The organism is Halomonas sp. 1513 (assembly GCA_001971685.1).
In the GTDB taxonomy this organism is placed as follows: Bacteria; Pseudomonadota; Gammaproteobacteria; order Pseudomonadales; family Halomonadaceae; genus Franzmannia.
Map to the genome: position 1 here is coordinate 3,545,620 of CP019326.1, position 114,957 is coordinate 3,660,576.

Below are 114,957 nucleotides of genomic sequence, written 5' to 3' on the forward strand. Positions count from 1 at the left end.
CGACCACCTCGAGGGCGTGCTGTTCGTCGACTACCTCTCACCGCTCAAGCGCGAACGGGTACTCAAGAAGATGCAGAAGCGTCACAAGCTGATGCAAGACGCGTAACCCTCACCCCCCACCGAGCCGGCCCGCAGCAGCGCTGCGGGCCGGCTCGCTTGTGACTCCGCGCCTGCCCTCGCAGGTGGCCGATCGGCTATCATGGTCGCATCGTTTTCCGACCCCTCAAGGCCCGACGTCATGACCCAAGCCCTACGCGTCATCTTTGCCGGCACCCCCGACTTCGCCGCCACCCATCTGGCAGCGCTGCTCGACAGCCAGCACCGGGTGGTGGCCGTCTATACCCAGCCCGACCGCCCCGCCGGTCGCGGCCGCAGGCTCACCCCCAGCCCGGTCAAGGCGCTGGCCCAGACGCACCGGTTGCCGGTCTATCAGCCGGCGTCGCTCAAGGATGCCGACGCCCAGGCCGAGTTGGCGGCGATCGATGCCGACATCATGGTGGTGGTCGCCTACGGTCTGATCCTGCCCCAGGCGGTACTCGATACCCCGCAGCTGGGATGCCTCAACGTGCACGCCTCGCTGCTGCCGCGCTGGCGCGGTGCTGCGCCGATCCAGCGCGCCATCGAGGCCGGCGATAGTCAGAGCGGAGTCACCATCATGCAGATGGACGCCGGCCTGGATACCGGCGCCATGCTGCTCGAGCGGCGCACCTCGATCAACGCCACCACCACCGGCGGCGAGCTGCACGACACCCTCGCCGAGCTGGGCGGCGAGGCGATCGTCACGGCCCTCGACGCCCTGGCCGGCGACGGCCTCAGTGCCACGCCGCAGCCCGAGGCCGGCGTGACCTACGCCGCCAAGCTCTCCAAGGCCGAGGCCGAGCTCGACTTCTCGCGACCGGCAGCCGAGCTGGCGGCCAAGATCCGCGCCTTCAACCCCTGGCCGGTGGCCTGGTGTGCGCTGGGTGACGAGCGCCTGCGGCTGTGGTTCGCCACCGCCGGCGAGCGTCGCGACGACGACCCGCAGCAGGCGGCGCCGGGCACCCTGCTGGAGGCCGACGAGGATGCCCTGCGCATCGCCTGCGGGGCGCAGGGCGACGAGGTGCTGTGCGTGACCCAGGCCCAACTGCCCGGCGGCAAGGCGCTGCCGATGCGTGAACTGCTCAAGGCCCGCGGCGAGCGTTTCGCCGCCGGGACCCCACTGTCCCATCCGGAGGCTTCGTCATGAATGATCCCCGCGCTCCCCAGCACGGCGGACAGGCGCTGCGAGCCGCTGCCGCCCGCGCGCTACAGCCGGTCATCGATGCCCAGGCCTCGCTCTCCGCCCTCGACGACAGCGCCGTGCTGCCCCGCGACCGCGCGCTGTTTCGCGCGCTCTGCTACGGCGTGTGCCGCAGCCTGCCGCGCCTCGAGGCGCTTGCCGACGAGCTGCTGCGCAGTCCCTTCAAGGCCCGCGACCGCGACGTTCAGGCGCTGCTGCTGGTGGGGATCTATCAGCTGCTGTACATGCGCATTCCGGCCCACGCCGCGGTAGGCGAGACCGCCGGTGCCGCACGCCTGCTGGGCAAGGCCTGGGCCACCCGGGTACTCAACGGCTGCCTGCGCCGCCTGCAGCGCGAGCAGAGCGCGCTGCAGGCCAAGGTCGATCGCGACCCCTGCGTCGCCCTGCTGCATCCGGCCTGGCTGCTCAAGGCATTGCGCCAGGCGTGGCCCGACGACTGGCGTGAACTCGCCATCGCCAACAATACGCCTGGCCCGATGACGCTGCGCATCAATCGGCGCCGGGTCAGCCGCGAGGTGTATCGCGAGCGCCTGCTGGAGAGCGGGCTCGAGAGCCGCACCTGCGAGTTCGCCCCGGACGGCTTGACCCTCGAGACCCCCTGCGACGTCACTGCACTGCCCGGCTTTGCCGACGGTGACGTCAGCGTCCAGGACGAAGCCGCCCAGCTCGCCGTGGAGCTGCTCGGGCCGGTGCTGGCGCCGCGGCCCGGGGCACGGGTCCTGGATGCCTGCTGCGCACCCGGCGGCAAGACCGCCCACCTGCTCGAAGCCTTCGAGATCGACCTCATCGCCCTCGACAGCGATGCCCGGCGCCTGCCCCGTGTCAGCGAGACGCTCGAACGGCTGGGGCTGACGGCCCGCGTCGAGCAGGGCGATGCCACCCGGTTGGACGGCTGGGACGCGGACCGCTTCGATGCCATCCTGCTCGACGCGCCCTGCTCGGGTAGCGGCGTGATTCGCCGCCATCCGGACATCAAGCGCCTGCGTCGCGCCGAGGACATCAGCGCGCTGGCCGGCCTGCAGACGCAGCTGCTCGACCGCCTGTGGCAGCTGCTGGCCCCCGGTGGCACCCTGCTCTACGCCACCTGTTCGGTGTTCCCCGAGGAGAACGCCGAGCAGATCAAGGCGTTCTTGGCGCGCACCGCGGACGCCCGCGTGACCACCCCCACCGCGGTGGCCTGGGGCCGGCCGTCCGGCGACGGCCGCCAGTTGCTGCCCCGCGAGGCCGGCCACGACGGCTTCTTCTATGCACGGCTCGAAAAGGCTCGCAGCTGACCGGTGCCCCGGGCTTGCCCCGGGGCGCATCCGGCGTCTTATACTGGGGGTGAGCGCAACACATGCTTAATCAGTGAAGCCAGACAAGGAATCACGCCATGTCGCACATCTACAAACATATCGAGCTGACCGGGTCCTCCACCGAGAGCATCGAGGACGCCGTCGCCCAGGCCATCGAGCGCGCCAACCAGACCCTCCACGACATGCGCTGGTTCGAGGTCACCGAGACCCGCGGACATATCGAGCACGGTCGCATCGCCCACTGGCAGGTGACCATCAAGGTCGGCTTCACCCTGGAGAGCCACTGATCCACACGCCGCGCCGCCTGTCCTTCGCCTGGCGGCTGGTTTATGCTGTGCCGACGCATCGCAGGGGAACAGGCGTGGCATGAAGATCATCATTCTCGGTGCCGGACAGGTCGGCGGCACCCTGGCCGAGCATCTCGCCCACGAAGAGAACGACATTACCGTGGTCGATACCGACGGCGGGCGGCTGCGCGACCTGCATAACCGCCTGGATATCCGCACCGTGTCGGGCCCCGCCTCCTACCCCATGGTGCTGCGCCAGGCCGGCTGCGAAGACGCCGACATGCTGATCGCGGTGACCAACTCCGACGAAGTCAACATGATCGCCTGCCAGGTCGCCCACACCCTGTTCCGCACCCCCACCAAGATCGCCCGGGTGCGCGCCACCGCCTACCTCACCCGCAAGGGCCTGTTCGCCCACGAGGCGGTGCCCATCGACGTGCTGATCAGCCCCGAGCAGGTGGTCACCGACCATATCCGCCGCCTGATCGAATACCCCGGCGCCCTGCAGGTGCTCGAGTTCGCCGGCGGCCAGGCCCAGCTGGTGGCGGTCAAGGCCTTCTACGGCGGGCCGCTGGTCGGCCAGGAGCTGGGCTTCCTGCGCCGCCACATGCCCAACGTCGACACCCGGGTGGCGGCCATCTATCGCCGCAATCGGCCGATCATCCCGCGCGGCGACACCGTGATCGAGGCCGACGACGAGGTGTTCTTCATTGCGGCCCGCCGCGACATCCGCGCGGTGATGAGCGAGCTGCGCCGCCTCGACCGCGACTTCCGCCGGGTGGTGATCGCCGGCGGCGGGCATATCGGCGAGCGCCTGGCCGAGAACCTCGAGCACAGCCACCAGGTCAAGATCATCGAGCACGACCTGGAGCGCTGTACGACCCTTTCCGAACGCCTCGACCGCACCGTGGTACTTCACGGCAGCGCCACCAGCAAGCGCCTGCTGCTGGAGGAGAACATCGAGGACTGCGACATCTTCTGCGCGCTGACCAACGACGACGAGGTCAACATCATGTCGTCGATGCTGGCCAAGCGGCTGGGCGCCAAGAAGGTGCTGACGCTGATCAACAACGCCGCCTACGTCGACCTGGTGCAGGGCGGCGAGATCGACATCGCCATCTCGCCGCAGCAGGCCACCATCGGCAGCCTGCTGACCCACGTGCGGCGCGGCGACATCGTCAACGTCCATTCGCTGCGCCGCGGCGCCGCCGAAGCCATCGAGGCGATCGCCCACGGCGACTCGCGCTCGTCCAAGGTGGTGGGGCGCACCATCGACGAGATCGACCTGCCCAGCGGCACCACCATCGGCGCTATCGTGCGCGGCAAGGAGGTGGTGATCGCCCACGACGACGTGGTGGTGGAGTCCGGCGACCACGTCATCCTGTTCGTGGTCGACAAGCGCCGTATCCGCGACGTGGAGCGGCTGTTCCAGGTCGGGCTGACATTCTTCTGATGGGGGAGCCAGGCATGGACGCTCGCACCGGGAGCGTGACGGCATGAGCCTGCGCGTTATTTTGCGCATCCTGGGACTGCTGCTGATGCTGTTCAGCCTGACCCTGGTGCCGCCGATCCTGATCTCGCTGCTGTTCAACGACGGCGTGTGGGATGCCTTTGCCATCGCCATGGCGATCACCGTGGCCACCGGGGCCCTGCTCTACCTGCCCAACCGCTACGCGCGCAAGGAGCTGCGCACCCGCGACGGCTTCCTGATCGCGGCGCTGTTCTGGACGGTACTGGGGACCTTCGGCTCGCTGCCGCTGATGCTCGACGGCCCCTATGCGCTGTCGGTCACCGATGCGGTGTTCGAGTCGTTTTCGGGGCTGACCACCACCGGCGCCACGGTGATCACCGGCATCGACTTCCTGCCCGAGGCGGTGCGCTACTACCGCCAGCAGCTGCAGTGGCTGGGCGGCATGGGTATCGTGGTGCTGGCGGTGGCGATCCTGCCGACGCTGGGCGTGGGCGGCATGGCGCTGTATCGCACCGAGATCCCGGGGCCGCTCAAGGACTCCAAGCTGACCCCGCGCATCACCGAGACCGCCAAGGCGCTTTGGTATATCTACGCCAGCCTGACGCTGACCTGCATCATCGCCTACTGGGCCGCCGGCATGGACTGGTTCGACGCCATCGGCCACGGCTTCTCGACCGTGGCCATCGGCGGCTTTTCCACCTACGACGCCAGCATCGGCCACTTCGATAGCGCCACCATCGAGATGATCTGTGTGCTGTTCATGGTGGTCTCGGCGATAAGCTACAGCCTGCACTTCGCCGCCTGGCGCGAAAAGCGCCTATCGCAATACCTGTATGATCCAGAAGCGCGCTTCCTGCTGCTGTTCCTGCTCGGCCTAAGCGTGATCAGCGTGCTGACGCTGTGGCTGACCGCCACCTACAGTGGCAGCGAGGGCCTGCGCAACGGCGTGTTCCAGGCGGTTTCCATCGCCACCACCGCCGGCTTCGGCGTCGCCGACTTCTCGGCCTGGCCCGGTGCCCTGCCCTTCCTGCTGTTCGTCGCCGCCTTCGTCGGCGGCTGCTCGGGCTCCACCGGCGGCGGCATGAAGGTGATCCGCATCATCCTGATCCTCAAGCAGGGCATGCGCGAGATCATGCGCTTGATCCACCCCAACGCGGTGATCGCGGTCAAGGTCGGCAAGGTCAGCGTGCCCGACAGCATCGCCCAGGCGGTGTGGGGCTTCTTCTCGGTCTATGTGATGCTGTTCTTCCTGATGCTGATCGGGGTGATGGCCACCGGCGTCGACCAGGTCACCGCCTGGTCGACGGTGGCCTCGACCCTCAACAACCTCGGCCCGGCGCTTGGCGAGGCCGCCAGCCACTACGGCGAGCTGCCCGACCTGGCCAAGTGGATCCTTGTGCTGGCGATGATCCTCGGCCGCTTGGAGATCTTCACCGTACTGGTGCTGTTCACCCCGGCCTTCTGGCGGCGCTAGTCGAAGATGCTGCCAAGGGACGCCGGGGGCAGGTCGCAGCGAAGGTCTTTTGCCATGGGTGAGGAGCACTGCTCCGAACGGGCTGGCCATGGATGACCAGCACCGGTCCTGCAAGCGAAGCAGGATGCGAGAGCGAAGCAGGGCAAAAGTAGCGCCCAGGGATGGGTTCGCAGCGCGTTCGCGTAGGCCTGCCGCCGGATCAGTCCCGGTCTCAAAGCAGTTGAACGTTTACTGCGATTTACCTATCGTTGCCGTCCCCAAGTTTGGCGTGGCCAGCGGCTTTCGTGGATAATCGCCTGATCATCTTGTCGTCACAGCGAGCCTTCATGACCGACCCCCAGGATCTCACCGCCAGCGCCGAGCCGGCCGCAGCGCCCAGCGGCGGGCCTCGCCAGACCCTGCAGCTGGGCGATACCCGCTACACCCTGCTGGGCACCGCCCACGTCTCCAAGGAGAGCGCCGACGAGGTGCGCGCGCTGGTCCGCTCCGGCGACTTTGACGCGGTGGCCATCGAGCTGTGCGCCTCGCGCCACCACAGCCTGGTGGAGCCCGATGCCCTGGCCGGTCAGGACCTGTTCGAGATCTTCCGTCAGGGCAAGGCCGGCATGGTCGCCGCCAGCCTGGCGCTGGGGGCCTTCCAGCAGCGTGTCGCCGAGCAGTCGGGCATCGAGCCCGGCGCCGAGATGCGCGCCGCGCTGGAGGAGACCCAGCGCCACGACCTGCCGCTGCTGCTGATCGACCGTGACGTAGGCATCACCCTCAAGCGCATCTACGCCAACGTGCCCTGGTGGCAGCGCTTCTCGCTGTTCTCGGGGCTACTGGGCAGCGTGATGTCGCGCCAGGAGGTCTCCGCCGCCGATATCGAACGACTCAAGGAGGGCGACGTGCTGGAGTCGACCTTCAACGAGTTCGCCGAGCAGTCCGAGTCGCTCTACACGCCGCTGATCAGCGAGCGCGACCGCTACATGACCCTGCGCCTCGGCGAGGAGAGCCCGCCCGGGCGCTATCGCCACGTGCTGGTGGTGATCGGCGCCGGCCACCTCAAGGGCATGGCCGAGCACTTGAGTCAGGCGCTGCCCGCCGAGCCCCGCGCCGAGCGCGAGGCGCTGGAGGCCACCCCGCCGCGCTCGCCGGTGTGGCGGATGCTGCCCTGGGCGATCACCGCGCTGGTGCTGACCGGCTTCGCCATCGGCTTCTCGCGCAACACCGATCTCGGCTGGCAGCTGGTCGGCGAGTGGTTCCTGATCAACGGGGTACTCTCGGCGGCGGCTACCACCATCGCCCTGGCCCACCCGGTGACCATTCTGGCGACCTTCTTCGCCGCCCCGCTGACCTCGCTCAACCCTACTATCGGCGCCGGGTTCGTCGCCGCCGGGGTGGAGCTGTTCATGCGCAAACCCAAGGTCGGCGACTTCGCCCACCTGCGCCACGACGTCACCCAGCTCAAGGGCTGGTGGCGTAACCGCGTATCGCGCACCCTGCTGGTGTTCCTGCTCGCCACTCTCGGCTCGGCAGCGGGCACCTGGGTGGCAGGCTTCCGCATCGCCGGGGCGCTATTCGGTAGCTGAGGCGGGCCAGCGGCCCTGGCGCGACAGCAGCCGGCGCATGGCCGGTGTGGGCTGCTCGATCTTGTGGTAGGTGCGGCTCGAGGCGTAGCTGTCGTTGAAGGCGTCGAAGTAGTCGTCGAGCACCTCGGCGGCATCTACGTCGCCGGCCTGGCGCAGCAGCTCGATGGCCACTTCCGCGGTACACAGGTGGGCCTGGGAGGCCGGCTTGCGCAGCCGATAGCGGGTCTGGCGCTGGGTCCTCAGCGGCAGTACCGGCAGCGCGTCGAGGTAGGGGCTCTTGCGAAAGATGCGCCGCGCCTGGCGCCAGGTGCCGTCGATGATGATGAACACTGGAACCCTCTCCTGATCCTTGGCACGCGCCACCGCCGGCATGCCCACCACCCGTTCGGCGTAGTCCGGCTGGTCATCGGGGAAGATCACGAAGGGCGCATAGCGCGGGTCGTCGAGCTGCGCAAGCAAGTCTGCATCGGGGGCGGTGCGATACCAGGTGAAGACCCGCGTGGCAGGCAGCACGTCGCCGATCAGCCGCCCGGTATTGGTCGGCTTGTGGTGCTCCAGGGGGTGGGTCAATAGCCACACCCGGGCGCGGCTGTCAGCCTCGACCCGGAACGGGCACAGGCAGTTGAGGGTCGGCAGATTGCACCCTTCACAGCGTTCGACGAAGCTGCCGCGGGCCTTGAATTCACGCCGCGGTGGACGCGCGCGGTCGGTGGCCGGCTCGCGGTCCTCGTCGTTGGCTAAGCGTGGGTCTAGCGAGACGTCTTGTAGCATGACGCACCTGAGAAACGAGCGGGCCGGCATTCTAGCATGCCCACCCGCCGAGACGCGTCAGGCGCTTTCCGCTGGTCTTGCCGCCGCCGCCGGGCGACGCTTCCAGTAGCCCGCCAGCAGCGAACCGGAGACGTTGTGCCACACCGAGAATAGCGCCCCGGGCAAGGCGGCGCCGGCGCTGAAGAACTGGTTGGCGAGCGCCACGGCGAGTCCCGAGTTCTGCATCCCCACCTCGATGGAGACGGTGCGCGCGGTGCGCTGGTCGAGGCCGCACAGCCGGCTGACGAAGTAGCCGCCGGCCAGGCCAATGCCGTTGTGGGCGATTACCGCCAATGCCACCACCGGGCCCAGGCTTGCCAGGCGGCCGGCGTTGAGCGCCACCACGATGGCAATGATCATCACGATGGCCGCCATGGCAAGCGTCGCCAGCGCCGGCTCGATGCGCGCGATATGGCGGCCCAGGAAATGATGCACCACCACCCCCGCCGCTACCGGTGCGATCACCAGTTGGGCGATGCTCGACAGCATGCCCCACACCGGCACCTCGACCACCTGCCCGACCAGCAGCCAGGCGATCAGCGGCGTCATCACCACCGAGGCCAGGGTCGAGACCAGGGTCATCGATACCGACAGCGCCACGCGCCCGCCGGCCAGCCAGGTCATCACGTTGGAGGCGGTACCGCCGGCCGTCGCGCCCACCAGCACCATGCCGGTGGTCAGCTCCGGCGACAGGCCCAGTACCAGCGAGACCCCCAGCGCCGCCAGCGGCATCAACACGAACTGCAGCAGCACGCCAATGCCTACCGGCAGCGGCGCCTTGACCACGTTGAGGAAATCCTGCTTCGACAGCGTCAGCCCCATGGCGAACATGATGATCGCCAGCAGCGTCTGGATCCGCCCGGCATAGCCGGTGAACAGCGGTGGCATGAAGATCGCCAAGGCAGCGAAGAGAATCGCCCACAGCGGGAAGAGACGATTGAGACGTTCGAAAAGCAACATGATGGCGTGTCCTTGCGATGAAGTCCGTCGGTCGACGCAATCCAACCGCCGCGTTGATTAGACCGCTAATAATGCCTTAAAGGGTAGTGCGGGCAAAATCCCTCACGCCTCGAGCAGCGTCTCCGGCAGCCACAGGCGGCCCTCCCGCGACCAGTGGCGCACCAGCTCGGTGACACCACGCCCGGCGGGCTGGGCCAGCGCTGCCACACCCGGCGGCGCCAGCCGCTCGGCGGCCGGGTCGACCAGGATCACCTCGGCGTCCAGCGGCGCCCGCTCGAGCAGCGCCGCGGCCGGCATCACCGCCAGCGAGGTACCCACCACCAGCAGCAGGTCGGCCTGCTCGACGATCTCGCAGGCTTCTATATAGCGCGGCACCGGCTCGCCGAACCACACCACGTCGGGGCGCAGCTGGCTGCCCTTGTCGCAGATATCGCCAAGCCTGATGCCGCCGCGCGGCAGCGGATAGCGCATGCGCTCATCGACGCTGGAGCGCGCCTTGAGAATCTCGCCGTGGAGATGCAGCACGTCGCGGGAGCCGGCACGCTCGTGGAGGTCGTCGATGTTCTGGGTGATCACGCTGACCCGAAAGCCCTGCTTCTCGAGCGAGGCCAGGGCCTGATGGGCCGCGTTGGGACGGGCGCGGCGCACCTGGGTGCGCCGCGCATCGTAGAAGCGCAGTACCCGCTCAGGGTCGCGGCGCCAGGCCTGGGGCGTGGCCACGTCCTCGATGGCATGATCGGCCCACAGGCCGTCGCTGGCGCGAAAGGTCTGGATGCCGCTCTCGGCACTGATGCCGGCACCGGTGAAGACCACCAGGTGAGGTGAGTGGGATGTCATCGTCGTAAAACCGCCCTGCCCGTCTAGGTGCTTACGCTATGGATTGCTGAAACGTCCCGCGGCCCGAAGACCTAGACCCTGTCAGAAAGCTCGCTGGGCTGGGCCTGGCGCCTTAGGCGATAAATTCGCCAGCTGTTGGAGACGCCGTCAGCGAACATCACCAGAACCCCCGGGATCGACCCCGCTTGCCAGTTGAACACCAGCCACAGCAGGCTACCAATCAGCAGCGCCCCGCGTCGCGGCAGGCCGGCAAGAAAGAAGACGCCGACGCTTCCCGAGATCACCGCGACGACCGGCAAGATATCCCATCCACTTTGCCAGCTGTAACTCCCGGTGACCAGATACAGTCCGATAAAGCCTGCGGCGAACCAGCCGCCGCGACAGCGAATCCCAACCAGATTGCGTACGGCCGTGATCACATTGAGCAGGGCCGCCGTGGGCTGTGCCAAGAGCAAAAAGTGCAGGCTCCACACCAGGCACGAGCCCGATAGCATCACCAGCATGCGAACATCGTGGCGACACTGAAAGGCCAGGACCCCGAGTAGCGCCGCGACAGCGCCGAGCAGTTGAATACCCAGCCACTCGAGGCTCATTCGTCGAACCGCGCCGGGATGGTGCCCGGCGCCAGGGGCAGCGCCTGGCAGCGCGACCAGATGCGCTCATAGGCCGGCCGCAAGGTTTCGGTCATCTCCTCGGCGGCCTCGATGGCTGGCCTCAGCCGCTGCATGGCCTGGTCGATACGCTGTGATACCTCATGCTGGTCCAACCGCGTCAGCTTGCCGTCAGCGACGACCCGCTCGCCGTCCACCCATACCGAATGGATCCCGCTACCGCTCTCTCCGAACACCAGCTGGCGCAGCGGGTCATTGAGGGGCGTAAAGGCCGGTGCATCCAGCCGGTAGAGCACCAGATCGGCGCGCATGCCAATCGCGATCCGCCCCAGTTGCTGCTCCATGCCCAGCGCCCGGGCGCCGCCCAGGGTGGCCGCCTCCAGCGCCTCCTCGGCGCCAATCCAGTGCCGATAGTCGTCGCCGCGCAGCTTGTGAATCAGCGCGGTGTTGGCCACCACCCGCAGCATGTCGGTGGACTCCAGGGAGCCGCAGCCGTCGGTCCCCAGGCTCACGTTGACCCCCGCGTCCAGCAGCGCGCGCATGGGCATCAGCCCGGACCCAAGCTTGAGGTTGCTGTTGGGGTTGTGCTGCACGCTGGCGCCGCTGGCGGCAATCCGCACGATATCGTCAGGGGTCAGCCACACCGCGTGAATCAGCGAGGTTCCCGGCGCCAGAAAGCCCAGATCATCGAGATGCTGGAACAGCGTCTTGCCTCGCTGGTGCCAGGCCGAGGCCGCCTGCAGGCGGGTTTCCTGGACGTGGATGATCACCGGCAGTCCGGTTCTGTCGGCCAGCGCCCTCACCTCGCCGAGCAGACTGTCGCTGCAGCGCTGCGGCGCGGAGGGGGCCAGTAGTACCCCTACGCGGTTGTCGCGAGGATGACGCGTCGCGGCGAGTGACTCGACCAGGTGCAGATAGTCTGCCGCCGGGGTCGACTTGCCGGGCGCCAGGCTGGCCAGCGTCTCCGGGCTGCACTCCTCGTGAATAAACGGCACGCTCTCGTGGAATGGCACGTCAAACAGCGTGGGACCGAGCAGCGCACGGATACCGATATCGTCATAGGCGGCGAGTGCGGCCTCGAGGTGATCGCGGTCGAGCAGCGGCGAGGCGTTGAAGTCGTCGACGATACAGGTGGTGCCTGTGAGTAGCGCCTGGCAGGCACCCACCAGCGTGCGCAGGTAGACGTCGTCGGGCGTCAATGGCAAGGGCTTTACCGGCCGCACGTAGTTCATCCACAGCTCGAGGGGCAGCCGGTCGTAGCGCCCCTTGTGGAAATTCTCATGGGAATGGTGGTGACCATTGATGAAGCCCGGCACGGCCAGGGTGCCTGAGGCATCGACGGCATCGCCTTCCGGGGGAGCCTCCCCCGCTGGCCGTATCGCCTCGATGATGCCCCCGCGGATAACGATATCCATCGGCGATGGCAGGACATGGGAGCCGTTCTCACTGAGCGGACGAGCGCCCAGCAGTGTCGTGGTCTTGTCAACGTTGTGTGTCATCGCAAACGGTCGACGGCCCCATGCTAGGGGCCGCCGACACTCTCCTGTGCGGTGAGGCGTCGAGTTAGTCGTCGAGATACGCGTCGCGCAGGGCGGCTTGCTCCGCCGCCAGCGCTTCGGCGAACTCCTCATGGCCGAGGAACTGAATGCCGGAGCCAATCTGGCCAATCAGACGCAGGAAGCCTTCGTCTTCGGTCAAGCGCTGGAAGCCATCACTGAGTTCTGCCACAACCTCGGCCGGCGTGTCGGCCGGTGCCATCACCCCGCGCCAGAACTGGAAGACCACGTCGTAGCCCTCTTCCTGGCAGGTGGGGATATCGGCATAGGCGTCGAAACGCTCGGTGTCGGTGACGCATAGGCCGACCAGACTCCCCGCTTCGAGATGCTCGCCCACCACGCTGGGATCACCGGCATAGGCCATGGTGTTGCCACCCAGCAGCTGGGTCACCGCAGGACCGCCACCGCCCAGTTCGACGCCGCGCATCTCGATATCGGCTGTCGCCTTGAGCATCTCGAAGACCGTGTAGGTGAAGCCATTGCGGTTGTCGGAACTGTAGACCACCTCGCCGGGATTATCCTCGGCGTGCTCGACCAGCTCACCAATGCTCTGGAAGGGTTGGTCGGGGGTGGTCACGAAAATCGCCGGGCTGTAGTTGATGCGAGCCACTGGCACGAAGTCATCCATCTCGTAGGGCAGGTCTTCGACCTGCGGGCGCAGTGAATTGATGGTCGGGTCACCAAACAGCAGCATCGTGCCATTTGGCGTACTGCCGGCCACCTCCGCGGCGGCCACCGCACCGCCGCCGCCGCCACGAATCACCGAGATCAGCGGTCGGCCCAGAAACTCCTCGCCAACCGCGGTAATGATACCGGCATGCAGCGAGTGGGAGCCCCCTGCAGGATAGGGCGTGACGAAGCGGATCGGCTCATCGGGGAGGTGGCTCTCCTCGGCGAGGACCTGGCCAGTGGTGAGGGTGGCGGCCGCGGCGAGGGATGCGGCCAGCAAGGTACGGGACAGGAGGGGACGGGACATGGTTATGTGCCTCAGCTGTTGTTGGACTTGGGTGGGTGGGCGTTGGAACGCTTGCGGATGACACCTGCTTTCACCAGGCCGCGCCATGCCATCGCAAGGATGACCAGCGCTAGCAGGATCAGCAGGATGAGGCTGCCTGGCCGCGACCAGAAGATCGCCAGGCTGCCGTTGGAGAACACCAGCGACTGACGCACGGCGCTCTCGAAACCCGGCCCCAGCAGCAGGCCGATGATCAGCGGGGCAATGGGAAAGTGGGTACGGCGCATCACATAGCCCAGGCCACCGCCAACCACCAGAATCAGCAGATCGAAGGTGCTGGAGTTGACCGCATAGGCGCCGCACACGCAGAGCAGCAGGACGCAGGGATAGAGCACCGTGGGCGGGATCCGCGTGACCTGCTTCAGCCAGCGAATCGCCGCTAAACCGAATATCAGCAGCAGCACGTTGGTGACCAGCAGCACCAGAAACAGCCCGAACAGGAAGCCTGGGTTCTGCTGAATCAACAGCGGCCCCGGCATCATGCCTTGCGCCATCAGCGCGCCGATCAATACCGCGGTAATGGTGTCACCGGGAATACCGAACACGGTCATGGGAATCAGCGCCGCGGGCACCACGGCGTTGTTGCCGGACTCTGCCGCTGCCAGGCCCTCGAGCGACCCCTTGCCGAACTTTTCCGGTTCGCGGGAGCGACCGCGGGCCAGGCCATAGGCGATCCAGCAGGCTATCTCCGCCCCCAGGCCAGGCAGCGACCCCAGGAAGGTCCCCAGCGAGGTAGAGCGCAGGATCGTCGGGCGCAGGGCCCAGAACTCCGACCACTTGAGCCTTTCCCCGCCATGCTCCGCCGCCTGCCCGGCATCGTGCATCCGCTCCGGGGGGTGCGTCAGTTGCATGAGAATCTCGCTCAGCGCGAACATGCCGATCAGCAGCGGAATCAGTGACACGCCCCCCAGCAGATCGGTGTTGCCGAAGGTGAAGCGCTGATAGCCCGACATCGGGTCGAGCCCGATGGAGGCGACCAGCAGCCCGAGACCCGCGGCGATCAGACCCTTGAGGAAGCTTTCGCCGCTGACCGTGGCGATCATGGTCAAGGCGATCAGGTAGAGCAGTGCGAACTCCGGAGAACCAAAGCGGATCGCGATGCCGGCTAGCGGGATGGCGACCATGATCAAGACCAGGGTCGCCAGGAAATCCGCCACCACCGAGCTATACAGGCTCAACTCCAGGGCCTTGCGTGATTTGCCCTGCTGGGTCAGCGCATAGCCATCGCGGGCGGTGGCCGCCGCCGCCGCAGTGCCGGGAGTATTGACCAGGATGGCCGGTATCGAGCCGCCGTAGATGGCCCCCTTGTAGATCCCCAAGAGAAAGGGGATGCCAATGGTCGCCTCCATGAAGAAGGTAAAGGGTGCCAGCACCGCCACCGCCATGGTGGCCGTGAGCCCCGGCAGGGCGCCGATCAGGATGCCCCCGGCAAGCCCCGCCGACAGCGCCAGGAAGGTCCAGGGACTGGCCAGCATGGCAAGCCCCTGCTGGAGTACGGCCAGGTCGATCACAGCACCACCCCTCTGGGGAAGTAGACCCCCATGACGCCCTCGAAGAGATGGATCACCAGCGCCGGCGGCACTACCGCCAGCGCCAGCAGCACATACCAGCGGCGTTCGCCGAAGCAGAGTGCCAGCAGCGGCACGGCCAGCATGGTGACCAGCCAGATGCCCAGGAAGCGGATCGATACGACCATGGCCACCATCAGCGCATAGGCGACGAGCGCCCGGGCGGTGTGTCCAGACTCGAAGGCCAACGAGGACGCTGGCCGCCAGGCGGACAGCAGCAGCACCACGCCGAGGCCGGTCACCAGCAGTGCGATCAAGCCGGGGAAGAACGCCGCCGAGCCGATATCGCGGGGGTCTCCAAACGGCGGCGGCGTGCTGTGCACGATGCGCAGAAACATGACCCCCACCGCGATCACCGCGAGTGCCAGCAGCGACTCGATCAATGCCGCACTGTTCGAGCGGCTTACCACGCGGCACCCCCCGGCGGCCGAGGCTTGGGCCGAGCCGGCGCGGGCAGGGCGCAGGGCAGGAACTGGCCGCGCCCGGCGACGCCCAGGTAGTCGCCGTCACGCCACACCACCTCGCCACGTGACAGCGTCAACGCCGGCCAAGCCGACACTGGTATGCCCTCGTAGGGGGTGTAGTCGACGCCGTGATGCAGGTCGCTGTTGCGGATGCGCCGGTCCAGGCCGGTCTCCCAGATCACCAGGTCGGCATCGGCGCCGACGGCGATCGAGCCCTTACGCGGATAGAGGCCATACATGCGCGCCACATTGGTGGCGGTGAGTGCCACGAACTGCTGAATGGTCAAGCGGCCCGTCTCCACCCCATGGCTGAACAGCAGGGCAAGACGCGTTTCGAGTCCCGGGATGCCGTTGGGAATACGCTCGAAGCTGGCGTCGCTGCCGGCCGCGAACTTGCCCTGGGGGCCAGCGAAGGTGAACGGCGCATGATCCGAGGAGAAGATCTGGAAGGCGCCACTCTCCAGGCCATCCCAGACCACTTGCTGGTTGGCCTTGTCGCGCGGCGGCGGGCTGCAGATGCACTTGGCACCGTGGTGATCGTCGTCCTCGATGCCCAGGTCGTCAGCGGTCAGGAACAGGTACTGTGGGCAGGTCTCGGCATAGATGCGTAGGCCGTGGCTGTGCGCCCAGCGCAGCTGCTCTATCGCCTCACGCCCAGAGACGTGGACGATCAGGATCGGCACGTCGACCAGTTCGGCATAGGCAATGGCGCGGTGGGTGGCCTCACGCTCGACCAGCATGGGCCGCGCCTCGGCGTGATAGCGGGGAGCGGTATGGCCATGGGCAAGCAGACGCTCGGTGAGCCAGGCGATGCAGTCGGCATTCTCAGCGTGCACCATGACCATGGCACCGTGCTCACGGGCCACCGCCAGCACGTCGATGATTTCGCGGTCCGACAGCTTCAAGTCGTCGTAGGTCATGTAGATCTTGAACGAGGTGTAGCCTTCGCGGATCAGTGCCGGCAGCTCATTGGCCAGCACCTCGGGGGTCGCGTCGGTCACGATCAGGTGGAAGGCGTAGTCGATACACGCCTTGCCTTCGGCACGCTGGTGATAGTCGTCGACGGCGGCGCGCAGGCTCTGGCCTTTCATCTGGCAGGCAAACGGAAAGACCGTGGTGGTGCCGCCGCAGGCCGCCGAGCGGGTACCGCTGAGAAAGTCGTCGGCCATCTTCGAGCCGTCAGAGGTGGGCTGGTCCAGATGGCAGTGCCCGTCGATGCCGCCTGGCAGCACCCAGCGGCCGGCGGCATCCATCTCTTCACGCCCGGCGCCGAGACCGCTGCCCAGCGCCGTTATCACGCCGTCGCGGATGCCGATATCGGCCTCGAACACATCGGCGGCGGTGGCGCAGCGGGCGCGCCGAATCACCAGATCGAATTCAGCCATGCGCCATCACTCCTTCCATCAGTTGACCCCAACCGCTGACTGACGCCTCGCCATGTCCGGTCATGCGCAGCATCTTCCACACCACGGTGGCCGTGGTATCCAGCACCGGTACTCCCAGCTCCGCCTCCCACTGTGCTACCAGGTCGGCCGAACAGAGATTGGTGCAGGCCACCACGATGGCCGGCGCGCCGGCCTGGGCCACACGCCGTACCTGGGCGGTGAGCGTTTCCGCGCTGACCTCGGCGTAGGCGAAGTTCTCGCTAATGCCCAGATGGTCTTCGGTGACCACCGCAAATCCTTCGCCGCGGTAGTTGTCGAGAATTCGCTGCTGCACGTCGTCGGTGTAGGGCGTCACCAGACCAAACTCGCGTAGGCCGTATTCGGCGAGAATCTCATTCAGCGCCAGCATCGATGTGGTTGCCGGAATACCCGTTTCATCCGTAATCCGCTGGCACAGGGTCACGTCATGGTCGAACCCCAGCCAGCCGGCCGAGGTGCCGCTCCAGCCGATCACGTCGACCCGGGCGTCGGCCAGCAGGCAGGCTGCCGCCAGCACGTGGCGATCATCGAACTGGCCCAGCGCCCGCGCGCTGAGCGCAATTTCAGTCACGCTAAAGCGCGAGAAGTGCGCGCTGACCCCGGGAACCTTGGCCACCATGGCAGCCGTGAGCGGCTCGAGCGCCGTATTGGACGAAGGCGTGAGCACGCCGAATCGACTGCGGTTCACGGTCATTGGGAGCCTCCTTGGGTCGGGTGGGTAGTGATGGTCAGCGGCTGGGCGCCCTGCCATAGGCAGCGTCGACCCAGTTCCGGGAGCTGCTCGAGTCCTTCGACGAGGCTCATGAAATGATTGCCAGCGATCGGCCCCAGCTTGCTGGCAAAGCTGCACGCGCCGTAGGCCAGCAGGATCTCGGTCTCGCTGTATCCGCCGGGGTAGAACAGCACGTCGCCGGGAGCGGGATAGCGGGTGGGGTTCTCCCACGGCAGGGCGAAGTCCTTATCGCCCAGGGGTATCCACACCCCTTCACCGCTCCAGCGCACGTGCACCAGCTGCGTCTGCCAGGGCAGGAGCGCGAGAAAGGCTGCCGCGCTGTGCGGCGCATCGGGACGGGTCTCGGCCACGAACTCGAGGTCGTGGGAGACCAGCCGCAGGCGGACGACACTCTCGGCCGACTCAGGACGGCTCATTGCTGATCCTCCCGGCCGATCAGCTGCCGCAGTGCCGGCGACAAGCCCACAGCACCTTTCACCGGCGGCGCGGCGTAGCTGCCCGCGGTCGCCTTGGCGGGGCCCAGGCGGGCCAACAGCTCCGCCTGCTGCACCGCGCAGCTCACCCCATCCACCACCGGCACCGGTATGCGCTGTGCCACGCTGCGCGCCAGGCCGGCCAGAGGCGCGCCGGCGATGATCAGCACATCCGCGCCATCGTCGCGAATCGCCGCCTCACACAGCGCCACCAGCTGCTCGCCCTTGTCCTGCTGCACGCTGCCGATATTGGCCAGCGGCTCGTCCAGACAGCGGATACCGGCCAGACGCGAGGTCATGCCATAGCGATCAACGGTCTCGGCGTACCAGGCCCGAATACGCCGCGAGATGGCCACGATGCCGATCTTGCCGCCGAGCATGGCGGCGCTCATCAGCGCACTCTCGGTCAGGCCCACCACCGGTATCGGCAGCATCTCGCGGGCCGCTTCAAGCCCCGGGTCGCCAAAGGCGGCCACCACGGCGGCATCGTGTCCGGAAAAGTGGTCGGCCAGCTCGTTGAGCGTCGCGTAAGCGCCGATGGCAGCCTCGGCGCGGGTCTCGATATAGGCCACGCCCAGCGCCGCCGTGCGCAGGGTCAGCTCAGTCCCCGGACTGGCCGTACGGCGCGCCTCGGCCTCGATCAGCTCGGTGACGCTGTGCGAGATGTTGGGATTGACGATCAGCAGTTTCATGGGCGCTCCCTCGAGCCGTTAGCAGGGTCAGACCTGGGCCCGGGCGCGGGACCAGAGTGCTTCGGCCGCGTGCTGGGCATCGGCCAGCAGCGCCGGCGTATCCGCCAGGCACAGCTCGCCCCCCTCGACCACCACCTGCCCATTGCAGACCACCATCTCCACATCGCGCCCCTGGGCGGTATGCACCAGATTGCCCAGCGCATTGATCAGCGGCACCAGGTGCGGGCGGCGGAAATCGAAGACCGCCAGGTCGGCGCGCTTGCCGGGCGTCAGCGAGCCCAGCTCATGCCCCAGGCCAAGCGCCTTGGCGCCGTTCAGGGTGGCCATCTCCAGCACATGGTGAGGCTGCCAGGTGTCGTTCACCTCGCCTTCCTGGACGCGGCCCATGATCAGCGCCCAGCGCATGACCTCGACCATGTCGGCGTGCATGTTGTCGGTGGCCAGTGTCAGGTTGGCGCCGGCTTGACGCAGTCGGGTGGTGGGGGCAATGCGCCCGCCGGTGGCATTGCCGCGCGGGACATGGGCGATATTGGTGCCTGCACGACCGATACGCGCGATATCGCTGTCGCTGACGTACATACAGTGCGCCGCAGTGAAGCGCGGCCCGAGCAGCCCGACCTCCTCGAGCAGCTCACTCGGGCTCATGCCGTCGCGCTCCTCGACGCGACGATTCTCCTTGCGGCTCTGGGAGAGATGACCATTGACCTGGATACCCAGGGCGTCGCGGGTCTCGGCCACCTTCGCCAGCAGCTCGCGGGAGCAGGTGTCCGGCGCATGGGCCGCCAGCTCGACGCCCAGGCGGCCATCCATCTTGCCCTGCCAGCGCTCATGCAGCGACACCGCCTCGCCCAGCGTCTTCTCGCCAATCGCGGTGCGATGCTCCCACACCCCTTCATGAACGCGACTGAAGTCCACATCATGGATGCGGCCACAGGTGATCACCCGCATGCCCAGTTCGCCCATCGCCGGCAGCGTCAGGTCGGCATGCACATAGCTGTCATTGATCAGGGTGGAACCGAACAGCAACGCCTCGGCGGCGCCCAGTCGCGCCAGTGCCACCGCTTCTTCCTCGCTGACTTCATGGCCGTGGGGCACGCCCGGGGTGTAGGCCGGGGCGAAGCCCATGTCCTCGGCCACGCCACGTACCATGCTCAGGATGGTGTGGGTATGCACATTGACGAAACCTGGAATGATCACTCGACCATGCATATCCAGGGTAAGGCGGGCGGGTGGGAGCGGCTCGCCGGCAGCGTGGGGGCCCACCTCGACCAGGCGCCCCTGATGGATCACCAAGCGACCGCAGGCGATCTCACCGAGCTGTGGGTCCACGGTCAGTAAGCGCGCGCCGTAAATCACCAGGTCGGCGGGGTGCTCGGCGTCGAACGGAGAGGGTGTCGGCATGGTCTGCTCCTCAGGATTCAGTAACCGAGTGCACGAGGCAGCGCGGTGACGATTTGCGGAAAGGCGATGCATAGCCCGAGGATCGCGAACTGGAAGGCGACGAACGGCAGTGACTCTCTGACCAGCGTCATCATCGGCACCTTGGTGATGCCGCTCATGACGAAGTAGAGCACGCCAACCGGCGGCGTCATCATGCCGACCACCAGGTTGTACATGAACAGAAAGCCGAAATAGAGCGGATCGATGCCGTACAGCACGGCGACGGGCGCGAACAGCGGCACCAGCATGATGTAGGCGGCGTTGGACTCGATCAGCATGCCGATCACCACCAGCAGCGCCATGGTCAGCAAGATGAAGATCATCGGGTCCGCGGTCAGCGACTGGATGAACGATGACAGCATCATCGGCACCATCTCGATGGTGAAAATGAAGGTCAGCACCGACGCAAACGCGATCAGCGCACCGACCATTGCCGAGGTCACCGCGGCGCGGTAGAGACAGCCCGGCAGGTCGGCGACACGCAGACGACGCGTAACGACGAATCCAATGAACGCCGAGTAGACCACCGCGATGGCCGCCCCTTCGGTCGCGGTAAAGATGCCGCCTACGATGCCGCCTACCACGATCACCGGCATCAGGATGATGACAATGGCGCGCCGCGCCTGACGCGCCACATTGCAGAGATTGAAGCGCTCGCCGGTCAGCGGATAGCCGCGCTTCCAGGAGATCCAGCTCGCAATGACCATGAAGCCCACGGCCAGCAGGATGCCGGGCAGGATACCCGCCATGAACAGCCCGCCCACCGACACCGAAGAGCCGGCCATCAGGGCGTAGACGATCATCGCATTGCTGGGCGGGATCACCGGGCCCAGATTGGCCGCCGAGGCAATCACCGCCCCCGAGTAGGCATCCGGGTAGTACTTGCGCAGCGACGGCACCAGCGTACTGCCCATGGCGCTGGCGCTGGCCACCGCCGCGCCGCTCACCGACGCGAAAATGGTGCCGGAGGTAATCGTCACGTGGGCCAGGCCGCCGTGCATCCTGCCCACTAGGCTGTTGGCAAAGGAGATGAGCCGGTCCATGATCCCGGCTCTCACCATCAGCTCACCGGCGAGCATGAACAGCGGAATGGCCATCAGCGGGAAACTGTTGACGGCGTGCAGCATTCGCTGCGGCATCACCACCAGCTCGAAATCGAGCATCCACAGGCCCGCCAGCGACCCAAAGCCGAGGGCGAAGGCCAGCGGCATGCCGAGTACCGCCAAGCCCAGAAACAACCCTATCGCCAGCCAGGTCATGTCAGCTCCTCCCAGGTGCGAGACCCGCCCCAGGCCAGCAGGGCCAGATGCAGGAAGGCATGGGCACCGCAGATCAGCACCGCGATGTAATAGATCGCCGAAGTGATCGGCAGTGTCGGCATCAGCTCGGGCCAGCGATCGAGGGTCGCCACCCAGGCGCCCAGCATCACCATCAGCATCAAGGTCGTCGAAACGCCTGCCATCAAGCGGAAAAGCAGCTCCTTCAGCCACTCAGGCATCAGCATGACGAACAAGTCGATGCCCACGTGAACCCCATGCTTCACACCATGGGGAATAGCCAGGAAGATGGCCCAGACGAAGAACAGCCGCGACAGCTCGTCGGCAGAGTCGATCGACGACCCCAATACATAGCGCCAGAACACCTGCAGGGAGACGATGGTCGCCATCAGGCCCATCACGGCCACGATGCCCCAGTAGGTGGTGGCATCGAGCAGCTCCACGATGCGCTTGGCACGCCGAAAGGCTCGGGAACGTGGCGGGGGCTTGGGCCCCCGCGCCTTGGCATCGTCGTGCGGTGGTGCAGATGTGTCCGTCATGCCTGACCTCACAGCGCCGCTTCGGCTTCCTGGATCACCAGTTCGAGGAACTCAGGATCAACGCGCTCCGCGAGGCTCTCGGCGACTTCCATGGTCGCTTCGCGCAGTTCGGCGCGCAGCTCCGCCGAGATCGGAGTGAACTCCATACCGGCCTCGATCAGCTGCTCGCGCCAGGACTCCTCCTCCTCTGCCGCAGCCTCACGCTGCCACTCCATGGCCGCTGTCATCGCCTCATCGACGATCACGCGATGCTCCTCGGAGAGGCGCTCATAGCTACGCTGATTGGCGACGGCGTTGATGAAGTCGTAGAAGTGGCCACTGTCGGAGAGATGCTCCTGGACCTCGTTGAAGCGACGGCTGGCGATGATGTTGTAGGGGTTCTCCTGACCGTCAAGCACTCCCTGCTGCAGGGCGGAGTAGAGTTCAGAAACGTCCATCGACACCGGATTGGCCCCCAGTGCACGGAAGGTCTGCAGGTGGACTTCATTCGGCTGCAGGCGAATGCGCATCCCCTCGAAATCCTCGACCGACGTAATCGGGCGGAGATTGTTGGTGACATGCCGGAAACCGAGCTCGCCGTAGCCAAGGTTGACGAAGCCCAGCTCGGCCATCTTCTCATCGAGGTGCTCGCCGACCGGGCCATCCATTACAGCGAAGGCCTGATCACGGCTATCGAACAGGAACGGCAGGCTTACCGCTTCGTACTCGGGGACCGAACGAGTGAAATAAGCGATCGAGGTAAAGACGGCAAAGATGCTGCCTGAACGCACCTGATCGACGTTCTCTGTGGCCCCGCCCAACTGCATCGCCGGGAACAGCTCGACAGAGATCTCGCCGTTTGACTCGCTCTCGACCTGCTCCTTGAAGACCTCCATGGCCCTCGACACGGAGTGATCGGTGGGGAAATTACCGGCAACACGAAGTCGCTCTGTCGCCAGCAATGAGGACGACAGCATCATGCCCGCTGTCAGCAAGGTAGCCATCTTCACGACATGGAACTTGGACATCTGGAAACCCTCCGGATCATTGTTATGACGGAGCCGAGCCAGGCGCCCGGTCACCTCACAAAGTCTGAGCAAGCCCCATGCCATGCCGGGGCGCTTCGTTCTTGGCGCGATGCCGACGTCACCTGCAACTCCATGATTTGGAATGTTAAAAATTTTGTTCTTAATATTGTTTAGCATTTTGTTTAACGGATTGCGTACAATTTTTAAGATAGATCACGCACACAAACTGTGCAAATATTCTCCGCAGGCGCCTTTAAGGTGCAGCCGGAGCACCGCCATCCGCCCACTTCCAGCGGCTTCTGATCTGCGCTGGGCTGCGGCATACTGAATCGCACATCACTGACAAATGGGGATTGCAATGGAAGCCTCCACCACCAAACTGGCCATCGAGCAGATCGCCGAGCGCATCACCGACGCGGTGATGGAGCATCGGCTGCCGCCGGGCATCAAGCTGGTGGAGGAGAAACTGGCAGGCGCCTTCGGCGTGAGCCGGACCAAGATCCGTCAGGCCCTGACGCTGCTGGCCAAAGAGGGACTGGTGACGCTGCATCCCAACCGCGGCGCCTTCGTCAAGCGACCTTCTGCCGAGGAGGCCAGGGACCTGTTCGCCACCCGCCGGCTGGTCGAGCCTGAAATCGTACGTAACGTCATCGCCAGGGCCTGTGAACAGGACATCGCCCGGCTACACCAGCACCTCGAAGAAGAGGCACAAGCGCGAGCGACAGGAGATCGCCGCCGCATCATTCGGCTATCCGGTCAATTCCATATGCTCTTGGCAGCGCTGGCAGACAACGCCTTCATCGAGAAGCTGATGGCCGAGCTGTGTCCTTTGACGTGCCTGATCATCGCGCTATATGACGCACCGCAGACCCCAGCATGCCCCGAAGACGAACATAGCCAAATTGTCGAGGCCATAGAGAATCACGATGAAGCGGCTGCCATCCGGCTCATGCTGCATCATCTCGAACATATTGAATCCGAGCTCATGCTCGACGCAGCGCCCAAGCTGGATATCCACTGGGAAACGCTCTACGGCTGAGATCCACAGGCGATACGGATGACAGCGGCGTGCCGAGCAGCGACAATGGCCGCCCATTTCGAGACGCCGCTGCCATGCCTGCCACGCCCCCCAGCCGAGACGCCTGCGCCCCGCTGCCGATCCTGTATCGCGATACGGCGCTGGTGGTCGTGGCCAAGCCGTCAGGGCTGCTGGTCCACCGCACCGCCCTGGCCCGCGGCGAGACGCGCTTCATGGTCCAGACGCTGCGCGACCAGCTCGGCCAGCGGGTCTACCCGGTGCATCGCCTCGACCGCCCCACCTCGGGGGTGATGGTGTTCGCGCTAAGCGCCGAGATCGCCGCAGCCCTGGCCCAGGCGTTCACCGAGCAGCATGTCGCCAAGCGCTACCTGGCGGTGGTGCGCGGCGTCGGCCCCTCAGCCGAGCGGCTCGACTACCCGCTGCGCGAAGAGGACGGCAGCCGCCCCAAGGCGCAGATGCCGGCCATGCCGGCGGCCACCGAGATCCGCCGCCTCGACAGCGTCGAGCTGCCGGTACAGGTCGACCGCTACCCCAGCAGCCGCTATTCGCTGATCGAGGCGCGCCCGCTGAGCGGGCGCCGCCATCAGATCCGCCGCCACCTGTCGCAGCGCGGCTACCCGATCATCGGCGATGCCAAGCACGGCAAGGGCAACCACAACCGCTTCTTCAAGGAGCGGCTCGGCTGCCCGCGGCTGCTGCTGGCCGCCGTCGAGCTGCGCTTTCCGTACCCGCGGGAGGCCAGGCAGTTGCAGGTCAGCGCGCCGCTGCAGGAGGACATGCAGCAACTGTTCGAACGCTTCGGCTGGGCCGCCCATCTGCCCCAGCATGACATCGTCTGGCATGACGCCGACTCACCGACATTCGCCACCGCCCCATGACCGATATCGACGCTCCCCCTTCCGGCGCCAACGCCGCCGACGACTACGACCTGCGCTTCGGCGGCATCCGCCGGCTTTACGGCAGCCGCGCCGCCGACACCTTCCGCCACGCGCATGTGGTGGTGGTCGGCGTCGGCGGCGTCGGCAGCTGGGCGGTGGAGGCGCTGGCCCGGGCCGGGATCGGCAAGCTGACGCTGATCGACCTCGACGACGTCTGCGTCTCCAACGTCAACCGTCAGCTCCACGCCCTCGACGGCACCATCGGCCGCCCCAAGGTCGAGGTGCTGGCGGAGCGCTGCCGGGCAATTCACCCCGGTATCGAGGTGGTCGCCGACGCGGCGTTCGTCACCCCGAGCAACCTCGCCGAGCGGATTCCCAACGACGCCGACCACGTGCTGGATGCCATCGACAGCGTGGTGGCCAAGGCGGCGTTGATCAATTGGTGCAAGCGGCGCAAGATTCCCATCACCGTGACCGGCGCGGCCGGCGGCCAGACCGATCCCACCCGCATCCAGGTCGCCGACCTGACCCGCACCGAGCACGACCCGCTGCTGGCCAAGGTCCGCGCCCGGCTGCGCCGCGACTTCGGTTTCTCGCGCAACCCCAAGCGGCGCTTCTCGGTGGAGTGCATCTACTCCGACGAGCAGCTGGTCTACCCGGGTGCCGACGGCGAGGTGTGCCTGACCAAGCCGGGAACCGGGGATGCCACCCGACTCGACTGCGCCTCGGGCTTCGGCGCGGCTACCTTCGTCACCGGCGCCTTCGGCTTCGCCGCCGCGGCGCGGGTCATGGCGCGACTTGCCAAGCGGGCCGCCGCGCGCACAGCAGATTCTCAGGAGATTCAGGATGCATGACGCCAAGCGCCCGGTAGCGGGCATCTACCGCCACTACAAGGGTGCCGACTACGAGGTGGTGGGTGTCGCCCAGCACAGCGAGAACGAAGAAGCGCTGGTGGTCTATCGCGCCCTCTACGGCGACTACGGCCTGTGGGTCCGGCCGCTCGAGATGTTCTGCGAAACGGTGGAGATTCAGGGCGAGACGCTGCCGCGCTTCGCCCTGATCAAGGCCTTCGACTGAGGCCTCAGCGGTCCTGGCCGCGGTGCGCCCAGCGAGTCATGCGCTTCTCGAGCACGGCGAACAGCTCGTACATCACCATCGCCATGGCGCTGATCACGATCAGCCCGGCGAACACCAGCGGCATGCGCATCTGCGAACCGGCGCTCATCATCAGGTAGCCGATGCCCTGATTGGAGGCCACGGTCTCCGATACCACGGTGCCGACGAAGGCCAGGGTAATGGCGACCTTGAGCGAGGCGAAGAAGTACGGCAGCGAGCGCGGCAGCCCCACCTTGAGCAGCACGTCGAGGCGCTTGGCGCCGAGTACCCGCAGCACGTCCTCCAGCTCCGGCTCCAGGGTGGCAAGGCCGGTGGCGACGTTGACCACGATGGGGAAGAAGCAGATCAGGAAGGCGGTGAGGATCGCCGGCACAGAGCCGATCCCGAACCACACCACCAGGATCGGCACGAAGGCGACCTTGGGGATGGCATTGAAGCCCACCAGCAGCGGGTAGCAGGCGCGATACATGAAGCGCGACGAGCCGATGATGAAGCCCAGCACCAGCCCGACCGCCACGCCCAGACCGAAACCGACCATGGTGGTCCACAGGGTCTGCCAGGAGTGCATGCCGATCGGCCCGGCGAAGGTGATCATGGCCTGGAAGGTATCCCAGGCGCCGGGGAACAGGAATGGCGGCACGTCGAGCGCGCGCACCGTGCCCTCCCAGATCACCAGCAGCGCGACTACCGCCAGCCACGGCGCCAGTCGCTCCTTGGTGGTGGCCTTCATGCCGCACCTCCGCGTATCTCGCCGATCTGCGCGCGCAGTTCGTGCACCAGGGTGGTGAAGGGCTCTCGATAGGTGGTTTCCAGCTCACGCGGGCGCGGCAGCGCCACCTCGCGCCGCTCGACGATGCGCCCCGGACGCTTGCTCATCACATACACGGTGTCGGCCAGGAAGGCCGCCTCGCGCAGGTCGTGGGTGACCAGCACCACGGTGAAGCGCTGCGCCTGCCAGAGATCGCGCAGCACGCACCACAGCTCCTCACGGGTAAAGGCATCCAGCGCGGCAAACGGCTCGTCCAGCATCAGCAGCTTGGGTTGATGGATCAGCGCACGGCAGATCGAGGCGCGCTGCTGCATGCCGCCGGAGAGCTGCCAGGGGTACTGGTCCTCGTAGCCTTCCAGCCCCACGGTGCGCAGCAGCTCCCGCGCCCAGCCGACGAACTCCGCGCGCCGCTTGCGAAACTGCGCGCGGTAGGGTTTGACGATCTCCAGCGGCAGCAGCACGTTGTCGAGGGTGGTGCGCCACGGCAGCAGGTTGGCGTTCTGGAACGCCATGCCGGTGATCTTCAGCGGCCCGCTGACCGGCTCGCCGGCGACCCGCACGCTGCCCTGGGTGGGCCCGTGCAGGCCGGTGCAGAGCTTCATGAAGGTCGACTTGCCGCAGCCCGAGGGACCGACGATGGCGACGAATTCGCCCTCGCGGATGGAGAGGCTGATGTCCTCGATGGCGTTGCCGCTATCGTCATAGGCGAGGCTGACGCCGTCGAAGTCGACGAAGCCGCGCTGGCTGCCCGCCGACGCGGCGGCGGGCGACTCGGTGGTAGTGGCGGTCATGGCAACCCTTGGATTCAATCGACAAAGATCATGCGGTCATCCTGGGCGGGCAGGAAGCGCGAGGTGAAGACCCGCTCGGCGTCAGGCACCGCGGGCAGGTCGTAAGCCTCGGCCACCAGCCGGATCGACTCTTCCAGGCGCGCCTCGTCGATGGCACCGGCGCCGTGGGCACGGGCGTCCTCGGTGTCGATGGCGCCCTCGATGGCCAGCTTCAGGCGGCGCGTCTCGAGCTCGACGTCGATCAGGCCGTCGCGGTTGCGCACATAGTCGATGGCACCCTCGGGGTCGGCCAGGGTCTCGGCAAGCGCCCGGTTGAAGGCGCGCAGGAAGCCTTCCACCGCCTCGGGGTTCTCCTCGGAGAACTGCTCGCTGGCGATGATGGCATTGCCGTAGAGCGGCACGCCGTAGTCGGGGAACGGCATGATGGTCAGCTCGCTCTCCTGCATGCCGCGTGCCTCGAGGTTGAGCAGGCTGGTGAAGTAGAAACCGGTAATGGCATCGACGTCGCCGCGCTCGAGCAGCGTCTCGCGAAGTGCCGGGTCGACGCTCTGCCAGGTCACGGCATCGGCGTCGAGGTCGTTGGCATTGGCGAAGATGCCCCAGGCGCGGTAGCCGGTATCGAAGGTCGGCGCTGCCAGGGTCTTGCCGGCCAGGTCGGCGGGCGTCTCGATGTCGCGATCCTTGCGCGCGAAGACAGCCGCTGGCGATCCGTCATAGACCACATAGACGCCCTGGATGCCCGGGCCGTCGGGGTTCTCGGCCAGGAACTCGACCAGCGCATTGAGATCGCCGAAGCCCATCTGATAGGCGCCGCTGGCGACCCGGTTGATGGCCCCCGCCGAGCCGCTGCCGGAATCGATCTCGACGTTGAGCCCCTCCTCTTCGAAGTAACCCCGCGCCACCGCCATCAGGAAAGGCGCCGACGGCCCCTCGAAGCGCCAGTCGAGCTGGAAGCGAATATCGGTAGCGGCGCTGGCCGTGCCGCTCAGCAGCATCGCGCCAAGCGCGGTGGCCAGGGAAAGGGGGCGAATCACGGATCGATGCATGGCAGAGGCCTCGGTATACAAGATTGTCGTTATTGGGTATGCAGGTTTCTTGCCATATCCGGCTCATCGCTTGCCGCCCCATCCCGCAAGGCATCGCGCGCCGGTCGCATGGCTCGAGGGCGTCGGCCGCGTTTCTTCTTGGTGCGGCCGCCGAGCGCCCATGCACCAGCATAGAACATTTGGCGCTGCCGGCGGCACAGGCCTCAACGCAAGACACCGGCCCTGAGGCCGGTGTCGCAATACGCTGCGGGTCGTGAAGGGGCTAGCGTCTCACTCGTCGCCGGCCATCTGCATCTGACGCTGCATGTAGTTCTCGATGCCGACCTTGTCGATCAGGCCGAGCTCGGTTTCGATATGATCGATATGGTCTTCTTCATCGGCAAGGATATCGCGGAAGATGTCGCGGGAGACGTAATCCTTGACCTGCTCGCAGTGGGTGATGGCCTCGATGTAGTCCTTGCGACCGTCGTGCTCGATCTTGAGGTCGCACTCGAGCATCTCGCGCACGTTCTCGCCGATGTGCAGCTTGCCGAGGTCCTGCAGGTTGGGCACGCCCTCGAGGAACAGGATGCGTTCGATCAGGCGATCGGCGTGCTGCATCTCCTCGATGGACTCGTCGTACTCCCACTTGGCCAGCGCCTTGAGGCCCCAGTCCTTGTACATCTTGGCGTGCAGGAAGTACTGATTGATGGCCACCAGCTCGTTACCGAGGGCCTTGTTGAGGTGCTGAATGACCTTGGCGTCGCCTTTCATGAAACGTCTCCTGAATACATGACACAAACCGCTAGGGTCGCCGCAAGCCGCGGCGGCATGCAACCAGTATCGACAAAAAACCGGGAAAAGGCAAAAAGACCAATCAAGACAGGAGTTTAGCGAGACGCTCTCGCATTTGCAAAGGACTGCAGGTGGCAATGGCTAACGGCTGGCAGCCAACCTCACACGGCATAGGCGAGATCGAAGTCGGCCTTGACCATGGTACTGACGACCGCCTCGCGGGTGAGCGCCTTGCCAACGCAGGCACACTTGCCGCACTGGGTGGCACAGCCGGTGGACTCGCGTACCTCGCGCCAGCTGCGCGCGCCGCCGTCCACGGCCTCGCGAATCGCCTTGTCGGTCACCCCATTGCAAAGACACACGTACATGCGCATCACCTCGCTGATCATCCACACAACAAATGTAAATGATTCGCAGAGAGTATTGCAAGTGCGAGTACGACCTATTGATTAGGTAGCCGACTTTTCCGGCTTGGGCAGCACCACGACGTGGGTGCCCGAGGCAATATCGGGCCAGCTGCGGCGCTGTGCGTCGAACAGCACCCACCAGTAGCCGATGCCCAACAGGGCCAACGACAGGCAGGCGACGAGGAAGCGAATCAGGCTCTGCGCCAGGCTGATGCTGGCACCGTCCGGGGTCTGCACGCGCAGTCGCCAGGCCTGCATGCCCAGCGTCATGCCGGCGCGCATCCAGCAGAAGGCAAAGAAGGCGAAGGTCGCCACGTACAGCAGGCCATGGAAGAGCGGCGACTCGTTAGCCTCGCCGCGGTTGAGCGCCACCGCAATGAGGGCCAGCAGCACCCAGATCGACATGACCAGGAAGCTGTCGTAGAGCATCGCGCCCAGTCGGCGGCCGAGGCCGGCCGGCCATACGCGGTCGAGATCGGTAAAGCGTCGTCGCATAGCGTCCTCTCGTCAGCCCGAGCGTCGTAGTAGATAAAACCCCAGGCCCGCGCAGATCAGCGTCGGGCCGAGTACCGCCCACACCGGCGAAAAGCCGAACACCGTCGAGGCCGGCGCCAGCAGGTCCTGCAGGTACTTGAAGCACAGCCCGGTCACCACCCCGTAGAAGACCCGGGTGCCGGCGGCTACGGTGCGCAGTGGACCGAACACGAAGGACGCCGCCACCAGCACCAGCGAGGCCATGGTCAGCGGCATCAGCATCTTCTGCCAAAAGTAGAGCAGCGGCTGGGTCGCCTGCAGCCCCTGGCCCTGCAGGTAGCGCGCATAGGCCCATAGCTCGCTGGGCGCCTGGCTGTTGACCGGGCGCAACAGGCGCCCGAGCTGGTCGGGGGTCAGCGTGGTCTGCCAGTCGAGGCGTTCGAGAGACTCGGCCGCGGTGCGCTGGTCCTCGAAGCGGGTGATCGAGACCTCTTCGAGGATCCAGCGGTCGTCGTTCCATACCGCGCGCTCGGCGGTGGTCGCCGCCAGCAGCGTCTCGCCCTCGAACTCGTAGCGGGTCAGGTCGAGCACGGTATTGTCGCCGCGGATCGCCCCGAAACGGTAGACCGTGTCGCCCTCGCGCTGCCAGCCGCCGCGCTGGGTGAGCACGGCGCCCTCGCCCTGCATCTGCTCAATACGCCAGGCGCTGGCAAACTGCTCGGTGCGCGGGCTGACATACTCGGCCACCAGCAGCACGACCACCACAACCAGCACGATCGGCTTCATCACCCCCCACAGGATCCGCGACAGCGAACGCCCGGCGGCGCGCATCACGGTCAGCTCGTTGCTCGAGGCCATGCTGCCCAGGCCGATCAGGGCGCCGATCAGCACGCCCACCGGGGCATACTGATAAAAGCGCCACGGCAGGCGCATGATCAGGTAGACGAGCACCTGAAAGGCCCCGTAGTCGCCTTCGACGTCGTCGAGATCGTTGATGTAGGAGATCACCAGATCGAGGCCGAGCAGTACCAACTGCACGACGATGATCGCCCCCAGCACGTTGCGCGCGATATAGCGGTCGAGACGGTCGGCGATCATCAGCGCATCCCCTTTTGCTGAGCGCGTTGCATCATGGCCAGGCCCAGCGCCAGGTAGGCGGCGTGAATCGGCCACATGCCCACCGCCGCCGGCAGCGCACCGCGGCCGATGGCGTCCTGGGCGGCGAGCAGCAGGCTCAGGTAACTGATGTGCAGGAAGATCGCCGGCAGCAGCTTGGCAAAGCGCCCCTGGCGCGGGTTGACCTTGGATAGCGGCATCGCCATCAGGGTCAGGATGAAGACCATCAGCGGCAGCCCGAAGCGCCACTGCAGCTGGGCGTGGGCGCGGCTGTCGTCGCTGCCCAGCAGCGCCAGCGTGGAGGCGTACTCCGGCGAGTCGACCTCGACCACCTCATCGCTCCTCGACAAGCGGACGGCGTAGGTAGCGAACTCCAGGCGCTCGGCCTCGAAGCGCCCCGGGTCGACGCTGTAGCGCTCGCCGTCGGCCAGCACCAGGAAACGGCTGCCGGTCTCGTCGTCGACGGTCTGGTAGCCGCTCTGGGCGCGGGTCACGCTATCTTCCGGGGTGCCGTCGGTACGCCGCTGGCGCTCGCTGATGAAGACGTTCTGCATGCGCGTCTGATTATCGGTGAAGCCCTCAACGTAGACCGTGCGCCCCGCCCCCAGGTCCTGGAAACGGCCCGGCGCCAGCGCCGAGAAATCCAGCTGGCTGCGCTGCTCCTCGAGGGTCACAGCGTTGTTGAGCGCGCCGGCCGGGGTCAACCATAGGCTGCACAGCGCCACCAGGACCGCCACCACGGCGGCCGGCACCAGGCTGATGGTCAACAGCCGCCGCGGGCTGGTACCGCAGGCCACCAGCACGGTGATCTCGCTGTTCAGGTAGAGCTGCCCGTAGGCCAGCAGGATGCCCAGAAAGAACGCCAGCGGCAGGATCAGCTCGAGGAACCCCGGCAGGTGGTAGAGCATCAGGGTGCCGAGGATGCTGGCCGGGATGTCGCCCTCGGCGGCATCGGTAAAATAGCGGATGAAGCGACTGCCCATGATCACCAGCAGCAGCACCCCGGCCACGGCGGCCATGGTCAGCAGGATCTCGCGGGTCAGGTAGCGAAATATGATCAAGAAACTCTCCCGGTGCTCCATGCAGGGCAGGTATCGCTCCCCATGCAATGGCGCAGCGCATTGCGTACACTGGACGGCATTCGGCTGCGGCAAGGCGTCGTGCCGGCATTATCCAGAATCCCCTTTCGCTTGTCTTGTGGAGACGTCATGGAATTCACTGTTCAGACGGCCAACCCGGCCAAGGTCGAGACGGCCTGTCTCGTGGTACCGGTATTCAAGGACGGCGACCTGCTGCCGGCCGCGGCCAAGCTCGACGATGCCAGCGAGCGCCTGATTGGACAGCTGATCGAGCGCGGTGACTTCAGCGCCAGCCTGGGTAACGTGCAGATGATTCCCTTCGCCCCCGGCGTCAGCGGCGAGCGCCTGCTGCTGGTGGGTCTGGGCGAGCGTGAAAAGTGCAACGAGGCCGCCTTCCGCAAGGCTCTCGACGCCGCCTTCGGCGCCCTGGCCAAGCTCCCGGTGAGCGACGCCGCAGCGGCCTTCACCGACGTGCCGGTCGGCGACCACGACAGCGCCTGGAAGGCGCGCATGACGCTGGAGGCCGCCGAGCGCGCCATCTATCGCTTCGTCGAATTCAAGTCCGACCCGGCCCCCGCGGCCAAGCTGGAGCGCGTCACGCTGCTGGTCAGCGACAGCGCCCAGGCCACTGCGGTCAAGCAGGGCGCGCGCATCGGCGCCGCCATTGGCGCCGGCATCAACGTCACCCGCACCCTGGGCAACCTGCCGGGCAACGTCTGCACGCCGCGCTACCTGGCCGAACAGGCCGAACAGCTGGGCAAGGGCTCCGGCGGGGCGCTCGAGGTCGAGATCCTCGACGAGGAGGCGCTGGAAGCGCTGGGCGCCGGCTCGCTGCTGTCGGTGGGCCGCGGTAGCGCCGAGCCGGCGCGGCTGATCGTCATGACCTACCAGGGCGCCGACAACCCCGACGACGCCCCCCACGTGCTGGTCGGCAAGGGCATCACCTTCGACACCGGCGGTATCTCGCTCAAGGCCGGCGAAGCCATGGACGAGATGAAGTTCGACATGTGCGGCGCGGCCAGCGTGTTCGGCACCGTCAACGCGGTGCTGGCGATCCGCCCCAAGATCAACCTGGTGGCGATCGTCGCCGCCGCCGAGAACATGCCCGACGGCAAGGCCACCAAGCCCGGCGACATCATCAAGACCCTCAAGGGGCTGACCGTCGAAGTCCTCAACACCGACGCCGAGGGGCGCCTGGTATTGTGCGACGCCCTGACCTACGCCGAGCGCTTCGAGCCCGCCAGCGTGGTGGACATCGCCACCCTCACCGGTGCCGCCATCATCGCCCTGGGCCACCACGCCACCGGCCTGCTGTCCAACGACGACGACCTGGCGCTGGACCTGCTCGAGGCCGGCGAGACCGCCTGGGATCGCGCCTGGCACCTGCCGCTGTGGGACGAGTACCAGGAGCAGCTCGACTCCAACTTCGCCGACCTGGCCAACATCGGCGGGCGCCCGGCAGGCACCATCACCGCGGCCTGCTTCCTGTCACGCTTCGCCGACAAGTTCCCCTGGGCGCACCTCGACATCGCCGGCACCGCCTGGAGCTCCGGTAAGCAGAAAGGTGCCAGCGGTCGCCCGGTGGGCCTGTTGACCCAGTACCTGCTCGATCGCGAGGCCGACGCCGAGGTCGAAACCGACGCCGAATGATGCCTGAGCTTCCCGGGGGGTTGCCTTTTTTGCGCGGCGACTTTCTCATGGGAAGCCTGACATGCTTCCACGCACCGAGTCGCCCACGCGACTCGGTGTTCCTGTATCACCCTGAGGCCACTGCCGCGCCCCAGGGGTAGCGGAGACCCTTTGCCGTGCCCACTGCAAGCTTTGCCCAACTGCCCAACGCCCAACCCACGGCGGACATCATTCGCAAGGACATCCTTGCCAATCCCGGTTTCGGCCGCTATTTCAGCGACCATATGGCGCATATCCGCTGGACCCTCGATGCCGGCTGGCACGGTCACGAGGTGCGCCCCTACGGCCCGCTGACCCTCGACCCCGCCGCTGCGGTGCTGCACTACGGTCAGGAGATCTTCGAGGGCATCAAGGCCTACCGCCACGACGACGGCTCGGTGTGGACCTTCCGACCCGAGAAGAACGCCGAGCGCTTCCGCCGCAGCGCACGCCGCCTGGCGCTGCCTGAGCTCTCCGACGAGGACTTCATCGGCTCGCTCAAGGCACTGCTCGCCCACGACCAGGGCTGGGTGCCGACACCGTCCAGCGAAGCCGACGAGTGCAGCCTCTACCTGCGCCCGTTCATGATCGCCAGCGAGACCTTCCTCGGCGTGCGCCCCTCCCACGAGGTCGACTACTACGTGATCGCCTCGCCGGCGGCGGCCTACTTCAAGGGCGGCGTCGAGCCGGTGTCGATCTGGCTGTCGGCCAACTACAAGCGCGCCGCCGCCGGCGGCACCGGCTTCGCCAAGTGCGGCGGCAACTACGCCGCCTCGCTGGCCGCCCAGAAGGAAGCCGAGGCCCACGGCTGCGGCCAGGTCGCCTTCCTCGACGCCGCCGAGAACAAGTGGATCGAAGAGCTGGGCGGCATGAACCTGTTCTTCGTGTTCAAGGACGGCCGCATCGTCACCCCCAAGCTGACCGGCACCATCCTCGAGGGCGTGACCCGCGACTCGGTGCTGACCCTGGCCCGCGACGCCGGCCTGCAGCCGGAAGAGCGCCATATCAGCATCGACGAGTGGCGCGACGGCGCCGCCTCCGGCGAAATCACCGAAGTCTTCGCCTGCGGCACCGCCGCGGTGATCACCCCGGTGGGCGAGCTGGTCGGAGAGGATGAGCGGATCCGCTGCCAGCCCAGCGACAACCCGGTGGCCAAGCAGATCCGCCGCACCCTGCTCGACCTGCAGTACGGCCGCGCCGAGGACACCCACGGCTGGCTGACCCGGCTGGTGTAATAGCAGCTCTCACAGCGGTTACGCCCCCCCCACCGACGTGGCGGGGCGTCGCCGGGCAGGTCGTAGCGGAGGTTTGCGCCATGGATGGCGCAAGGTAGCGTACAGTGAAGTATTCACAGCGCCTCCGCGAAGACCTGCCCGGCGGGACAGCCCCAGGCAGACCCCAGATGACTCAAGTCGATTTCTACGTCCTACCCGACACCACGCTGGAGGCCCGGCTGGCCTTCGCCTGCCGGCTCACCGAAACCATCCAGCGCAAGGGCTACCGCCTGCACCTGCACGCCGAAGACGAGGCCATGGCCCGTCAGCTCGACGAGCTGCTGTGGACCTTCCGCCCCGACGCCTACGTGCCCCACGCCCTGGCCGGCAGCGAGATGGCCAGCCAGGTGCCGGTAGTGATCGGCTGGCAGGGGCCGCCGGACCCCGCCGAGGAGCACCCCCAGGCGATGCTCAACCTGCATCCCGAGATCCCCGAATGGTTCTCGCGCTTCGAACGGGTCGCCGAGATCATCAACCAGCACCAGGAGGTGCTGAGGGCCAAGCGCGCCTGCTGGAAGACCTACAAGGACCGCGGCTACCCGGTCAAGGCGCACCAGCTGGCGGGGCAAGAGGGCCGCGGCTGACTCTCTGGCGTAGTGAAGCTCGGGGCACTTGCCCTGCATTGCCAAGCTTAGGGGCGCCGGGGGCAGGCCGAAGAGGGGGTTTGCGCCATGGATGGCGCAAGGTAGCGCCCAGGGATGGGTTTACAGCGCCCCCTCGCAGGCCTGCCGCCGGATCAGCCCCGGGACAACGACGCTGAAACCGGGCCAGCTCCGAGCACCAGGCTGACGCCAAGCGCCTCATCGCGCTATAATCGAGCCCATTTTTCGCACGCCTAGACGATTTCCTGCCGCCCGGCGCCACGCCCCGGCGGCGACCATTTCTGGACCCGGAACGCCCCATGGACAAGACCTACCAACCCGAGCAGATCGAATCCCGCTGGTACCAGCGCTGGGAAGCCGACGGCCGCTTCGCGCCGTCCGGCCAAGGCGAGCCCTACGCGATCATGATCCCGCCGCCCAACGTCACCGGCAGCCTGCACATGGGCCATGCGTTCCAGGACACCATCATGGACACCCTGATCCGCTGGCGACGCATGCAGGGCCACAACACCCTGTGGCAGGTGGGCACCGACCATGCCGGCATCGCCACCCAGATGCTGGTCGAGCGCAAGGTCGCCGCCGAGGAGGGCAAGACCCGCCACGACCTCGGCCGCGACGCCTTCATCGACAAGGTCTGGGAGTGGAAGCACGAATCCGGCGGGCACATCACCCGCCAGCTGCGCCGCATGGGCGCCAGCGTCGACTGGAGCCGCGAGCGCTTCACCATGGACGACGGCTTCTACAAGGCGGTGCAGGAGACCTTCGTGCGCCTCTATGAAGAGGACCTGATCTACCGCGGCAAGCGGCTGGTCAACTGGGACCCGACCCTGCACACCGCCATCTCCGACCTCGAGGTGGAGAATCGCGACCAGCAGGGCCAGTTCTGGCACTTCCGCTACCCGCTGGCCGACGGCGTGACCACCGACGCCGGCCTCGATTATCTGGTCGTCGCCACCACCCGCCCCGAGACCCTGCTCGGCGACACCGGCGTGGCGGTCAACCCGGAAGACCCGCGCTACGCCTCGCTGGTCGGCAAGTACGTCGAGCTGCCGCTGGTCGGCCGCCGGATTCCCATCGTCGCCGACGAGCACGCCGATATGGAGAAGGGCTCGGGCTGCGTGAAGATCACCCCGGCCCACGACTTCAACGACTACGAAGTGGGCCGCCGCCAGGGGCTGCCGCTGATCAACGTCTTCACCCAGGACGCGGCGATCCTGCCCCAGGCCGAAGCCTTCGATATCCAGGGCCGGCCGCTGCCCGACATCGACCCGACCCTGCCCCAGGCCTACGCCGGGCTCGACCGTTTCACGGCGCGCGAACAGATCGTCGCCGACATGCAGGCCGCCGGCCTGCTCGAGCAGGTCGAGGCGGTCAACAACACCCTGCCGTTTGGCGATCGTAGCGGCGACGTCATCGAGCCGCTGCTCACGGACCAGTGGTTCGTCGCCGTGGAGAGCCTCGCCAAGCCCGCCATCGAGGCGGTGGAGAACGGCGACATCCAGTTCGTGCCCAAGAACTACGAGAACATGTACTTCGCCTGGATGCGCGACCTGCAGGACTGGTGCATCTCGCGTCAGCTGTGGTGGGGCCACCGCATCCCGGCCTGGTATGACGCCGAGGGCAACGTCTACGTCGCCCGCAGCGAAGCCGAGGCCCGCGACAAGCACGGCCTGGGCGACGACGTCACCCTGACCCAGGACGACGACGTGCTCGACACCTGGTTCAGCTCCGGGCTGTGGACCTTCGGCACCCTGGGCTGGCCGGAGCAGACCCCGGAGCTCGAGACCTTCCACCCCTCCAGCGTGCTGGTCACCGGCTTCGACATCATCTTCTTCTGGGTCGCGCGGATGATCATGCTGACCCTCAAGTTCACCGGCGAGGTGCCCTTCAAGCAGGTCTACGTCCACGGCCTGGTGCGCGACGGCCAGGGCCAGAAGATGTCCAAGTCCAAGGGCAACGTGCTCGACCCCATCGACCTGATCGACGGCATCACCCTGGATGACCTGCTCGAGAAGCGTACCGGCAACATGATGCAGCCGCAGAAGGCCAAGGCCATCGGCAAGGCGACCCGCGCCGAGTTCCCCGAGGGCATCGAGCCCCACGGCACCGACGCGCTGCGCTTCACCTTCCTCTCCCAGGCCACCACCGGGCGCGACATCAAGTTCGACATGGGCCGCCTGGACGGCTACCGCAACTTCTGCAACAAGCTGTGGAACGCCTCGCGCTACGTGCTGATGAACGCCGAGGGCGAGGATTGCGGAGCAGCCGGCGGCGACATCGAGCTGTCGCTGGCCGATCGCTGGATCGTCTCGCGGCTGCAGCAGACCGAGGCCCAGGTCACCAAGGCGATGGAGGAGTTCCGCTTCGACCACGCCTCGCAAGCGCTCTATGAATTCGTCTGGAACGAGTACTGCGACTGGTACCTGGAGCTCTCCAAGCCGGTGCTGTGGGATGAAGCGGCGGCCTCCGAAGCCAAGCGCGGCACCCGGCGCACCCTGGTGCGCGTTCTCGAGGCGATTCTGCGCCTGGCCCACCCGATGATGCCCTACATCTCCGAGGAGATCTGGCAGCGGGTGGCGCCCCTGGCCGGCAAGGCCGCCGGTGACGGTAGTGATTCGATCATGAATCAGCCCTGGCCGCAGCCGGAAGAGCGCAAGATCGACGAGCAGGCGATTCGCGATATCGAGTGGCTCAAGGGTGTGATCGTGGCGGTGCGCAATATCCGCGCCGAGATGAACATCGCCCCGGGCAAGCCGCTGGAGGTGCTGCTGACCAAGGGTGGCGACGCCGACCGCCAGCGCCTGGAAGCCAACCGCCCGTTCCTCGCCAAACTGGCCAAGCTGGAAAGCGTCACTTGGCTCGACGACCCGAAGCAGGCGCCGCTCTCGGCCACCCAGCTGGTCGGCGAGATGGAAGTCCTGGTGCCGATGGCCGACCTGATCGACAAGGACACCGAGCTCGCCCGCCTGGCCAAGGAGATCGACAAGCAGGACAAGCTGATCGGTGGCATCGAGAAGAAGCTCGGCAATGAGGGCTTCATCGCCAAGGCGCCGGAGGCGGTGGTGGAGAAGGAGCGCGGCAAGCTGGCCGACTTCCAGGCCGCGCGCCGGCTGCTGGTCGAGCAGCGCGACAAGATCGCCGCGCTCTGAAATGGCGCCCCCCGGCAGCAAAGGCTTCGGTCAGTCGCCCTTCCCCGGCGGGGTCGACCGCGGCCTGACGCTGGAGTCGATCAGTGCGCTGTTCCCGGTCTTCGAGCAGGCCAGCGCCGGGGCGATCTCGGTAGACGCCGAGAGCCGCCTGACCTGGATCAACGACAGCTACTGCCGACTGCTGGGTATCGAGGATCCCGAGACGGTGATCGGGCGACCGGTGGCCGAGGTCATCCCCACCACGCGGATGCCCGAAGTGGTTCGCTCGGGGCGGCCGCTGCTGCTGGATATCATGGAGTATCGCGGCCAGCAGCTGGTGGTGATGCGCCTGCCGGTGTTCAACGATGCCGGAACCCAGGTGCAGGGCGCGGTGGCCTTCGTGCTGTATGACGACCTGCAGCCGCTGACGCCGCTGGTCAGCAAGTATCGTCGCCTGCAGAGCGACCTGGCCGCCGCCAAGCGCGCCCTGGCCAAGCGCGGTGCGCGCTACGAGATGGCCGACTTCGTGGGCGCCAGCGCGGCGGTGCTCGAGGTCAAGCGCCGCGCGCGCCTGGCCGCTGCGCGCAATACCCCGGTGCTGCTGCTCGGCGAGACCGGCACCGGCAAGGAGGTGCTGGCCCAGGCCGTCCACGCCAGCTCGCCCCGCGCCGAGCGCCCTTTCGTGGCGGTCAACGTTGCCGCCATCCCCGACAACCTGCTCGAGGCCGAGTTCTTCGGCGTGGCCCCGGGGGCCTACACCGGCGCCGACAAGCGCCAGCGCCAGGGCAAGTTCCAGCTCGCCGACGGCGGCACCCTGTTCCTCGATGAAGTCGGCGACATGCCGGGGCACCTGCAGGCCAAGCTGCTGCGCGCGCTGCAGGAGGGCGAGGTGGAGCCGCTGGGCTCCAACGAAGTGGCGCCGGTAGACGTGCGGGTGATCGCCGCGACCAGCCGCAACCTCGAGGAGATGGTCGCCGACGGCAGCTTCCGCGCCGACCTCTACTATCGCCTCAACGTGCTCAGCATCCGCGTGCCGACCCTGCGCGAGCGGCTGGTGGACCTGGGCATCCTGTGCGACACCATCCTCGAAAAGCTGGCCGCCGAGAGCGGCGAGCCGCGCGCCGAAATTACCGCCGAGGCGATCAACGTGCTGCGCCAGCACGACTGGCCGGGCAATATCCGCGAGCTGCGCAACACCCTGGAGCAGACCCTGGCGCTCAACGAGGAGTGCAGCGTCATCGACGTGCCGCAGCTGCTGACAGCACTGCCGGCGCCGGCACGGCGCGGGCGCCAGCCCGGCGTGCCGAGCGCCCCGGTGCGCCCGCTGCAGGAAGCGGTACGCGACGCCGAGCGCAGCGCCATCCATAACGCCCTCACCGCCAGCGGCGGCAACAAGGCCCAGGCCGCGCGGCTGCTCGGCATCCCCCGCTCGGTGCTCTATGAGAAGCTCGGCCGCCTGGCCGATATGTCCGACGTGTCCGATAATTCGGACATGTGATCGGAGTTACGGACATATTACCTACTACCAAAGACAAATATCGTCTGTTTTGACGGACATATTCGCCCGACGCACGACTGACGAAATCCCGTAACTCCTTGTTTACTCGCTGTTCCCGATTGTTGGCATGAACTCTGCATTACTCTCGGCAAGCATCGCCCTGCGGCGTTGTTGACCAAGAATAACGATGACCATCAGGAGCTATCATGTCGTTCAATCGCCCTCTCACTTCGCTAGTCCGTCCCATCGCGCTCGGCGTCACTACCGCTGCCGTGCTGGTGGGCGCCGGCCTGAGCAGCGCCCAGGCCCAGGAACGCGTGCGCTGGCAGGTGCCGATCGCCTTCCCCTCGCATCTGGTCGGCCTGAGCACGCCGGTGCGCTACCTCAGCGAATCCCTCGATGAGGTTTCGGGTGGCAACATCAACCTGCGCTACTACGAGCCGGGTGAACTGATCCCGCCGTTCGAGATCCTCGATGCAGTATCCGAAGGCCGCTACGACGCCGGCTTTACCTGGGTCGGCTACGACCAGGGCAGCATTCCGTCGCTGCCGCTGTTCGCCGGCGCGCCGTTCGGCATGGAGCCCCCGGCCTACCTGGCATGGCACTACTTCGGCGGCGGCCGCGAGCTGCTCGAGGAGATCTACGCCGACTACGACGTACACCCGCTGCTGTGCAGCATGATCGGCCCCGAGGCTGCCGGCTGGTTCGCCGAGCCCCTCGAAGATCTCGACCAGATCGACGGCCTGCGCATCCGTTTTGCCGGCATCGGCGGCCAGGTGATGGAGCGTCTCGGCGCCTCGGTGACCATGATCCCGGGCGGCGAGCTCTACCAGGCCATGGAGCGCGGCACCATCGACGCCATGGAGTTCTCGGCACCCGCCGTAGACCGTATCCTGGGCATGCAGGAGATCGTCCAGAACTACGTGCTGCCGGGCTGGCACCAGACCTTCACCACCGCCCACCTGCTGGTCAACAAGGACAGCTGGGAGTCCCTCGAGCCGCAGACCCGCGCGCAGATCGACATGGGCTGCCGCGCCGCCACCCTGTACGGCTACTCGGAAAGCGAGATGGAGAACCCCAAGGCACTGCAAGACTTCGAGGATGAAGGCGTCAACGCCCAGGTGCTGTCGGATGACATCCTCCATGAGCTGCGCCGCGTGACCAATGAGGTGCAGGACGAGATCGCTGCCGAGGACGAAATGTTCGGCCGCGTGCTCGAGAGCCAGCAGGACTTCATGCGTCTGCACGGCAACTGGCACGTCAAGGGCCATCTGCCGCGCTCCTACTACGCGCCGGAAGAGATCGGTAGCAACGACTGATTCACGCCTGTGATACCGCCACCGGTCGCTTGCGACCGGTGGTTCGTGCATGCCCCTATCGCCACGGAGTGACCCGATGAGCGTTCGTGAACAAGGGTCGGGCGACGGCGAACACGCCAGCCTCGACCTGCCCACCAACCGCATCAGCCACCTGCTCGACAGTGTCATACTGCAGCTGGGCAAGGCCGCCTCCTGGCTATGGCTGGCGACCCTGGCGGTGGTGCTGACCAATGTGGTCAATCGTTTTATCCTCGGCCGCGGTTCGATCGCCCTGGAGGAGCTGTCCTGGCACTTCTTCGGCGCCGCCATGGTCCTGACACTGGCCTACGCCGTGGTCACCAACGACCATGTCCGGGTCGATGTGATCCGCGAGAAGTTTACGCTGCGCACCCAGGCGTGGATCGAACTGCTGGCCATCGTGATCCTGCTACTACCCATTCTTTATATCGTGCTGGTCGAGCTCTACCAGTACGGCTATCGCTCGTTTACACGCGGCGAGCGCTCCCAGGCCCCCAGCGGCCTGCCCTATCGCTTCATCATCAAGACCGTGATCCCCATCGGCCTGAGTCTAGTGGCCATCGCTATCGTGTCCCGCGCGCTGCGCTGCAGCACGCTACTGTTCGGCTATCCGCGGCGCTTCCTGAGCCCCGCCGAGCGCAACCAGCGCCCTTCTGACTGAATCACGAGGTTGATCATGGGATTGGAAGAAATTCTCGTACTGGCGATGTTCGCCAGCTTCATGAGCCTGCTGCTGCTGGGCTTCCCGGTGGCCTGGGCGCTGGCCGGCATCGGCTTCGCCTTCGCCGTGCTCGGCCATGTGCTGGTGGAGTTCTTCGACGCCGACCTGTGGTTCAGCTGGGGCGGCACCATCGGCGTGCTCGACCGACGCATCTACGGCATCGTCGCCAATGAGCTGATGGTGGCGCTGCCGCTATTCATCTTCATGGGCATCATGCTCGACCGCTCGGGCATCGCCGAGCGACTGATGAACTCGCTGGTCAAGGTGCTCGGCGGCCTGCGCGGCGGCTATGCCGTCACCGTGGTGATCGTCGGCGTGCTGCTGGCCGCCTCCACCGGCATCGTCGGCGCCTCGGTGGTGCTGCTCGGCATGCTGTCGCTGGGGCCGATGATGCGCGCCCAGTACAACAAGTCGCTGGCGGTGGGTACCGCCTGCTCGGTAGGCACCCTGGGCATCCTGGTGCCGCCGAGCATCATGCTGGTGCTGATGGCCGACCGCCTGGGCACCTCTGAGGCCTCGGTGGGCCGGCTGTTCATGGGCGCGCTGGTGCCCGGCATCATGCTGGGTCTGATGTACATCGCCTATATCGTCATCGCCGCCTATATCAAGAAAGACCTGGCCCCGGCGCCCAAGGATCGCGAGCCGCTGAACGCCCGCGCCTTCGTGCAGGTGTTCTGGGCGGTACTGCCGCCGATGGCGCTGATCCTGGCAGTGCTGGGCTCGATCTTCACCGGCTTCGCCACCACCACCGAGGCCTCGGCAGTAGGCGCGCTGGGCGCCATGCTGCTGGCCCTGCTCAACCGCCGCCTGACCCTGACCGCACTGCGCAAGGCGCTCTACCAGACCAGCCGCACCACCGCCTTCATCTTCGCGATCTTCATCGGCGCGACGATCTTCGCCGCGGTGCTGCGCGGGCTGGGCGGCGACGACGTGGTGCGCCTCGCACTCACCGGCCTGCCGTTCGGCGAGACCGGCATCGTGCTGACGGTGCTGGCGGTGGTGTTCCTGCTCGGCTTCTTCCTCGACTGGGTGGAGATCACCCTGATCATCCTGCCACTGGTGGCACCGGTGGTATTCAGCCTAGGCGTCGATCCGGTATGGTTCGCGATCCTCTTCGCGATCTGCCTGCAGACCTCGTTCCTGACGCCGCCGGTGGGTTTCGCGCTGTTCTATATCAAGGGCGTCTGCCCACCGGGCGTGACCACCCGCGACATCTACATCGGCGTGGCGCCCTTCGTCGCCATCCAGTTGCTCGGGCTGCTGCTGGTGTTCTGGTTCTCGGGGCTGGCCACCTGGCTACCTGGTGAAGTCTACGGCGGTCGCTGACCGCCCTTCCCCCTCTGTGGAGACAACCGCATGCGCATGACTGACAAGATTGCCCTGATCACCGGCGCCGCCGGTGGTATCGGCCTGGCGATTGCCCAGGGCTTCGCCCGCGAGGGCGCCAAGGTTGCCATCAGCGACCTCGACCTGGACGCCGCCGAGCGCGCTGCTGCCGGTATCCGCGATGCCGGCGGCGAGGCGATGGCGGTGGCCATCGACGTCACCGACGAAGCCGCCATGGATGCCGGCTTCGCCAGGGTGGTGGACGCCTGGGGCCGCATCGACGTGGCGGTCGCCAACGCCGGCATTCAGCACATCGAAGCGCTGGACAAGCTGAGCTTCGCCAACTGGCGCAAGGTCACCAGCGTGCACCTCGACGGCGCCTTCCTGACCACCCGCGCCAGCCTGCGCCAGATGTACCAGCAGCAGGGTGGCGGCTGCATCCTCTACATCGGCTCGGTGCACAGCAAGCTGGCCTCACCGCTCAAGGCGCCCTATGTCGCCGCCAAGCACGGCCTGCTCGGGCTGTGCCGCGCGGTGGCCAAGGAGGGTGCCGCCCACGGCGTCAGCGCCAATGTGATCTGCCCCGGCTTCGTGCGCACCCCGCTGGTGGAGAAGCAGATCCCCGAGCAGGCCCGCGAGCTGGGTATCAGCGAGGAGGAGGTGATCCGCGACGTGATGCTCAAGGACACCGTCGATCAGGAATTCACTACCCTGGAAGATATCAGCGAGGTGGCGGTCAACCTGGCGGCCTTCCCCACGGCGGCGCTGACCGGTCAGTCGGTGGTGGTCAGCCACGGCTGGTATATGCAATGACAGCAGGAGAGACCCCGCACATGGACACGGCAGAGATCCTCTGGGAGCCCGGCCCGGCGCAGTATGAGCAGAGCCAGATGGCCCACTACCTGCGCTGGCTGGCCAAGGCCGGCTACGGCGATTTCGCCGACTATCAGGCGCTGCACGCCTGGTCGATCGCCGACCTCGAGGCCTTCTGGCGCTCGGTATGGGAGTTCTGCGGCCTCGAGGCCGAAACACCCCCCACGGCGATGCTCGGCCGCCGCGAGATGCCCGGCGCCGAGTGGCTGCCGGGTGCGCGGCTCAACGTCGCCGCCAACCTGCTGCGTCACGCCCGCGGCGAACGCGCCGAGCAGGAAGCGGTGGTGGCCATGGCCGAATGCCGCGACACGCGGCGGGTCACCTTCGCCGAGCTCTACGACGACGTGGGCGCCTTCGAGGGCGTGCTGCGCGAGCACGGCGTGCAGGTCGGCGAGCGTGTCGCCGGCCTGGTGGCCAACGGCTACGAGGCGCTGGTGGCCATGCTCGGCGCGGCGAGCCTCGGTGCGGTGTGGTCGTCGGCCTCGCCGGACTTCGGCGTCGAGGCCACCGTCGACCGCTTCGGCCAGATCGAGCCGGCGCTGCTGGTGGCGGTCAACGGCTACGGCTACGGCGGCAAGACCTTCCCACGCCTCGAGCAGATCAGCCAGCTCGCCGAACGCCTGCCCAGCGTGCGCCAGGTGATCGTGGTCGACCAGCTGCCCGGCACCGGCCTGCCGCCGGGCGAGCGCTTCAGCGCCTGGGACGCGGCGCTGGCCCGCCACCGCGGCAGCGCGCCGTCGTTTACCCCGCTGCCCGCCGACCATCCGCTCTATATCCTTTACTCCTCGGGCACCACCGGCAAGCCCAAGTGCATCGTCCATGGCGCCGGCGGCATCCTGCTCAACCACGCCAAGGAGCTGATGCTGCACGGCGACCTGGGCCCCGGCGACCGCCTGCTCTACTTCACCACCTGCGGCTGGATGATGTGGAACTGGCAGGCCTCTGGGCTGCTCGCCGGCGCCACCCTGGTGACCTACGACGGCTCGCCGGGTTATCCGGACATGGACCTGATGTGGCGCACCGCCGCCGCCGAACGCCTGACCCACTTCGGCACCAGCGCGCGCTTCCTCGCCGAGTGCCGCAAGCAGCAGCTGAGCCCGGGCCGCGATCATGACCTCGGCGCGCTGCGGGTAATCTTCTCCACCGGCTCGCCGCTGCTGCCGGAAGACTACGACTGGGTCTACGGCGATGTCTCCGGCGACCTGCTGCTCGGCTCGATCGCCGGCGGCACCGATATCTGCGGCTGCTTCGTCGGCAGCAGCCCGCTGCTGCCGGTGCGCCGCGGCGAGATCCAGTGCCGCTTCCTGGGCGTCGACGCGGTGGCCTACTCCCCTGACGGCGAGGCCCTCGATAACGCCCGCGGCGAGCTGGTGTGTCGCCAGCCGCTGCCGTCGATGCCGGTCAGCTTCTGGGACGACCCGGATGGCCAGCGCTACCACGACGCCTACTTCGCCAGCTTCCCGGGGGTCTGGGCCCACGGCGACTTCGTGCGCTTCACCCCCGAGGGCGGCGCGGTGATCTACGGCCGCTCCGATGCCACCCTGAACCCCGGCGGCGTGCGCATCGGCACCGCCGAGATCTACCGCCAGGTGGAGACCGTGGAGGCCGTGGCCGACAGCCTGGTGGTGGGCCGCCCCGTCGACGGCGATGTGGAAGTGGTGCTGCTGGTGACCCTGGCTCCCGGTCAGACCCTCGACGAGGCGCTGCTCAAGCAGCTGCGCCAGCGCATCCGCCAGCACGCCAGCCCGCGCCATGTGCCGGCGCATATCGTCGCGGTACCCGCGGTGCCCTACACCCGCAGCGGCAAGAAGGTCGAGCTGGCGGTGGCGCGCATGCTGCAGGGCGACGCCAAGGCCGAGAACCGCAGCGCGCTGAGCAATCCGGAATCGCTGGATGCCATCCGTGACGCCCTCGGCGAGGCCAGGCTGCTGCCGACCTGACAGCCGTTCAGCACGGCATCACGTGGCAGAGGATGAGGTCCCGCAACGCGGGGCCTCATCACATTCACCGGCTCGGCTGCTAGAATGGCGCAAATCTTACAGCAGCGTGACGTTTTCATGACCCAGCCGCCCTCCTCCTTTCATCCCCTGCGTATTCTCTTCTACAACCTGCTCGGCATCGCCCTGGTGCTCAGCTGGTGGTCGCCCAATCTGCTGATCTGGGAAGAGCTCGACGACGCGGTGTTCTTCGTCACCAACGCCTGGCTGCATGACGACAACATGCTGTGGGTAACCTTCGTCGCCGCGGTCAACAACCGGCTGTTCGATGTGGTCAGCTTCCTGATCCTGCTGGGCCTCTACCTCTGGGCAATCCGCCGCGACCCGCTGCTCGAGCATCGGCTGCTGCGCTGGGGCGGGATCGGTATCACCATGCTGCTCACCGCCGGCATCCTCAGCCAGGCGGTACGCTACGCCATCCCCTGGGAGCGCTACAGCCCGACGCTGGTCTACGACGACGTCAACCTGATCACCCAGATGGTCGGCTTCGACACCAAGGACGTCTCGACCACCAGCTTTCCCGGCGATCACGGCATGATGTTGATGCTGTTCACCGCCTTCCTGTGGCGCTTCTCCGGCCGCACGGTTGGCCTGGCCAGCGCGCTGATGGCCATCGTGCTGAGCTTTCCGAGGATACTCGGCGGTGCCCACTGGTTCAGCGACATCTTCATCGGCGCGCTGGCGATCTGCCTGGTCACCCTGCCCTGGGTGCTGTGCACCCCCGTGGCACCGGCCACGGCCCGCGGCATCACCCGCGGCATGGTAGCGGTCAAGACCCGGCTGCTCTAGCCATCAACGCCTGAACAACGTAGCGCTATCGCAATTGCTCCTCAGCGAAGAACGCCGGGGACAGGCCGAAGAGGAGGTTCTACGCCATGGGTTAGGAGCACTGCTCCTAACGGGCTGGCCATGGATGGCCAGCCCCGGTCCTGCAAGCGGAGCAGGATGCGAGAGCGAAGCAGGGCGTAGGTAGCGCCCAAGGAAGGGTTTACAGCGCCTCCTCGCAGGCCTGTCGACGGATCAGTTCGAGCGGTGTTGAGACTACGATTCAGCGGCGCTGAAAGCCCCCCAGCACGCGACTGTCGCTGCCGAAGAAAACCAGGCGGTCATGGTCGATCAGGTAGCGGTAGGCGTTTTCCAGCATATCCTCGACGCGCTGGGCGTCGGCCATATCGGGGCAGGCCCGGCGGGTCGAGGCCAGGTCGCTGACGCGGATGCGGTTGCCATCATCGAACTGCACCCGCCCGCTGAGCTGGTTGCAGCCGTTGCTGCCACTCAGGCGTAGCTCGCCATTGGCGCGCTCGACCTCGATATAGGGGCGTTGCTCGCCGGACCAGCGCTCGGCGGTGCCCAGCAGGATCAGCTGCCAACGCTCGCCGACCATCGGTGACTGCTCGGCGCGGGTATCGGGCTCAGGGGCTCGCTCGGGGTCCGGCGCAGGGGAGCGGGCACAGCCTGCCATAACCGCCATCGCCAGCAGCGCGGGAATCCATGTCTTGCGCATCGTCGTTCCTCGGTGAATGACTCCGGCGACAAGAGTGCCGCAAGGCTCTCCGCTTGGCCAGCCCAGCCTGTATCATGGAGTCTGGACGACACTGCTCACGGAGAGACCATGCTTCACGCGCTGCACAACGACGATCTGGGAAAACTGCTCCTGCGCCTCTCGGTGGGCGGCCTGATGCTGCTGCACGGCATCGCCAAGCTCACCAACCCCGGCAGCCTGACCTGGATCGGCAACGCCCTCAGCGCCCAGGGGCTGCCGAGCTTTCTCGCCTACGGCGTGCTGATCGGCGAGATCGTCGCCCCGCTGATGGCGATCATCGGCCTGCAGGCACGCCTCGCCGGCCTGCTGATGACGTGCAACATGCTGGTGGCAATCTTCCTGGTGCATCGCCACGAGCTGCTCGATTTCCAGGCCAACGGCGCCTGGGCGCTGGAGCTGCAGGGTCTGTTCCTGTTCGGCGCCGCCGCCATCATGTTCCTGGGCAGCGGGCGCACCGCCTACCGGCCGGACTGAGTAGGTCGGCGCCTTCTACCAGCTGCCGGTATTCTCCATCGAAGCCCAGGGCTCGCGGGGCTCAAGGGCGTCGCCCTTCTGCAGCAGCTCCACCGAGATGCCGTCCGGCGATTTGACGAACGCCATATGGCCGTCTCGCGGCGGGCGATTGATGGTCACGCCGCTGTCCTGCAGGTGCTGGCAGAGCGCATAGATATCGTCGACGCGGTAGGCCAGGTGACCGAAGTTGCGCCCGCCGGTGTACTCCTCAGGGTCCCAGTTGTAGGTCAGTTCCAGCTCCGGCGCCTTGAGCTCGGCACTGCGTGCCTCGTCCTCGGGTGCGGCGAGGAAGACCAGGGTGAAGCGGCCCTTGTCGTTCTCCTTGCGGCGCACCTCCTTGAGGCCCAGCAGGTCGCAGTAGAAGTGCAGCGAGGCGTCGAGGTCGCTGACGCGCACCATGGTGTGCAGATATTGCATGGGTTGCCTCCTTGGCTGATGAGAAACGGCGCTAGTCGTGGATGTATTCCTGGAAGATCTGCGGCGCCTCGTGCTGCCCGCCGAAGGCCAGCACCGCATAGTCGTCGACGCGGCCGGTCTCCATGCCCGGCGAGCCGTGGGGCATGCCGGGCACCGCCAGTCCGGCGACCTCCGGCGACTCCTCGAGCAGGCGCTGGATATCCTGCGCCGGCACGTGGCCCTCGATGACGTACCCCTCGACCACCGCGGTGTGGCAGGAGGCCATCTCCTGGGGCACGCCGTGCTCGATCTTGACGTCGCGCATCTCGCGGGTGTCATGCATCTCGACCTCGAAACCGGCCGCCTCGAGGTGCTCGGCCCAGGCGGTGCAGCAGCCGCAGTTGGGGTCTTTCCACATCTCCACCAGGGGGCCTGCCCAGGCCGCGGTGGAGAAGGCACTCAACAGGCCGATGCCAACCAGGCGGCGGGCGGCAGTAGGAAACAGGCTCGACATGGCGACTCCTCGATGCTAACGATAACGACCACAGACATTCAGGATACACCAGCATGTCCGCCTACTGTGACCAAGCCCCGGGCCATGAATTCCATGGCCCCTATCACGACCACGAATATGGTTTCCCGGTCGTCGACGATGACACCCTGTTCGAGCGACTGGTGCTGGAGATCAACCAGGCCGGGCTCTCCTGGCTCACCGTGCTCAAGAAGCGCAACGCCTTCCAGGCCGCCTTCGAGGGTTTCGATATTGCCCGGGTGGCCGCCTACGGTGAACACGAACGCACGCGCCTGCTGAGTGATGCCGGGATCATTCGCAACCGCCTCAAGGTCGACGCCGCGATCCACAATGCGCAGGTGGTGCAGAACCTGCAGGCCGAGCACGGCAGCTTCAAGGCCTGGCTCGACCACCATCACCCGCTGCCCCACGCCGACTGGGTCAAGCTGTTCAAGCGCACCTTCCGCTTTACCGGCCCGGAGATCGTCAACGAGTTCCTGATGAGCAGCGGCTACCTGCCCGGCGCCCACCGCGACGACTGCCCGGTCCAGGCGCGTATCCTGGCGGCCCGACCGCCGTGGGCGACGGCCGGGAACCCTGTCGCGGATCGCCACTCATAACAGCGGATCATTCACGCCACGGCGGCGCATCGGGATAACGGGAGCGGTATGGATTCGATTACACAGGCGGCGCTGGGTGCCGCCGTTGGCGGCGCCGTGCTCGGCCGCCGGCTGGGACGCAAGGCAGTGCTGATCGGCGCAGCGCTGGGCACGTTGCCGGACCTGGACGTGATGCTCGACTACGGCGACGCCGTGGCCAACTACACCGAGCACCGCGGTTTCAGTCATTCGCTATTCGTGCTCACCGGCCTGGGCACGCTACTGGCGCTGCTCGCCGCACGCTTTGCCCCGGCGCGGGACATTCCACTACGCCACTGGTGGCTGTTTTTCGTACTGTGCCTGACCACCCATCCGCTGCTCGATGCGCTGACCACCTACGGCACTCAGCTGTGGTGGCCGCTGGACGTGCGGCCCAGCGCCTGGCCGATCGTGTTCATCATCGATCCGCTCTACACCCTGCCGCTGCTGGTCGGTATCGTGCTCGCCCTGGTCAGCGGCAATGGCCGCCGGGCACCGGCCTGGGGGCTGGCACTGTCGAGCCTGTATCTGGTGCTCGCCTTCGGCGCCAAGAGCCTGGTGGAGTATCGTCTCGGGCCCGAGCTTGCCGAACGTGGTCTTGCCGACGCCCCGCGGCTGGTGCAGCCGACGCCGTTCAATACCCTGCTGTGGCGAGTCACGGTGATCGACGGCGACGACCAGCACGAAGCGCTGGTCAGCGTCTTCGACGGCCGCACGCCCATCGAGTTCGAGCGCTTCTCGCGGGGTGCCCAGTGGGAGCCGGCGGCGCTGGCCAGTGCCAATGGCGCACGCCTCGACTGGTTTGCCGGCCCCTACCTGCGCTACGACGTGGAGCTGGTCGACGACCTCCCGATCCTCACCGCCACCGACCTGCGGCTGGGCTTTCCGGGCTTTCACCCCTTCACCTTCACGCTGCTCGAGGCCGACCTCGACGCCGGCCAGTGGCATCCGCTGGCCAGCGAGCAGCGCGAAACGCCGCCCCGCGCCAACGGCGAGGCGCTGGCGCTGCTCGGCCAGCGCATCCTCGACCCCGAGGCGCCGCTGTGCCTCGGCGAGCTGGTCGACGAGCGCTGGCATGAAGAGGTCTCCTGCTGACTCTCCTCAGGGGGCGATGCCCTGCCCACAGCCCCTATACGTCTGCCCGTCGAGGGTCAGCGTGACGCGCACCGGGAAGGGGTCGCCCTTCATGTCGTCGAAGCAGGCCCTGGCCTCCAGCTCCAGCAGGAAAGGCTGCTCGGCGGCGCCGCTGACCAGCCGCACCCGGCCGTTGGCATTGTCCATCACGGTGACCCGGTAGGGCAGCCTCATCTCGCGCTCACCGTAGTCGAGCAGCAGCGACAGGCGCGGCGCGTCGTGGTCGAGGCTGACGATCCAGCCTGGCTCGTTGCCGCGGCCGTGGAACATCACTCCGGGACGGTCGGCGCGGGTCATGGCGGAGCGCGACAGGTCCTGCTGGCAGTCGAGGCGGCCGTTGTCGCTCTCCACCAGCGCCTCGTCGCCACGGTTCCAGAAGCTGATGTCGTCGACCGTGAAGCGCGCACCGCTGGCCACCACCGCCGGGGCCAAGCGGTAGGCGCCCTGCCGCGACCATAGCCGCAGCTCATCGTCGGCGTACGCCGAGACCAGGTCCTGGGCCGGCTGGCAGTGCCAGCCGACGAACTGCTCGGCGCTGCCGGGGAAGAACAGCGACGGCAGCAGCGGCGCCGGCTCGCTGGCCGCCACCTCGCCCGCCGGACGCTCGTCGGCCACCGCCGTGGCACCGGTGCTGTCGACCACCGGCGGCGGTTCGTCGCTGCTCTGGGGGGCAGCGCAACCGGCCAGCCACAGCGCACCGCACGCCACACCGGCGGTGCGCAGAAAGAGGGGGGAAAGGGTCATCACTGGGCTCCTTGCAAGACCAACCTCGCCTGGTTGGGCACCCAGCATACCAGGCGCCGGGGCGATTCGCCCCGGCGCCTGGCCGTCACCCTCAGCGCAGCATCAACCGTGCTTGCGGCGCAGCTCGCGGGCCGCCTCGACCATATTGGCTAGCGCCGGCTCTACCTCAGCCCAGCCGCGGGTCTTGAGGCCGCAGTCGGGGTTGACCCACAGCCGCTCGGCGGGAATCTTGTCCAGCGCCTTGTCCATCAGCTGCACCATCCAGGCCACCTCGGGAGTGTTCGGCGAGTGGATGTCGTAGACGCCAGGGCCGATCTCGTTGGGATAGGCGAAGTCCTGAAAGGCGTCGAGCAGCTCCATGTCCGAGCGCGAGGTCTCGATGGTGATCACATCGGCATCCAGCGCGGCGATGGAGGCGATGATGTCGTTGAACTCCGAGTAGCACATATGGGTGTGGATCTGGGTGCTGTCCTCGGCCACCGCCGCCGACAGCTTGAAGCAGGCCACCGCCCAGTCGAGATAGCCCTGCCATTCGGCCTGGCGCAGCGGCAGGCCCTCGCGCAGCGCCGGCTCGTCGATCTGGATGATGCGAATGCCGGCGGCCTCGAGGTCGGCGACCTCATCGCGCAGCGCCAGGGCGATCTGCCGGCAGGTGGTCTCACGCGGCTGGTCGTCGCGCACGAAGGACCACTGCAGGATGGTCACCGGGCCGGTGAGCATGCCCTTCATCGGCTTGTCGGTGAGCGACTGGGCGTATTCGCTCCAGGCCACCGTCATCGCCCGGGGGCGCGCCACGTCGCCGACGATCACCGGCGGCTTGACGCAGCGCGAGCCGTAGCTCTGCACCCAGCCGAAGCGGGTGAAGGCGAAGCCGTCGAGCTGCTCGCCAAAATACTCGACCATGTCGTTGCGCTCGGGCTCGCCGTGCACCGGCACGTCGATGCCCAGCGCCTCTTGGCGCGCCACCGCATGGGCGATCTCCTGCTGCATCCGCGCCGTGTAGTCGGCCTGGCTAAGCTCGCCGGCCTTGAACGCGCGCCGCGCGGCGCGGATCTCGGCGGTCTGCGGGAAGGAGCCGATGGTGGTGGTCGGAAACAGCGGCAGATCGAAGGCGCGGCGCTGGGCCCGCGCCCGCTCCGGATAGGGGCTGGCGCGCTCGGCGTCGGCGCCGCTGACCGCCGCCAGGCGCTCGGCTACCGCCGGGCGATGGATACGCGTCGAGGCGCGCCGCGCATCGAGTGCCGCGGTGGCCGACTCGAGGCGGGCGCGGTCGTCCGGCGTGGCGCGGTTGTCCAGCAAGCGTGCCAGGGTCACCGTCTCATCGAGCTTCTGACGGGCGAAGGCCAGCCAGCTCTTGAGCTCGGTGTCGAGCTCGCTCTCGGCCTCGAGGTCCACCGGCACATGCAGCAGCGAGCAGCTCGGCGCGATCCACAGCCGTTCGCCGAGGCGCATGCGCGCATCCACCAGCCGTTCGCGCAGTACCGCCAGGTCGGCGCGCCAGATGTTGCGGCCGTCGATGGCGCCCAGCGACAGCACCTTGTAGCCCGGCAGGTTGTCGATCACCGCGGTGAGCTGCTCGGGGGCGCGTACCGCGTCGATATGCAGGCCGTCGACGGCCAGGCCGGTGGCCAGCTTGAGGTTGTCGCCCAGAGCGCCGAAGTAGGTCGCCAGCAGCACCTTGACCGGCGCACGGGAGAGCCGGCTATAGGCCGACTCGAAGGCCTGCTGCCAGTCGCGGGGCAGGTCCTGGACCAGCGCCGGCTCGTCGAGCTGCACCCACTCGACGCCCTGCTCTGCCAGTCGTGCCAGCACCTCGGCGTAGACCGCCACTACCGCGTCGAGCAGGCTCAGGCGGTCGAGGCCGTCGTCACCCTTGACCTTGCCCAGCCATAGCCAGGTGAGCGGGCCGAGCAGGCTGACCTTGACCGGGTGACCCGCGGCGAGGGCCTCGTCGACCTCGCCGAACAGCCGCTGGCTGGCCAGACGGAAATCCTGGCCGGCATGCAGCTCGGGGACCAGGTAGTGGTAGTTGGTGTCGAAGTACTTGGTCATCTCGCAGGCCGCCGCCGGCGCGCCGCTGGGGGCTCGGCCACGGGCCATGCGAAAGGCGGTGTCGAGATCGATATCGCCAGCGTCCACCTCGTGCTCGGCGCCAAAGCGCGGCGGCACCGCGCCGAGCAGCAGTGAGACGTCGAGCACCTGGTCGTAGAAGGCGAAATCGCCCACCGTGACCATGTCGAGGCCCGCGGCGCGCTGCGCCTGCCAATGCCGGGCGCGCAGTTCGCGCCCCGCGCGTTCCAGACCATCGCGGTCCAGTTCGCCTTTCCAGTACGCTTCGGTGGCGCGCTTGAGTTCACGATTCGCGCCGATGCGTGGGTAGCCGAGAATGTGTGCCAGTGCCATGTGCTAACCCTTGAGGTGATAAACCGATATGATTTATGGCGGCGTCGCCATACGCAGTGGAAGCAGTCTGGCTGGCACCCAAAGGTGAATCAAACTAAATTAATTAATGATCAACTTGAAAGAAACTCACTATGCTCGAGCTACGCCATCTCCGCACCCTGATCGCCCTGCGCGACGCCGGCTCGCTGGTGGAAGCCGCCGAGCGGGTTCACCTCACCCAGTCGGCGCTGTCCCATCAACTCAAGGATCTCGAGGAGCGGCTGGGTAGCCCGCTGTTCCTGCGCAAGACCCGGCCGGTGGAGTTCACCCGCGCCGGCCAGCGGCTGCTGGCCCTGGCCGAGCAGATCCTGCCCCAGGTGCGCATGGCCGAACGCGACCTGGCCAGGCTGGCCGGCAACGAGCAGGGTCGCCTGCACATGGCCATCGAGTGCCACAGCTGCTTTCAGTGGCTGATGCCGACCATCGATTACTTCCGCGATCACTGGCCGGAGGTCGAGGTCGACATTCCCGGCGGTCACCACTTCGATCCGCTGCCGGCACTGGCCCGCGAACAGCTCGACCTGGTGATCACCGCCGACCCCCAGCCGCTGACCGGGGTGCACTACGAGCCGCTGTTCCGCTATCAGGGCCTGCTGGCGGTGGCCAAGCAGCATCGCCTGGCCGGCCGCGCCTGGATCACCCCAGACGACCTGGCCGACGAGACCCTGATCACCTACCCGGTTGAGCACGCTCGTCTCGACGTGTTCAGCCAGTTCCTCGACCCCGCCGGCGTCGAGCCCCGCGAAATTCGCACCGCCGAGCTGACGATCATGATGATGCAGCTGGTGGCCAGCGGCCGCGGTGTCTGCGCGCTGCCCAACTGGGCGCTCACCGAGTACCTCGAGCGCGACTACGTGCGCGGCGTGGCGCTCGGCGAGGGGGGCATGTGGAGCACGCTGTTCGCGGCGATCCGCGAGGAGACCCGCGACGCACCGTGGATGGAGGATTTTCTGCGCACCGCGCGGGAGACGTCGTTTGCGGTACTCGAGGGGATCAAGCCGGCCTGAGGCTCACTGCCCGCCGGGGAGCAGCAGGCTGAAGCGCGCCCCGCCCAAGCTGGGGCTGTCGTCGACCATCACGCTACCGCCGTGCCAGGCCATGACCTTGTGGACGATGGACAGGCCCAGGCCATAGCCGCCCGAGCGCCGGGTGCGGCTGTCGTCGAGGCGCGCGAAGGGTTTGAAGATCTCCTGGCGGTCCTTCTCCGGCACCCCGGGGCCGTCGTCCTCGACGTCGATGCGCACCGCCCGCGCGTCGCTATGCAGCTGTATCAGCACCCGTCCCTCGGCGTGCCGACAGGCGTTGGCCACCAAGTTCTGCAGGGCCCGCTGCAGGTAGCGCGGCTCGGCCTCGATCTCCAACTCCTCGCCCGGCGCCAGCTCGAGGGTTAAGTGCCCGTGCAAGCCGGCCAGCGCCTCGATGACGCGCCGCACCATGGCCCGGCACTCCAACGGTTCGGTGGCTAGCTCGACGCCGTGGGCCTGGTCACTGCCCAGCCGCGCGTAGGTGAGGATCTCGTCGATCAGGCCGTCGAGTTCCTCGATATCGCCGTCGATGCCCGACAGCTGGCGGCGCACCGCGTCGTCGTCGGTCATGTCCTCGACCATCTGCACCGCGAAGCGAATCCTGGCCACCGGCGTGCGCAGCTCGTGGGACACCGCGCGGATCATCTCCTGCTGGGCACGCAGCAGCGCCTGGACCTGGGCGGCCATGCCGTTGAAGGCCATCCCCAGCCGGCCCAGGAAGTCGCTGCTCTCGACCTTGACCCGGGTGTCGAGGTGGCCGCCGGCGATACGCGTAGCGGCCAGTTCGAGCCGCGCCATGCGCGCCTCGACGCCGCGCACGATCAGGTAGATGATGCCGGCCAGCACGCCGAGCATCAGGATCAGCAGCAGCAGCGATAGCGACAGCGGCATGGGCTCGAAGGCGTGAATCGGGCCCACCTGCAGCCACTGCAGTGACTGCGGTGCGTCGCCGCTGTCGAGCTGCAGGAACAGCGTCAGGCTCCAGGCCTCGGGGGTCAGATGCAAGATCGCCTCGCCGGCGCCGAGCCGCGCCAGCTGAGCGCTATCGAGTCGCCGCGGCGGGGTATCGTTGAGACTGAGCGAAAGTGCCGCACTGGAGAGTTCGGCGACACGCTGATGGCGCTGCAGCGGGTCGGCCAGCCACTCGCCGAGCAGGCCCGCCATCCCACGCAGCTGCGCCTCGCTGATGCCATCGAGGCGCGCCTCGAGCACCGCCGCCTCGTCGGGCAGGCGCATGAACAGTCGCCAATCTGTGTCGCCCCGGGTGTCGATCACCACCCGCTCGGCGTCGAGCCGGGCACGCTGAAAATAGCCGAGACCGCGACTCTCGGCGTCATCGTGCAGATGCAGTGCGATATCGAGTTGGGTGCCGCGCTGGACCAGCCACTGGCCGCGCTGATCCTGCGCCGTGGCGCTCAGTTGCCGGACCAGCAGGCGCATCGGCGCTTCGGCGAGCTGCTCGCGATACTGCTCGCGACGCACCTGATCGACCAGCGTGAAGCCGCCCAGCGCCAGCCCGAAGGCGAGCACCAGTGCCAGGGCCAGCAGCACATAGACGCGTAGGAAGGTGCTGCCCGACAGCGAGCGCAGCATCAGCCGTCCTTGACGAACAGATAGCCCTTGCTGCGCACCGTCTTGATGCGGTGCGGATGGTTGGGATCGTCGCCGATCTTGGGTCGGATACGCGACACCCGCACGTCGATGGAGCGGTCCTGGCCGTCGTACTTGATGCCGCGCAGCTCGCTGAAGATTTCCTCTCGGGTCAGCACCCGCCCGGCGTGGCTGGCGAGCAGCCACAGCAGGTCGAACTCAGCGCTGGTCAGGTCGATGCGATCGCCCTCCAGCCAGGCCTCGCGGGTGGCGCTGTCGACGACCAGGTTATTGAAGGTCAGCCGCGCATCGCCGCTGCTTTCGCCGCTGTCGGTGCGGCGCATCAAGGCGCGCATCCGCGCCAGCAGCACCCGCGGCTGAACCGGCTTGGGCACGTAGTCATCAGCACCCATCTCCAGCCCCAGCACCTGATCCATGTCGTCGGTGCGCGCCGTCAGCATCAGGATCGGCCCGGCATAGTCGGTGCGCGCCCGGCGGCAGATCGACAGGCCGTCTTCCCCCGGCAGCATAAGGTCGAGAATCACCAGATCCGGCTGCAGCGAGACGATGCGCTCGACGGCGCGCGCACCGTCGGCCTCGACCGTAACCTGGAAGCCGTTGGCCTCGAGGTAGTCCCGGGTCAGCTCGGCGAGCCGTTCATCATCCTCGATGATCAGTACATGATCCTGGTCGTTGCGCTCCACGCGTTGGTCCATCCCGTCATATCCGTCCGTTGTTGGGAGGCGGCCACTACAGCCACTACTAAGGCCGCTCGTTGCGACATCCTGCAACGCCGGTTTACCCACGTCACTACAGGGCCACATTGTTATTAGCGAATGATACCCAAGGATACCCGAAATAACCGAATTTGCAGCGAGCGTCTATCACAAAACGGCTTTTTTGCCGTTGCCTCAGATCAAGAAACGCTCTGCCATGCGGTCTCCCAGAGGGCCTCGATTCACACCCAGGAGAGACACAAGATATGCACAGCTTATCCACTTGATGAATGCCATACGGCACACTATCTTGTGCTCGTGACCTGCAAGAACACAATATGGTGTGCTCTTACCAAGTCAGCCTAACACTGTCAAATTGCACCGACACTGCGTCAGGTGCCCCGTACCAGCCCGCCTGATCGAGGGCGGCGAGGCGCGCCACGCGCTGCTTTCCAACCACCACCGCTAGGACGACACGGCGCCATGGATACCACTTTGACTCCCGGCAAGACGCCGGTGAACGTGACCGCCCCCAACCAGCTGCGGGTGATCAAGCGAGGCGGCGATGTCGTCTCTTTCGATGCCAGCAAGATCTCGGTGGCGATGACCAAGGCGTTCATCGCCGTGGAAGGCGACAACGCCGGCGCCTCGTCGCGGGTCCGCGACTTCGTGGCCCAGGCCTCGGCCGCGATCAGCGAGGCTTTCCTGCGCCGCATGCCCGACGGCGGCACCCTGCACATCGAGGACATTCAGGACCAGGTGGAGCTGGCGCTGATGCGTGCCGGCGAGCAGAAGGTCGCCCGCGCCTACGTCCTCTACCGCGAGGAGCACGCCCGGGCGCGTGCCGCCGCCGGCGGCGACATCGAGAAGCCGCACCCGACCCTCAACGTCACCGCCCTCGACGGCAGCCGCCGCCCGCTCGATCTGGGCCGCGTCGAGACCCTGGTGTTCGACGCCTGCGAAGGGCTGACCAACGTCGACCCCAACAAGATCGTCGAGGATTCGCTGAAGAACCTCTATGACGGTGTGACCGTCGACGGCGTCTCCCAGGCGCTGATGATGACCGCGCGCACCCTGGTCGAGAAGGACCCCAACTACACCTACGTCACCGCGCGGCTGCTGCAGGACAACCTGCGCCGCGAGGCGCTGTCGTTCCTGGGCGTCGCCGAAGAGGCCACCTACCAGGAGATGGCCGAGCTCTACAAGCCGGCCTTCAAGGCCTATATCGAGCGCGGCATCGGCTTCGAGCAGCTCGACGAGCGGCTCGCCGAGTTCGACCTCGAACGCCTCGGCGACGCGCTGGATCACAGCCGCGACATGGCCTTCACCTATCTCGGCCTGCAGACCCTCTACGACCGCTACTTCATCCACCAGGACGACGTGCGCTACGAGCTGCCCCAGGTGATGTTCATGCGCGTGGCGATGGGCCTGGCGCTCAACGAGGACGACCGCGAAGCGCGCGCCATCGAGTTCTATGAGCTGCTCTCCAGCTTCGACTACATGGCCTCCACCCCGACCCTGTTCAACTCCGGCACCCAGCGCAGCCAGCTCTCCAGCTGCTACCTGACCACCGTGCCCGACGATCTGGACAGCATCTACAGCGCGATCCGCGACAACGCCCTGCTCTCCAAGTGGGCCGGCGGCCTGGGCAACGACTGGACACCGGTGCGCGCGCTGGGCTCCTACATCAAGGGCACCAACGGCAAGAGCCAGGGCGTGGTGCCGTTCCTCAAGGTGGTCAACGACACCGCCGTGGCGGTCAACCAGGGCGGCAAGCGCAAGGGTGCGGTGTGCGCCTACCTCGAGTCGTGGCACCTCGACATCGAGGAGTTCCTCGAGCTGCGTAAGAACACCGGCGACGACCGCCGCCGCACCCACGACATGAACACCGCCAACTGGGTGCCGGATCTGTTCATGAAGCGGGTCTTCGACGACAAGGAGTGGACGCTGTTCTCGCCGGCCACCTGCCCGGACCTCCACGACCTCTACGGCGCCGCCTTCGAACAGCGCTACGAAGAGTACGAGGAGATGACCCGCACCGGTCAGCTCAAGCTGTTCAAGCGCGTGCGTGCCAAGGACCTGTGGCGCAAGATGCTCTCGATGCTGTTCGAGACCGGCCACCCGTGGATCACCTTCAAGGATCCCTGCAACCTGCGCAGCCCGCAGCAGCACACCGGGGTGGTGCACTCCTCCAACCTGTGCACCGAGATCACCCTTAACACCAGCCCCGAGGAGATCGCGGTGTGCAACCTGGGCTCGGTGAACCTGGCCCAGCACGTGGTCGACGGACAGATCGACGACGCCAAGCTGAAGAGGACTGTACGCACCGCCGTACGCATGCTCGATAACGTCATCGACATCAACTACTACGCGGTGCCCCAGGCACGCAACTCGAACATGAAGCACCGCCCGGTGGGGCTCGGCATCATGGGCTTCCAGGACGCCCTCTACGCCCACGGCATCGCCTATGCCAGCCCGGAGGCGGTGGCCTTCGCCGACCGCTCCATGGAGCTGGTCAGCTACCACGCCATCGAGGCCTCTTCGGATCTGGCCGCCGAGCGCGGCCGCTACCAGAGCTTCGAGGGCTCGCTGTGGAGCCAGGGCATTCTGCCCATCGACTCCATCGACAGGCTCAAGGTCGAGCGCGGCGAGAAGTACATCGCCGTGGACACCTCCGCCACCCAGGACTGGTCGAGCATCCGTAGCAAGATCGCCACCCAGGGCATGCGCAACTCCAACGTGATGGCGATCGCCCCCACCGCGACGATCTCCAACATCTGCGGCGTCTCGCAGTCGATCGAGCCCACCTACCAGAACCTCTACGTGAAATCGAACCTGTCCGGCGAGTTCACCGTGGTCAACGCCTACATGGTCAACGACCTCAAGGCGCGCGGGCTGTGGGACGAGGTGATGATCAACGACCTCAAGTACTACGACGGCAGCGTGCAGCCCATCGAGCGGGTGCCCGAGGATCTCAAGGCCAAGTACGCCACCGCCTTCGAGGTCGAGCCCAAGTGGCTGGTGGAAGCCGCCTCGCGGCGCCAGAAGTGGATCGACCAGGCCCAGTCGCTGAACCTCTATATCAAGGGCGTGTCGGGCAAGAAGCTCGACGTGACCTACCGCATGGCCTGGTACCTGGGGCTCAAGACCACCTACTACCTGCGTGCCCTCGGCGCCACCTCGGTGGAGAAGTCCACCGTCGAGCGCGGCAACCTCAACGCGGTGGGCAATGGCGCGCCGTCCGCTGCCCCGACGCCGGCTCCCACGCCGGCAGGCAGCGCCGAGCCGCGCGGGGTCGATGACTTCCTCACCGGCAAGGCCGGCAGCGGCTCACGCGCCCCCTCGGCCGGGGACATCGACGAACTGGGCTGCGAGGCCTGCCAGTAAGCGCCAAGCAAGAGGGAGGGCATCGGCCTCCCTCTCGTCAACACCGAATCTAGCCGGAACCTGACCGGGAGAGAGACAGATGCTGAACTGGGACGAATTCCACGAAGACGACAGCGCGGTCGCTGAATCCAGCCCGCAGTACGCGGCCCCCAAGCCCGCACCGGCCAAGCCCGCGCCGGCGCCGAGCGCCGAGGAGGCGCCCGAGGGCGGCACCGGCAACCGCTACCAGACCGCCGACGAGGAGCGCCTGGCGCGGGCGCGCAAGTCGCTTGAAGAGCTCGACGTGGCCGCCGGCCTCGAGGAGCTCGAGATGGGCGCGGCGCGCATCGAAGTCGACGACAAGCAGATGATCAACGCCCGCGCCGACTTGAACCAGCTGGTGCCGTTCAAGTACGAGTGGGCGTGGCAGAAGTACCTGGACGGCAGCGCCAACCACTGGATGCCCCAGGAAGTGAACATGAACGCCGACATCGCGCTGTGGAAGAGCCAGGACGGCCTCACCGCCGACGAGCGGCGCATCGTCGAGCGCAGCCTCGGCTACTTCTCCACCGCCGACTCGCTGGTCGCCAACAACCTGGTGCTGGCCCTGTATCGCCTGATCACCAATCCCGAGTGCCGCCAGTACCTGCTGCGCCAGGCCTTCGAGGAGGCCATCCACACCCACGCCTACCAGTACTGCGTGGAGTCGCTGAGCATGGATGAGGGCGCGGTCTTCAACATGTACCGCGAGGTGCCCTCGGTGGCCGCCAAGTCGGCCTGGAGCCTCAAGCACACCCAGTCGCTGTCGCGTCCCGACTTCCAGACCGGCACCCCGGAGACCGACCAGGAGCTGCTGCGCAACCTGGTGGCCTTCTACTGCGTCACCGAAGGCATCTTCTTCTACTGCGGCTTCAGCCAGATCCTCTCCATGGGCCGGCGCAACAAGATGACCGGCGTCGCCGAGCAGTTCCAGTACATCCTGCGCGACGAGTCGATGCACCTGAACTTCGGCATCGACATGATCAACCAGATCAAGATCGAGAACCCGCACCTGTGGACCGCCGAGTTCCAGGACGAGGTGACCCAGATGATCATCGAGGGCACCGAGCTGGAGATCGCCTACGCCCGCGACACCATGCCCCGCGGCGTGCTGGGCATGAACGCGGCGATCATGGAGGAGTACCTGCACTTCATCTGCAACCGCCGCCTGGCCCAGATCGGCTTGAAGGAGCAGTACCCCGGCGCCAAGAACCCCTTCCCGTGGATGAGCGAGATCATCGACCTGCGCAAGGAGAAGAACTTCTTCGAGACCCGCGTCACCGAGTATCAGGTGGGCGGCGCGCTGAGCTGGGACTGAGCCCGACAGCGGAGGTGCCGTGCCTGCGGGGATGGCACCTCCGCCCTCATGCCAGCGGCAGGCTGCGCCAACCACTGGCTGACCCACCGTCTGCTGCCCCTACCGCCATGCGATAGGCCCAACGGATGCCGACCACCCCAATGGAGGGCACTGCCATGAGCTCACCTCTGGCAATCGAGCAGGACGTTTCCCGACAGTGGCAACACGCGCTGGACCGCGCCCTGGCGGCCCACGAGCAGGAAAGCGCCACCGCCTACTACACCTATATCGCGCTGGCCTTCCCCGCCGTCGCGCCCTACACCAGCGCTACCAACCCGCTGATCGATTTCCGTGCCCTCAAGCACTGGGCCAGCGAGCGGGGCTGGCGGGTACTGCCGTCACGCCAGGTATCGCCGAGCGACAAGTACCGCCCCCCGGTACGCTTTCAGCGCCAAGCGACGTCGCTGCACTGAGCGCGACAGGGGGATTGAAAGACACCGTCCATCCGGCGCAGACTGGAGATGTCTTCCCTAGCGTGTGGCGCCTTGCGCCACCGCCCCCGTGCTTCGCTACCCAGAGGGTCGTCGCCATGAGCAAGAGCATCATCGAACGCGTCTACGTTCCCACCCACGTTCGCCAGCTTCCCAACGGCGAGCGGGTCAAGATCCCCGGTCACTACAAGTCACCGTCACGCTGACACATACCGAAAAGGGCAAGCCATTGGCTTGCCCTTTTGCTGTGTCGGCCTTGCGCAACGATGTATCGCTAGCCCTTGGGCCCCAGCAATAGCCAGAAGATCAATCCGATCAGCGGGAAGAACAGCAGGATCAGGATCCACAGCAGCTTGGCCACCGGCCCCGCCGAGCTCTTGGCCACCTTGACCACGGCCCATATCACGATGATCAGCCAGATCAGGCCCAGCAGACCGCCAACTTCGATTCCCATGGTGCACTCTCCTTTGCAGTTCAACGGGCGTCCCCCCGCATGGTAAGCCTTGTCGACGCAGATTGCACAGCCGCCGCATCTTGACCTGTGGCAGCGCCCTTGACGCGTTATCATGACGGCCTTACCCGCTGATCGCTGAACGGATGCTCACTTGGCCACCGACCTGCTCTTTAACGCCCTGATCTTCCTCGCCGCCGCGGTACTGATCGTGCCGCTGTGCAAGCGCCTCGGCCTCGGCGAAGTGCTCGGCTACCTGGCCGCCGGGGTGGTGATCGGTCCCTCGGTGCTGGCGCTGGTACCCGACGCCGAAGGCGTACTGCAGTTTTCCCAGGTAGGCATCGTGCTGCTGCTGTTCGTGATCGGCCTGGAGCTCAAGCCGGCGCGCCTCAAGGTGATGCGCCATGCGGTATTCGGTTTCGGCAGCCTGCAGGTCGCGGTGACCAGCCTGGCACTGTCGCTAGGCGCCTGGTGGCTGGGGCTGGCCCCCGTCGCCGCGCTGGTGGTGGGATTCAGCCTGGGGCTGTGCTCCACGCCGCTGGTGCTGCAGCTGCTCGGCGAGCGCAAGGAGCTGCAGACCCGCCATGGCCGCAACGCCTTCGCCCTGCTGCTGTTCCAGGATCTGGCGGCGATTCCGGTGCTGGCGGCGATTCCGATTCTCGCCGCGGGGGCGCTGCTGGCCGACGGTGCCGCCCCGCTGCTGCGCGAAGTGGCATTGGCCATCGCCGCCTTCGCGGTGCTGATCGTCGGCGGTCGCCTGCTGCTGCGGCCGCTGTTCCGCATGGCCGCCGGCACTGGCAGCCGCGAGGTGTTCGCCGGCACCACCCTGCTGGTGGTGATCGGCGCCGCCCTGCTGATGGAGCTGGCCGGGCTGTCCATGGCGCTGGGCGCCTTCATCGCCGGCGTGCTGCTCGCCGACTCCGAGTATCGCCACAACATCGAGGCCGATATCGAGCCTTACCGCGGCCTGCTGCTGGGGCTGTTCTTCATGGCGGTGGGCATGATGGCGCAGATCGGCCTGCTCGCCGCGATGCCGCTGACCATCCTCGGCCTGACGCTGGGCCTGCTGCTGCTCAAGGGCGCCAGCGTGCTGGTCGCGGCAAGGCTCTACGGCGCGTCCTGGAAGGAGGCCAGCAGCCTCGGCGTGCTGCTCTCCCAGGGCGGTGAGTTCGCCTTCGTGCTGCTGACCGCCGCGGCCGCCGCGGCAATGCTCGACGCCGAGCTGGTGCAGTTGCTGATCCTGGTGATCTCGCTGTCGATGGCTACCACGCCGCTGCTGTTTCTGCTGCATGTGCGCTGGATTCGACCGCGCTTCGACGCCCCCAGGCCGCGCCCCGGCTACGATAGCCCGCGCGACGACTCGCCGCGGGTGATCATCGCCGGCTTCGGGCGCTTCGGCCAGATCATGGGCCGCGTGCTGCAGGGCCTGAAGATTCCCTATACCGTACTCGACATCAACGCCGACCAGGTCGACTTCGTGCGCCGCTACGGCAACAAGGTGTATTTCGGCGACGCCTCGCGCAGCGACCTGCTGCGTGCCGCCGGGGCCGACAAGGCGCGCATCCTGGTGATCGCGGTGGGTGATATCGAGGCCTCGCTGCGCATCGCCGAGCGGGTGCGGCGCCAGTTCCCGCACCTGCGGCTCTACGCCCGCGCGCGCAATCGCAATCACGCCCACCGCCTGATGCGCGCCGGCATCCATCGGCTGATCCGCGAGATGCTGCCGGCCAGCCTGGAGCTGACCCGCGAGCTGCTGATCGAGCTGGGTCTGCCCGCGGATCAGGCCCAGCACACCGTGGATACCTTCCGCGAGCACGATGAGCGCACCCTGCTGCGCCAGCTCGAGGTGTTCGGCAACGAAAAGCTGCAGATCCAGACCGTCCAGGATGCCGCCCGCGAGCTCGAGGCGCTCTACGAGGCCGACGAGGACATCGCCACGCCCACGCGCGGCGCCCCCTCGCAGCACGACGAGCGTTGATCGGCCCCGGGCACCACGCCGGCGCCGGGGCTCTTCTATACTGAAGCTCTGCCCGATCTGACTGGCGGAGTCGTCATGCAACGTCACGCCCATCGCTTCTGGCCATCGCTCATCACTGCCGTCGGCCTCGCCGGGGCCTCGGCCTGGACCTGGGCGCAAGCGCCTTCCCTCGCTGGCGAGACAGCGCCGCCTCGCCAAGCCGTCGAGCGGGTGGCCTTCGACTGGGACCAGAGCGTCGACAGCCTGAGGGTGCTGGATCTCGACGGTCGCGATATCGACGCCGAGATAGCGCCGCAACGGGAGCCGGGGCGCATCAGCCTGAGCGTACCCACCCGCGAGCCCTTCGTGGTCAAGAGCGACACGGTAGAGACCCGCCGGCTGGCCACGGAAGAGCGGCAGATGCTGCCGGGCGGGCTCTTCCTGCCCGACACGGCCGAGACCGACGAGGTCGTGCTGCCCCCGGGGTTGGGTATCGCGCCGCTGCCATCCACGGCGTCCACCTGGCTTCGTCTCAGCGTCGTGGCCAGTCCGGTACCTGCCATCTGGAACCCGCTGAGCAGCACCTACCACACCCGGCTGAGCTTCGGCGTCTACCCCTCGGATGCCGAGCATTTCGCGCCTGGACAGGCGCTTGAAGCGCCTGTCGAGATCAGGCTGCGACTACGCGGCCTGACCACCCGCGAGGAACCCCCTGCCCTGCTGATCGAGGCCCCAGGGCTGGCCAACGAGCAGTCCCTGGTGCTCGACTTCATGCCCTCGACGGCGACCCCCATTCTGGAGGTCAACTCCACTCTCTCCGACGTCAATCTGCAGCTCGAGGCGCTGCCGCGGCTGGACGTACGTCCGGAATCGACCAGCATGGTTGGACTCGGGCTGGCCCGGATGGCCGTCAATATCGAGCAGGTGGCGCCCCACGGTGAACCGCTGCACGCCACGCGCCCTACCCCGATCGCCCTGACCGTCGACGGCCCCGCTACCGCTGACCCGAGCGAGCTGCACATCGCGCCGGATCAGTCCACGGCGACGTTCGAGCTACGCTCTTCCGGCCTCTCGCCGATTACCGTCAGCGCCGTCGCCGGTAGCCTCAGGGGTGAGGCAAGCGTCGAGCAGCGCGTGCCCTGGGGGCCAATCGTCACTGCCTTGCTGGGTGGCGCGCTGGGAGGGTTCGGCCGGCGCTTCGTAAAGGGCGCGCACCGGGTGTCGACGCCGCTACGTATGCTAGAGGGCGTTCTCGTTGCCCTGATTGCCTACGTTGCCGGCGTGCTTGGCGTCGGTTATCTCGCCTTGCCAATGGCCGTGGTCGCCACCGAGGCTGGCGCCTTCCTGACCGGCGCCCTGGGTGGATTCATCGGGGTGAACGTACTCGAACGCCTCCACGCCAGGGCAGCGCCACACGCCGGCTAGTCACCCGGCACCCCTGACGACCGCCACCAGGCCGGCAGCAGCGCCAGGTTGTCGGCCTCGCCGAAGCGGTCGTCGAGCAGCACCACCACGCCGCGATCCTCGGGGCTACGGATCACCCGGCCGGCGGCCTGCACCACCTTGGTCAGGCCGGGGTAGCGGTAGGCGTAGTCGAAGCCGCGTCCGAAGCGCGCCTCCAGGCGCGCCTTGAGTATCTCGTTGTCGGCGCTTAGCGGCGGCATCCCCAGGGTGGCGATAAAGGCGCCCACCAGGCGCTCCCCGGGCAGGTCGATGCCCTCGGCGAAGGCCCCGCCCAGCACCGCGAAACCGATCCCCCGTCCACCGGCCACGAAGTCGTCGACGAAGGCCTGGCGCGCCGTCTCATCCATGCCGCGCCGCTGGCAGCGGGTGGCTATATCGGGGTGATCGCGGGCCAGACGCGCCTGCGCCGCGTCGAGGTAGGCGAAGCTGCTGAAGAACGCCAGGTAGTTGCCCGGCGCGCGGCGGTACTGGTCGGCGATCACCGCCACCAGGCCATCCAGCGAATGCTCGCGATCGCGCCAGCGGGTCGAGAGATGCCGCGCCAGGCGCACCTCCAGCTGTGTGCTGTCGAACGGCGAGGCGACCTCCCACCACACCGCATCGTCGGCCAGCCCCAGCAGGTCGCGGTAGTAGTCGGCGGGGCTCAGGGTGGCCGAAAACAGCACCGTGGTGTGGCTGGCGGCCAGCCGCGGGGCCAGGAAGTCGGCGGGAATCAGGTTGCGCAGCGTCAGGGTCGCACGCCCGCGACCGCGGCGGGTCAGCAGGCAGATCGAGTGGTCGGCGAACGACTCCGCCAGCCGGCACAGCGCCAGCGCCTCGAACAGGAACGCCTGCAGCTCGTCGACCTCGCCGCTGGGGTGCTCGGCAAGGTAGTCACCCACCGCCGAGACCGCCTGCTGCAGGGCCAGGACCAGGCCCGCCGGCAGCGCCTCCAGCAGCCGCGGCGCCTCATCGTCGGCGGGCGACTCGGCGGCCAGCAGCTCACGCCACTGCCGCACCACGCGCCCCAGCGGTTTGGCCAGAGCCGGCGGTGCGCGTCGCTGCACGGCGTTGCAGCGCTGCTGGTCGAGGCTGGCGCTGTACATGCCGCGGGCCCGCTCGACCAGGTTGTGGGCCTCGTCGACCAGCACCGCGACCCGCCACTCCTGGGCCTGGGTGGCGGCGAACAGCAGCGCGCTGGTATCGAAGTAGTGGTTGACGTCGCCCACCGTCAGGTCGCACCAGCGCACCAGCTCCTGGCCCAGGTAGTAGGGGCAGATGTCGTGGGCCAGCGCCAGCTCGCGCAGGGTCGGCCGGTCGAGCACGCGGCCACACTCCACCGCCCCCTGACGCGCCGCCGGCAGGCGATCGTAGAAGCCCCGCGCCAGCGGGCAGGCGTCACCGTGGCAGGCCTTGCCGGGATGCTCGCAGGCGGTGTCGCGGGCGACCAGCTCCAATACCCTCAGCGGCATCCGCGGCGGCGCCTCGCCAGCCCCCGCCTCGGGGGCATTGGCAACGCCCAGCGTCCGCAGCGCCTCGAGCGCCAGGCGCCGCCCCGGGGTCTTCATGGTCAGGAAGAAGGTGCGGTCGAGCCCCTGGCGGGGCATGGCGGCGAGCATCGGAAACAGCGTGCCCAGGGTCTTGCCGATCCCGGTGGGGGCCTGCAGCAGCAGCTGGCGACCGGTGCCGGCGGCCTTGTAGACCGCCTCGGCCAGCTCGCGCTGCCCGCGGCGAAAGTCAGCATGGGGGAAGCGCAGCGTGGACAGGGCGGCATCGCGGCGGCGGCGATGGGCGGCCTCCTGCTCGGCCCAGGCCAGGAAGCGCTGGCACTGGTCGACGAAGAAGGCCTCCAGCTCGCTGGCCGTGGCCGGCTCGGTGAGACGGGTCTCCTGCCCCGAGCCGATCTCCAGGTAGACCAGCGCCAGCTCGACCCGCTCGAGCTCGCGGGCGCGGCACAGCAGGGCGCCGTAGACCTTGGCCTGAGCCCAGTGCAGGGCGCGCTGATTGGCCCCCATCCGCGCCAGGCTGCCGCGGTGGGTCTTGACCTCCTCGAGGCGCCGGGCGGCGGGATCGAAGCCGTCGGCGCGGCCGCTCACCACCAGCCGTGCCCCGCCTACCACCACCTCGCCGCGCAGGCTCAGCTCGCTCTCGTAGCCCGCCCCGCGCCGCTCGGCGATCAGCTGATGCCCTGCGATGCCCTGCTGGGCGGTGGGCGACGGCGTGAAGCGGTGGTCCAGGTCGCCGGCCCGGGCGGTGAAATCGCACAGCGCCCTGACCGCCACCCGGTAGCAGGGTTGCGCTTCCGGCAGCGGGTTCACGACGCATCCCGCCAGCGCACCTGGCACACCACCGCGGGGATGTCGTGGGCATGAAAGTAGGCCAGCCAGCGACGCTGGTTGTCCTGCAGGCGGTCGCCGGGCCCCTTGACCTCGATCAGCCGGTAGCGCGGGCCCTGGGGCGCCTCGGGCAGGAACTGGATCAGGTCAGGCAGGCCGGCGCGGTTGGCGCCGATATCCTGCAACAGGCGCTCGAACAGCCGCGCCAGGTGCGCCGCCGGCAGCCACGCCAGGGCGCGCTCCAGCAGCGTCTCGTCGAGCGCTTGCCAGTCGACGAAGGGTGACGCCAGGCCGTGCTTGGCGTGCCAGTGGCGGCGAATGGTGGCGCGATAGCGACCATCGTGCAGCTGTGCCAGGCAGGCCGCGAAACGCTCGCGGCGACGCCTGACGAAGTCCTCGCGGCGCAGGTCGGCCGGCCCGCGCTGGAAGGGGTGGAAGAAGGCGCCGGGCAACGGGGCGAAGATCGCCTCCCAGCACAGCAGCCCGAAGAGCCCGCCGATCAGCGTATTCTCGACGTAGTGGACCGGCGCATTCGGGTCCTGCAGGTGGTCGCGCACGGCGCCCTCCACGCTCGCGGCGGGCCCCGGCAGCGTCAGCGTCCACTGCTCGATGGCAGGCGCCGGCGGCGCTGGCTCACAGGCCAGCCCCAGCCGCCGGCGCAGGCGCGGCTGCAGTCGTGCCAGGGCCTGGCCCTCAGCCTCGCTGAGCGGCGGCTGAGCCTCGGCCAGGGTCAGCGCCTCGCGCCAGGCGCCGCGCCGCTCCAGCAGCCGCAGGCGACGGATGCGCGCCTCACCGCCGCCGCCTGGGTCGCCGCTCGCCGCAGCGTAGGCCTCGAGGGCCAGCTCAGGGTTGGCGTGTCGCTCCGCCTCGCGGCCCAGCTGGAACAGCAGCCGGGCGCGCCGCGTGGCCAGCCAGTGGCTGTCCCAGACGTCATCCGCAGCGTTCGAGACCACCTCAGGCCACAGCGCTGCGGCGGCCTCGCCGGCCTCGAGGCGCTCGCGCAGGCGGTGCAACTGTAGATAGGCGTCGACCTCGGCACGCCGCTGAAAGGCGCGTGAGGCAGGATCCAGCGGCACCTGCTCGTAGCGCTGCATGCCGAGTTCGGCAAGCACGAAGTCGGCCCAGTCCTGGCGCAGGTTGCCGAAGAACATCAGCCGCAGTCGCTCGCAGTGGGCCATGCAGGTGATGCGCACGATGCGGTCCGGCGCCGCGGGCCACCACTCGCCGAGCCGGCGCGGCTCGCTCAGCCGCACGGCCAGCGCCTCGCGCAATCGCGCCTTGCCGGTTGCGGCGGGCAGGCCTGCGGCGCGCATCTCGTCGGCCAGCGCCGCGCGCAGCTCGGCAAGGCGCCAGTGGCGAAACAGCTCGTCGAGGGACAGCAGCGGCTCCTCCTCCACCCAGCCGGCGGCGATCAGCGGCGCCAGGGCGGCAGCGGTGTCACCGATCTCGGCATAGGCCAGCCGCGCGACGCGAAAGTGCTCGCCGCGGCGCATCACCATGCGCGCCAGCAGTGCCTGGGAGGGCGTCGGCAGGTCGCCGACGCCGCGGATAAAGGCGCGCTCGGCATCGCTCAGCAGGTCAGCGTAGCGCGCCGCCACCCATTCCAGCACGCAGCGGAAATTGGCCAGGTAGTAGCGCGGGTCATCGAGGGGAGCCGCCGCCGGTGGCGCGGGCCATGTACTGTTCATTTATCCATGGTAGCAGGCCCGCCAGGCTAGCGGCCAGCGTAACGTCATCGTCTCCAGATGCGCCGCACGGCGGGGGTCAGCGCTTACGCCATGAATGCGACTTGCCCAGGGTGTCGGCGGCATGGGCGCCGCGCTCGCCCATCGGCCGCGGCTCTCCAACGGTAGTGTCGTGGCGGGTCTGGCGCTCCATCTCACCGTTGAGCTCGGCGCCCACCAGCACCGTGAAGGCCGACAGCCAGAACCACATCAGCAGCACCACCACGGCGCCCAGCGACCCGTAGAGCTCGCTGAAATTGGCGAAATGGCTCACATAGAACGAGAGGGCCAACGACCCCAGCAGCCACAGCAGCGTCGCCGTCACCGTGCCAACACTGAGCCACTCCCAGCGCGGCGAGCGCCGATAGGGGCCGAAGCGGTACAGCACCGCGATCACCAGCATCATCATCAGCACCAGCACCGGCCAGCGCAGCAGGCTGATCAGGGTCACCAGGGTGCTATCGAGGCCCAGCATGCCGATTACCAGCGGCAGCCCGGCGATGAAGGCAATCGTCACCAGGGTCAGTACGATCAGCCCCACGGTCAGCGCCGAGACCACCGTGACCTTGTGCGCGAGGCGGCGCCGCTCCTGCTCACCGTAGACGATATTGAGGCCGAGGATCAGTCCGCGCACGCCCTTGGAGGCGACGAACATCGCCACCACCAGGCTGACCACGGCCGCCACGCTGAGACCGGCATCGGTGTTCTCGCTGATCTCATTGGCCTGCTGCTCGATGACCGACGCCGCACCGGGGGGAATGAAGCGTCCCAGCTCAGAAATCTGGCGTGCGATGTCGTAGGGGTCGAGCACCAGCGCCCAGATCGAGATGATCGCTGCCAGCGCCGGAAACACCGCCAGCAGCGCATAGAAGGCCACCCCGGCGGCAAGCATGGTGATGTTGTCATCGCTCATCTCGCGCTTGACGCGCCAGGCGATGTCCAGCCAGCCGAGACCGCTGATCTGGCCCGGCTTATCGGCGCGGCGCCCTCGGGGCGAATCGTTTGACCTATCCTCGGTCACATCCAACTCCTTGAGATTGATCGCCAGGATCAGGGCTCGGGACGGCTGAGCACCATCTGATCGCCGCTGATCTGGATATCGAAGCGGTTGAGAAAGCTCATGCCCAGCAGAGCCCTGTCACCCTCCATGCCGGGATTGATCGAACCGCGCACCTGGCGGGCGGTGAGGCCGCCCAGGCTGACACGGTCGAGTTCGGTGATAAAGCCGTCGACGCGGCCGTTGGCGGTCTGGAAGCTGGCGGTGCGGCCGGCCTCGAGATCCAGCTGCTCGGCCAGCTCGCTGGACACTGCAATGTAGGTCGCCCCGGTGTCGAGCAGGAACTCCACCGGCTCGCCGTTGATGCGCCCGGTGGCGACGAAGTGCCCCGAGGCATTGCGGGTCAGCGCCACCGGCTCATCACCCTCGGTCATGTGCACCAGGCCGGCATTGGGATTACGGCGTTCATCGAGCACGCCCTGGAACCACCAGCTGCCCATCGCCAGCACCAGCAGCCAGAACAGCAGCATCATGCCGAGCCCGGTGCGTCGCACGCCTCTGCCCTGATCATCCATTGACTCACCTCCGCCGGCAACCGCCACTCCTACACATAGTCGCCGCGAACGGCGATCGGTTCCCTGCAGACTACCAATAACCCCGGGTAGGCGCGTCGCATGATGGCCTTTACCGCACGCCGATTCGATGGTGGGATAGCCTCTTTCGACCTAGCCTGGAGACCTCCACCGTGACCGATACCGCCCTGCCCGCCGATGCCTGGGATGCCGCCACGCTCTATCGCCTGTTTACCGGCAGCATCGCACCGCGCCCGATCGCCTGGGTCTCCAGCGTGGACGCCGCTGGCACCGCTAACCTGGCGCCCTTCTCGTTCTTCAACGTGGCCAGCGTCGCGCCGCCGGTGCTGGTGTTCTCGCCGCTGCTCGACGGTCAGGGCGAGGCCAAGGACACCCTCAACAACCTCGAGGCAGTGCCCGAGTGCGTGATCCATATCGGCGGCGAGGCGCTCGCCGAGGCCCTCAACGCCACCAGCGCCAGCCTGGCACCGGAGCAGGACGAATTCGAGCATGCCGGGCTGACCAAGACCGCCATGCCGTCCCTGCAGGTACCGCGCATCGCCAGCGCGCCGGTCGCCTTCGGCTGTCGGGTACGCGACGTCATGCATTTCGGCGAAGGCCCCCTGGCCGGCAACCTGGTGATCGCCGAGGTGGTGGCGATCCACGCCGACCCGGCGGTGTGGAACGGCCGCCACGTCGATCTCGACGCCCTCAAGCCGATCGGCCGCCTGGCGGGCAGCGACTACCTGCGCGCCAGCGACCGCTTCGCGCTCAAGCGTCCGGCCTGATTCCCCCAAGGGTGGCATTGGCTCGTGTAAGTATCTCACCCAACGCTTCGCAAGCTATTGGACGATGCCAGAGATACCCTTGCATGTGTTCAATGCCAATATCACTGAGTACCGCCTGTTGAGCCTCTGTTTCGACACCTTCTGCCACGACATTGATTTTCAAAGCATCACCAATATTGACGATACCACGCGTCACTTCCCGAGCGGTGCAGTCGGATGCTAGGTCGACGATAAAGCTACGGTCAATCTTGAGGGTGTCTAGTGGAAGTTGACGAAGATAGCTAAGCGAAGAGTAGCCAGTGCCGAAATCGTCCAATGCGGTCATGACTCCCCGCGACCTCAGCATTTCAAGCATCTTGACCGCTCGATCAATATTCTGGATAAGAGCTTGCTCGGTTACCTCGATAACGAGCAATTCAGGTGCGAGCCCTGCCGACATCAAGGCAGCATCAATATCTTCCATGAGGCCCGCGCGATAAAGCTCAGTGGCGGAGATATTGACATTGACTTTCACAGGTTCATCCAGCATATCGTTCCATACGCGGGCCGCCTGGCAAGCACGTAGCAACACCCAGCGTGTGAATTCTTGACACAGCATGGGGTTATCTTCGACGATTGGAATGAACTCTCCGGGACTCACCGTCCCAAGCTCGGTGTCTTCCCAGCGCGTCAAGGCCTCACAGGCGATGACCCGGCCTGTGCTATAGCTCACAATAGGTTGAAAAACCAAGTTCAATCGGCTCTGGGCCAGTGACTCGATAAATGCCCGAGTCATCTGATCACGACGCAGCACCCGTGATTCATCGCCCTCGTCATAAAAACTGAACCCACCCTGACTGGGCTTAGCAATATTCGCACGGCGGGACAGCTCCTCGGCCCCGTCGGATTGATCGGGATATAGACAAGCACCCACCGCCACTTGAGCACTACGCTTGCCATTGGCAATATCGTAAGGGCGAATCGCCTCATTGTAGATGCGTTCAGCCCATTGATGAGCTGAGGATACCGAAGCAATATCACCACTTGCTATCAGCATTCGATCAGGTAGGGGGCGGGACACCATGCCATGCTGTCCGCTGATCGCTTTCAGCCTCTTGCTAAAAAGTTGCATTGCCTCATCGCGCGCCTGCTCTCCATAAGCACTCGCCATTTCGTCATATTGGATAAAATGCACAACCGCCAGCGCGACCTTGGCGTGACGCTGATTTGCAGATTCGATTACCGATAGAAGACAATCGTGACCGATGAGCTGACGAGGCAGCGACGTTGCAGGGTCAATTAGTGCTTGCTCAACAAGATCGGCTTGGGTGAGTTTCAATCTATCAGTAAGCAGGATTTCATTTTCAACCAGTTCTCCCAAGCGTGCAAACCGATGCCTTTCTACGTCATTCAACCTTCGCTACTGTTGATCAAGTATACACAAGGTTCCCACCGTTTTTCCTTGCGAATCTCTTATTGCTAAGCCTGCATAAAATGCTAACCCATCTTGACAGAGCATTTGCGACACCTTGTCGAAGAAAGGCTCATTTCCCTGTCTACTCACTTCATGGAAGCCGTTCTCCAACGTGGGCTGACAGATCCAGGCCTCGTGGGGGCGATCACAGCCAAGCTGAGTACCGACGGCGGACTTGATCCAGGCACGCTGGGTATCGAACAGCGTGACCAGGCAAATCGAAGTGCCGAGAATATCGGCTACCAAGCCCGTCAAACGGTCGAAGCGTCTTTCTGCCCCAGTATCAATGAGCTCGAAGAATGATTGATCCTGCCACGGCACCGATGAGCCGGATGCTCTTGACGAGGCGTCACCAAGTAATGAATGAGGGGGGGAGGAAGGCGTCAAATTGGTATCTCCACAGCAAACGGAATACTAGGGACCCGCTTTTCCGTCTTTGTGGAGACGGGCAATCCTTCGCGGCTGGCCTGATCGCGACTGTCAGACGTCAGGTCGCTTATAACGCATATCGGCCAGACCTACGGCTTCTTTAGCCGAGGATCAGATAGCCGCCCAGCAGCAGCAGCCCGAAAAAGAAGCAGCGCCGAAAGGCCTGCTCGGAGAGCCGCGGCCGCAGTCGGCGGCCGAGCCGCATGCCCAGCAGTGCCGGCAGCACGGCCAGGGCAGAGAGCCCCAGCAGCTCGGCGTCGAGCAGGCGCTGGCCGCCCATCGACGCCGCCAGCACCAGGGTCGAGAAGGTGAACAGCACGCCCATGGCCTGGATCAAGACATCCCGCGGCAGCCCCAGCGCCTGCAGATAGGGCACGCCGGGGAACACCGAGGAGCCGGTCATGCCGGTCAGCAGGCCGTTAAACACGCCGCAGACGAGGCCAGCGCGACGTTCACGCTGCACGCGCCACCCCTGGCGACGCCACAGGTTGAGCAGCGCATAGGTAACGATCAAGCCCCCCAGCAGCGTCGCCAGCCAGCCCGGGTCGAGCCGTGCCAGCAGCGTGACGCCGGGCCAGATGGCCACCAGTGCCGCGACCAGGAACGGCCACAGCCGGGTGATGATCAGCCGTAGCTGGCCGCCGACCAGGGCCTGCCAGACGTTGGTGACGAAGGTCGGCACCAGCATTAGCGCCACCGCCGCCGGCAGGCCGACGCTGGCGGTAAGCAGCGCCAGGGCGATGGTCGGCATGCCCATGCCGATCACGCCCTTGACCGCGCCGCCGAGCAGGAAGGTCAGGCCGATGGCCAGCAGCGTCAGCGGCTCGCTCACCCGGCTGACGCCTGCCACTGCTCGGCGACCCGCTGCCCGCGAGCCTGGTTGACCATCAGGCAGATCAGGATGGCGACGATGAACAGCCCCGCGCAGAGCAGGATCGAGGCCTGCAGGCCGACCACCGACTGCAGCAGCCCCAGGCAGATGATGCCGAAGACTCCGGCCAGCTTGTTGGCCAGCCCCCAGAAGCCGAAGAACTCCGCCGACTTCTCCAGCGGCGAGAACAGCCCCACCAGGGCGCGGCTGGCCGACTGGCTCGACCCCAGGCTGAGCCCCGCCAGGCAGCCGACCACCAGGAACAGATGCTGCGCCTCCCAGTCGAGCCCCCACTGGGCGTTGAGCCAGGCGGTCAACTCCGGGGTCGCCCAGATGGCAAAGATCGCCGCCACCCACAGCAGCAGGGTGCCGATGTAGGTCACCTTGGCGCCGATCCGATCCTGGATCATGCCGAAGCCCAGCGCCCCGGCGGCAGCGGTGATCTGCACGATGATGAACATGATATTGCGGATCGACTCGTCCCAGCCGATCACCTGGGCGCCGTAGATGAAGGCGAAGGCGATGATGATATAGACCCCGGCCATCGAGAACAGCAGCGACACCAGGAACACGCCCAGGTCGCGAAAGCGGCGCAGGTCATGCAGCGTCTCGGCAACGCGTTCGCGGGCAATGCGGTAGTAGGTCATGCCGGCGGGCAGCGCCTGGGGCGAGCCGCGCTCCTTGAGCCACAGGAAGGTGGGAATCGCCGTGACCAGGAAGAAACCCGCGGCGAAAGGCCCCACCCAGCGGATACGCTCGAAGTTCTCGGCAGTGGCCTCGCCCAGCACCACCAGCGTGAAACCGGCGGCGAACAGGCCGCCGACGTAGCCCAGCGCCCAGCCGAAGCCGGAGATCTTGCCCAGATCCCGCGGCGGGCCGAGGTCGGGCAGGAAGGCGGCGATGAATGACTCGCCCATCGAGTAGGCGTAGTTGGATAGGGTGATCAGCAAGAAGCCCAGCAGCACATAGCCGGGTGCCACGAAGTAGAGCATCGCGGTGGTGGCGATGGTGGCCAGATAGCTGGCGAACAGGAAGCGCTTCTTGCTCGCCGAGTAGTCCATCGCCGCGCCGCACAGCGGCCCGCTGATCACCACCATCAGATAGCTCAGCGCCAGCGCCAGGCTCCACAGCAGGTTGGCCAGGCGATAGTCGTCACCGCGGTCGCCGACGATCACCGTGGTGAACAGCTCGCCGAACACCACGGTGATGATCAGCAGGGTGTAGGCCTGGTTGGCGAAGTCGAACATCGCCCAGCCCAGTATCTCCTTGCGCGAGGCCCGCGTGCGGGGCACGACGCCGGTATGGCTCATGGAACATTCCTTTGAGAGCGTGGCTCGACAAGACTACCAGCAGCGCCACGTTCACCACCACGGGGTAGCGTACCCGACGCGGCCGCGTTGAATGACATGCTGGCCATTTTCCTCTAGCTTTTAGTCGAGCTGCCGATAATCTAAATAAGTGGTCGGCTTTGCTTGTCGGCCCGACGATAACAGACGAGCGCGCGCATCCTCCGCCATGCGTCTCGGTCACGGAACACTGCGCCCATGATAGCAAGGCTGGTACTGGCGTTATGTCTGATACTGCCGCTTCCCTCGGCCCTGGCCCTGGAGCGGCTGACCTTCATTACCGAAGAGTATCCGCCCTACAACTATCGCCACGATGGGCGCCTGGAAGGCGTCGCCATCGAGGTGCTCGAGGCAATCTTCGAGGTCACCGTCACCCCGCTCGACCGCAACGCCGTGCGCTACTACCCCTGGGCACGCGGCTACGATCTCGCCCTCAGCGAGCCCGGCACGGTGCTGTTTTCCACCACGCGCACCGAGCAGCGCGAGCCACTCTTCCACTGGGTCGGCCCCATCGCCCGCGACAGCGTCACCCTGCTGGCCCGGCGCGACAGCGGGATCCGCCTCGACAGCCTCGACGACCTGGCCAGCCACGACTACCGCATCGCGGTGATTCGCGAGGATATTGGCGCCCAGCGGCTCACCGAGAGCGGCGTCAGCGACGACCTGCTGCGCCCGGCGATCTCCAACCTCAGCGCGCTGAAGATGCTCGAGCACGGCCGCGTCGACCTGTGGGCCTACAGCCAGAACGTCGCCTTCTGGCTGATGGAACAGCACGGCATCGACACTCGCCAGTTCGAGCCTGTCTATACGCTGAGCGAGTCCGACCTCTACTTCGCCATCCATCGCGACACCGACCCGACCTTGGTCGCGACCATGGATAAGGCACTCGACACTCTCGAGGTGGTGGGCCGCCTGGCGCGGCTCGCCGGCAGCGGCGTCGTCTTCACCACCGAAGAGTATCCGCCGTTCAACTATCTCAATGACCAGCGTCAGGTCGACGGCCTGGCCACCCGCATGCTGCAGCGCGCCCTCGATGACAGCGGGCATAGCGCCAGCTTTCGGCTGATGCCCTGGGCCCGCACCATCACCGAGGCGCGCCTGCGCGAACAGCACTGCGCCTACTCGACCAGCCGCACCGCCGAGCGCGAGGACCAGTTCCGCTGGGTCGGGCCGCTGGTCAGTAACCGCTGGGCGGCCTTCGTGGCCATCGACAGCCCACTGATAGCCGACAGTCTCGATGACCTGACGGGCCTGACGGTGGGCAGTTTTCGAGAAGATGCGGTCGGCCAGCACGTCGAGGCCCACGGCATTCCCATCACCATGGCCAGCCAGGAGCGTGACAACGTGCAGCGCCTCGCTGCCGGCCTGATCGACGTGTGGGTCACCGGCGAGCTGCCGGCTCAGGTACTCGCCGCCGAGGCCGGGGTCGAGCTGCGCAAGCTGTTCGCCTTCCACGACGTCGACCTCTACCTGGCCTGCCATCCATCGGTCTCCGAGACCTTTCTCGCCGAGCTGCAGCAAGCGCTTGACGAACAGCGCCGCGACGGGGTCGACGCCAGCATCATGGCCGAGGTGCTGGATGCCGTGGGTATCACTCCGTGATGCGCCGCAGCCTCACCGCCAAGCAGGCCGGCCTGACGCTACTGATCGCCTTCCTGCTGAGCATCGTCGCCGGCGCCCTGGAGCTTGCCTCCGACGTGCGCACCCTACGCCACGAGGTCCGCGAACAGACCGAATACAGCCTGCAGCTGGTCAACGGCACCGCGTCCGAGGCCGCCTTCCAACTCAATCCCGATCTGGCCGCACAGGTCATCGACGGGCTGTTCGCCGCCGGCAACGTCCAGCAGGTGGTGATCCGCGATGACTTCGAGCGGGTCATGGCCAGTCGCGAGCTGAGCCGCGACAGCCGAGCCGGCTGGCTGATCGAGCGACTGTTCGGCGATATCCTGCACTATCGGACCAGCCTCGACTACGACCTCGGCCAGGGCGGCCCGACCAGCAGCGTGGGAGATATCGAGTTGCGCCTGGCGCTGGACAGCGTGGGCAGCGCCTTCGTCGAACGCAGCCGGGTGGTGTTCCTGCTCAGCGTGCTCAAGGCGTTCGCCATCGCTGCGCTGGTGGTCGCGGTGTTCCATGCCTTTATCACCCGGCCGCTGCTCAAGGTGCATACGGCGATTGCCGCCACCGACCCACGGCGCCCCGGCGAGTGGCCGAAACCGGCGCTTGGCCATCATCACAACGACGAACTGGGCGAGCTGGTGGAGAGTCTCGACGAGCTGTTGAACGCCTTTCAACGCGGGCTCGAACAGCGTGACCAGCTGCACCAGATCTCGACCCTCGACGGGCTCACCGGCATCGCCAACCGGCGCTGCTTCGATGACGTCTACGCGGCCAGATGGGAAAGGAGCCGCCTCGAGGGTACGCCGCTGGCGGTGATCTTCCTCGATATCGATCACTTCAAGGCCTACAACGACCACTTCGGCCACGCCATGGGCGACGACACCCTGCGTGCCCTGGCCAAGGCCCTTGCCGGGGTCGTCACACGCCCCGGGGACCTGGTGGCGCGCTACGGCGGCGAAGAGTTCGTCTGCGTACTGGCCAATACCGATCTCGACGCCGCACGACAGGTCGCCGAGCGCATTCGCCAGGCGATCCATGCCCTCGCCCTGCCCCACGCCGAGGCCGAGTGCGTCACCGCCAGCATCGGCATCGCCAGCGCCGTGCCGGCCGACGGCAGCCTGACCCGCGACCAGCTGCTGGAGATCGCCGACCGACGGCTATATCGCGCCAAGCACGCCGGCCGCGACCGCATCGTCACCGCTGAACCGCAGGCATGAGCCTAGGCCGTGTCGGGCGGCCCCTTGAGCTCGACGGTATTGCCTTCGGGATCGTCGATATACAGTGACGGGCCATCGCCGCGGGCGCCGAAGCGGGTCTTGACCTCGCCCGGCTCGACGCCGTTAGCGGCCAGATAAGCGCTCAGTTCGGCGGCATCGAAGCGCGACAGGCGCAGGCAGAAGTGCGCCAGGTTACGACCCTCGCGGCCTGGGGCAGCCCCACCCTCGCGGCCCAGCGGCCCGTCCACCGGCACCAGGTCGATCAGCGCATCGCCGGCGCGCAGCTGCAGCAGCCCGATCGCCGGCTTGTCGCGGGCCACCTCGCAGCCCAGCACCTCGCAGTAGAAGCGGCGCATGGCGTCGAGGTCGACGACCCGCAGCACCAGATGATCGAGCCCTTCAATGGCAAGCATGGTCATGCCTCCTGTATCGGTCTGGGTGAAACGCCCTGTGCCGCGGCGATGGCCGGCAGGCCGCATGACAGGCTAGACTCAAGGGTAACGGCAGCCACCCGGAGGAGCGCCATCATGCAACCGGAAGATGATCTCTTCGCCCGCCTGAAGGCGGCGCTGAAGCGACTCGATGCCGAGATCGATGCCCTGGCCGGCAAGGCGCGCCAGGCCGGCGACGAGGCGCGCAGCCGCTACGCCGACGACCTCGAGCGGCTCAAGCGCCGCCGGGTCGAGCTGGAAGTGCGCCTGGATGCCCTGCGCTGGGCCAGCGAGGCGGCATTCAGCTCCCTGGCCCGCGGCCTGGAAGACGGCGCTGGCCTGGCGCGCAAGGCCTTCCACGACGCCAGCGCGCGCTTCCGCCAGGGCTGACGCTCAGCGGCCGTCCGGGCTGGCGTCGTCGCCGGGCTGGGCACGGTTACCGCGCTGATAGCGCGATACCGCCGCCCCGCCCTGCTCGGCCAGTTGCGCCAGGCGGTCGATCTGGGCGTCGAGGGCGGGCAGCGCCTCGCGCCGGTAGCGCGACAGGTCGTCGATGGCGCCCATCACCTCACCGAACGACTCTTCCAGCGTCTGCATGTCGAGCATCGCCGACGACGCACGGGTCTGGATGTCGACGCCCTGCTGACGCAGCGCCTTGGCGGTACCGCCGATCATCTGCGAGGTGGTGGTATTGAGCGCCTCGACGCGGTCCAGCACCAGCCGCTGGTTGGCCATCGCCAGCGCCACCGTGACCGCCACCGTCAGCGCCGAGACGGTGACGTTGATGGCCCGGTCGACGCCGCGCATCAGCTCGCGGTTGTTGCGGATGATAACTTCCAGCGCCAGCACACCCTGCTGGCTCACCGCCTGCTGCTGCTGCAGGTCGACGATGCGCTGGCGCAGCGGAAACAGCAGCTCCTCCTCGACGAAGCGCCGCTGCTCGTCGCTCTCGTCGCGGCGGGCGATGGCCCGCTGCAACCGCGTATCGATCAGCCGCCCCAGTTCGACCTGGCGATTGAGCTGGCTCAACGAGGCGCGCAGCGCCTCCTGGTCGTCGCCCAGCGTGATGTTGTCGCGGTTCAGCATGTCGCGACCGCTCTCGAGGTCGGCGATGATCGCGTCCAGCGCCTGCTGGGCGTTCTCGAACTTGCGGAAGTAGCGCTGCAGGCGGCTGCCGGCCCCCGGCACCAGCGCCAGCACGCGGTCCAGCGGACTCGCCGCCAGCCGGTGCTGTGAGGGGTCGAGGCTCTGCATACGCCCGCGCAGGTCGACCAGCGCCTGGGCCACCGGGCCGCCATCATCGCCCTGGTGGGCCAGCTTGCGCAGCGGGGTCTGCAGCATGGCGCTCTGGTGGGCGGCCTGCTGCTGCAGCTCGCGTCCCATCTCGTCCACCGCGCGGCGCTTGCGCGCCAGGTCGGCATCGGCGTCGTCGGCCAGCACGTCGTCGACGAAGGCCGCGGCCATGGATTCGAGCTCGGGGTCGGCGGAGGCCTGCTCGACACCGGAGTCGGTCTCGAGGGCGTCCGCTTCGTCGAGCTCCCGCTCGATCTCGGCCAGCGGCGGTAGCGAAAGCGGTGAACGCTGCGGGTCTTGCTCGCTCATGGCGGTCATTCCTTGCGTCTCGGCTATCAGCCTAGCTTACCTCAGTCACCGCTACGCCCGTAACGCTCGGCACGTTCGACGAAGCGGCGCAGCTCCTCTAGCGCCAGGTCGGTGCCGCGCGAGGCCTGGGGGCGCTGGGTTTCGATACGCGCCATGGCCACCGCGGTATCGTCGAGTACGGTCAGCGCCGATTCGTTGCGCGCCGCCAGCTGCTTGAGGCGCCGCTCGGTGCTCTCGAGCAGCTCCAGGCGCCGCTTGAGCGCCACCCGCTCCTCGACGCTGAGCTGGGCCTGCTTGGCCAGCCGGCGACGCACGAAGGCCTCATCCACCCCCACCACGCCGCTGGCCTGGGAGGCCATCGAGGTCAGGTTGTCCACCGCCCCCAGGCACACCTCGCTGACCAGCTCGCGGGAGCGCTCGAAGGCCAGCTCGCCGCGCTCGAAGCGCCCGCCGAGCACGCCCATCACGTGGCGGTAGCGGCTATACAGGCGGTCGGCCTGGATCGCCAGGTCGGGGCGATGCACGTCGAGCAGCCGCTGTTTGGCGGCACACAGCGAGCGCACCAGGTCATCGGCGTCCGCCGGCGGCCGAGCCGGATCGAGCACCGCCACGCCGGCCTCGTAGGCGCTGCGCTCCTGCTCGGCCCGCTGGCGCTCCGCCTCACGCGCCAGTTGGGCCTGGCGGCGCCGCTCGCCGCGCCGTGCCCACCAGCCGCGCAGCCGCCGCTCCAGCGGCAGCGATACGGCGATCGCCCCCAGCCCCGCCAGCCAGCCCAGCAGGCTCGGCGAAAAGCCGCCCCATAGCGAGGTCAGCCACAGCAGCACGCTCACGAACGGGAACAGCAGGCAGTAGCGGGCGATGACCTGCCAGCGGTTGGGCGAGGCCAGCGGCACCGCCAGACGCGGATTGGCCAGCCCCACCAGCAGCCACGGCAGGCAGGTCATGAACAGTCCATAGGAAAACCCCTGCAGAAATCCCAGCATCGACTCGTGGTCCTTATCCCTCGGGCAAGCAGTCTCGAGTGTAGAGTAAGCGTGTCGCCAGGATAAGAGGCGAGCACTGCCGTGGTAAGCTTCAGGCTCACCAATGTGTGCTCGCGCGGACCCGACATGCCCTTTACCGACCTGCTCGCTCGCCCCGAATGCCTTGCCTGGCACCAGCAGCTGGCGCGCCTGCTGCGCGGCGCCGCCGCGGCCGACTTCCCACGCCAGCTGGATCACTGCCTGCGCGAGCTGGTGGCCTACGACACCATCCTGATCAACGCCTATCGCGGCCGCCGCCGGCCGCTGCTGATCCACGACGACTACCCCGAGGCCCAGCGCGAACAGGGCATCGAACGCTACCTGAGCGAGGCCTACCTGCTCGACCCCTTCTTCACCGCGGTCAGCGACGGCCTCGACCACGGCGCCCAGCGCCTGCGCGAGCTGGCGCCGGACCGCTTCGAGTCGAGCGACTACTACCACCGCTACTACCGCGACCTGGGGCTGCACGACGAAGTGGGGCTGTTCGCGCGGGTCGACGAGCAGGTGGTGATCGCGGTATCGCTGGGCTTCGGCGGCAACTCACCGCCGCTGACGCGCCGCGCGCTGCAGGCGCTGCGTCACCTGGCGCCGCTGGTCGAGGCGCTGCTCGAGGAGTACTGGAAGTGGCAGGGCGGGCAGTTTCAGCAGCGTCTCGACGAGCGCGAGCCGGTGGAGGCGGCCTTCGCCAGCTTCGGCCGCGAGGCGCTCACCGCCCGCGAACAGGAGATCGTACGGCTACTGCTGGCCGGCCACTCGACCAAGTCGGCGGCCCGCGCGCTGGAGATCAGCGACGGCACCGTCAAGGTGCACCGCAAGCACATCTACCAGCGCCTGGCGGTCTCCAGCCAGACGCAGCTGTTCCGGCTGTTCCTCGATCACGTGGCGCTGGTCTCGCGCCAGCGCAGCGTTTAGCAGAGTCGTCTAGCGGTTCGCCAGTTCCACTAGCGCATCGCACAGCACCTGGGCGCCCAGGGCGCACTGCTCGGGGCTCGAGTACTCCGCCTCGTTGTGGCTGATGCCGTCGTGGCAGGGGATGAAGACCATCGCGGTGGGCGCGACCCGCGACACATAGACGGCGTCGTGGCCGGCGCCGCTCAGCATGCGCCGGTAGGCAATGCCGCGCGCCTTGGCGGCGCCCTCCACGGCGTCGACGCAGCCGGCATCGAAGCTCACCACCGGCGAGGCCCAGATGCGCTCGCTCTTCGCCTCCACGCCGAAGGCCTCGCCGGCGGCGGCCAGTTCTTTCTCGAAGCGCGCTTCCAGGGCATCCAGCTCGCCCTCGTCGATGTGTCGCAGGTCGACGCTGAGCCGCACCTCGCCGGGCACCACGTTACGCGAGGCCGCGTCGATCTCCAGGGTGCCGCAGGTGACCTTGGTGTCGCCGCTGGGATCCGCCAGGGCGTGGGCCTGGAGGCGATCGATAAAGCGCGCCGCGGCGGCCAGGGCGTCGCGACGGTAGCGCATCGGCGTGGGGCCGGCATGCGAGGACTGGCCGCGCAGGGTGACGTCGAACCAGCGCATGCCCTGCACGCCGGTCACCACGCCGATCGCCTCGTGGTTCTCCTCCAGCACCGGCCCCTGCTCGATATGCAGCTCGAGGAAGCCTGCCAGGCGCGGCTCGCCCACCGCCATCTCGCCGTTGAAGCCGGTCGCAGTGAGCGCCTCGCCGAGGCTCACGCCGTCGCGGTCGCGTCGCGCCAGGGTCGAGTCGACGCTGAACACGCCGGCATAGGTGCCGGAGGCGACCATGGCCGGGGCGAAGCGGCTGCCCTCCTCGTTGGTCCACACCACCAGCTCCAGCGGTCGCTGGGTGACCACGCCGTGATCGTCGAGGGTACGCAGCGCCTCGAGGCCGGCCAGTACCCCCAGCACGCCGTCGAAGCGCCCGCCCTTGGGCTGGGTATCCAGGTGGCTGCCAACGCCGATCGGATCGAGATCGTCACGCTTGCCGGCGCGGCGCAGGAACATGTTGCCGACGCGGTCGACGCGCAGCGCAAGACCCAGCGCCTGGCCCCATTCGATCAGCAGGTGCCGGCCGGCGGCGTCCTCGTCGGTAAGCGCCAGCCGGTGGCTGCCGCCGTTGGGGCTGGGGCCGATCTCGGCCATCGCCATCAGCGAATCCCACAGTCGTTGCCCATCGATGGAGTGCGTCATGGCTGCCTCGTTGCGTTGTGGTTATAGGGTGTTGCCAGCTTAGAAAGCGGCCCTGCCTGCCACCATACCCCAATCGGGATATGTTCCCGCCAAGTCGCCCCTGGCTAGTCTGGCGCTACCGATAACAACAGACGAGGCCACGACCATGCCCCCGACATCGACCATCAAGCGTTCCGCAGCGAGGCCCCCCAACGCCGGCACCCGCCAGGACCTCGACGCCCAGGCGCTGTGGCAGAAGGACAAGGATCACTTCATCCACCCCTTCACCGACTACAGCCGCTTCCACGACGAGGGCTGCGATCTGATCACCGACAGCGACGGCATCTACGTGGAAGACGTCCATGGCAATCGCTTTATCGACGGCATCGCCGGACTTTGGTGCGTCAACGTCGGTCACGGTCGCGCCGAGATCGGCCAGGCCATGGCCGACCAGGCCACCCGCATGGCCTACTTCTCCACCTTCAACAACCTCTCCAACGCCCCGGCGGCGGAGCTGGCCGCCAAGCTCGCCGAGCTGGCCCCGGCCCACCTCAACCACGTGTTCTTCAGCTGCGGCGGCTCGACGGCCAACGACGCCACCGTTCGCCTGGTGCACTACTACTTCAATCGCCTGGGCAAGCCCAGCAAGAAGCGCATCCTGTCGCGCCACAACGCCTACCACGGCACCACCTACCTGGCGGCGAGCCTGACCGGCATCGAAAGCAACAACTGGGACTTCGATACTCTGGATCACCTGGTCACCCACCTCAGCGAGGCCAACCTCTACCGGCGCCCCGCGGGCATGAGCGAGGCGGCCTACTGCGACCACCTGGTGGCCGAGCTGGAGGAGCGCATCGCCGAGATCGGCGCCGATAACATCGCCGCCTTTATCGCCGAGCCGATCATGGGCGCCGGTGGCGTGCTGATGGCCCCCCAGGGCTATCACGCGCGCATCCAGGCGGTGTGCCGCGCCCACGACATCCTGTTCATCGCCGATGAGGTGGTCACCGGCTTCGGCCGCCTGGGCCACTTCTTCGCCTCGGAGGCGGTCTTCGATACCCAGCCGGATATCATCAACTGCGCCAAGGGCCTCTCCTCGGGCTATGCGCCGCTGGGCGCCACCCTGATCTCCGACGAGCTCTTCGAGGTGCTGGGCACCCCCCAGGGCAAGGGCGGCGTACTGAGCACCGGCTTCACCTACTCCGGCCATCCGGTGAGCTGTGCGGCGGCGCTCAAGAACATCGAGATCATCGAGCGCGAGGCCATCTGCGCCAACGTCCGCGAGGTAGGGCCCTACCTGACGCAGCAGCTCAAGACGCTTTCGGATCACGCGACGGTGGGCGACGTGCGCGGCAGCCACTTCATGCTGGCCATCGAGAACGTCGCCGACAAGGCCACCAAGGAGCTGCTGCCGGTGGAGGCGCGGGTCGGCGACCGGGTCGCCGCCGAGGCCCAGAGCCGCGGCCTGATCATTCGCCCGGTGGGCCACCTCAACATCATCTCGCCGCCGCTGATCTGGGACCGCGACACCGTCGACCGGGCGGTGGCGATCCTTGACGAGGCCTTCACCGCCGTCACGGCGTCCCTCAAGGCCGACGGCTTCCTCTGAGAAGGGCCGATTTATTGCTGCGCTCGACATCCTGACCGCCGGCGGTGCTCGCAATCCTCATTGAGCAAACTGTCAACTCCGGTTGCTGTGCTCCGGCGGCGGCCAGCCTGTCTTCGCTCGCGACATAAATCGGCACCTTCTCGATTAAGAATCGAATAGCTACCACAACGATAAATAGAGAGTGTTGCATGGAAAGTTTTGGCGCCTGGAGCCTGCTCCCCACCGCCGTGGTGCTGGGCATGGCCGTTATCACCCGTCGCACCATCGAGTCGCTGCTGGCCGGGGCCCTGGTGGGCCTGCTGATGATCGACCCCACCACGGTGGTCACCCAGGGCTCGGATATCCTGCTCAGCGTGCTGGGCAACGACACCGTGACCTGGATCATCCTGGTCTGCGGCCTGTTCGGCAGCCTGATCGCCCTGCTGGTCAAGACCGGCGGCGTGCTCAGCTTCGGCGACGCCGTCACCAAGCGCATCCATAGCCGTCGCCAGAGCCTGCTGGCCACCTGGGTGCTGGGGCTGGTGATCTTCGTCGACGACTACCTCAATGCGCTGACCATCAGCGCCTCGATGAAGAAGATCACCGACCGATTCCAGGTCTCGCGGGAGAAGCTCGCCTATATCGTCGACTCCACCGCGGCGCCGATCTGCATCCTGGTGCCCTTCTCCACCTGGGCGGTGTTCTTCGCCGGCCTGCTGGAGGAGAACGACGTGGCCGGCAACGGCATGGGCCTGTATATCGAGTCCATTCCGTATATGTTCTATGCCTGGGTGGCCGCCGCCGTGGTGCCCCTGGTGGCCATGGGCTGGATTCCCAACCTCGGCCCCATGAAGGCCGCCGAGGCCCGCGCCGCCACCGGCCAGCTGATGCCGGACGGCGTCGACGACAGCGCTCTGGAGGTGGAAGACACCGGCAAGAAACGCCCGCACCTGCTCAACTTCCTGCTGCCCATCGCCACCCTGATCTTCTTCACCTGGTACTTCGAGATCGACATCCTGCGCGGCGTGATCGTGGCGCTGGCCGTGACCCTGGTGCTGATCGCCGCCCAGCGGCTGCTGAGCTTCCACGACACCTTCGATACCGCCCTGGATGGCTTCAAGGCGATGATCATGCCGCTGGGCACCCTGGTGGCCGGCTTCACCCTCAAGGAAGTCAACGACGTGCTGGGGCTCACCGACTACGTGATCGCCACCGTCCAGCCGCTGATGAGCCCGGGAATGCTGCCGGCGGTGGTGTTCGTCACCATGGCCTTCCTGGCCTTCGCCACCGGCTCCTTCTGGGGCATCTTCGCCGTGGCCATGCCCATCGTGCTGCCGCTGGCCGCCAGCATGGACAGCCATATGCCGCTGGTGATCGGCGCGCTGATCTCGGCCAGCGCCTTCGGCAGCCACGCCTGCTTCTACGGCGACTCGACGGTGCTCTCCGCCCAGGGCAGCGGCTGTACGCCCATGGCCCATGCCCTGACCCAGTTGCCCTACGTGCTGATCGCCGCCGTTATCGCCGCCGGTATCTTCCTGATGGTAGGCCACCTGTGAGACCAATCATGAACGAGCCAATGATCGACATCCCGACCGCCGAACCGACGCCCCGGGCCCAGGGCTTCGCCATGCCCGCCGAGTTCGCCCCCCACGACGCCTGCTGGATGCTCTGGCCGCAGCGGCCGGATACCTGGCGCTACGGGGCCAAGCCGGCCCAGCAGGCCTTCGTCGCGGTGGCCTGCGCCATCGCCGAGAGCGAGACGGTGTTCGTCGGCGTCAACGACGATCAGTACGAGAACGCCCGCCACCAGCTGCCCACGCATATCCGCGTGGTGGAACTCTCCAGCAACGACGCCTGGATGCGCGACATGGGTCCCACCTTCCTGACCCACCCGGACGGCCGCCTGGCCATGGTCGACTGGGTGTTCAACGCCTGGGGCGGCCTCAAGGGGGGGCTCTACTTCCCCTGGGACAAGGACAAGCGCATCCGCACCAAGATCGCCGAGATGCTCGGCATCCCCCGTTTCGAGGCGCCGGTGGTGCTGGAGGGCGGCGCCATCCACGTGGATGGCGAGGGCACCCTGATCACCACCGAGGAGTGCCTGCTCAACGCCAACCGCAACCCCGAGATGGGCCGCGAGGGGATGGAGACGGTGCTCAGGGAGTACCTGGGCATCGACAAGGTGATCTGGCTGCCGCGCGGCTGCCACCTGGACGAGACCAACGGCCACGTCGACAACCTGTGCTGCTTCGTCGCCCCCGGCCAGGTGGCACTGAGCTGGTGCGACGACGCCGCCGACCCCCAGGCCGCCATCTGCCGCGAGGCGCTGGCGGTGCTGGAGAGCGCCGGCGACGCCAAGGGCCGGCCGCTGAGCGTCCACAAGCTGCCCCAGCCGGGGCCGCTGACTATCGCCGAGGACGAGGCCAGCGGCCTGGATCGCCTCGACAGCTCCCACCCGCGCCAGCCCGGCGACCGCATGGCCGGCTCCTATGTCAACTTCTACATCGGCAACTCGGTGGTGGTGATGCCCTTCCTCGACCCCGCCCACGACGAGGAGGCCAAGGCGATCCTCCAGGGCCTCTTCCCCGACAAGCGGGTGATCGGCATCCCGGCCCGGGAGATCCTGCTCGGCGGCGGCAATATCCACTGCATCACCCAGCAGCAGCCGCGCGTGTGAACACGCGTTATCCCCTTGGGGACAATGCGGGCGACGCCCCAGCGGTGCTACCAATAGCAGACCGCATAACAACAAAGGTCATCTACCATGTCGCACAACGCTTCGGGCCTGACGGGCCGTTCTCAGCGCTTCGGCAGTGCCACCAAGGGCGGCCTGCTGTTTCTCGCTGTCGTGTTGGTCGCCAGCCTGAGCGGCTTCGCGCTGATCGATAGTGACTATTACGGGCTCTACAGCCTGCTCCCTACCACCGTGGTCATCAGCATGGCGCTGCTCACTCGGCGTACGCTGGAAGCCCTGCTGGCCGGAGCACTGAGCGGCTTCATCATGCTCTCGCCCAGCACCGCCGTACAGGACATGGCGGCCAGCGGCCTGGGGGTGATGCAGGACCCCACCATGGGCTGGATCATCCTGGTCTGCGGCCTGCTCGGCAGCCTGATTGGCCTGCTGCAGTTCGCGCGCGGCACGGAAGCGTTCAGTCGTGCCGCCGGACGCTACTTCACCACGCGCCGCAGTGCGCTGCTGGGCAGTGTCGGGCTCGGCGTGCTGATCTTCATCGATGACTACCTCAACGCCATGACCGTCTCGGCGGCGATGAAACGGCTGGCCGACAAGCTCAAGATATCGCGCTCGATGCTGGCCTATATCGTCGACTCGACCGCGGCGCCCATCTGCCTGATCATTCCCTTCTCCACCTGGGCCATCTACCTCTCGGGACTGCTGGAGAGCCATGACGTTGCCGACACCGGCCAGGGCTTCAGCTACTACCTGACGCTCATCCCCTATCTGTTCTACCCCTGGGTGGCGCTGATCGTGGTGCTGCTGGTCGCTGGCGGACTGATCCCGGCGCTGGGCAAGATGAAGCGTGCCGAACAGGGCGACGAAGAGCGGTTGCCAGAGAACAACGAAGAGGAAAATCCCGAGCAGTTCACGCATCGTCCCGCTAGGTTGATCAATTTCCTGCTGCCGATGGCAACGCTGATCTTCGCCACCTGGTGGTTCGAGATTGATGCACTGATCGGTGTGGCGTTCGCCCTGCTGGTGACCCTCGGACTGTACGTGGCCCAGGACATGGCACCGCTCAACCGCCTGTTCGACGAGATCATCAAGGGACTGCAGTTCATGCTGGTGCCGCTGGGTATCGTCTTCGCCGCCTTCATCCTGCAGGACGTCAACGAGCAATTGAGCCTGGCCGAGACACTGATCGACTGGGTCATGCCGGTCATGGCGGGTCAGTGGCTGCCAGCAGTGACCTTCGTGATACTCGCCGGCCTCGCCTTTGCCACCGGCTCCTTCTGGGGCGTCTATGCCATTGCCTTTCCCATCGTGGTTCCGCTGGCGCTCGCCACCGGCGCCTCGCTGCCACTGACCCTAGGCGCCATGATCTCGGCGGGAGCCTTCGGTTCGCACGCCTGCTTCTTCGGCGACTCCACGGTATTGAGCGCCCGTGGCTGCAGTGTGACGCCGCTGCAGCACGCCCTGACCCAGCTTCCCTATGTCTTGATCGCCGCGGCCTTTAGTGTGCTGCTATTCATCGTCCTGGCCTGAGGAGTCGACCATGCCACGCACCGGGTTTGCCTTTCATGAACACTGCATGTGGCACGATGCCGGCCCGTGTTCGATCTTCGACGCCCCGGGAGAGTTCGTGCAACCTGCCGCCGCGGCAGAGCATCCAGAGACCAAGCGGCGCCTGCGTAACCTGCTGGAGATGAGTGGCCTGATCGATGAGCTGGTCCTGCTTAAGGGTGAACCGGCGAGCGAGGAGGACCTGCTGCGCTTTCACACCTCCGCCTACCTCGACCGGCTGGCGGAGATGAGCGAACGCGGTTTCGGTGATGCTGGTGAGTGTGCGCCAATGCGCAAGGACAGCTACACCATCGCCCGTCGCTCCACTGGGCAGGCGATGATCGCCATGCAAGCGGTGCTTAGCGGCCGCTGCGACAACGCCTATGCGCTGTGCCGACCACCTGGCCACCACGCCGAGCGTGACCGGGGCCGGGGCTTCTGCCTGCTGGGCAATATCCCGGTGGCGATCATGGCGATGATGGCGCGCCATCCGCTGAAGCGCGTCGCGGTCATCGACTGGGATGTGCATCACGGCAATGGCACCCAGCAAGCGTTCTGGGAGCGTGATGATGTATTGGCCATCTCGCTCCACCATGACAACAACTATCCTCAGGATAGCGGCCACCTCAGCGAGCGCGGCGAGGGTGCCGGATTCGGCTATACCCTCAACGTGCCGCTACCTGCCGGGAGCGGGATCGGTGCCTATCTGGCGGCCCTCGACGAGGTGGTCATACCCGCCCTCGCTCGCTATCGGCCCGAGCTGATCGTGGTAGCCTGCGGCTTCGACGCCAGCGCCATGGACCCCCTCGGCTGCATGCTGCTCAACAGCGGCACCTATGCGACCATGACCCAGAAGCTGTTGAACGCCGCTGAACGGCTCTGCTCCGGGCGATTGGTCATGGTCCACGAAGGCGGTTACTCGGAAGGCTATGTGCCGTTTTGCGGCCACGCAGTGATTCAGACACTGGCCGCGAGTCAGACCGAGGCCTGCGATCCGATGAACGCTGAAATCGCCCGCTGGGGGCAACAAACGCTACAGGAATACCAGCAGCCTTGGATCGACCGGGCCGCCGCGCTAGTGGAGGATATTCGCTAAGCGTCTAACAGGCTGATATGCCATGCACGAGTCTCGTCACGCTGCCACACCTCCCGCCAGCCTGGCGCCTGTCGCCAAGCTGGCGGGGCTGGTGCGCTCGCCGGATTTTCTCGATGGGCTGGGGGAGGTACTTGCGGCTTACTTTCCCGGCATCAGCTATGCGGCCTTCCACTTTTCCGCCCAGGGTCGTCCCACCATCCTGGCACACAATCTCGATGCCACGCGCCATCAACGCGTTCTCATACCGTACGTAGAACGCATGTACTTGCTCGATCCGATATTCCAGCACTGGGAGCGACACCGGGCCCGCGGCGTGTGGTCATTGGATGAACTGGCGCCAGCCGGGTTTCGAGACAGCGACTATTTCGCCACCTATTACCGCGAGCTGGGACTGCATGACGAAGCCGGGGCCTTCTTTCCCCTGACCGAGCACGACTGCCTGTCGCTCTCCTTCGGTTTCTATCGACCCTTGGCCACGCCGGCACCCGACGACGTGCTCGCCGTGCTGACCTATCTATTCCCCTTGCTGGAATCGCTGATAGGCCAGTTCTGGCTGGCCAGCAGCCTGCACCTTCCCAGCATCGACGACCAGGCTCCCAGCCAATTGCACGACTTCGGTCGCGATGTACTCAGCGACCGTGAGCGCGACGTGGCTTGGCTAATCCTGCGCGGCTACAGCTCGCCGGAGATTGCCCGACAGCTGGGCATCACCCAAGGGACGGTCAAGAACCACCGCAAGCGCCTCTACAGTCGGCTCAACATCAGTAGTCAGGGCGAGCTTTTCCGCCAGTTCATGCTATTCCAGCAGCCCCACTCCTGACCCCACATTGCCCCCACGCCCATCTGCTTCTAGGGTGAAAAGGCACACCATGGAAAAGGAGAGCTGATATGCATGTGCACGGAGCAAAGATGCGTCACAAGACCCGCGGCCTGCTGAGCCTGGCGGCCATCGCCTTGACTGCGCTGGTGTTGGCCGGCTGCGGCGCCACCACCGGCGAACGCGCCGCCAGCGGTGCCGGCGTCGGGGCCGCGGCGGGTGCCGGGGCAGGCGCCGCCACCGGCGGCAGTGCCACCCGCGGTGCCGTGATTGGCGCCGGCGTGGGTGCCGCCGCCGGGGCGCTGACCGACGAGGAGGATATCGATCTCAGCCAGTGACCTCAGCCGGAGGATCCCCTAGCGGCACAGCCGGAAGCCGCGCATGCCGAAGTGGAAGTGATCGGCATGCGCGGCGTTGTAGTCCGGTCCCAGCACGTTGCCGAAGATATCGCAGGCGCCGTCCCGCGCCTCGCGCAGAAACGCCCCTGCCTCGCCGTCATTGTCCCAGTCGCCTAGCAGCGTAATGCGCCGCCCGTCGGCGAAGCCGAACCCCGCCACGTCGAACGCTTCGGCAGTGGCGTGTTCGCTCAGGCGCCCGGTTTCGCGGCCGTAGACGTTGCGGCAGCTGTAGCTGCCATAGTGCTCGACGCTGGTCACGCGGCTGCCGAACACCTCCTCGGCGGCGGGCTGCAGGCGCTGGCGCTCGTAGATGACCCAGGCCAGTGCCAGCGGGCAGCTGGCGACGAAGCTGGCGTTGAAGTCGACCCCGCTGCCCTGGACCCGCACCACGTTCGCAAGCGGGCACCCCGCCACCGGCTCATGGTCGTCCAGCGCGGCATAGGCCAATTCACCGTCCGGCACCGTATCCAGCGCCGCCAGGCAGCCCTGGCGGTCGTCGGCCAGCTGGCGCAGCTTCCACTTGCTGACCGGCGTCAGCGGGTCATCCACCGCCCGCGGCTCCCAGGGCGCCCAGTGCCGGGGCACCGCCTCCCAGACGCGCTGGTGCGCCGCGGTCACCGCCACGGCGATGATCAACAACACCATGAACTTGCCCATTCACTACCACCGGCGAAAGATTCGCCTCCAGCCTAAGCGCTGTGGCTCGCCGATGCGATAACCCCGGATAGCAGCAGGCCGCCCGAGGGCGGCCTGTCAATACGGTGGGATTAGATACAAGACCTACTGCGACTCGGGCGGCATGGCCGCCTCGGGAATCTCCAGGCCGGCCTCCTGGTAGTAGCGCAGCGCGCCTGGATGCAGCGGCGTGGTGGTGTTGTCGAGGGCGATCTGCGCGGTCATGCCCTCCACCGGGGCGAAGCTCTCGGCGATGGCCTCGACGTTCTCCCAGTAGGCGCGGGTCAGGTCGTAGGCGGTCTCCTCGTCCATGCTGCTGTTGGCCACGATGCCGATGAAGGTGCCCAGGGTGGTGGCCTCGGGCATGTCGCGGTAGGTCTCGGCGGGAATGGTCGCCGGTGACAGGAACGGCAGCGCTTCGGTCACTGCCTCGAGCTGCTCGTCGCTGAACGACAGGATATGCAGCGGCCGCGACGAGTGCACCTCGGTGAAGGCCGGAATCGGCGGCACGCCGTTGTAGCTGAAGCCGACGATGCGCCCGTCGACCACCGCCTCGGCGGCATCGTCCATGCGCATGCGCTGGAAGTCGGGCTGGATGCCGAGCACCTCGAACACCATGTCGGTGATGTACTCGCCGCCGCCGCCAATGCTGCTGGGGTTGAAGCGCTCGCCCTCGAGGTCCTCGAAGGTCTCGATATCGCGGTCCTGGCGCACCGCCCAGTGCATGGTCGAGGGCGCGACCCAGGTGATCACCCGCATGTCGGGGTTGTGGTGGTCGGTCTGCTGGCCTTCACCATGGTAGCCCTCGTAGGCGCCGATGGCGTCGATCAGCGCCAGGTCGATCTCACCGCCGCGCAGGCGAATGGCGTTCTCCCGCGAACCACCGGTCTCGCGTACCGATATCTCGTGGTCGGTGGCGCCGCTGACGATGCGCGACACCTCGGAGTAGCCGAAGTACCAACCGCTGGCGCTGGGCGCCACGCCGATGCTCAGCGACTCGCCGGCCAGCGCCGGGGTAGCGGCAACCAGGGCCGCGGACATCAGCGCCGTGCCTAGGTGGCGGCGCAGGGATAGGGTGGCGTGCATGATCCTGTCTCCTGTCTGGTTGTTATTGCTGCCTCACTCGCCGTCGCGGAACGCGATGCCCTCTTCGGCGAGTACCTCACGGGCCACGCGGAAGCCGTCGATAGCCGCCGGGAAGCCGCAGTAGGCGGCGCTCTGCAGCAGCACCTCGCGGATTTCCGCCGGCGTGCAGCCGTTGTTGAGCGCGCCCTTGAGGTGAATCTTGAGCTCATGGGGGCGATTGAGAGCCACCATCATGCCCAGGTTGACCAGGCTGCGAGTCTGTCGAGACAGGCCCTCGCGGGTCCAGATATCGCCCCAGCAGTTGCGGGTCACCAACTCCTGCAGCGGCCAGCTGAAGTCGTCGGCGCCGTCCAGCGAGCGGTCGACGTAGGCATCCCCCAGCACCTCGCGGCGCGCGGCGATTCCCTGTGGATCGAGACGGTCGTTACGATGGCTCATGGCGCATCTCCTCACTCGCTGGCGGCGGCCAGCAGGTTGTCGAAGGCATCGCCGAAGTAGAGCTCGTAGCTGTCCTTCTCGACGTAGCCGAGGTGCGGCGTGGCCACCAGCCCCGGCAGGGCCAGCATGGGGTGCTCGAACAGCGGCTCCTGCTCGAAGACATCGATGCCGGCACGCCCCGGCCGACCGGCACGCAGCGCCGCCTCCAGCGCGCCGGACTCGATCAGCTCGGCGCGGCTGGTGTTGATCAACACCGCCTCGGGTTGCATCAACGCCAGATCCTCGGCCCTGACCATACCGCGGGTGTCGTCGTTGAGGCGCAGGTGCAGGCTGAGCACGTCGCTGCGGGCGAACAGGTCATCCTGGCTGGCGGCGACCTCGAGCCCCGCCTCGGCGGCGCGCTGGCGAGTGCCCTCACGCCCCCACACCAGCAGCTGCATGCCGAATGCCTGACCGTAGCCGGCCACCAGCTGGCCGATCTTGCCGTAGCCGAAGATGCCCAGGGTGCGGCCCTTGAGCCCGGTACCCAGGGTGCGCTGCCAGCGCCCCGCCTTGAGGTTCTCGACCTCTTGCGGAATGTGCCGGGTCGCCGCCATGACCAGGCCCCAGGTCAGCTCGGCGGCGGCCACCGGCGAGCCGGTACCGGTTACCACCTTGACCCCGTGGCGGGCGCAGGCGTCCTGGTCGATATGCGCCGCACCGCCGCCGGTCTGGCTGATGTAGCGCAGCTTGGGCAGCCTGGCCAGCAGCGCCTCGCTGATCCGGGTCCGCTCACGAATCAGCACCAGCGCCTCGGCGTCCTGGAAGCGCTCGGCCAGGGCATCGAGATCGCTCAGGGTGTCGTGATGAATCGTCACATCGTGACCCTCGAGCTTGCCGAAGGCGTCCAGGGTGCGTACTGCGTCTTGGTAGTCGTCGGAGATCACGATCTTCATTGCGCGGGTTCCTTGCCTGCTGCGGGTGAGGAGGAGCGGGATAGCGTCGCCCGATTATGACGATATTGCCAGATGAACAAGCCAACGATCAGCACGATGCCGATGACGTCGGTGAGCAGCTGGCCGGTGATCAGCATCAGCGCCGCGATCAGCAGCAGCCCGCGCTCCAGCCAACTGCAGGGTCGCAGGAAGTAGCCGATGGTCGAGCCGGCAAGCGCGATGATCCCCAACACCCCGGAACCGACCGCCAGCGCGATCTCCAACGGCGTACCGTTGCCCAGCAGCGGCGGGTGGTAGATGAACATGTAGGGGATCAGGAAGCCGCCCAGCGAGATCTTGGTCGCGGTCAGGGCGGTCTTGAACCAGTGCGAGCCGGCGATCGCCCCGCCGATATAGGCTGCCAGGGCCACCGGCGGCGTGACCCCGGAGAGGATCGCGAAGTAGAGGATGAACAGGTGGGCCGAGAGGCTCGGCAGCCCGGCTTCGATGAAGGCCGCGGCCACCACCGAGGCGGCGAGCATGTAGGCCGCCACCGTGGGCAGGCCCATGCCGAGGATGATCGCCACCACCATCGCCAGGATCAGAGTGATCAGCACGTCGCCACCGCTGACCACCAGGATCACCGAGGAGACCTTGAGGCCCAGCCCGGTGAGGCTGATCACCGACGCAATGATCGCCACGCTGCCGATGATCACCGCGATCATCGCCGCGGTCATCGCTCCGGCCTCGAGCGCCGCCGGCAGCGACTTGATGCGCTCCCACAGGGTGCCCGGGCTGCGCCACGAGAACAGGTAGATGAACACCGCGGTGAAGTAGGCGGCCACCGCCGCGGTGGTCGGGGTGTAGCGCAGCACCAGCATGGTCACCAGCACCGCGATCGGCACCACCAGCGTCTCGATGTTGAACAGCCCCTCGCGCAGCGTCGGGCGCTGCGACTTGGGCACCGGATTGAGGCCCAGCCGCTTGGCCTCGAAGTGCACGCTCATCCAAATGGCGAGATAGAACAGCAGCGCCGGGATCAGCGCCGCGCCGATGATCTCCAGATAGCTGGTCGAGATCACGTCGGCCATCACGAAGGCCGCCGCGCCCATGATCGGCGGCAGGATCTGCCCGCCGGTGGACGCCGAGGCCTCGGTGGCCGCGGCGAAGCGTGGGCTGTAGCCGTTCTTCTTCATCAGCGGGATGGTGAACACCCCGGTGGTGGCGACGTTGGCCGCGGTACTGCCGCTGATGCTGCCGAACAGCGCGCTGCACAGGGTCGCGGCCTTGGCCGGCCCGCCGGACATGCGCCCGGTGGCGGCGTTGGAGAGGCGCATGAAGGTATCGCCGCCGCCGGTGGTGACCAGCAGCGCGCCGAACATGATGAAGATCACGATCACCGTCGACGAGGTGCGCATCAGGCTGCCGTAGATACCGGTGGGGCTCATGTAGAAGGTCGCCACCAGGTCCGCCCAGCCGTAGCCGCCGTGGCCCCAGACGCCGGGCAGATAGCGCCCGAAGTAGGCGTAGGCCAGCGCCACCAGCACCAGCACCGGAAACGCCAGGCCGATGGCGCGGCGGCACGCTTCCAGCAGTAGCAGGATGGCGGCGATACCGAAGAATAGATCGGTGGTGGTCGGCATCAGATAGCCGAGGTCGTAGAGAATCCGATCGAAGTGATAGATGTAGTAGGCGCTGATCGCTACCCCCAGCAGAACCGGAATCACGTCGTACCAGGGCAGCCGCTCGCTATCCCGCACCCGACAGGTATAGGCAAGGAAAATCAGCGGAAGGGCGAACATCAGGTGGATCGCGTTCTGGGTATTGACTGCGCCGGTGACCGCCGCATAAAGGTGAAACAGTGCCATGGACACCGCGGTGATGCGCATGACCAGGAACCAGAGACCGGTCAGCTTGCGTTTGCCGGCATCCTCGGCATATTTCTCGACAACCTGCTGCTCGCGAGGCGTATCCATTACCAGACTCCTGCGTCGCCGACCCGCTGGGCCGGCGACGACGAATGGATGTAATCGAACGATGCCCCATCGGCGGCAAGGCCGCCGATGGGGCAGTGACGGCGCTTACTGCGCCTCGGGGGGAATGATGTCGTCGGGAATCTCCAGCTCGAGCTCCTGATAGTAGCGCAGGGCGCCGGCGTGGAGCGGGAAGGTCGCATTGTCGATCACGTCCTGGGGCGTTACGCCGTCGGCTGGCGCAAAGGAGGCCGCGACCTGCTCGTGGTTCTCCCAGTAGGCCTTGGTGATCTCGTAGACGATGTCGTCGTCGAGGCTGGCATTGGCAGCCACGCCCATGTAGATGCCCAGCGAGGTGGCTTCCTCCATGTCGCGGTAGGTGCCGGCCGGAATCACCGACGGTGCCAGGAACGGCAGCTCCTCGGTGACCATGTCGAGCTGCTCCTGGGACAGCGACAGCAGCTGCAGCGGCCGCGACGAGTGCACCTCGGTGAAGGCCGGGATCGGCGGCACACCGTTGTAGCTGAAGCCCACCAGACGCCCGTCGGTCACGCCCTCGGCGGCATCGTCGATGCGCATGCGCTGGAAGTCGGGCTCGACGCCAAGGATGTCGAACACCAGCTCGGTGATGTACTCACCGCCACCGCCGATGCTGCTGGGGTTGAAGCGCTGACCGTTGAGGTCCTCGAAGGTCTCGATGTCAGAGTCCTGGCGCACCGCCCAGTGCATGGTCGAGGGCGCGATCCAGTAGATCAGGCGGGCATTCTCGTTGGGGGTGTCTTCGAAACGGCCAATGCCGTTGTACATCTCGTAGCCGACCAGCGCCTCGGTGAAGGCCAGGTCCAGCTCATCACGCCCTAGGCGGATGGCATTCTCGCGAGTACCGCCGGTCTCGCGTACCGAGATCTCGTAGGGGGTATTGGCGCTGATGACGCGGGCGCCTTCGGAGATGCCGAAGAACCAGCCGGTGCCGGTGGGCACGGCGCCGATGTTCAGCGACTCCTGAGCCTGGGCGACACCGGCGGCGATGCTGCCGACCGCCAGCAGCGAGATGGGCAGCAGCTGGCGGGCCTTGCGGAACGTCTTGAGCGTAGCGTTCATTCGGTTTACCTCGATTGTATTGTTGTAAGGCATCTAGCAATAACGGAATCTATGTCGTGGTAGTGTCTCGGCGTCCGTTCGATTCGGCGTCAATCGCCTCCATGGGCAACGATCGGCCCTTGACCAGAATATAGTGGACTCTCCCGTGAGGTTGTAGGTGCATATCAGCACCAGACAATAGCCATTCATGATCCCGCCATCGTGAAATACGATGGCAAGAATATTCACACACTTCCCAACTTATGCAAGGGCATTTTTTCTGAAGACTCCACCAAGTGTTCGACAAATAGCCTGGCTGCCATGGGCAGGGATTCGAACGAATTTACAAAGATCGCAAGCTTGCGCCTGGCCCACTCATCGCGCAGCGCGATGACCTTGATATCGATGCCACCAGCATAGGGGCGCAGCGCGCCGCGTGGCACAACACCGATCCCCAAGCCCGCCTCGACCATCAGGCAAAGGGCATCATAGCTCGTTACTTGAATGCGGATATTGAGAGGGCGATTGGCCTGACTCGACGCCTTGATCAGCTCGAGATTGATGGCACTCGCCGACTGCAATCCGACATAGGCATGGCCCAGGGTTTCGTCGAAATAGATACTGTCGTTGACGGCTAGCGGATGGTCGCGGGGCGCCACCACCACCAGTTCATCGGTATGATAGGGAAATGTTTCCAGCCTCTGACCGTGGGGAAGCAGCGCACAGACACCGACATCCGCACCGTTACTGGCCACCTCACGGGTGATGATCGGGCTGACCTTTTCCTCGAGATGTATGTTGATTTCCGGGTGTTTGAGGAAAAAGGACTGTATCTCTCCTGGCAAGTATTGCGTAATGGCCGACATGTTGGCATAGACGCGAACATTGCCGCGCAAACCGCTGGAGTACTCGCGCATCTGAACGAAAATATCGTCAAGATTATGCAGTACTCCGCGCGCCATATTGAGCAGTGCGATGCCCGCTGCCGTCAGCTCGACGCCCTTGTTGGTACGCAGCAAAAGCGGTGTATTGAACACCTCTTCCAGCTCGCTTATCCGTTTGCTGACCGCCGAGGTGGCAATGAACTCCGCTTCGGCAGCGCCGGCAATGGTGCCCTTCTCGGCCACCCTGACGAACAGCTTGAGCGACGTGGTATCAAGCTTCATGGCAGCGTCTCACCTCGCTTCCTCATCAGCGGGTCGCCGGGGCCGTCATGCACCGCTGGTGGTTGCGGTCTCGGCGCTGTCGTTATGTGAAGAGGTGGGGCTTAACCTAAAATGGTATACAACTCTTCTCGATTTGATGCCAATATAGGCCTATGTTGTGCGAGATTACAAATAATCGTACACAATAATCGCTACGACCTTAGTCCTGCCTCGTCGCGCCATGCCCGACACGGAGTTCGCCCATGACCGCCGCCGACCGCGTCTACGCCATCATCAAGCAGCGTATCCTCGACGGGCAGTATCCGGCCGACTGCTATATTCGTGAGGCGACCATCGGCCAGGAACTCGAGCTCAGCCGTACGCCGATCCGTGAAGCCCTGCGCCGCCTGGTGTCCGACGGCTGGGTCGAGGTGATTCCCCATCACGGCGCGCGGGTGGTCGCCTGGACCCAGCGCGACGTGGAGGAAGTCTTCGAGCTGCGCGTGCTGCTCGAGCCTCAGGTGGTGAGACGTGCGGCCTCGCGCATCGACGCCTCTCAGCTCGACTCTCTGGGCGAGCTGGCCTGCCACATGGAACAGCTCTGCGAGCGCGGCGGCGACCAGGCCATCGACGAGATCGCCGGGCTCAACAACCGTTTTCACGCGGAATTGATCACCGCCGCCGATAGCCCGCGGCTGCAGCGCCTGCTCGAGGCGATCGTGCAGGTACCGGTATCGCGGCGCAGCTTTCATCACTACAGCGACGAAGAACTCCACGGCAGCATGCGCCACCACCGCGAAATCATCCGCGCGCTGGCGGCCGGCGACGGTGAATGGGCGGCATCGGTGATGCGTGCGCATATCCTGGCCGCCCGTGCCGCCCAGTTACATCCACCCGCGCGTCAGACTCACGAGCCACGACAACAACACGCCTGAGGCACAGCCCATGACACCCCCCAGCCCCCCACTCAATCTTGCCCAGCAGCTGGTCCGCGACCACCTTATCGAGGGTGACCTGACCCCCGGCAGCGAAATTGCCCTGCGCATCGATCAGGCCCTGCTGCAGGACGTGCTCGGCACCCTGGTAATGCTCGAGCTCGAGGCCATGGGCCTCGACCGCGTGAAGACCCAGCCCAGCGTGCAGTACATCGATCACGGCCTGGTCCAGGCCGATCAGCTCAACGCCGAGACCTACCTGTTCCTGAAGAGTGCCTGCGAGCGCTTTGGGGTCTGGTACTCCGGTCCCGGCAACGGCATCAGCCATCCGGTGCACATGGAGCACTTCGGGGTACCGGGCCAGTCCATCGTCGGTTGCGACAGCCACACCACCGCGGCCGGCTCACTGGGCATGCTGGCGATCGGCGCCGGCGGCATCGAGGTGGCCATGGCCATGGCCGGTGAGCCGCTCTACCTGAGCATGCCGGAAATCTGGGGCATCCGCCTCGAGGGGCGCCTGCCCGACTGGGTCTCGGCCAAGGATGCGGTACTCGAGCTGCTGCGCCGCCACGGCGTGGCCGGCGGCAAGAACACCATCATCGAGTACTACGGTCCGGGCCTGGCGAACCTCTCCGCCATGGACCGCCACGTGCTGGCCAATATGGGCACCGAGATGGGCGCCACCGCCACGGTCTTCCCCAGCGACGAGGAGACCCGCCGCTTCCTGGCGGCCCGCGGCCGCGAGGCGGACTGGCAGCCGCTGGCCGCCGAGCCGGGCTGCACCTATGACCGCGAGGAGACGCTGGATCTTTCACGCCTGGAGCCGCTGATCGCGCTGCCGTCGAGCCCTGACAAGGTGGTCCCGGTGCGCGAGGTGGCCGGTGAGCCGCTGCACCAGGCCTATATCGGCTCCTCGGGCAACCCCGGCTACCGCGACTTTGCGGTGGTGGCAGAAATGGTGCGCGGACGCCGCGTCGCCGAGGGGGTCTCGCTGGACATCAACCCGTCATCGCGCCAGGTGCTGACCACGCTGATCGACGAGGGCTACCTGGCCGACCTGGTGGCCTGCGGTGCGCGACTGCACCAGACCGGCTGCAACGGCTGCATCGGCATGGGCCAGGCGCCGGCGGCGGGCCTCAACAGCCTGCGCACCGTGCCGCGCAACTTCCCCGGCCGCTCCGGCACCCGCGAGGACAGCGTCTACCTGTGCAGTCCCGAGACCGCTACCGCCTCGGCGCTGGCCGGCGTGATCAGCGACCCGCGCAGCCTCGACATGGACTACCCGCGGATCGCCGAACCGGCGCGGATGGTGATCAATCGCGACCTCTTCACGGCGCCGCTGCCGCCGGCCGAGGCGCGCTTGAAGCCACTGCAGAAGACCGACAATACTCCAGCGCTGCCGACGCTCGACCCACTGCCCGACACCCTGGAGGTGCCGGTGCTGCTGGTCACCGGGGACAACATCTCCACCGACGACATCATGCCGGCGGGCCAGCGGGTGATGCCCTACTGGAGCAGCGTCTACGCCTCGGCGCCGTTCACCTTCGAGGCGGTCGACCCGGACTACGCAGCACGCGCCGAGGCGACCCGAACCCGTGGCGGCCACGCCATCGTCGGCGGCCACAACTACGGCCAGGGCTCGAGTCGCGAAAATGCCGCCCTGGTGCCGCGCTACCTCGGGCTGCAGGCGGTGCTGGCGCGGAGCTTCGCGCGTATCCACTGGCAGAACCTGATCTGCTTCGGAGCGCTGCCGCTGACCTTCGTGGACGATGCCGACGCCGAGCGCCTGGCGCAGGACGACCGCCTCATCATTCGCGACCTGCATGCTCAGTTGGCCGCCGGCCCCACCCTCGTCGCCGAGATCGTCGGCAAGGGCGACATACGCCTCCACCACGGCCTCAGCCAGCGCCAGCGCACGCTGCTGGCCGCCGGCGGCGTGATCAATCACCTCAAGGCAAGGCCTGCAGATCAACGCAGCGGGTGACGCTACAGCAGCAGGTGTACCGCCAGCGCGACGCTCCCCACTACCAGCGCCAGGGTAACGGCGATGTCGACGCAGCGGTTCAGCCAGTCGTCGAAGCGTGAGTGGCGCCGCATCGGCATCAGCCGCGGCGTCGCCCCGTGTGAGCGACGCGAGCCGAAGCGGCGCTTCCTGAACAGCGGCATGGTCAGCGCGATGCTCCCGTTATTGTCGTAATCATGCCGCCATCATAAAACGCCGCGCCCGCGTCTGCCATGGCAGGCGCTGGCGCGCGATGCATCGCCTCCTCCGCTAGCGGGAAGGCGTTAGTTGTCGCGGGTGTTGATGCGACGATTGATCACGTTGGGCGCACGCCGCACGCGCTCCTCCTCGCTGAGCAGCTCGGCCTCGAAGGCGTCGGCGCCCACCGGGGTCTCGCCGTGACGGCGGTAGAGCTGGGTCAGCATCGCCTTGCGGTCGGCGCGCAGCTCCTTGATCAGCACATAGGCCATGCCGTAGAGGATGAAGGTGAACGGCAGCGCCGAGAGCACCGACGCCGACTGCAGGCCGGTCAACCCGCCGGCGGCGATCAGCGTCAGGCAGATGGCGGCAATCAGCACGCCCCAGGTGATGCGCTTGTAGAGCGGCGGGTTGATCGAGCCGTTGTCGGTCATCTGGGCGACGATATAGGACGCCGAGTCCGCCGAGGTCACCAGGAAGATGAAGATCAGGCACATGGCAATGATCGACAGCACCGGGGTGAAGGGCATCAGCGCAAACATCTCGAACAGCGCCACGGTGATATTCGACTGGGTCACGGCGGCCAGGCCGACGTCGCCCCCCAGCTCCATATTGAGCGCCGCGCCGCCGAATACGCCGATCCACAGGCAGGCCAGCAGCGGCGGCACCACCAGCACGCCGAACACGTACTCCTTGATGGTACGGCCCCGCGACACCCGCGCCACGAAGGTGCCGACGAACGGCGACCAGGCGATCACCCAGGCCCAGTAGAAGATCGTCCAGGAACTGGCCCAGGTGTTATCGGTATACGGCGAGATGCGCAGGCTCATGCCGATGAAGTTCTGCAGATAGTCGCCGATGCCCAGGGTGATGGTCTCGAGGATCGCCAGGGTCGGGCCGGTGACCAGCACGTACAGCATCAGCCCGATGCACAGGATCATGTTGAGATTGGAGAGCCGCTTGATGCCCTTGTCGAGGCCCGACCAGGTCGACGCCATATAGGCCAGGAACATCACGAACAGGATGATGAACTGCCACAGTACGCCTTCGGGCACCCCGAACACCGCATTCAAGCCGCCGTTCATCTGCAGCACGCCGAGCCCCAGCGACGTGGCCACGCCCATCACCGTGGCCACCACCGCGAACACGTCCAGTGCCGGCGCATAGGGGCGCGCCTTGGGGTACTTGGCGGTCACCGAAGAGAGCACCGACGAGACCAGCCCGGCCTGGCCCTTACGGAACTGGAAGTAGGCAATGATCAGCCCCACCAGGGAAAAGGCCGCCCACTGGTGGATGCCCCAGTTGAAGTAGCTGTACTGGATGGCATAGCGCGCGGCATCGGTGGTTTCGGCCTCGACGTCGCCGTAGGGCGGGTCGATATAGTGGAACATCGGCTCGGCCATGCCGTAGAACACCAGGCCGACGCCGAAGCCGGCGGCCAGCAGCATGCTGACCCATGAGAAGAAGCTGTAGCTCGGCGAGCTGTCCTGTGGGCCCAGGCGGATCTTGCCGTACTTGCTGAACGCCAGCCCCAGCAGGAATATCACGAAGCCGAACATCGAGACCAGGTAGAACCAGCCGAACAGCTGGGTAACACTGGTCAGCGCCGCTTCCGCCCCGGCGCCGAAGCGCTCAGGAAAGATCGCGCCCACCGCGACCAGCGCGAGGATGATTACCGCAGACACCGAGAAGACCCGCTGCCCTCCGGGGTTGGCCATATCCGACACTCCCTATCGATTTGTCACATTTTTGTACAACATAACATGCCCCACTAGCAGTAACACCCGCCGCTGGGGTCCCGCAAGAAGCCCCAATCGAGGGACGACGGGGGCAGGCCGAAGAGGAGGTTCTGCGCCATGGGTGAGGAGGATTACTCCGAACGGGCTGGCCATGGATGGCCAGCCCCGGCCCTGCAAGCGGAGCAGGATGCGAGAGCGCAGCAGGGCGCAGGTCGCTCCCAGGGATGGGGTTACAACGCCTCCTTGTCGGTCCGGCGCTCCGGGGCCTGCCGACGGATCAGTCCCGAGAGTTGCCGCTACCCGCACCATCCTAGAGCTCGCACCTTGAGCAGAAAGCATTTGCAAAATATCGCGGTCACCCCCATAAGAAGACGAGAGATAGCAAGCACGCTAATGACTTCCCGGGGGACCCATGAGCCAACTCGCCACCACCCGCCTTTCGGTGCTCGACCTGGCGGCGATCCGTCAGGACGGCAGCATCGCCGACAGTTTCGCGGATAGCGTGGCCACCGCTCGCCACGCCGAGGCGCTGGGCTTCACCCGCTACTGGCTCGCCGAGCACCACAGCATCGACGGTATCGCCAGCGCCGCGACCTCGGTACTGATCGGGCATATCGCCGGGGCGACCCAGCGCATTCGCGTGGGCAGTGGCGGCATCATGCTGCCCAACCACCCGCCGCTGGTGATCGCCGAGCAGTTCGGCACCCTGGAGACGCTCTACCCCGGGCGCATCGACCTGGGGCTGGGGCGCGCTCCGGGCTCCGACGGCGCCACCATGGCCGCGCTGCGCCGCCACCCCCAGGCCGGCGTCGACGACTTCCCCCAGCGCCTCGAAGAGCTCGCGGGCTACCTCGATGACGCCCAGCCCGGCCAGCGGGTGCGGGCGATTCCCGGCCAGGGCACCCGGGTACCGCTGTGGCTGCTCGGCTCCAGCGGCTACAGCGCCCAGCTGGCGGCCAGGCTCGGCCTGCCGTTCGCCTTCGCCGCGCAGTTCGCCCCCGGCTACCTGCACCAGGCGCTGCGCCTGTATCGCGACAATTTCCGGCCCTCGGCGGTGCTCGATGCCCCCTATGCCATGGTCGGCCTGCCGGTGATCGCCGCCGACAGCGACGCCTACGCCCACTACCTGGCCAGCACCGCCCAGCAGAAGTTCCTCAACCTGATCCGCGGGCGCAGCACCCGCGCCCAGCCGCCCCAGGAACAGCTCGACTGGTCGCCCATGGAGCAGGCCCAGGTGAACCAGTTCCTGGGGGCTGCGGTGATCGGCGGACCCGAGACGCTGCGCGAACAGCTCGAGGCGTTCATCGCGAGCACCGGCGCCGACGAGCTGATCATGACCACCGATGTCTACGCCCAGGAGGACCGCCTGCACAGTCTGTCACTGGTGGCCGAGGCGTGGCAGGCATGAGCGCCCGGCTCGACTGGCCGGGCACCCTCAAGGGCCTCAAGCGCATGGCCCCACTATCGCTGTTCGTGATCGCCTTCGGCCTGGCGTTCGGCGTGGCGGCGATCCAGCGCGGCCTGTCGGGGCTCGAGACGCTGCTGATGAGCGGCCTGGTGTTTGCCGGCGCCTCGCAGTTCGCCGCCCTCGAGCTGTGGGGGCCGCAGATTCCGCTGATCGCGCTGATCGCCTCGACCTTCGCCATCAACGCCCGCCATCTGCTGATGGGCGCCGCCCTCTACCCCTGGCTGCGCCACCTGCCACGCCGCCAGCGCTACGCCAGCCTGGCACTGATGAGCGACTCCAACTGGGCCATGGCCGCCGCCGACTACCGCCGCGGTGAGACCAACGTCGGCATGCTGGTGGGCGGCGGTATCGCGCTGTGGCTGGCGTGGATGCTCGGCACCCTGCTCGGGGTGGTGTTCGGCAGCGGTATCAGCGAACCCGAGCGCTTCGGCCTCGACGTGATCATGGGCTGCTTCCTGCTGTCGATGCTGGTCGGCGGCAAGCTCGACCTCGGCGTGCTGGTGCCCTGGGTAGCGGCGGCGCTGGCCGCCCTGGCCGCCCTCGCGTGGCTGCCGGAGAACTCACACGTCATCGTCGGCGCCCTGGCCGGCGGTATCGCCGGGCTGCTGATGCCACCGCGCAGCAAGCCCAAGGAGGCCTCGCCATGAGCCTGCCACTGACGCCCCTGGGCGCGCTAGTCGCGATCCTGATCATGGCGCTGGTCACCTACCTGACCCGTAGCGGCGGCGTGCTGGTGATGTCGCGGATCCCCATCGGCCCGCGGGTCGAGCGCTTCATCAACGCCATGGCCGGCTCGGTACTGGTGGCGGTGATCACGCCGATGGCGCTCTACGGCGACTGGGGCGCCCGCCTGGCGCTGGTGGCCACCTTCGGCGTGATGCTGGCCAGCCGCAAGCCGCTGCTGGCGATCGGCGCCGGGATCGCCACCGCTGCCGGCTGGCGGCTCATCCAGCCGTAACGGAACGATCCGCGGCGCGGAACTTCCAACAGCCACACGCTCAACGTAATGCTCCCGGAGCCCCCGATGCCCAACTCTCGTGACCCGCGCGACAACCGCGCCTGGCAGGCCGCCCAGCAGTGGCGGGAGCGCGCCCGTCAGGGCCGCCCCAGCGGCCTACGGCTGTTCTTCACCTGGCTGCTGTTCGGCACCCTGATGATCGTGGGTACCGTGATCGGCCTGTTCTTCCTGCTGATCGGCTGGGCCATGCTGCCTTTTCTGCGCCACCGCATGAAGAAGCGCATGGCGCGCATGCGTGCCGAACAGGCCGAGGATATCGGCGGCGGCCAAGGCACTCGCCACCACCATCAACAGGTGCTGGAGGGCGACTATGTGGTCAAGGATGAGCCCGCTTCGCGGCGCCCGGACTAGTCCGCAAGGCGCGTCAATACCAGCGCTGCCATAGGGCCAGATGAAGGTGGCGAAAGCGCCGCGCCTGGCATAACGTTAAGGAGTCACCACGCCGACTCCACAGAGGTATTGCATGCGCCATAACAACAAGATGCGCCACGTCATCCCACGCTCTGCAGCGATCGCCCTGGCGGGCGGATTGATGTTCGCTGCCCCCCTGGCCCTGGCCAACGACTACCCTACCTCGACCCGCGTCGACTACGTGCTCGGCTGCATGGCCGCCAACGGCCAGAACCACCTGGTGATGCAGCAGTGCTCGTGCAGCATCGACGTGATCGCCGAGCTGATCCCCTATGAAGAGTACGAGTCCGTCGAGACGGTGATGCGCATGAACGACCAGCGCGGCGAACTGGGGGTGCTGTTCCGCACTGAGCGCGGCCTGCAGGATCAGGTGCGCCAATTCCGCAGCGCCCAGGCCGAGGCCGACCTGCGCTGCTTCTGAGCGTGTCGCTGACCATCACGAGGAACACTGCCCTGATGACACCTAGCTTCCTGCCGTGTGCCCTGCTGGCGGGCACGCTCCTGGTGAGTGCGGCCGCGCTGGCCAGCGATACCCGCGAAGGCGAGCGCGTCTTCCGCAACCACTGCTACGGCTGCCATGCGCTGCAGGAAGGCGTGCACCGCGCCGGGCCCAGCCTGTTCGAGGTGATCGGCCGCCCGGTCGGCGGCCTCGCCGACTTCGACTACTCCACGGTGCTGGACGCGGCGGACTTCCGCTGGGATGCCGAAACGCTGGATGCGTTTCTGGCCGACCCCGAAGGGCTGCTGCCGGGCAATCGCATGGTGCTGTGGGGGCTGGATGACACGCCGCGCCAGGCGCTGATCCGCTATCTCGAAGCCCAGCAGGAGGCGCAGTAGTCGCCGTTAGTCGCCGCCACCGCCCTTGCGCGCCATCATCCCGCGCGCCGGGTTGTAGCCGAGGATCGCCAGCGCCAGCAGTACCGCCGTGGTCACCGCCACGATCAGCACCGCCTCGAGATTGAGCTGCTCGTAGAGCGCGAAGCGGATCATTTCCACGGCGTAGGTGAAGGGATTGAGCGACGCGATCTGATAGACCAGATAGCTGCCCTCGCGGATCCGCCACAGCGGGTAGAGCGCCGAGGAGAGGAAAAACATCGGGAAGATCACGAAGTTCATCACCCCGGCGAAGTTCTCCAACTGCTTGACGAAGGTCGACAGCAGCATGCCCAGCGCACCGACCATGAAGCCGGTGACGATCAGCGCCGGCAGGATCCACACATAGCCCATCGGCGGCGCTTGGATGCCGTAGAACCAGGCGATGGTCAGAAACACATAGACCTGCACGATCGACACCATGGTGCCCGCCAGCAGCTTGCACAGCAGCAGGTACCAGCGCGGGAAGGGGCTGACCAGCAGCACCCGCATGCTGCCCATCTCGCGGTCGTAGACCATCGACAGCGAACTCTGCATGCCGTTGAACAGCTGAATCATCCCCACCAGGCCGGGGATGATATAGACCTCATACAGGATGTAGGTCTTGTAGGGGTCGGTCATCGCCACCCCCAGCGCCATGCGAAAGCCCGCGGCGAACACGAACAGCCAGATCAGCGGCCTCACCAGCGCCGCCACGAAGCGCGTGCGCTGGTGCAGGAAGCGCAGCAGTTCGCGCCCCACCACGCCGCGCAGGCAGTGCAGGTAGCGGTTCATGTGGCCACCTCGACGGGACCGCGGGTCAGGGTGTCGAAGGCCTCGCCGATGCTGGTGGCACCGCTGGCGGCGAGTACCTCGCTGACGCTGCCGCTGGCGCGCACCCGCCCGGCGTCGAGCACCACCACGCGATCCTCGGGGTAGACCTCGTCGATCAGGTGGGTGGCCCACAGCACCGCCACGCCCTCCTCCACGCACAGCCGGTGGACCCGTTCGACCAGGTCGCGGCGCGCGGCGATATCGAGCCCCACGGTGGGCTCGTCGAGCAGCAGCAGCCGCGGCCGGTGCAGCAGGCCGCGGGCGATCTCCACCCGGCGCCGCTGGCCACCGGAGAGCTGGCGCACCCGCGTCTTGAGCGCCTCGCCGAGCCCTACCCGGTCTAGCTGCTCTTCGGCACGGCGACGCGCCTCGCGCGGCCCCATGCCGTGCAGGGCAGCGTGGTAGGTGAGGTTCTGACGCACGCTGAGATCGAGATCCAGGGTCGGCTGCTGGAACACCACGCCCATCCGCGCGTGGGCCGCCACGGCGTCCCGCCGCAGCTCGTAGCCACCCACCCGAATGCTGCCCACGCGGCGGTCGTAGAGCCGCGTGATCAGCGAGAACAGGGTGGTCTTGCCGGCCCCGTTGGGGCCCAGCAAGACCGTGAACTGCCCCGCCTCGAGGCGCAGGCCTACCTCCTGCAACACCGGCTTGCCGCTGTAGCTGAAGCTCAGGCCTTCCACCTCGAGCGCGGGGACCTCTGTGCTCTCGCCCACCGTCATGGCTGGACGATCACCCCCCACGGGAAGCGCCCTACTGGGATCGACTGCAGCGCGGTGAGGTTCTCGACGTCGATCACCGTGACGTCGCCGCTGACGCCGTTGGTGGTGTAGAGCCGCGTCTCGTCCTCGTTGAGCGCCAGGTGCCAGACCCGCTGGCCGACCAGAATGTAGTCGAGCACCTCGTAGGTCTGCTGGTCGACTACCGCCACCCGGTTGGACGGCCCCAGCGCCACGAAGCCGTAGCGGCCGTCGGAGGTGAGCTGAATGCCCACCGCCTGCACCGTCTCCCGCGGCACCCCGGGCACGTCGAAGCGAATGGTGTGCTCGACGTCGAAGCTGTCGACCATGTCGATGATCGAGACCGTGGCGGCGATCTCCGCCGAGACCCAGGCCTCGCTACCGTCGTGGGTGAACTCGGCGTGGCGCGGACGCGCCCCCACCAGCCGGTGATGCACGGTCTCCATGAGCTCGGTATCGATGATATGCGCCATGTTGGAGGTCTCGGTGGTGGAGACCAGCCAGCGCCCGTCGGGACTGATGCCCAGCCCCTCCGGCTCGACCCCCACCGGAATCTCGGTGACCAGGGTGCGCCGCTCGTAGTCGAGTACCGAGACGATGTTGTCATCCTCGTTGGAGACGTAGATATAGGGCCGGTTGGGGTCGACGCGGATCACCTCCGGGTCCTCGCCGGAGGCCTGGCTGCGCACTACCTGCAGCGTCTCCAGATCGATCATGTCGATCGCCTCGTCGTCGCCCACGGCGACGAACAGCTCGCTGCCGTCGCTGCTGAAGGCCATCGAGCGCGGCCGGCGGCCGACGTCGATGGTCTCGATCACCTCGAGGCTCGCGCCGTCGATCACCGAGATGGTGTTGTCCTTCTCGTTGGAGACGAAGATGCGCTCGGCGCTGGCGGCCAGCGGGGTCAGGGCCAGGGCGCCCAGCGCCAGCCCGAGTAGCGTCGGCTTGAACATGGCAGCGGTCTCGCGGCTTAGAATTGGCATTGTGATTCCCCCTCGTCGGCACCCATGGCATCCAGCGGCGTGCGCGGATGCAGATAGCCCTCCTGGGGCGACACCGAGGCCACCATGCGCGGGCCGCTGATCAGGATCGGCTGGCGCAGCTGATGGTTCCAGGTGCGATAGCTGACCGGGAAGCCCAGGTAGCCGGCGAGCTCGAACTCGTCGCTGAGCATGTACTCGACCACGTCGCTGCGGTCCACCGAGCCGGTGCGGGCGGCGGCCTCGCCCAGCGAGCGCACCGCCAGCCAGGCACCGAAGTCCTGGGGCGTCATCCAGCGGTCGGCGATCCGCTCGAAGCGCCGCTGCAGCTGCACCGCCCCCCAGGATTCGTGGGAGCGATGCCAGGCGGTGGCCATCAGCCCCTGGGTGCCGGCCACCGGCCGCGGCAGCCAGGTCTGGTTGGGGAAGAACTCACCGAAGTAGTCGGTCTCGTCGGAAATCACCAGCACGTCGTGCTCGGCAAACTCCTGCAGGAACACCGGAATCTCGCGCTGGATATCGTGGAAGCCGCCCTCGGAGCGCCGCGCCATGGCCTCGTAGGGCCACATCTCCTCGCTGACCACCCGATGGCCGTAGCGCTCGGCGGACTCGCGCAGGGCCTCGGCGAACAGCCGATCCTGGTCGGTGTTGCCGTAGACCAGCCCCCAGCGATCCCACTGCTTGTAGCCGAGGAACTGCGACAGGGCATCGGCCAGCATGCGCCGGCTGGGGACGCTGTGGAACAGCTGGGCGTGGCACGCCTCGCCGCGCAGATGGTCATCGCGGGCCGCGGCGTTGAACACTACCCGCTCGCCGAGGGCCTGATGCTCGAGCACCGCGCTCAGATCATCGGCACTCAGCCCGCTGATGATCCAGTCGGCGCCCTGCTCGATCAGCTGCTCGAGGCCTGCAGCTACGTCACCGCCGGGCTCGACCATGGCTTCGACCAACACGAACTCCTGGCCGAGAAACTGGCCGGTGGCGTTGTTGTCGTTGACCGCCAGGCGCGCCCCCTGCAAGCCATCGTCGTCAATCACCGGGTCGAGCACCGAGAGTGGCTCGAGATCGTCGGGTCGCTCCATGCCCAGGTAGCCCAGAGTGATGGTGGCGACCTCTTCATCCTGCGCCAGCGCGGGACTCGCCAGCGCCACTCCAGTCGCCAGCGTGCCCGCCAGCAGCCAGCCCGTCAGCGGACGGACACCCACGTTACCAGCCCACATATGCACTCCCTAGCGGGGATCACCCGCGCCTATTATCGTTGTTTGCACGCCTTGGCGGCCTTACATCCCGGCATCGATGATGCGCACCATCTGGCCGAGCCGTTCCTCGAGCAGATATGGCTGCTCGCACAGCGCCGGCAGCGACTGCTGGCGCGTCTGAAAGGTGCGCTGCTCCCAGAACAGCGCCTTGGAAAGCTCCTCCTCCTGGTGTGGGTCCACCTGCTCCTCGCTACGCAGCGCCTCGAGTTCGTCGACCATCTCGGCGACCTTCTCGAGTCGCGCGACCTGGGCCCGGGAGGCACCGCGAATACGCTCGATGGTGCGGCTGCGTTCACGCTGGGTGAGTTCGAAGAGGCCCGAGAACAGCAGCGTCAGGCGCTCCTCGCGCTCGGCGGGGTCGTCGTCGGCGAGGCTGTCGACGAACTCGCGTACCCGCTGCATGGCGTCGTCGCTGCGGGTTTCGCGGGCCATCGCATAGCGCACTACGCGACCCACTTCCTCGTCGTCCCACCACGCCTCCTCGACCTCATCCAGCGACGGGCCGGTCCAGATGGTGCCCCAGGCCAGTTCCGGTACCAGCCGCTGCACGCAGGGCCAGTCGGGGGGCCCGGTGGCGGCACGCTGGGCCTCGGCGCTGGGCGGCGACGCCAGTGCCAGCAGCAGGCCAAGGGGCAGGCCGAGTATCAGGGCGGAAGTGCGGGAAGCAGTCATGATCTCTCCTCCGCGTCGAGCGTGGCCGGATCGATCAGCACGCCGCGCCGGTCGAGCAGCGGCACCTGGTACTCGACCAGGATGGCGTTGATCTGCGCCTGATGACGGTCGATGAAGTCGTTGATCCAGTCCTTCCACTGCGGCTCGCCGCGGCGGATACCCATGGTGATGCGGAAGTCCAGGCGCACGTCGCCGCCGTTCTCGTGCAGCGGCAGTACCTTGAGGGGGGGATCGTGACGCGCAGCGAAGTAGCCGGCCATCGGCCCCCAGATCACCGCGCCGTCCAGGGTGCCGTTGGCCACGTCATCGACCGCATCGCGCACCGGGGCGCGCTCGCGGGTATCGACCTGCAGCAGGTAGTTGCGCACCGTGGCGCCGCTGCGCCGCAGCGGCACGATGGGCGGCGTCTCGGCAATCACGCCGATATCGAGCCCTTTGAGTGCCGGATCGTCGAGACGGCTGATCTCGGCCTCGAAGTCCGCCGGCACCACCAGCGAATACACCGAGCGGTAGTATTCGTTGGTGTTCTGCAGGTGTTCGTAGCCCGCCACTACGCCGATCATCACGTCGCAGACGCGCAGCTCCAGGGTATTGCGCACGAAGCCCATGACCTGCGGCGCCCACACATAGCGCAGCGGCACGCCGAGGTCGTCGGCCATCAGCTCGGCGATACGGTTCTCGAAGCCCTCGCCGGCGCTATTGGTAAAGGGCAGGTTGTTACCGTCTGCACATACACGCAGCTGATCGCGCTCGTACAGCTCGGGCAGGTCGGCGTGGGCCGAACCGATGCCCTGGGTCAGCAGCCAGGCGACCGCCGTCAGACATGTCAGGGAACCGCATAACCTCATGACGCTCTCCGCTTGCCAAGG

General features: G+C 66.8%; 109 protein-coding genes (1 of these 109 only partly in view). 51 read left to right on the plus strand and 58 right to left on the minus strand.

The genetic code is table 11. The annotated features are described in order from the left end of the window. From BWR19_16135 to BWR19_16165, 7 genes are all read left to right on the plus strand, one after another. Positions 1–106 carry the 3' portion of a peptide deformylase gene (locus tag BWR19_16135; protein APX94341.1) on the plus strand. Its footprint begins 407 nt before the window's first position, so 106 of the gene's 513 nt are visible here — the last part of the coding sequence; the start codon falls outside the window, past its left edge; the stop codon is at positions 104–106. 132 nt (positions 107–238) lie between these two features. After that, the gene (locus tag BWR19_16140) at positions 239–1,225 is read left to right on the plus strand and encodes a methionyl-tRNA formyltransferase (protein ID APX94342.1); all 987 of its coding nucleotides are present in this window, start codon (positions 239–241) and stop codon (positions 1,223–1,225) included. Next, on the plus strand, positions 1,222–2,553 hold the full coding sequence (locus BWR19_16145) for a 16S rRNA (cytosine(967)-C(5))-methyltransferase (protein APX94343.1): 1,332 nt from the start codon (positions 1,222–1,224) through the stop codon (positions 2,551–2,553). Before BWR19_16140 ends, BWR19_16145 begins: the two co-directional genes overlap by 4 nt. Before the next feature lie 98 nt (positions 2,554–2,651). Then, entirely contained in the window at positions 2,652–2,861 is a 210-nt protein-coding gene (locus BWR19_16150; GenBank protein APX94344.1) for a hypothetical protein, read from the plus strand. 79 nt (positions 2,862–2,940) lie between these two features. Continuing rightward, positions 2,941–4,314, plus strand: a complete 1,374-nt coding sequence (locus BWR19_16155) for a Trk system potassium transport protein TrkA (GenBank protein ID APX94345.1) — start codon at positions 2,941–2,943, stop codon at positions 4,312–4,314. Positions 4,315–4,357: 43 nt separating this feature from the next. Beyond that, positions 4,358–5,806 carry a potassium transporter gene (locus tag BWR19_16160; GenBank protein ID APX94346.1) on the plus strand — a complete coding sequence of 483 codons (1,449 nt, stop codon included), beginning with the start codon at positions 4,358–4,360 and terminating at the stop codon, positions 5,804–5,806. Between the two features lie 326 nt (positions 5,807–6,132). Then, a complete protein-coding gene (locus BWR19_16165; GenBank protein ID APX94347.1) occupies positions 6,133–7,374 on the plus strand; it encodes a conjugal transfer protein TraB in 1,242 nt (413 codons plus the stop codon). Here BWR19_16165 and BWR19_16170 read toward each other — a convergent pair. The 16 genes from BWR19_16170 to BWR19_16245 form a co-directional block, all read right to left on the minus strand. Continuing rightward, complete coding sequence (locus BWR19_16170) at positions 7,360–8,145, minus strand: DTW domain-containing protein (protein APX94348.1); 786 nt, start codon at positions 8,143–8,145, stop codon at positions 7,360–7,362. The genes BWR19_16165 and BWR19_16170 overlap by 15 nt on opposite strands. A 57-nt stretch (positions 8,146–8,202) precedes the next feature. Beyond that, on the minus strand, positions 8,203–9,144 hold the full coding sequence (locus tag BWR19_16175) for a bile acid:sodium symporter (GenBank protein ID APX94349.1): 942 nt from the start codon (positions 9,142–9,144) through the stop codon (positions 8,203–8,205). A gap of 102 nt (positions 9,145–9,246) precedes the next feature. Next, a complete protein-coding gene (locus BWR19_16180; GenBank protein APX94350.1) occupies positions 9,247–9,981 on the minus strand; it encodes an NAD-dependent deacylase in 735 nt (244 codons plus the stop codon). A gap of 71 nt (positions 9,982–10,052) precedes the next feature. After that, the gene (locus tag BWR19_16185) at positions 10,053–10,574 is read right to left on the minus strand and encodes a hypothetical protein (protein APX94351.1); all 522 of its coding nucleotides are present in this window, start codon (positions 10,572–10,574) and stop codon (positions 10,053–10,055) included. Next, entirely contained in the window at positions 10,571–12,091 is a 1,521-nt protein-coding gene (locus tag BWR19_16190) for an amidohydrolase (protein ID APX94352.1), read from the minus strand. The genes BWR19_16185 and BWR19_16190 overlap by 4 nt, the downstream gene beginning before the upstream one ends. 64 nt (positions 12,092–12,155) lie before the next feature. Continuing rightward, on the minus strand, positions 12,156–13,124 hold the full coding sequence (locus tag BWR19_16195; protein APX94353.1) for a hypothetical protein: 969 nt from the start codon (positions 13,122–13,124) through the stop codon (positions 12,156–12,158). An 11-nt stretch (positions 13,125–13,135) separates the two neighbouring features. Continuing rightward, entirely contained in the window at positions 13,136–14,638 is a 1,503-nt protein-coding gene (locus BWR19_16200; GenBank protein APX95071.1) for a hypothetical protein, read from the minus strand. A gap of 32 nt (positions 14,639–14,670) precedes the next feature. Continuing rightward, positions 14,671–15,114 (minus strand): hypothetical protein, encoded by a 444-nt coding sequence (locus tag BWR19_16205; protein ID APX94354.1) that lies wholly within the window; start codon positions 15,112–15,114, stop codon positions 14,671–14,673. Positions 15,115–15,134: 20 nt separating this feature from the next. Next, the gene (locus BWR19_16210) at positions 15,135–16,580 is read right to left on the minus strand and encodes a dihydropyrimidinase (protein APX94355.1); all 1,446 of its coding nucleotides are present in this window, start codon (positions 16,578–16,580) and stop codon (positions 15,135–15,137) included. Next, positions 16,573–17,313 carry an Asp/Glu/hydantoin racemase gene (locus BWR19_16215; GenBank protein ID APX94356.1) on the minus strand — a complete coding sequence of 247 codons (741 nt, stop codon included), beginning with the start codon at positions 17,311–17,313 and terminating at the stop codon, positions 16,573–16,575. The genes BWR19_16210 and BWR19_16215 overlap by 8 nt, the downstream gene beginning before the upstream one ends. After that, on the minus strand, positions 17,310–17,768 hold the full coding sequence (locus BWR19_16220; protein ID APX94357.1) for a cyclophilin-like superfamily protein: 459 nt from the start codon (positions 17,766–17,768) through the stop codon (positions 17,310–17,312). The genes BWR19_16215 and BWR19_16220 overlap by 4 nt, the downstream gene beginning before the upstream one ends. Next, positions 17,765–18,517: an Asp/Glu/hydantoin racemase gene (locus tag BWR19_16225; protein ID APX94358.1), complete on the minus strand. Its 753-nt coding sequence runs from the start codon at positions 18,515–18,517 to the stop codon at positions 17,765–17,767. The genes BWR19_16220 and BWR19_16225 overlap by 4 nt, the downstream gene beginning before the upstream one ends. A 27-nt stretch (positions 18,518–18,544) precedes the next feature. Next, complete coding sequence (locus tag BWR19_16230) at positions 18,545–19,918, minus strand: hydrolase (protein APX94359.1); 1,374 nt, start codon at positions 19,916–19,918, stop codon at positions 18,545–18,547. Positions 19,919–19,935: 17 nt separating this feature from the next. After that, positions 19,936–21,216: a C4-dicarboxylate ABC transporter permease gene (locus BWR19_16235; protein APX94360.1), complete on the minus strand. Its 1,281-nt coding sequence runs from the start codon at positions 21,214–21,216 to the stop codon at positions 19,936–19,938. Continuing rightward, a complete protein-coding gene (locus BWR19_16240) occupies positions 21,213–21,773 on the minus strand; it encodes a hypothetical protein (GenBank protein APX94361.1) in 561 nt (186 codons plus the stop codon). The genes BWR19_16235 and BWR19_16240 overlap by 4 nt, the downstream gene beginning before the upstream one ends. 8 nt (positions 21,774–21,781) lie before the next feature. Continuing rightward, positions 21,782–22,756, minus strand: a complete 975-nt coding sequence (locus BWR19_16245) for a C4-dicarboxylate ABC transporter substrate-binding protein (GenBank protein ID APX95072.1) — start codon at positions 22,754–22,756, stop codon at positions 21,782–21,784. 382 nt (positions 22,757–23,138) lie between these two features. Here BWR19_16245 and BWR19_16250 point away from each other — a divergent pair, with 382 nt between their 5' ends. From BWR19_16250 to BWR19_16265, 4 genes are all read left to right on the plus strand, one after another. Next, a complete protein-coding gene (locus BWR19_16250) occupies positions 23,139–23,819 on the plus strand; it encodes a GntR family transcriptional regulator (GenBank protein ID APX94362.1) in 681 nt (226 codons plus the stop codon). A 74-nt stretch (positions 23,820–23,893) separates the two neighbouring features. Further along, on the plus strand, positions 23,894–24,697 hold the full coding sequence (locus BWR19_16255; protein ID APX94363.1) for a pseudouridylate synthase: 804 nt from the start codon (positions 23,894–23,896) through the stop codon (positions 24,695–24,697). After that, positions 24,694–25,551 carry a tRNA cyclic N6-threonylcarbamoyladenosine(37) synthase TcdA gene (locus BWR19_16260; protein ID APX94364.1) on the plus strand — a complete coding sequence of 286 codons (858 nt, stop codon included), beginning with the start codon at positions 24,694–24,696 and terminating at the stop codon, positions 25,549–25,551. The genes BWR19_16255 and BWR19_16260 overlap by 4 nt, the downstream gene beginning before the upstream one ends. Beyond that, positions 25,544–25,774, plus strand: a complete 231-nt coding sequence (locus tag BWR19_16265; protein APX94365.1) for a hypothetical protein — start codon at positions 25,544–25,546, stop codon at positions 25,772–25,774. Before BWR19_16260 ends, BWR19_16265 begins: the two co-directional genes overlap by 8 nt. Before the next feature lie 4 nt (positions 25,775–25,778). Here the strand turns inward: BWR19_16265 and BWR19_16270 are convergent, their stop codons facing one another. From BWR19_16270 to BWR19_16305, 8 genes are all read right to left on the minus strand, one after another. Continuing rightward, on the minus strand, positions 25,779–26,543 hold the full coding sequence (locus BWR19_16270; GenBank protein ID APX94366.1) for an ABC transporter permease: 765 nt from the start codon (positions 26,541–26,543) through the stop codon (positions 25,779–25,781). After that, positions 26,540–27,373 carry a nitrate ABC transporter ATP-binding protein gene (locus BWR19_16275; protein ID APX94367.1) on the minus strand — a complete coding sequence of 278 codons (834 nt, stop codon included), beginning with the start codon at positions 27,371–27,373 and terminating at the stop codon, positions 26,540–26,542. Before BWR19_16275 ends, BWR19_16270 begins: the two co-directional genes overlap by 4 nt. Before the next feature lie 14 nt (positions 27,374–27,387). After that, positions 27,388–28,419 carry a taurine ABC transporter permease gene (locus BWR19_16280; protein ID APX95073.1) on the minus strand — a complete coding sequence of 344 codons (1,032 nt, stop codon included), beginning with the start codon at positions 28,417–28,419 and terminating at the stop codon, positions 27,388–27,390. A 270-nt stretch (positions 28,420–28,689) separates the two neighbouring features. After that, positions 28,690–29,172, minus strand: a complete 483-nt coding sequence (locus tag BWR19_16285) for a bacterioferritin (GenBank protein ID APX94368.1) — start codon at positions 29,170–29,172, stop codon at positions 28,690–28,692. Between the two features lie 182 nt (positions 29,173–29,354). Beyond that, positions 29,355–29,561 (minus strand): (2Fe-2S)-binding protein, encoded by a 207-nt coding sequence (locus BWR19_16290; protein APX95074.1) that lies wholly within the window; start codon positions 29,559–29,561, stop codon positions 29,355–29,357. Between the two features lie 81 nt (positions 29,562–29,642). Next, positions 29,643–30,095, minus strand: a complete 453-nt coding sequence (locus BWR19_16295; protein ID APX94369.1) for an RDD family protein — start codon at positions 30,093–30,095, stop codon at positions 29,643–29,645. 12 nt (positions 30,096–30,107) lie between these two features. After that, positions 30,108–31,172, minus strand: coding sequence for an LPS export ABC transporter permease LptG (locus BWR19_16300; protein APX94370.1), 1,065 nt, complete (start codon positions 31,170–31,172; stop codon positions 30,108–30,110). After that, positions 31,172–32,251, minus strand: a complete 1,080-nt coding sequence (locus BWR19_16305; GenBank protein ID APX94371.1) for an LPS export ABC transporter permease LptF — start codon at positions 32,249–32,251, stop codon at positions 31,172–31,174. The genes BWR19_16300 and BWR19_16305 overlap by 1 nt, the downstream gene beginning before the upstream one ends. 147 nt (positions 32,252–32,398) lie before the next feature. Between BWR19_16305 and BWR19_16310 the strand changes: the two genes are divergently transcribed. From BWR19_16310 to BWR19_16360, 11 genes are all read left to right on the plus strand, one after another. Then, positions 32,399–33,919, plus strand: coding sequence for a leucyl aminopeptidase (locus BWR19_16310; protein APX94372.1), 1,521 nt, complete (start codon positions 32,399–32,401; stop codon positions 33,917–33,919). 155 nt (positions 33,920–34,074) lie between these two features. Beyond that, entirely contained in the window at positions 34,075–35,172 is a 1,098-nt protein-coding gene (locus tag BWR19_16315) for a branched chain amino acid aminotransferase (protein ID APX94373.1), read from the plus strand. Positions 35,173–35,339: 167 nt separating this feature from the next. Then, a complete protein-coding gene (locus BWR19_16320) occupies positions 35,340–35,795 on the plus strand; it encodes a DNA polymerase III subunit chi (protein APX94374.1) in 456 nt (151 codons plus the stop codon). A gap of 317 nt (positions 35,796–36,112) precedes the next feature. Further along, complete coding sequence (locus tag BWR19_16325; GenBank protein APX94375.1) at positions 36,113–38,962, plus strand: valine--tRNA ligase; 2,850 nt, start codon at positions 36,113–36,115, stop codon at positions 38,960–38,962. A gap of 1 nt (position 38,963) precedes the next feature. Next, the gene (locus tag BWR19_16330) at positions 38,964–40,439 is read left to right on the plus strand and encodes a sigma-54-dependent Fis family transcriptional regulator (GenBank protein APX94376.1); all 1,476 of its coding nucleotides are present in this window, start codon (positions 38,964–38,966) and stop codon (positions 40,437–40,439) included. A 206-nt stretch (positions 40,440–40,645) separates the two neighbouring features. Next, a complete protein-coding gene (locus BWR19_16335) occupies positions 40,646–41,758 on the plus strand; it encodes a C4-dicarboxylate ABC transporter (GenBank protein ID APX94377.1) in 1,113 nt (370 codons plus the stop codon). 76 nt (positions 41,759–41,834) lie between these two features. After that, complete coding sequence (locus BWR19_16340) at positions 41,835–42,437, plus strand: C4-dicarboxylate ABC transporter permease (protein ID APX94378.1); 603 nt, start codon at positions 41,835–41,837, stop codon at positions 42,435–42,437. 15 nt (positions 42,438–42,452) lie between these two features. Next, positions 42,453–43,823 carry a C4-dicarboxylate ABC transporter gene (locus tag BWR19_16345; GenBank protein APX94379.1) on the plus strand — a complete coding sequence of 457 codons (1,371 nt, stop codon included), beginning with the start codon at positions 42,453–42,455 and terminating at the stop codon, positions 43,821–43,823. A gap of 30 nt (positions 43,824–43,853) precedes the next feature. Then, positions 43,854–44,636 carry a 3-hydroxybutyrate dehydrogenase gene (locus BWR19_16350; protein APX94380.1) on the plus strand — a complete coding sequence of 261 codons (783 nt, stop codon included), beginning with the start codon at positions 43,854–43,856 and terminating at the stop codon, positions 44,634–44,636. A 20-nt stretch (positions 44,637–44,656) separates the two neighbouring features. After that, on the plus strand, positions 44,657–46,636 hold the full coding sequence (locus tag BWR19_16355) for an acetoacetate--CoA ligase (protein APX94381.1): 1,980 nt from the start codon (positions 44,657–44,659) through the stop codon (positions 46,634–46,636). 117 nt (positions 46,637–46,753) lie between these two features. Then, positions 46,754–47,482, plus strand: coding sequence for a PA-phosphatase (locus BWR19_16360; protein ID APX94382.1), 729 nt, complete (start codon positions 46,754–46,756; stop codon positions 47,480–47,482). A 259-nt stretch (positions 47,483–47,741) separates the two neighbouring features. Here BWR19_16360 and BWR19_16365 read toward each other — a convergent pair whose 3' ends face one another. Next, positions 47,742–48,197 carry a hypothetical protein gene (locus BWR19_16365; protein ID APX94383.1) on the minus strand — a complete coding sequence of 152 codons (456 nt, stop codon included), beginning with the start codon at positions 48,195–48,197 and terminating at the stop codon, positions 47,742–47,744. Between the two features lie 108 nt (positions 48,198–48,305). Here BWR19_16365 and BWR19_16370 point away from each other — a divergent pair, with 108 nt between their 5' ends. Continuing rightward, the gene (locus BWR19_16370) at positions 48,306–48,710 is read left to right on the plus strand and encodes a GntR family transcriptional regulator (GenBank protein ID APX94384.1); all 405 of its coding nucleotides are present in this window, start codon (positions 48,306–48,308) and stop codon (positions 48,708–48,710) included. Between the two features lie 15 nt (positions 48,711–48,725). Here BWR19_16370 and BWR19_16375 read toward each other — a convergent pair whose 3' ends face one another. Then, on the minus strand, positions 48,726–49,166 hold the full coding sequence (locus tag BWR19_16375; GenBank protein ID APX94385.1) for a lactoylglutathione lyase: 441 nt from the start codon (positions 49,164–49,166) through the stop codon (positions 48,726–48,728). A 31-nt stretch (positions 49,167–49,197) separates the two neighbouring features. Next, on the minus strand, positions 49,198–49,659 hold the full coding sequence (locus tag BWR19_16380; protein APX94386.1) for a metal-binding protein: 462 nt from the start codon (positions 49,657–49,659) through the stop codon (positions 49,198–49,200). A gap of 53 nt (positions 49,660–49,712) precedes the next feature. Between BWR19_16380 and BWR19_16385 the strand changes: the two genes are divergently transcribed. Next, on the plus strand, positions 49,713–50,276 hold the full coding sequence (locus tag BWR19_16385) for a DNA-3-methyladenine glycosylase (protein ID APX94387.1): 564 nt from the start codon (positions 49,713–49,715) through the stop codon (positions 50,274–50,276). Positions 50,277–50,324: 48 nt separating this feature from the next. Continuing rightward, entirely contained in the window at positions 50,325–51,389 is a 1,065-nt protein-coding gene (locus tag BWR19_16390) for a hydrolase (protein ID APX94388.1), read from the plus strand. Positions 51,390–51,395: 6 nt separating this feature from the next. On the opposite strand, the gene BWR19_16395 is transcribed toward BWR19_16390, so the two are convergent. Next, positions 51,396–52,172: a C-type lysozyme, inhibitor gene (locus tag BWR19_16395; protein APX94389.1), complete on the minus strand. Its 777-nt coding sequence runs from the start codon at positions 52,170–52,172 to the stop codon at positions 51,396–51,398. Positions 52,173–52,274: 102 nt separating this feature from the next. Next, complete coding sequence (locus BWR19_16400) at positions 52,275–54,575, minus strand: 5-methyltetrahydropteroyltriglutamate--homocysteine S-methyltransferase (protein ID APX94390.1); 2,301 nt, start codon at positions 54,573–54,575, stop codon at positions 52,275–52,277. A gap of 131 nt (positions 54,576–54,706) precedes the next feature. Here BWR19_16400 and BWR19_16405 point away from each other — a divergent pair, with 131 nt between their 5' ends. Further along, positions 54,707–55,621 (plus strand): LysR family transcriptional regulator, encoded by a 915-nt coding sequence (locus BWR19_16405; protein ID APX94391.1) that lies wholly within the window; start codon positions 54,707–54,709, stop codon positions 55,619–55,621. A gap of 3 nt (positions 55,622–55,624) precedes the next feature. Here the strand turns inward: BWR19_16405 and BWR19_16410 are convergent, their stop codons facing one another. Next, positions 55,625–57,232 (minus strand): two-component sensor histidine kinase, encoded by a 1,608-nt coding sequence (locus BWR19_16410; protein ID APX94392.1) that lies wholly within the window; start codon positions 57,230–57,232, stop codon positions 55,625–55,627. Continuing rightward, the gene (locus BWR19_16415; GenBank protein APX94393.1) at positions 57,232–57,945 is read right to left on the minus strand and encodes a DNA-binding response regulator; all 714 of its coding nucleotides are present in this window, start codon (positions 57,943–57,945) and stop codon (positions 57,232–57,234) included. Before BWR19_16415 ends, BWR19_16410 begins: the two co-directional genes overlap by 1 nt. Positions 57,946–58,428: 483 nt before the next feature. Here BWR19_16415 and BWR19_16420 point away from each other — a divergent pair, with 483 nt between their 5' ends. The 3 genes from BWR19_16420 (at position 58,429) to BWR19_16430 (ending at position 63,120) form a co-directional block, all read left to right on the plus strand. After that, positions 58,429–61,332: a ribonucleoside-diphosphate reductase subunit alpha gene (locus BWR19_16420; GenBank protein APX94394.1), complete on the plus strand. Its 2,904-nt coding sequence runs from the start codon at positions 58,429–58,431 to the stop codon at positions 61,330–61,332. Between the two features lie 79 nt (positions 61,333–61,411). Beyond that, positions 61,412–62,668, plus strand: a complete 1,257-nt coding sequence (locus BWR19_16425) for a ribonucleotide-diphosphate reductase subunit beta (GenBank protein ID APX94395.1) — start codon at positions 61,412–61,414, stop codon at positions 62,666–62,668. Positions 62,669–62,808: 140 nt separating this feature from the next. Further along, on the plus strand, positions 62,809–63,120 hold the full coding sequence (locus BWR19_16430; GenBank protein ID APX94396.1) for a hypothetical protein: 312 nt from the start codon (positions 62,809–62,811) through the stop codon (positions 63,118–63,120). A 292-nt stretch (positions 63,121–63,412) separates the two neighbouring features. Here the strand turns inward: BWR19_16430 and BWR19_16435 are convergent, their stop codons facing one another. Next, positions 63,413–63,592: a hypothetical protein gene (locus tag BWR19_16435; protein ID APX94397.1), complete on the minus strand. Its 180-nt coding sequence runs from the start codon at positions 63,590–63,592 to the stop codon at positions 63,413–63,415. Between the two features lie 151 nt (positions 63,593–63,743). Here BWR19_16435 and BWR19_16440 point away from each other — a divergent pair, with 151 nt between their 5' ends. Then, positions 63,744–65,567 carry a cation:proton antiporter gene (locus tag BWR19_16440; protein ID APX94398.1) on the plus strand — a complete coding sequence of 608 codons (1,824 nt, stop codon included), beginning with the start codon at positions 63,744–63,746 and terminating at the stop codon, positions 65,565–65,567. A gap of 75 nt (positions 65,568–65,642) precedes the next feature. Then, positions 65,643–66,971, plus strand: coding sequence for a hypothetical protein (locus BWR19_16445; protein APX94399.1), 1,329 nt, complete (start codon positions 65,643–65,645; stop codon positions 66,969–66,971). Here the strand turns inward: BWR19_16445 and BWR19_16450 are convergent. The 4 genes from BWR19_16450 to BWR19_16465 all read right to left on the minus strand — a co-directional run bounded on the left by BWR19_16450 (position 66,968) and on the right by BWR19_16465 (position 72,621). Next, positions 66,968–69,307, minus strand: coding sequence for an ATP-dependent DNA helicase (locus BWR19_16450; GenBank protein APX94400.1), 2,340 nt, complete (start codon positions 69,305–69,307; stop codon positions 66,968–66,970). The two genes, BWR19_16445 and BWR19_16450, sit on opposite strands and share 4 nt — an antisense overlap. Continuing rightward, positions 69,304–71,013 carry a nuclease gene (locus BWR19_16455; protein ID APX94401.1) on the minus strand — a complete coding sequence of 570 codons (1,710 nt, stop codon included), beginning with the start codon at positions 71,011–71,013 and terminating at the stop codon, positions 69,304–69,306. Before BWR19_16455 ends, BWR19_16450 begins: the two co-directional genes overlap by 4 nt. Positions 71,014–71,089: 76 nt before the next feature. Further along, complete coding sequence (locus tag BWR19_16460) at positions 71,090–72,070, minus strand: hypothetical protein (protein ID APX94402.1); 981 nt, start codon at positions 72,068–72,070, stop codon at positions 71,090–71,092. 29 nt (positions 72,071–72,099) lie between these two features. Beyond that, positions 72,100–72,621, minus strand: a complete 522-nt coding sequence (locus BWR19_16465) for a peptidase aspartic, CHP02281 (GenBank protein APX94403.1) — start codon at positions 72,619–72,621, stop codon at positions 72,100–72,102. A gap of 170 nt (positions 72,622–72,791) precedes the next feature. On the opposite strand from BWR19_16465, the gene BWR19_16470 reads away from it, so the two are divergent. After that, a complete protein-coding gene (locus BWR19_16470) occupies positions 72,792–73,406 on the plus strand; it encodes an FMN-binding protein (protein APX94404.1) in 615 nt (204 codons plus the stop codon). On the opposite strand, the gene BWR19_16475 is transcribed toward BWR19_16470, so the two are convergent. The 3 genes from BWR19_16475 to BWR19_16485 all read right to left on the minus strand — a co-directional run bounded on the left by BWR19_16475 (position 73,390) and on the right by BWR19_16485 (position 77,469). Continuing rightward, the gene (locus BWR19_16475; GenBank protein APX94405.1) at positions 73,390–74,724 is read right to left on the minus strand and encodes a hypothetical protein; all 1,335 of its coding nucleotides are present in this window, start codon (positions 74,722–74,724) and stop codon (positions 73,390–73,392) included. The genes BWR19_16470 and BWR19_16475 overlap by 17 nt on opposite strands. 664 nt (positions 74,725–75,388) lie before the next feature. Then, on the minus strand, positions 75,389–76,120 hold the full coding sequence (locus tag BWR19_16480; GenBank protein ID APX94406.1) for a hypothetical protein: 732 nt from the start codon (positions 76,118–76,120) through the stop codon (positions 75,389–75,391). Next, entirely contained in the window at positions 76,117–77,469 is a 1,353-nt protein-coding gene (locus BWR19_16485; protein APX94407.1) for an MFS transporter, read from the minus strand. Before BWR19_16485 ends, BWR19_16480 begins: the two co-directional genes overlap by 4 nt. Before the next feature lie 234 nt (positions 77,470–77,703). Here BWR19_16485 and BWR19_16490 point away from each other — a divergent pair, with 234 nt between their 5' ends. Further along, positions 77,704–79,107, plus strand: a complete 1,404-nt coding sequence (locus tag BWR19_16490) for a hypothetical protein (GenBank protein APX94408.1) — start codon at positions 77,704–77,706, stop codon at positions 79,105–79,107. After that, positions 79,107–80,342, plus strand: coding sequence for a GGDEF domain-containing protein (locus tag BWR19_16495; protein ID APX94409.1), 1,236 nt, complete (start codon positions 79,107–79,109; stop codon positions 80,340–80,342). Before BWR19_16490 ends, BWR19_16495 begins: the two co-directional genes overlap by 1 nt. 2 nt (positions 80,343–80,344) lie before the next feature. On the opposite strand, the gene BWR19_16500 is transcribed toward BWR19_16495, so the two are convergent. Beyond that, a complete protein-coding gene (locus tag BWR19_16500; protein ID APX94410.1) occupies positions 80,345–80,755 on the minus strand; it encodes a VOC family virulence protein in 411 nt (136 codons plus the stop codon). Between the two features lie 114 nt (positions 80,756–80,869). Between BWR19_16500 and BWR19_16505 the strand changes: the two genes are divergently transcribed. Further along, a complete protein-coding gene (locus BWR19_16505) occupies positions 80,870–81,163 on the plus strand; it encodes a hypothetical protein (GenBank protein ID APX94411.1) in 294 nt (97 codons plus the stop codon). 3 nt (positions 81,164–81,166) lie between these two features. Here BWR19_16505 and BWR19_16510 read toward each other — a convergent pair whose 3' ends face one another. After that, the gene (locus BWR19_16510; protein ID APX94412.1) at positions 81,167–82,375 is read right to left on the minus strand and encodes a toxic anion resistance protein; all 1,209 of its coding nucleotides are present in this window, start codon (positions 82,373–82,375) and stop codon (positions 81,167–81,169) included. A 41-nt stretch (positions 82,376–82,416) separates the two neighbouring features. Then, positions 82,417–83,358: a cobyrinic acid a,c-diamide synthase gene (locus tag BWR19_16515; GenBank protein APX94413.1), complete on the minus strand. Its 942-nt coding sequence runs from the start codon at positions 83,356–83,358 to the stop codon at positions 82,417–82,419. Between the two features lie 126 nt (positions 83,359–83,484). On the opposite strand from BWR19_16515, the gene BWR19_16520 reads away from it, so the two are divergent. Beyond that, positions 83,485–84,309 (plus strand): helix-turn-helix transcriptional regulator, encoded by an 825-nt coding sequence (locus BWR19_16520; GenBank protein ID APX95075.1) that lies wholly within the window; start codon positions 83,485–83,487, stop codon positions 84,307–84,309. A gap of 9 nt (positions 84,310–84,318) precedes the next feature. Here the strand turns inward: BWR19_16520 and BWR19_16525 are convergent, their stop codons facing one another. After that, entirely contained in the window at positions 84,319–85,551 is a 1,233-nt protein-coding gene (locus BWR19_16525; GenBank protein APX94414.1) for a Zn-dependent hydrolase, read from the minus strand. Between the two features lie 163 nt (positions 85,552–85,714). Here BWR19_16525 and BWR19_16530 point away from each other — a divergent pair, with 163 nt between their 5' ends. From BWR19_16530 to BWR19_16560, 7 genes are all read left to right on the plus strand, one after another. Beyond that, on the plus strand, positions 85,715–87,139 hold the full coding sequence (locus BWR19_16530) for an aspartate aminotransferase family protein (protein APX95076.1): 1,425 nt from the start codon (positions 85,715–85,717) through the stop codon (positions 87,137–87,139). A 188-nt stretch (positions 87,140–87,327) separates the two neighbouring features. Beyond that, on the plus strand, positions 87,328–88,674 hold the full coding sequence (locus BWR19_16535) for a sodium:proton antiporter (protein ID APX94415.1): 1,347 nt from the start codon (positions 87,328–87,330) through the stop codon (positions 88,672–88,674). Between the two features lie 29 nt (positions 88,675–88,703). Next, entirely contained in the window at positions 88,704–89,795 is a 1,092-nt protein-coding gene (locus tag BWR19_16540; GenBank protein ID APX95077.1) for an agmatine deiminase, read from the plus strand. 153 nt (positions 89,796–89,948) lie between these two features. After that, positions 89,949–91,340 carry a sodium:proton antiporter gene (locus BWR19_16545; GenBank protein APX95078.1) on the plus strand — a complete coding sequence of 464 codons (1,392 nt, stop codon included), beginning with the start codon at positions 89,949–89,951 and terminating at the stop codon, positions 91,338–91,340. 10 nt (positions 91,341–91,350) lie between these two features. Beyond that, entirely contained in the window at positions 91,351–92,454 is a 1,104-nt protein-coding gene (locus BWR19_16550; GenBank protein APX94416.1) for a class II histone deacetylase, read from the plus strand. 22 nt (positions 92,455–92,476) lie between these two features. Beyond that, positions 92,477–93,274, plus strand: a complete 798-nt coding sequence (locus BWR19_16555) for a hypothetical protein (GenBank protein APX94417.1) — start codon at positions 92,477–92,479, stop codon at positions 93,272–93,274. Positions 93,275–93,342: 68 nt separating this feature from the next. Then, entirely contained in the window at positions 93,343–93,609 is a 267-nt protein-coding gene (locus tag BWR19_16560) for a hypothetical protein (protein APX94418.1), read from the plus strand. A gap of 18 nt (positions 93,610–93,627) precedes the next feature. Here BWR19_16560 and BWR19_16565 read toward each other — a convergent pair whose 3' ends face one another. From BWR19_16565 to BWR19_16595, 7 genes are all read right to left on the minus strand, one after another. After that, complete coding sequence (locus tag BWR19_16565) at positions 93,628–94,326, minus strand: extensin (GenBank protein ID APX94419.1); 699 nt, start codon at positions 94,324–94,326, stop codon at positions 93,628–93,630. Between the two features lie 123 nt (positions 94,327–94,449). After that, complete coding sequence (locus tag BWR19_16570) at positions 94,450–95,430, minus strand: C4-dicarboxylate ABC transporter substrate-binding protein (GenBank protein ID APX94420.1); 981 nt, start codon at positions 95,428–95,430, stop codon at positions 94,450–94,452. A 33-nt stretch (positions 95,431–95,463) separates the two neighbouring features. Beyond that, the gene (locus tag BWR19_16575) at positions 95,464–95,868 is read right to left on the minus strand and encodes a 4-carboxymuconolactone decarboxylase (GenBank protein APX94421.1); all 405 of its coding nucleotides are present in this window, start codon (positions 95,866–95,868) and stop codon (positions 95,464–95,466) included. Between the two features lie 11 nt (positions 95,869–95,879). Next, a complete protein-coding gene (locus tag BWR19_16580) occupies positions 95,880–96,803 on the minus strand; it encodes a 3-phosphoglycerate dehydrogenase (GenBank protein APX94422.1) in 924 nt (307 codons plus the stop codon). Further along, positions 96,800–98,758 (minus strand): TRAP transporter, encoded by a 1,959-nt coding sequence (locus BWR19_16585; protein APX94423.1) that lies wholly within the window; start codon positions 98,756–98,758, stop codon positions 96,800–96,802. The genes BWR19_16580 and BWR19_16585 overlap by 4 nt, the downstream gene beginning before the upstream one ends. A gap of 105 nt (positions 98,759–98,863) precedes the next feature. Then, positions 98,864–99,856 (minus strand): C4-dicarboxylate ABC transporter substrate-binding protein, encoded by a 993-nt coding sequence (locus BWR19_16590; GenBank protein APX94424.1) that lies wholly within the window; start codon positions 99,854–99,856, stop codon positions 98,864–98,866. 224 nt (positions 99,857–100,080) lie between these two features. Then, positions 100,081–101,001 (minus strand): LysR family transcriptional regulator, encoded by a 921-nt coding sequence (locus BWR19_16595; protein ID APX94425.1) that lies wholly within the window; start codon positions 100,999–101,001, stop codon positions 100,081–100,083. 242 nt (positions 101,002–101,243) lie between these two features. Here BWR19_16595 and BWR19_16600 point away from each other — a divergent pair, with 242 nt between their 5' ends. Next, a complete protein-coding gene (locus tag BWR19_16600; GenBank protein APX94426.1) occupies positions 101,244–101,915 on the plus strand; it encodes a hypothetical protein in 672 nt (223 codons plus the stop codon). A 10-nt stretch (positions 101,916–101,925) separates the two neighbouring features. Continuing rightward, positions 101,926–103,899 carry an aconitate hydratase gene (locus tag BWR19_16605; protein APX94427.1) on the plus strand — a complete coding sequence of 658 codons (1,974 nt, stop codon included), beginning with the start codon at positions 101,926–101,928 and terminating at the stop codon, positions 103,897–103,899. 2 nt (positions 103,900–103,901) lie between these two features. Here BWR19_16605 and BWR19_16610 read toward each other — a convergent pair whose 3' ends face one another. Together BWR19_16610 and BWR19_16615 are read right to left on the minus strand one after the other, a co-directional pair. Continuing rightward, a complete protein-coding gene (locus tag BWR19_16610; GenBank protein APX94428.1) occupies positions 103,902–104,081 on the minus strand; it encodes a hypothetical protein in 180 nt (59 codons plus the stop codon). 120 nt (positions 104,082–104,201) lie between these two features. Continuing rightward, positions 104,202–105,833 (minus strand): glycine/betaine ABC transporter permease, encoded by a 1,632-nt coding sequence (locus BWR19_16615; protein ID APX94429.1) that lies wholly within the window; start codon positions 105,831–105,833, stop codon positions 104,202–104,204. A 433-nt stretch (positions 105,834–106,266) separates the two neighbouring features. On the opposite strand from BWR19_16615, the gene BWR19_16620 reads away from it, so the two are divergent. The 6 genes from BWR19_16620 to BWR19_16645 all read left to right on the plus strand — a co-directional run bounded on the left by BWR19_16620 (position 106,267) and on the right by BWR19_16645 (position 109,588). Further along, complete coding sequence (locus tag BWR19_16620) at positions 106,267–107,262, plus strand: luciferase family oxidoreductase (protein APX94430.1); 996 nt, start codon at positions 106,267–106,269, stop codon at positions 107,260–107,262. Then, entirely contained in the window at positions 107,259–107,969 is a 711-nt protein-coding gene (locus BWR19_16625; GenBank protein ID APX94431.1) for a branched-chain amino acid ABC transporter permease, read from the plus strand. The genes BWR19_16620 and BWR19_16625 overlap by 4 nt, the downstream gene beginning before the upstream one ends. Next, entirely contained in the window at positions 107,966–108,280 is a 315-nt protein-coding gene (locus BWR19_16630) for a branched-chain amino acid transporter (protein APX94432.1), read from the plus strand. The genes BWR19_16625 and BWR19_16630 overlap by 4 nt, the downstream gene beginning before the upstream one ends. 66 nt (positions 108,281–108,346) lie before the next feature. Continuing rightward, positions 108,347–108,691 (plus strand): hypothetical protein, encoded by a 345-nt coding sequence (locus BWR19_16635; protein APX94433.1) that lies wholly within the window; start codon positions 108,347–108,349, stop codon positions 108,689–108,691. Between the two features lie 130 nt (positions 108,692–108,821). Beyond that, positions 108,822–109,172 (plus strand): hypothetical protein, encoded by a 351-nt coding sequence (locus BWR19_16640; GenBank protein ID APX95079.1) that lies wholly within the window; start codon positions 108,822–108,824, stop codon positions 109,170–109,172. Between the two features lie 35 nt (positions 109,173–109,207). Beyond that, entirely contained in the window at positions 109,208–109,588 is a 381-nt protein-coding gene (locus tag BWR19_16645; GenBank protein APX94434.1) for a hypothetical protein, read from the plus strand. Between the two features lie 6 nt (positions 109,589–109,594). On the opposite strand, the gene BWR19_16650 is transcribed toward BWR19_16645, so the two are convergent. Genes BWR19_16650 through BWR19_16675 form a run of 6 tightly spaced genes read right to left on the minus strand, consistent with a single transcriptional unit; the run spans position 109,595 to position 114,936 of the window. Beyond that, entirely contained in the window at positions 109,595–110,398 is an 804-nt protein-coding gene (locus tag BWR19_16650; GenBank protein ID APX94435.1) for a multidrug ABC transporter permease, read from the minus strand. Further along, entirely contained in the window at positions 110,395–111,159 is a 765-nt protein-coding gene (locus tag BWR19_16655) for an ABC transporter ATP-binding protein (protein APX94436.1), read from the minus strand. Before BWR19_16655 ends, BWR19_16650 begins: the two co-directional genes overlap by 4 nt. Then, entirely contained in the window at positions 111,156–112,160 is a 1,005-nt protein-coding gene (locus BWR19_16660; protein ID APX94437.1) for a hypothetical protein, read from the minus strand. The genes BWR19_16655 and BWR19_16660 overlap by 4 nt, the downstream gene beginning before the upstream one ends. Beyond that, a complete protein-coding gene (locus BWR19_16665) occupies positions 112,148–113,377 on the minus strand; it encodes a branched-chain amino acid ABC transporter substrate-binding protein (protein ID APX94438.1) in 1,230 nt (409 codons plus the stop codon). Before BWR19_16665 ends, BWR19_16660 begins: the two co-directional genes overlap by 13 nt. A gap of 60 nt (positions 113,378–113,437) precedes the next feature. Continuing rightward, positions 113,438–114,088: a hypothetical protein gene (locus BWR19_16670; protein APX94439.1), complete on the minus strand. Its 651-nt coding sequence runs from the start codon at positions 114,086–114,088 to the stop codon at positions 113,438–113,440. Then, on the minus strand, positions 114,085–114,936 hold the full coding sequence (locus BWR19_16675) for a hypothetical protein (protein ID APX94440.1): 852 nt from the start codon (positions 114,934–114,936) through the stop codon (positions 114,085–114,087). Before BWR19_16675 ends, BWR19_16670 begins: the two co-directional genes overlap by 4 nt. Positions 114,937–114,957 lie beyond the last annotated feature (21 nt).

Bases quoted from the DNA above. Each gene is read 5' to 3' on its own strand.
- BWR19_16150 (APX94344.1), top strand. From the start codon at position 2,652: ATGTCGCACATCTACAAACATATCGAGCTGACCGGGTCCTCCACCGAG.
- BWR19_16405 (APX94391.1), top strand. From the start codon at position 54,707: ATGCTCGAGCTACGCCATCTCCGCACCCTGATCGCCCTGCGCGACGCC.
- BWR19_16585 (APX94423.1), bottom strand. From the start codon at position 98,758: ATGGATACGCCTCGCGAGCAGCAGGTTGTCGAGAAATATGCCGAGGAT.
- BWR19_16355 (APX94381.1), top strand. From the start codon at position 44,657: ATGGACACGGCAGAGATCCTCTGGGAGCCCGGCCCGGCGCAGTATGAG.
- BWR19_16320 (APX94374.1), top strand. From the start codon at position 35,340: ATGACTCAAGTCGATTTCTACGTCCTACCCGACACCACGCTGGAGGCC.
- BWR19_16430 (APX94396.1), top strand. From the start codon at position 62,809: ATGGAGGGCACTGCCATGAGCTCACCTCTGGCAATCGAGCAGGACGTT.
- BWR19_16570 (APX94420.1), bottom strand. From the start codon at position 95,430: ATGCACGCCACCCTATCCCTGCGCCGCCACCTAGGCACGGCGCTGATG.
- BWR19_16370 (APX94384.1), top strand. From the start codon at position 48,306: ATGCTTCACGCGCTGCACAACGACGATCTGGGAAAACTGCTCCTGCGC.
- BWR19_16505 (APX94411.1), top strand. From the start codon at position 80,870: ATGCAACCGGAAGATGATCTCTTCGCCCGCCTGAAGGCGGCGCTGAAG.
- BWR19_16245 (APX95072.1), bottom strand. From the start codon at position 22,756: ATGGCTACCTTGCTGACAGCGGGCATGATGCTGTCGTCCTCATTGCTG.
- BWR19_16490 (APX94408.1), top strand. From the start codon at position 77,704: ATGATAGCAAGGCTGGTACTGGCGTTATGTCTGATACTGCCGCTTCCC.
- BWR19_16670 (APX94439.1), bottom strand. From the start codon at position 114,088: ATGACTGCTTCCCGCACTTCCGCCCTGATACTCGGCCTGCCCCTTGGC.
- BWR19_16485 (APX94407.1), bottom strand. From the start codon at position 77,469: ATGAGCCATACCGGCGTCGTGCCCCGCACGCGGGCCTCGCGCAAGGAG.
- BWR19_16175 (APX94349.1), bottom strand. From the start codon at position 9,144: ATGTTGCTTTTCGAACGTCTCAATCGTCTCTTCCCGCTGTGGGCGATT.
- BWR19_16580 (APX94422.1), bottom strand. From the start codon at position 96,803: ATGAAGATCGTGATCTCCGACGACTACCAAGACGCAGTACGCACCCTG.
- BWR19_16360 (APX94382.1), top strand. From the start codon at position 46,754: ATGACCCAGCCGCCCTCCTCCTTTCATCCCCTGCGTATTCTCTTCTAC.
- BWR19_16615 (APX94429.1), bottom strand. From the start codon at position 105,833: ATGGCCAACCCCGGAGGGCAGCGGGTCTTCTCGGTGTCTGCGGTAATC.
- BWR19_16400 (APX94390.1), bottom strand. From the start codon at position 54,575: ATGGCACTGGCACACATTCTCGGCTACCCACGCATCGGCGCGAATCGT.
- BWR19_16630 (APX94432.1), top strand. From the start codon at position 107,966: ATGAGCCTGCCACTGACGCCCCTGGGCGCGCTAGTCGCGATCCTGATC.
- BWR19_16660 (APX94437.1), bottom strand. From the start codon at position 112,160: ATGCCAATTCTAAGCCGCGAGACCGCTGCCATGTTCAAGCCGACGCTA.
- BWR19_16625 (APX94431.1), top strand. From the start codon at position 107,259: ATGAGCGCCCGGCTCGACTGGCCGGGCACCCTCAAGGGCCTCAAGCGC.
- BWR19_16190 (APX94352.1), bottom strand. From the start codon at position 12,091: ATGACACACAACGTTGACAAGACCACGACACTGCTGGGCGCTCGTCCG.
- BWR19_16595 (APX94425.1), bottom strand. From the start codon at position 101,001: ATGAAGCTTGATACCACGTCGCTCAAGCTGTTCGTCAGGGTGGCCGAG.
- BWR19_16495 (APX94409.1), top strand. From the start codon at position 79,107: ATGCGCCGCAGCCTCACCGCCAAGCAGGCCGGCCTGACGCTACTGATC.
- BWR19_16645 (APX94434.1), top strand. From the start codon at position 109,208: ATGACACCTAGCTTCCTGCCGTGTGCCCTGCTGGCGGGCACGCTCCTG.
- BWR19_16155 (APX94345.1), top strand. From the start codon at position 2,941: ATGAAGATCATCATTCTCGGTGCCGGACAGGTCGGCGGCACCCTGGCC.
- BWR19_16230 (APX94359.1), bottom strand. From the start codon at position 19,918: ATGCCGACACCCTCTCCGTTCGACGCCGAGCACCCCGCCGACCTGGTG.
- BWR19_16650 (APX94435.1), bottom strand. From the start codon at position 110,398: ATGAACCGCTACCTGCACTGCCTGCGCGGCGTGGTGGGGCGCGAACTG.
- BWR19_16330 (APX94376.1), top strand. From the start codon at position 38,964: ATGGCGCCCCCCGGCAGCAAAGGCTTCGGTCAGTCGCCCTTCCCCGGC.
- BWR19_16410 (APX94392.1), bottom strand. From the start codon at position 57,232: ATGCTGCGCTCGCTGTCGGGCAGCACCTTCCTACGCGTCTATGTGCTG.
- BWR19_16510 (APX94412.1), bottom strand. From the start codon at position 82,375: ATGAGCGAGCAAGACCCGCAGCGTTCACCGCTTTCGCTACCGCCGCTG.
- BWR19_16455 (APX94401.1), bottom strand. From the start codon at position 71,013: ATGAACAGTACATGGCCCGCGCCACCGGCGGCGGCTCCCCTCGATGAC.
- BWR19_16520 (APX95075.1), top strand. From the start codon at position 83,485: ATGCCCTTTACCGACCTGCTCGCTCGCCCCGAATGCCTTGCCTGGCAC.
- BWR19_16610 (APX94428.1), bottom strand. From the start codon at position 104,081: ATGCCGCTGTTCAGGAAGCGCCGCTTCGGCTCGCGTCGCTCACACGGG.
- BWR19_16525 (APX94414.1), bottom strand. From the start codon at position 85,551: ATGACGCACTCCATCGATGGGCAACGACTGTGGGATTCGCTGATGGCG.
- BWR19_16295 (APX94369.1), bottom strand. From the start codon at position 30,095: ATGCGACGACGCTTTACCGATCTCGACCGCGTATGGCCGGCCGGCCTC.
- BWR19_16380 (APX94386.1), bottom strand. From the start codon at position 49,659: ATGTCGAGCCTGTTTCCTACTGCCGCCCGCCGCCTGGTTGGCATCGGC.
- BWR19_16560 (APX94418.1), top strand. From the start codon at position 93,343: ATGCATGTGCACGGAGCAAAGATGCGTCACAAGACCCGCGGCCTGCTG.
- BWR19_16215 (APX94356.1), bottom strand. From the start codon at position 17,313: ATGACCGTGAACCGCAGTCGATTCGGCGTGCTCACGCCTTCGTCCAAT.
- BWR19_16620 (APX94430.1), top strand. From the start codon at position 106,267: ATGAGCCAACTCGCCACCACCCGCCTTTCGGTGCTCGACCTGGCGGCG.
- BWR19_16550 (APX94416.1), top strand. From the start codon at position 91,351: ATGCCACGCACCGGGTTTGCCTTTCATGAACACTGCATGTGGCACGAT.
- BWR19_16575 (APX94421.1), bottom strand. From the start codon at position 95,868: ATGAGCCATCGTAACGACCGTCTCGATCCACAGGGAATCGCCGCGCGC.
- BWR19_16335 (APX94377.1), top strand. From the start codon at position 40,646: ATGTCGTTCAATCGCCCTCTCACTTCGCTAGTCCGTCCCATCGCGCTC.
- BWR19_16165 (APX94347.1), top strand. From the start codon at position 6,133: ATGACCGACCCCCAGGATCTCACCGCCAGCGCCGAGCCGGCCGCAGCG.
- BWR19_16435 (APX94397.1), bottom strand. From the start codon at position 63,592: ATGGGAATCGAAGTTGGCGGTCTGCTGGGCCTGATCTGGCTGATCATC.
- BWR19_16420 (APX94394.1), top strand. From the start codon at position 58,429: ATGGATACCACTTTGACTCCCGGCAAGACGCCGGTGAACGTGACCGCC.
- BWR19_16385 (APX94387.1), top strand. From the start codon at position 49,713: ATGTCCGCCTACTGTGACCAAGCCCCGGGCCATGAATTCCATGGCCCC.
- BWR19_16270 (APX94366.1), bottom strand. From the start codon at position 26,543: ATGAAGGCCACCACCAAGGAGCGACTGGCGCCGTGGCTGGCGGTAGTC.
- BWR19_16665 (APX94438.1), bottom strand. From the start codon at position 113,377: ATGTGGGCTGGTAACGTGGGTGTCCGTCCGCTGACGGGCTGGCTGCTG.
- BWR19_16300 (APX94370.1), bottom strand. From the start codon at position 31,172: ATGATCGCCGACCGTCTCGACCGCTATATCGCGCGCAACGTGCTGGGG.
- BWR19_16250 (APX94362.1), top strand. From the start codon at position 23,139: ATGGAAGCCTCCACCACCAAACTGGCCATCGAGCAGATCGCCGAGCGC.
- BWR19_16365 (APX94383.1), bottom strand. From the start codon at position 48,197: ATGCGCAAGACATGGATTCCCGCGCTGCTGGCGATGGCGGTTATGGCA.
- BWR19_16350 (APX94380.1), top strand. From the start codon at position 43,854: ATGCGCATGACTGACAAGATTGCCCTGATCACCGGCGCCGCCGGTGGT.
- BWR19_16605 (APX94427.1), top strand. From the start codon at position 101,926: ATGACACCCCCCAGCCCCCCACTCAATCTTGCCCAGCAGCTGGTCCGC.
- BWR19_16185 (APX94351.1), bottom strand. From the start codon at position 10,574: ATGAGCCTCGAGTGGCTGGGTATTCAACTGCTCGGCGCTGTCGCGGCG.
- BWR19_16565 (APX94419.1), bottom strand. From the start codon at position 94,326: ATGGGCAAGTTCATGGTGTTGTTGATCATCGCCGTGGCGGTGACCGCG.
- BWR19_16235 (APX94360.1), bottom strand. From the start codon at position 21,216: ATGACCTGGCTGGCGATAGGGTTGTTTCTGGGCTTGGCGGTACTCGGC.
- BWR19_16170 (APX94348.1), bottom strand. From the start codon at position 8,145: ATGCTACAAGACGTCTCGCTAGACCCACGCTTAGCCAACGACGAGGAC.
- BWR19_16340 (APX94378.1), top strand. From the start codon at position 41,835: ATGAGCGTTCGTGAACAAGGGTCGGGCGACGGCGAACACGCCAGCCTC.
- BWR19_16425 (APX94395.1), top strand. From the start codon at position 61,412: ATGCTGAACTGGGACGAATTCCACGAAGACGACAGCGCGGTCGCTGAA.
- BWR19_16590 (APX94424.1), bottom strand. From the start codon at position 99,856: ATGAACGCTACGCTCAAGACGTTCCGCAAGGCCCGCCAGCTGCTGCCC.
- BWR19_16220 (APX94357.1), bottom strand. From the start codon at position 17,768: ATGAGCCGTCCTGAGTCGGCCGAGAGTGTCGTCCGCCTGCGGCTGGTC.
- BWR19_16265 (APX94365.1), top strand. From the start codon at position 25,544: ATGCATGACGCCAAGCGCCCGGTAGCGGGCATCTACCGCCACTACAAG.
- BWR19_16445 (APX94399.1), top strand. From the start codon at position 65,643: ATGCAACGTCACGCCCATCGCTTCTGGCCATCGCTCATCACTGCCGTC.
- BWR19_16210 (APX94355.1), bottom strand. From the start codon at position 16,580: ATGGCTGAATTCGATCTGGTGATTCGGCGCGCCCGCTGCGCCACCGCC.
- BWR19_16395 (APX94389.1), bottom strand. From the start codon at position 52,172: ATGACCCTTTCCCCCCTCTTTCTGCGCACCGCCGGTGTGGCGTGCGGT.
- BWR19_16225 (APX94358.1), bottom strand. From the start codon at position 18,517: ATGAAACTGCTGATCGTCAATCCCAACATCTCGCACAGCGTCACCGAG.
- BWR19_16655 (APX94436.1), bottom strand. From the start codon at position 111,159: ATGACGGTGGGCGAGAGCACAGAGGTCCCCGCGCTCGAGGTGGAAGGC.
- BWR19_16640 (APX95079.1), top strand. From the start codon at position 108,822: ATGCGCCACGTCATCCCACGCTCTGCAGCGATCGCCCTGGCGGGCGGA.
- BWR19_16195 (APX94353.1), bottom strand. From the start codon at position 13,124: ATGTCCCGTCCCCTCCTGTCCCGTACCTTGCTGGCCGCATCCCTCGCC.
- BWR19_16140 (APX94342.1), top strand. From the start codon at position 239: ATGACCCAAGCCCTACGCGTCATCTTTGCCGGCACCCCCGACTTCGCC.
- BWR19_16345 (APX94379.1), top strand. From the start codon at position 42,453: ATGGGATTGGAAGAAATTCTCGTACTGGCGATGTTCGCCAGCTTCATG.
- BWR19_16160 (APX94346.1), top strand. From the start codon at position 4,358: ATGAGCCTGCGCGTTATTTTGCGCATCCTGGGACTGCTGCTGATGCTG.
- BWR19_16180 (APX94350.1), bottom strand. From the start codon at position 9,981: ATGACATCCCACTCACCTCACCTGGTGGTCTTCACCGGTGCCGGCATC.
- BWR19_16675 (APX94440.1), bottom strand. From the start codon at position 114,936: ATGAGGTTATGCGGTTCCCTGACATGTCTGACGGCGGTCGCCTGGCTG.
- BWR19_16145 (APX94343.1), top strand. From the start codon at position 1,222: ATGAATGATCCCCGCGCTCCCCAGCACGGCGGACAGGCGCTGCGAGCC.
- BWR19_16515 (APX94413.1), bottom strand. From the start codon at position 83,358: ATGCTGGGATTTCTGCAGGGGTTTTCCTATGGACTGTTCATGACCTGC.
- BWR19_16200 (APX95071.1), bottom strand. From the start codon at position 14,638: ATGCTGGCCAGTCCCTGGACCTTCCTGGCGCTGTCGGCGGGGCTTGCC.
- BWR19_16240 (APX94361.1), bottom strand. From the start codon at position 21,773: ATGACGGACACATCTGCACCACCGCACGACGATGCCAAGGCGCGGGGG.
- BWR19_16635 (APX94433.1), top strand. From the start codon at position 108,347: ATGCCCAACTCTCGTGACCCGCGCGACAACCGCGCCTGGCAGGCCGCC.
- BWR19_16285 (APX94368.1), bottom strand. From the start codon at position 29,172: ATGAAAGGCGACGCCAAGGTCATTCAGCACCTCAACAAGGCCCTCGGT.
- BWR19_16500 (APX94410.1), bottom strand. From the start codon at position 80,755: ATGCTTGCCATTGAAGGGCTCGATCATCTGGTGCTGCGGGTCGTCGAC.
- BWR19_16535 (APX94415.1), top strand. From the start codon at position 87,328: ATGGAAAGTTTTGGCGCCTGGAGCCTGCTCCCCACCGCCGTGGTGCTG.
- BWR19_16260 (APX94364.1), top strand. From the start codon at position 24,694: ATGACCGATATCGACGCTCCCCCTTCCGGCGCCAACGCCGCCGACGAC.
- BWR19_16390 (APX94388.1), top strand. From the start codon at position 50,325: ATGGATTCGATTACACAGGCGGCGCTGGGTGCCGCCGTTGGCGGCGCC.
- BWR19_16310 (APX94372.1), top strand. From the start codon at position 32,399: ATGGAATTCACTGTTCAGACGGCCAACCCGGCCAAGGTCGAGACGGCC.
- BWR19_16255 (APX94363.1), top strand. From the start codon at position 23,894: ATGCCTGCCACGCCCCCCAGCCGAGACGCCTGCGCCCCGCTGCCGATC.
- BWR19_16465 (APX94403.1), bottom strand. From the start codon at position 72,621: ATGGATGATCAGGGCAGAGGCGTGCGACGCACCGGGCTCGGCATGATG.
- BWR19_16600 (APX94426.1), top strand. From the start codon at position 101,244: ATGACCGCCGCCGACCGCGTCTACGCCATCATCAAGCAGCGTATCCTC.
- BWR19_16415 (APX94393.1), bottom strand. From the start codon at position 57,945: ATGGACCAACGCGTGGAGCGCAACGACCAGGATCATGTACTGATCATC.
- BWR19_16375 (APX94385.1), bottom strand. From the start codon at position 49,166: ATGCAATATCTGCACACCATGGTGCGCGTCAGCGACCTCGACGCCTCG.
- BWR19_16290 (APX95074.1), bottom strand. From the start codon at position 29,561: ATGTACGTGTGTCTTTGCAATGGGGTGACCGACAAGGCGATTCGCGAG.
- BWR19_16555 (APX94417.1), top strand. From the start codon at position 92,477: ATGCACGAGTCTCGTCACGCTGCCACACCTCCCGCCAGCCTGGCGCCT.
- BWR19_16275 (APX94367.1), bottom strand. From the start codon at position 27,373: ATGACCGCCACTACCACCGAGTCGCCCGCCGCCGCGTCGGCGGGCAGC.
- BWR19_16325 (APX94375.1), top strand. From the start codon at position 36,113: ATGGACAAGACCTACCAACCCGAGCAGATCGAATCCCGCTGGTACCAG.
- BWR19_16280 (APX95073.1), bottom strand. From the start codon at position 28,419: ATGCATCGATCCGTGATTCGCCCCCTTTCCCTGGCCACCGCGCTTGGC.